At 63.6% G+C, this 110,029-nt stretch carries 118 protein-coding genes and 5 tRNA genes (1 of these 123 cut by a window edge); 33 read left to right on the forward strand and 90 right to left on the reverse strand.

Features of this window, described 5'->3' with window-relative positions; genetic code table 11:
* A partial coding sequence (locus tag AC1RRE_RS11715) for a hypothetical protein (RefSeq protein ID WP_492982962.1) occupies positions 1 to 239 on the forward strand: 239 nt, incomplete at its 5' end.
* Between the two features lie 2 nt (positions 240 to 241).
* On the opposite strand, the gene AC1RRE_RS11720 is transcribed toward AC1RRE_RS11715, so the two are convergent.
* Positions 242 to 315, reverse strand: a tRNA-Gly gene (locus AC1RRE_RS11720).
* 71 nt (positions 316 to 386) lie between these two features.
* A tRNA-Tyr gene (locus tag AC1RRE_RS11725) sits at positions 387 to 472 on the reverse strand.
* 147 nt (positions 473 to 619) lie between these two features.
* Here AC1RRE_RS11725 and rlmB point away from each other — a divergent pair.
* Both rlmB and AC1RRE_RS11735 read left to right on the forward strand, forming a co-directional pair.
* The gene (rlmB, locus tag AC1RRE_RS11730; protein ID WP_492981364.1) at positions 620 to 1,789 is read left to right on the forward strand and encodes a 23S rRNA (guanosine(2251)-2'-O)-methyltransferase RlmB; all 1,170 of its coding nucleotides are present in this window, start codon (positions 620 to 622) and stop codon (positions 1,787 to 1,789) included.
* A gap of 160 nt (positions 1,790 to 1,949) precedes the next feature.
* Positions 1,950 to 2,735: a 2OG-Fe(II) oxygenase gene (locus AC1RRE_RS11735; protein ID WP_492981365.1), complete on the forward strand. Its 786-nt coding sequence runs from the start codon at positions 1,950 to 1,952 to the stop codon at positions 2,733 to 2,735.
* Positions 2,736 to 2,740: 5 nt separating this feature from the next.
* On the opposite strand, the gene bfr is transcribed toward AC1RRE_RS11735, so the two are convergent.
* The 4 genes from bfr to AC1RRE_RS11755 all read right to left on the reverse strand — a co-directional run bounded on the left by bfr (position 2,741) and on the right by AC1RRE_RS11755 (position 4,267).
* On the reverse strand, positions 2,741 to 3,223 hold the full coding sequence (gene bfr, locus AC1RRE_RS11740; protein ID WP_492981366.1) for a bacterioferritin: 483 nt from the start codon (positions 3,221 to 3,223) through the stop codon (positions 2,741 to 2,743).
* 132 nt (positions 3,224 to 3,355) lie between these two features.
* Positions 3,356 to 3,487, reverse strand: coding sequence for a hypothetical protein (locus AC1RRE_RS11745; RefSeq protein ID WP_492981367.1), 132 nt, complete (start codon positions 3,485 to 3,487; stop codon positions 3,356 to 3,358).
* Positions 3,487 to 3,717 carry a (2Fe-2S)-binding protein gene (locus AC1RRE_RS11750; RefSeq protein ID WP_492981368.1) on the reverse strand — a complete coding sequence of 77 codons (231 nt, stop codon included), beginning with the start codon at positions 3,715 to 3,717 and terminating at the stop codon, positions 3,487 to 3,489. Before AC1RRE_RS11750 ends, AC1RRE_RS11745 begins: the two co-directional genes overlap by 1 nt.
* Before the next feature lie 10 nt (positions 3,718 to 3,727).
* Positions 3,728 to 4,267, reverse strand: a complete 540-nt coding sequence (locus AC1RRE_RS11755) for a hypothetical protein (protein WP_492981369.1) — start codon at positions 4,265 to 4,267, stop codon at positions 3,728 to 3,730.
* A 157-nt stretch (positions 4,268 to 4,424) separates the two neighbouring features.
* On the opposite strand from AC1RRE_RS11755, the gene AC1RRE_RS11760 reads away from it, so the two are divergent.
* A tRNA-Thr gene (locus tag AC1RRE_RS11760) sits at positions 4,425 to 4,499 on the forward strand.
* Here the strand turns inward: AC1RRE_RS11760 and AC1RRE_RS11765 are convergent.
* Positions 4,487 to 4,876 (reverse strand): nuclear transport factor 2 family protein, encoded by a 390-nt coding sequence (locus tag AC1RRE_RS11765; RefSeq protein WP_492981370.1) that lies wholly within the window; start codon positions 4,874 to 4,876, stop codon positions 4,487 to 4,489. The two genes, AC1RRE_RS11760 and AC1RRE_RS11765, sit on opposite strands and share 13 nt — an antisense overlap.
* Positions 4,877 to 5,011: 135 nt before the next feature.
* Here AC1RRE_RS11765 and AC1RRE_RS11770 point away from each other — a divergent pair, with 135 nt between their 5' ends.
* Entirely contained in the window at positions 5,012 to 5,338 is a 327-nt protein-coding gene (locus AC1RRE_RS11770; protein WP_492981371.1) for a hypothetical protein, read from the forward strand.
* Here AC1RRE_RS11770 and AC1RRE_RS11775 read toward each other — a convergent pair whose 3' ends face one another.
* The 11 genes from AC1RRE_RS11775 to AC1RRE_RS11825 all read right to left on the reverse strand — a co-directional run bounded on the left by AC1RRE_RS11775 (position 5,339) and on the right by AC1RRE_RS11825 (position 16,843).
* On the reverse strand, positions 5,339 to 6,136 hold the full coding sequence (locus AC1RRE_RS11775; RefSeq protein WP_492981372.1) for a DnaJ domain-containing protein: 798 nt from the start codon (positions 6,134 to 6,136) through the stop codon (positions 5,339 to 5,341).
* Positions 6,136 to 6,858: a vWA domain-containing protein gene (locus tag AC1RRE_RS11780; RefSeq protein ID WP_492981373.1), complete on the reverse strand. Its 723-nt coding sequence runs from the start codon at positions 6,856 to 6,858 to the stop codon at positions 6,136 to 6,138. Before AC1RRE_RS11780 ends, AC1RRE_RS11775 begins: the two co-directional genes overlap by 1 nt.
* A 105-nt stretch (positions 6,859 to 6,963) precedes the next feature.
* Positions 6,964 to 8,469 carry a tripartite tricarboxylate transporter permease gene (locus tag AC1RRE_RS11785; protein WP_492981374.1) on the reverse strand — a complete coding sequence of 502 codons (1,506 nt, stop codon included), beginning with the start codon at positions 8,467 to 8,469 and terminating at the stop codon, positions 6,964 to 6,966.
* A 12-nt stretch (positions 8,470 to 8,481) separates the two neighbouring features.
* Positions 8,482 to 8,940 carry a tripartite tricarboxylate transporter TctB family protein gene (locus AC1RRE_RS11790; protein WP_492981375.1) on the reverse strand — a complete coding sequence of 153 codons (459 nt, stop codon included), beginning with the start codon at positions 8,938 to 8,940 and terminating at the stop codon, positions 8,482 to 8,484.
* 123 nt (positions 8,941 to 9,063) lie between these two features.
* A complete protein-coding gene (locus AC1RRE_RS11795) occupies positions 9,064 to 10,035 on the reverse strand; it encodes a tripartite tricarboxylate transporter substrate binding protein BugD (protein WP_492981376.1) in 972 nt (323 codons plus the stop codon).
* Between the two features lie 148 nt (positions 10,036 to 10,183).
* The gene (locus AC1RRE_RS11800) at positions 10,184 to 11,011 is read right to left on the reverse strand and encodes a division plane positioning ATPase MipZ (protein WP_492981377.1); all 828 of its coding nucleotides are present in this window, start codon (positions 11,009 to 11,011) and stop codon (positions 10,184 to 10,186) included.
* Positions 11,012 to 11,044: 33 nt separating this feature from the next.
* Positions 11,045 to 11,464 carry a DUF1489 family protein gene (locus tag AC1RRE_RS11805; protein ID WP_492981378.1) on the reverse strand — a complete coding sequence of 140 codons (420 nt, stop codon included), beginning with the start codon at positions 11,462 to 11,464 and terminating at the stop codon, positions 11,045 to 11,047.
* 26 nt (positions 11,465 to 11,490) lie between these two features.
* Complete coding sequence (locus tag AC1RRE_RS11810) at positions 11,491 to 12,396, reverse strand: hydroxymethylglutaryl-CoA lyase (RefSeq protein ID WP_492981379.1); 906 nt, start codon at positions 12,394 to 12,396, stop codon at positions 11,491 to 11,493.
* Between the two features lie 2 nt (positions 12,397 to 12,398).
* Positions 12,399 to 14,417, reverse strand: coding sequence for an acetyl/propionyl/methylcrotonyl-CoA carboxylase subunit alpha (locus AC1RRE_RS11815; protein WP_492981380.1), 2,019 nt, complete (start codon positions 14,415 to 14,417; stop codon positions 12,399 to 12,401).
* A 14-nt stretch (positions 14,418 to 14,431) separates the two neighbouring features.
* On the reverse strand, positions 14,432 to 15,223 hold the full coding sequence (locus tag AC1RRE_RS11820) for an enoyl-CoA hydratase-related protein (protein ID WP_492981381.1): 792 nt from the start codon (positions 15,221 to 15,223) through the stop codon (positions 14,432 to 14,434).
* Positions 15,224 to 15,235: 12 nt separating this feature from the next.
* Positions 15,236 to 16,843: a carboxyl transferase domain-containing protein gene (locus AC1RRE_RS11825; protein ID WP_492981382.1), complete on the reverse strand. Its 1,608-nt coding sequence runs from the start codon at positions 16,841 to 16,843 to the stop codon at positions 15,236 to 15,238.
* Between the two features lie 165 nt (positions 16,844 to 17,008).
* Here AC1RRE_RS11825 and AC1RRE_RS11830 point away from each other — a divergent pair, with 165 nt between their 5' ends.
* On the forward strand, positions 17,009 to 17,794 hold the full coding sequence (locus AC1RRE_RS11830) for an SDR family NAD(P)-dependent oxidoreductase (RefSeq protein ID WP_492981383.1): 786 nt from the start codon (positions 17,009 to 17,011) through the stop codon (positions 17,792 to 17,794).
* Here AC1RRE_RS11830 and AC1RRE_RS11835 read toward each other — a convergent pair.
* The 10 genes from AC1RRE_RS11835 to AC1RRE_RS11880 all read right to left on the reverse strand — a co-directional run bounded on the left by AC1RRE_RS11835 (position 17,779) and on the right by AC1RRE_RS11880 (position 26,181).
* On the reverse strand, positions 17,779 to 18,744 hold the full coding sequence (locus AC1RRE_RS11835; RefSeq protein ID WP_492981384.1) for a DMT family transporter: 966 nt from the start codon (positions 18,742 to 18,744) through the stop codon (positions 17,779 to 17,781). The genes AC1RRE_RS11830 and AC1RRE_RS11835 overlap by 16 nt on opposite strands.
* The gene (locus AC1RRE_RS11840; protein ID WP_492981385.1) at positions 18,741 to 19,340 is read right to left on the reverse strand and encodes a 2-hydroxychromene-2-carboxylate isomerase; all 600 of its coding nucleotides are present in this window, start codon (positions 19,338 to 19,340) and stop codon (positions 18,741 to 18,743) included. Before AC1RRE_RS11840 ends, AC1RRE_RS11835 begins: the two co-directional genes overlap by 4 nt.
* Positions 19,341 to 19,368: 28 nt before the next feature.
* Complete coding sequence (locus AC1RRE_RS11845; RefSeq protein WP_492981386.1) at positions 19,369 to 19,974, reverse strand: 2-hydroxychromene-2-carboxylate isomerase; 606 nt, start codon at positions 19,972 to 19,974, stop codon at positions 19,369 to 19,371.
* Between the two features lie 28 nt (positions 19,975 to 20,002).
* Positions 20,003 to 21,784, reverse strand: a complete 1,782-nt coding sequence (locus AC1RRE_RS11850) for a potassium/proton antiporter (protein WP_492981387.1) — start codon at positions 21,782 to 21,784, stop codon at positions 20,003 to 20,005.
* Positions 21,785 to 21,823: 39 nt separating this feature from the next.
* Positions 21,824 to 22,957, reverse strand: coding sequence for an acyl-CoA dehydrogenase family protein (locus AC1RRE_RS11855; RefSeq protein ID WP_492981388.1), 1,134 nt, complete (start codon positions 22,955 to 22,957; stop codon positions 21,824 to 21,826).
* Positions 22,958 to 22,968: 11 nt separating this feature from the next.
* The gene (locus AC1RRE_RS11860; protein WP_492981389.1) at positions 22,969 to 23,355 is read right to left on the reverse strand and encodes a RidA family protein; all 387 of its coding nucleotides are present in this window, start codon (positions 23,353 to 23,355) and stop codon (positions 22,969 to 22,971) included.
* Positions 23,356 to 23,380: 25 nt separating this feature from the next.
* Positions 23,381 to 23,995 (reverse strand): hypothetical protein, encoded by a 615-nt coding sequence (locus AC1RRE_RS11865; RefSeq protein WP_492981390.1) that lies wholly within the window; start codon positions 23,993 to 23,995, stop codon positions 23,381 to 23,383.
* Between the two features lie 20 nt (positions 23,996 to 24,015).
* Complete coding sequence (locus AC1RRE_RS11870; RefSeq protein WP_492981391.1) at positions 24,016 to 25,188, reverse strand: isovaleryl-CoA dehydrogenase; 1,173 nt, start codon at positions 25,186 to 25,188, stop codon at positions 24,016 to 24,018.
* Positions 25,189 to 25,249: 61 nt separating this feature from the next.
* Positions 25,250 to 25,717, reverse strand: coding sequence for a PaaI family thioesterase (locus AC1RRE_RS11875; protein WP_492981392.1), 468 nt, complete (start codon positions 25,715 to 25,717; stop codon positions 25,250 to 25,252).
* A complete protein-coding gene (locus AC1RRE_RS11880; RefSeq protein ID WP_492981393.1) occupies positions 25,714 to 26,181 on the reverse strand; it encodes an acyl-CoA thioesterase in 468 nt (155 codons plus the stop codon). Before AC1RRE_RS11880 ends, AC1RRE_RS11875 begins: the two co-directional genes overlap by 4 nt.
* A gap of 104 nt (positions 26,182 to 26,285) precedes the next feature.
* Between AC1RRE_RS11880 and AC1RRE_RS11885 the strand changes: the two genes are divergently transcribed.
* Positions 26,286 to 27,173, forward strand: a complete 888-nt coding sequence (locus AC1RRE_RS11885) for a LysR family transcriptional regulator (protein ID WP_492981394.1) — start codon at positions 26,286 to 26,288, stop codon at positions 27,171 to 27,173.
* Here the strand turns inward: AC1RRE_RS11885 and AC1RRE_RS11890 are convergent.
* The 3 genes from AC1RRE_RS11890 to AC1RRE_RS11900 all read right to left on the reverse strand — a co-directional run bounded on the left by AC1RRE_RS11890 (position 27,170) and on the right by AC1RRE_RS11900 (position 30,061).
* Positions 27,170 to 29,461, reverse strand: coding sequence for an NADP-dependent malic enzyme (locus AC1RRE_RS11890; protein ID WP_492981395.1), 2,292 nt, complete (start codon positions 29,459 to 29,461; stop codon positions 27,170 to 27,172). The genes AC1RRE_RS11885 and AC1RRE_RS11890 overlap by 4 nt on opposite strands.
* A gap of 188 nt (positions 29,462 to 29,649) precedes the next feature.
* A tRNA-Leu gene (locus AC1RRE_RS11895) sits at positions 29,650 to 29,736 on the reverse strand.
* 85 nt (positions 29,737 to 29,821) lie between these two features.
* Entirely contained in the window at positions 29,822 to 30,061 is a 240-nt protein-coding gene (locus AC1RRE_RS11900; protein ID WP_492981396.1) for a FliM/FliN family flagellar motor switch protein, read from the reverse strand.
* Between the two features lie 131 nt (positions 30,062 to 30,192).
* Between AC1RRE_RS11900 and lipB the strand changes: the two genes are divergently transcribed.
* Entirely contained in the window at positions 30,193 to 30,861 is a 669-nt protein-coding gene (gene lipB, locus AC1RRE_RS11905; RefSeq protein WP_492982927.1) for a lipoyl(octanoyl) transferase LipB, read from the forward strand.
* 31 nt (positions 30,862 to 30,892) lie between these two features.
* On the opposite strand, the gene AC1RRE_RS11910 is transcribed toward lipB, so the two are convergent.
* Positions 30,893 to 31,120 (reverse strand): hypothetical protein, encoded by a 228-nt coding sequence (locus tag AC1RRE_RS11910; protein ID WP_492981397.1) that lies wholly within the window; start codon positions 31,118 to 31,120, stop codon positions 30,893 to 30,895.
* Between the two features lie 376 nt (positions 31,121 to 31,496).
* Between AC1RRE_RS11910 and AC1RRE_RS11915 the strand changes: the two genes are divergently transcribed.
* A complete protein-coding gene (locus AC1RRE_RS11915; RefSeq protein ID WP_492981398.1) occupies positions 31,497 to 32,171 on the forward strand; it encodes an NAD-dependent epimerase/dehydratase family protein in 675 nt (224 codons plus the stop codon).
* A gap of 15 nt (positions 32,172 to 32,186) precedes the next feature.
* On the opposite strand, the gene AC1RRE_RS11920 is transcribed toward AC1RRE_RS11915, so the two are convergent.
* Positions 32,187 to 32,486, reverse strand: coding sequence for an acylphosphatase (locus AC1RRE_RS11920; RefSeq protein WP_492981399.1), 300 nt, complete (start codon positions 32,484 to 32,486; stop codon positions 32,187 to 32,189).
* 227 nt (positions 32,487 to 32,713) lie between these two features.
* Between AC1RRE_RS11920 and AC1RRE_RS11925 the strand changes: the two genes are divergently transcribed.
* Positions 32,714 to 34,885, forward strand: a complete 2,172-nt coding sequence (locus AC1RRE_RS11925; RefSeq protein WP_492981400.1) for a methyl-accepting chemotaxis protein — start codon at positions 32,714 to 32,716, stop codon at positions 34,883 to 34,885.
* A gap of 56 nt (positions 34,886 to 34,941) precedes the next feature.
* Here the strand turns inward: AC1RRE_RS11925 and AC1RRE_RS11930 are convergent, their stop codons facing one another.
* Genes AC1RRE_RS11930 through AC1RRE_RS11940 form a run of 3 tightly spaced genes read right to left on the reverse strand, consistent with a single transcriptional unit; the run spans position 34,942 to position 37,845 of the window.
* A complete protein-coding gene (locus AC1RRE_RS11930) occupies positions 34,942 to 36,201 on the reverse strand; it encodes a cytochrome P450 (protein WP_492981401.1) in 1,260 nt (419 codons plus the stop codon).
* Positions 36,161 to 36,937, reverse strand: a complete 777-nt coding sequence (locus tag AC1RRE_RS11935) for a DUF502 domain-containing protein (protein WP_492981402.1) — start codon at positions 36,935 to 36,937, stop codon at positions 36,161 to 36,163. The genes AC1RRE_RS11930 and AC1RRE_RS11935 overlap by 41 nt, the downstream gene beginning before the upstream one ends.
* A gap of 23 nt (positions 36,938 to 36,960) precedes the next feature.
* Entirely contained in the window at positions 36,961 to 37,845 is an 885-nt protein-coding gene (locus AC1RRE_RS11940) for an alpha/beta fold hydrolase (protein ID WP_492981403.1), read from the reverse strand.
* A 119-nt stretch (positions 37,846 to 37,964) separates the two neighbouring features.
* Between AC1RRE_RS11940 and AC1RRE_RS11945 the strand changes: the two genes are divergently transcribed.
* Together AC1RRE_RS11945 and AC1RRE_RS11950 are read left to right on the forward strand one after the other, a co-directional pair.
* Positions 37,965 to 38,723 carry an SDR family oxidoreductase gene (locus tag AC1RRE_RS11945; protein WP_492981404.1) on the forward strand — a complete coding sequence of 253 codons (759 nt, stop codon included), beginning with the start codon at positions 37,965 to 37,967 and terminating at the stop codon, positions 38,721 to 38,723.
* Positions 38,720 to 39,229, forward strand: a complete 510-nt coding sequence (locus AC1RRE_RS11950; RefSeq protein ID WP_492981405.1) for a hypothetical protein — start codon at positions 38,720 to 38,722, stop codon at positions 39,227 to 39,229. The genes AC1RRE_RS11945 and AC1RRE_RS11950 overlap by 4 nt, the downstream gene beginning before the upstream one ends.
* 3 nt (positions 39,230 to 39,232) lie before the next feature.
* Here the strand turns inward: AC1RRE_RS11950 and AC1RRE_RS11955 are convergent, their stop codons facing one another.
* From AC1RRE_RS11955 to AC1RRE_RS11990, 8 genes are all read right to left on the reverse strand, one after another.
* Positions 39,233 to 39,634: a YciE/YciF ferroxidase family protein gene (locus AC1RRE_RS11955; RefSeq protein WP_492982929.1), complete on the reverse strand. Its 402-nt coding sequence runs from the start codon at positions 39,632 to 39,634 to the stop codon at positions 39,233 to 39,235.
* A complete protein-coding gene (locus AC1RRE_RS11960) occupies positions 39,585 to 39,719 on the reverse strand; it encodes a hypothetical protein (RefSeq protein WP_492982964.1) in 135 nt (44 codons plus the stop codon). Before AC1RRE_RS11960 ends, AC1RRE_RS11955 begins: the two co-directional genes overlap by 50 nt.
* 57 nt (positions 39,720 to 39,776) lie before the next feature.
* Positions 39,777 to 40,325 carry a hypothetical protein gene (locus AC1RRE_RS11965; protein WP_492981406.1) on the reverse strand — a complete coding sequence of 183 codons (549 nt, stop codon included), beginning with the start codon at positions 40,323 to 40,325 and terminating at the stop codon, positions 39,777 to 39,779.
* Complete coding sequence (locus tag AC1RRE_RS11970; RefSeq protein ID WP_492981407.1) at positions 40,306 to 40,509, reverse strand: magnesium and cobalt transport protein CorA; 204 nt, start codon at positions 40,507 to 40,509, stop codon at positions 40,306 to 40,308. Before AC1RRE_RS11970 ends, AC1RRE_RS11965 begins: the two co-directional genes overlap by 20 nt.
* Positions 40,510 to 40,605: 96 nt before the next feature.
* Positions 40,606 to 40,947 (reverse strand): hypothetical protein, encoded by a 342-nt coding sequence (locus AC1RRE_RS11975; RefSeq protein ID WP_492981408.1) that lies wholly within the window; start codon positions 40,945 to 40,947, stop codon positions 40,606 to 40,608.
* 10 nt (positions 40,948 to 40,957) lie between these two features.
* Positions 40,958 to 41,632 carry a hypothetical protein gene (locus tag AC1RRE_RS11980; protein ID WP_492981409.1) on the reverse strand — a complete coding sequence of 225 codons (675 nt, stop codon included), beginning with the start codon at positions 41,630 to 41,632 and terminating at the stop codon, positions 40,958 to 40,960.
* 143 nt (positions 41,633 to 41,775) lie between these two features.
* Positions 41,776 to 41,964, reverse strand: coding sequence for a DUF4170 domain-containing protein (locus AC1RRE_RS11985; protein ID WP_492981410.1), 189 nt, complete (start codon positions 41,962 to 41,964; stop codon positions 41,776 to 41,778).
* A gap of 99 nt (positions 41,965 to 42,063) precedes the next feature.
* Positions 42,064 to 42,630 carry a hypothetical protein gene (locus AC1RRE_RS11990; RefSeq protein ID WP_492981411.1) on the reverse strand — a complete coding sequence of 189 codons (567 nt, stop codon included), beginning with the start codon at positions 42,628 to 42,630 and terminating at the stop codon, positions 42,064 to 42,066.
* A 37-nt stretch (positions 42,631 to 42,667) separates the two neighbouring features.
* Here AC1RRE_RS11990 and AC1RRE_RS11995 point away from each other — a divergent pair, with 37 nt between their 5' ends.
* The 4 genes from AC1RRE_RS11995 (at position 42,668) to AC1RRE_RS12010 (ending at position 44,752) form a co-directional block, all read left to right on the forward strand.
* Positions 42,668 to 43,684 carry a tetratricopeptide repeat protein gene (locus AC1RRE_RS11995; RefSeq protein ID WP_492981412.1) on the forward strand — a complete coding sequence of 339 codons (1,017 nt, stop codon included), beginning with the start codon at positions 42,668 to 42,670 and terminating at the stop codon, positions 43,682 to 43,684.
* Between the two features lie 134 nt (positions 43,685 to 43,818).
* Positions 43,819 to 43,894 (forward strand) — tRNA-Lys (locus AC1RRE_RS12000).
* 73 nt (positions 43,895 to 43,967) lie between these two features.
* Positions 43,968 to 44,459 (forward strand): PAS domain-containing protein, encoded by a 492-nt coding sequence (locus tag AC1RRE_RS12005; RefSeq protein ID WP_492981413.1) that lies wholly within the window; start codon positions 43,968 to 43,970, stop codon positions 44,457 to 44,459.
* On the forward strand, positions 44,456 to 44,752 hold the full coding sequence (locus AC1RRE_RS12010) for a hypothetical protein (protein WP_492981414.1): 297 nt from the start codon (positions 44,456 to 44,458) through the stop codon (positions 44,750 to 44,752). The genes AC1RRE_RS12005 and AC1RRE_RS12010 overlap by 4 nt, the downstream gene beginning before the upstream one ends.
* Positions 44,753 to 44,812: 60 nt before the next feature.
* On the opposite strand, the gene AC1RRE_RS12015 is transcribed toward AC1RRE_RS12010, so the two are convergent.
* The 17 genes from AC1RRE_RS12015 to dusB all read right to left on the reverse strand — a co-directional run bounded on the left by AC1RRE_RS12015 (position 44,813) and on the right by dusB (position 63,928).
* Positions 44,813 to 45,316 carry a DUF4410 domain-containing protein gene (locus AC1RRE_RS12015; protein ID WP_492981415.1) on the reverse strand — a complete coding sequence of 168 codons (504 nt, stop codon included), beginning with the start codon at positions 45,314 to 45,316 and terminating at the stop codon, positions 44,813 to 44,815.
* Positions 45,317 to 45,410: 94 nt separating this feature from the next.
* Complete coding sequence (locus tag AC1RRE_RS12020; protein ID WP_492981416.1) at positions 45,411 to 45,836, reverse strand: cupin domain-containing protein; 426 nt, start codon at positions 45,834 to 45,836, stop codon at positions 45,411 to 45,413.
* 132 nt (positions 45,837 to 45,968) lie between these two features.
* Positions 45,969 to 47,108: a tRNA guanosine(34) transglycosylase Tgt gene (tgt, locus tag AC1RRE_RS12025; protein WP_492981417.1), complete on the reverse strand. Its 1,140-nt coding sequence runs from the start codon at positions 47,106 to 47,108 to the stop codon at positions 45,969 to 45,971.
* Positions 47,105 to 48,160: a tRNA preQ1(34) S-adenosylmethionine ribosyltransferase-isomerase QueA gene (gene queA, locus AC1RRE_RS12030; protein WP_492981418.1), complete on the reverse strand. Its 1,056-nt coding sequence runs from the start codon at positions 48,158 to 48,160 to the stop codon at positions 47,105 to 47,107. Before queA ends, tgt begins: the two co-directional genes overlap by 4 nt.
* 32 nt (positions 48,161 to 48,192) lie before the next feature.
* Positions 48,193 to 48,675 carry a peptidylprolyl isomerase gene (locus AC1RRE_RS12035; RefSeq protein ID WP_492981419.1) on the reverse strand — a complete coding sequence of 161 codons (483 nt, stop codon included), beginning with the start codon at positions 48,673 to 48,675 and terminating at the stop codon, positions 48,193 to 48,195.
* Between the two features lie 14 nt (positions 48,676 to 48,689).
* A complete protein-coding gene (locus AC1RRE_RS12040; RefSeq protein WP_492981420.1) occupies positions 48,690 to 49,244 on the reverse strand; it encodes a peptidylprolyl isomerase in 555 nt (184 codons plus the stop codon).
* A complete protein-coding gene (gene coaD, locus AC1RRE_RS12045) occupies positions 49,241 to 49,762 on the reverse strand; it encodes a pantetheine-phosphate adenylyltransferase (RefSeq protein WP_492981421.1) in 522 nt (173 codons plus the stop codon). The genes AC1RRE_RS12040 and coaD overlap by 4 nt, the downstream gene beginning before the upstream one ends.
* A gap of 16 nt (positions 49,763 to 49,778) precedes the next feature.
* On the reverse strand, positions 49,779 to 52,514 hold the full coding sequence (gyrA, locus tag AC1RRE_RS12050; protein WP_492981422.1) for a DNA gyrase subunit A: 2,736 nt from the start codon (positions 52,512 to 52,514) through the stop codon (positions 49,779 to 49,781).
* A gap of 373 nt (positions 52,515 to 52,887) precedes the next feature.
* The gene (locus tag AC1RRE_RS12055) at positions 52,888 to 53,724 is read right to left on the reverse strand and encodes an inositol monophosphatase family protein (RefSeq protein WP_492981423.1); all 837 of its coding nucleotides are present in this window, start codon (positions 53,722 to 53,724) and stop codon (positions 52,888 to 52,890) included.
* A complete protein-coding gene (hflX, locus tag AC1RRE_RS12060; RefSeq protein WP_492981424.1) occupies positions 53,724 to 55,052 on the reverse strand; it encodes a GTPase HflX in 1,329 nt (442 codons plus the stop codon). Before hflX ends, AC1RRE_RS12055 begins: the two co-directional genes overlap by 1 nt.
* Positions 55,053 to 55,115: 63 nt before the next feature.
* Positions 55,116 to 55,385, reverse strand: coding sequence for an RNA chaperone Hfq (hfq, locus tag AC1RRE_RS12065; RefSeq protein ID WP_492981425.1), 270 nt, complete (start codon positions 55,383 to 55,385; stop codon positions 55,116 to 55,118).
* Between the two features lie 232 nt (positions 55,386 to 55,617).
* Entirely contained in the window at positions 55,618 to 56,514 is an 897-nt protein-coding gene (locus AC1RRE_RS12070) for a D-amino-acid transaminase (RefSeq protein ID WP_492981426.1), read from the reverse strand.
* 21 nt (positions 56,515 to 56,535) lie between these two features.
* On the reverse strand, positions 56,536 to 57,930 hold the full coding sequence (gene ntrX / locus AC1RRE_RS12075) for a nitrogen assimilation response regulator NtrX (protein WP_492981427.1): 1,395 nt from the start codon (positions 57,928 to 57,930) through the stop codon (positions 56,536 to 56,538).
* Positions 57,920 to 60,271 carry a sensor histidine kinase NtrY-like gene (locus AC1RRE_RS12080; protein WP_492981428.1) on the reverse strand — a complete coding sequence of 784 codons (2,352 nt, stop codon included), beginning with the start codon at positions 60,269 to 60,271 and terminating at the stop codon, positions 57,920 to 57,922. The genes ntrX and AC1RRE_RS12080 overlap by 11 nt, the downstream gene beginning before the upstream one ends.
* Positions 60,272 to 60,387: 116 nt before the next feature.
* A complete protein-coding gene (ntrC, locus tag AC1RRE_RS12085) occupies positions 60,388 to 61,836 on the reverse strand; it encodes a nitrogen regulation protein NR(I) (RefSeq protein ID WP_492981429.1) in 1,449 nt (482 codons plus the stop codon).
* Positions 61,833 to 62,942, reverse strand: a complete 1,110-nt coding sequence (locus tag AC1RRE_RS12090; RefSeq protein WP_492981430.1) for a two-component system sensor histidine kinase NtrB — start codon at positions 62,940 to 62,942, stop codon at positions 61,833 to 61,835. Before AC1RRE_RS12090 ends, ntrC begins: the two co-directional genes overlap by 4 nt.
* A complete protein-coding gene (dusB, locus tag AC1RRE_RS12095; protein ID WP_492981431.1) occupies positions 62,942 to 63,928 on the reverse strand; it encodes a tRNA dihydrouridine synthase DusB in 987 nt (328 codons plus the stop codon). The genes AC1RRE_RS12090 and dusB overlap by 1 nt, the downstream gene beginning before the upstream one ends.
* Before the next feature lie 143 nt (positions 63,929 to 64,071).
* On the opposite strand from dusB, the gene AC1RRE_RS12100 reads away from it, so the two are divergent.
* The 3 genes from AC1RRE_RS12100 to AC1RRE_RS12110 are packed head-to-tail and all read left to right on the forward strand — an operon-like array spanning position 64,072 to position 66,225.
* Positions 64,072 to 65,241: a bifunctional 2-C-methyl-D-erythritol 4-phosphate cytidylyltransferase/2-C-methyl-D-erythritol 2,4-cyclodiphosphate synthase gene (locus AC1RRE_RS12100; protein ID WP_492981432.1), complete on the forward strand. Its 1,170-nt coding sequence runs from the start codon at positions 64,072 to 64,074 to the stop codon at positions 65,239 to 65,241.
* Between the two features lie 5 nt (positions 65,242 to 65,246).
* A complete protein-coding gene (locus AC1RRE_RS12105) occupies positions 65,247 to 65,702 on the forward strand; it encodes a phosphatidylglycerophosphatase A family protein (protein WP_492981433.1) in 456 nt (151 codons plus the stop codon).
* 4 nt (positions 65,703 to 65,706) lie between these two features.
* Positions 65,707 to 66,225 carry a CinA family protein gene (locus AC1RRE_RS12110; RefSeq protein ID WP_492981434.1) on the forward strand — a complete coding sequence of 173 codons (519 nt, stop codon included), beginning with the start codon at positions 65,707 to 65,709 and terminating at the stop codon, positions 66,223 to 66,225.
* A 6-nt stretch (positions 66,226 to 66,231) separates the two neighbouring features.
* On the opposite strand, the gene AC1RRE_RS12115 is transcribed toward AC1RRE_RS12110, so the two are convergent.
* The 9 genes from AC1RRE_RS12115 to AC1RRE_RS12155 all read right to left on the reverse strand — a co-directional run bounded on the left by AC1RRE_RS12115 (position 66,232) and on the right by AC1RRE_RS12155 (position 75,619).
* Positions 66,232 to 67,674: a malonyl-CoA decarboxylase gene (locus AC1RRE_RS12115; protein ID WP_492981435.1), complete on the reverse strand. Its 1,443-nt coding sequence runs from the start codon at positions 67,672 to 67,674 to the stop codon at positions 66,232 to 66,234.
* A 51-nt stretch (positions 67,675 to 67,725) separates the two neighbouring features.
* The gene (locus AC1RRE_RS12120) at positions 67,726 to 68,202 is read right to left on the reverse strand and encodes a type II toxin-antitoxin system RatA family toxin (RefSeq protein ID WP_492981436.1); all 477 of its coding nucleotides are present in this window, start codon (positions 68,200 to 68,202) and stop codon (positions 67,726 to 67,728) included.
* Between the two features lie 8 nt (positions 68,203 to 68,210).
* Positions 68,211 to 69,161, reverse strand: coding sequence for a lipoyl synthase (lipA, locus tag AC1RRE_RS12125; RefSeq protein WP_492982931.1), 951 nt, complete (start codon positions 69,159 to 69,161; stop codon positions 68,211 to 68,213).
* 99 nt (positions 69,162 to 69,260) lie between these two features.
* Positions 69,261 to 70,667 carry a dihydrolipoyl dehydrogenase gene (gene lpdA, locus AC1RRE_RS12130; RefSeq protein ID WP_492981437.1) on the reverse strand — a complete coding sequence of 469 codons (1,407 nt, stop codon included), beginning with the start codon at positions 70,665 to 70,667 and terminating at the stop codon, positions 69,261 to 69,263.
* A gap of 10 nt (positions 70,668 to 70,677) precedes the next feature.
* Positions 70,678 to 71,382, reverse strand: coding sequence for an SDR family oxidoreductase (locus tag AC1RRE_RS12135; protein WP_492981438.1), 705 nt, complete (start codon positions 71,380 to 71,382; stop codon positions 70,678 to 70,680).
* A 10-nt stretch (positions 71,383 to 71,392) separates the two neighbouring features.
* Positions 71,393 to 72,688, reverse strand: a complete 1,296-nt coding sequence (locus AC1RRE_RS12140; RefSeq protein ID WP_492981439.1) for a pyruvate dehydrogenase complex dihydrolipoamide acetyltransferase — start codon at positions 72,686 to 72,688, stop codon at positions 71,393 to 71,395.
* Between the two features lie 13 nt (positions 72,689 to 72,701).
* Positions 72,702 to 74,102 (reverse strand): pyruvate dehydrogenase complex E1 component subunit beta, encoded by a 1,401-nt coding sequence (locus AC1RRE_RS12145; protein ID WP_492981440.1) that lies wholly within the window; start codon positions 74,100 to 74,102, stop codon positions 72,702 to 72,704.
* 22 nt (positions 74,103 to 74,124) lie between these two features.
* Entirely contained in the window at positions 74,125 to 75,135 is a 1,011-nt protein-coding gene (gene pdhA / locus AC1RRE_RS12150) for a pyruvate dehydrogenase (acetyl-transferring) E1 component subunit alpha (protein ID WP_492981441.1), read from the reverse strand.
* 172 nt (positions 75,136 to 75,307) lie between these two features.
* Entirely contained in the window at positions 75,308 to 75,619 is a 312-nt protein-coding gene (locus AC1RRE_RS12155; protein ID WP_492981442.1) for an FtsB family cell division protein, read from the reverse strand.
* A gap of 171 nt (positions 75,620 to 75,790) precedes the next feature.
* On the opposite strand from AC1RRE_RS12155, the gene AC1RRE_RS12160 reads away from it, so the two are divergent.
* From AC1RRE_RS12160 to AC1RRE_RS12180, 5 genes are read left to right on the forward strand one after another with little or no spacing between them, the layout of a single operon-like run.
* The gene (locus tag AC1RRE_RS12160; RefSeq protein ID WP_492981443.1) at positions 75,791 to 76,372 is read left to right on the forward strand and encodes a DUF1190 domain-containing protein; all 582 of its coding nucleotides are present in this window, start codon (positions 75,791 to 75,793) and stop codon (positions 76,370 to 76,372) included.
* A 9-nt stretch (positions 76,373 to 76,381) separates the two neighbouring features.
* A complete protein-coding gene (locus tag AC1RRE_RS12165; protein ID WP_492981444.1) occupies positions 76,382 to 77,512 on the forward strand; it encodes a glutathionylspermidine synthase family protein in 1,131 nt (376 codons plus the stop codon).
* 8 nt (positions 77,513 to 77,520) lie between these two features.
* On the forward strand, positions 77,521 to 78,138 hold the full coding sequence (locus AC1RRE_RS12170) for a hypothetical protein (protein ID WP_492981445.1): 618 nt from the start codon (positions 77,521 to 77,523) through the stop codon (positions 78,136 to 78,138).
* A 25-nt stretch (positions 78,139 to 78,163) separates the two neighbouring features.
* Entirely contained in the window at positions 78,164 to 78,847 is a 684-nt protein-coding gene (locus AC1RRE_RS12175; protein ID WP_492981446.1) for a hypothetical protein, read from the forward strand.
* 5 nt (positions 78,848 to 78,852) lie between these two features.
* Entirely contained in the window at positions 78,853 to 79,260 is a 408-nt protein-coding gene (locus tag AC1RRE_RS12180) for a DUF350 domain-containing protein (RefSeq protein WP_492981447.1), read from the forward strand.
* Between the two features lie 9 nt (positions 79,261 to 79,269).
* Here the strand turns inward: AC1RRE_RS12180 and AC1RRE_RS12185 are convergent, their stop codons facing one another.
* The 11 genes from AC1RRE_RS12185 to secG form a co-directional block, all read right to left on the reverse strand.
* Positions 79,270 to 81,306 (reverse strand): methyl-accepting chemotaxis protein, encoded by a 2,037-nt coding sequence (locus AC1RRE_RS12185; protein WP_492981448.1) that lies wholly within the window; start codon positions 81,304 to 81,306, stop codon positions 79,270 to 79,272.
* A gap of 34 nt (positions 81,307 to 81,340) precedes the next feature.
* Positions 81,341 to 81,766 carry a rhodanese-like domain-containing protein gene (locus tag AC1RRE_RS12190; protein ID WP_492981449.1) on the reverse strand — a complete coding sequence of 142 codons (426 nt, stop codon included), beginning with the start codon at positions 81,764 to 81,766 and terminating at the stop codon, positions 81,341 to 81,343.
* A 197-nt stretch (positions 81,767 to 81,963) separates the two neighbouring features.
* On the reverse strand, positions 81,964 to 82,335 hold the full coding sequence (locus tag AC1RRE_RS12195) for a hypothetical protein (RefSeq protein ID WP_492981450.1): 372 nt from the start codon (positions 82,333 to 82,335) through the stop codon (positions 81,964 to 81,966).
* A gap of 14 nt (positions 82,336 to 82,349) precedes the next feature.
* The gene (eno, locus tag AC1RRE_RS12200; RefSeq protein ID WP_492981451.1) at positions 82,350 to 83,630 is read right to left on the reverse strand and encodes a phosphopyruvate hydratase; all 1,281 of its coding nucleotides are present in this window, start codon (positions 83,628 to 83,630) and stop codon (positions 82,350 to 82,352) included.
* A 111-nt stretch (positions 83,631 to 83,741) separates the two neighbouring features.
* Positions 83,742 to 84,632, reverse strand: a complete 891-nt coding sequence (locus tag AC1RRE_RS12205; protein ID WP_492981452.1) for an ATP-grasp domain-containing protein — start codon at positions 84,630 to 84,632, stop codon at positions 83,742 to 83,744.
* A gap of 30 nt (positions 84,633 to 84,662) precedes the next feature.
* Positions 84,663 to 84,959, reverse strand: a complete 297-nt coding sequence (locus AC1RRE_RS12210) for a hypothetical protein (RefSeq protein WP_492981453.1) — start codon at positions 84,957 to 84,959, stop codon at positions 84,663 to 84,665.
* A 220-nt stretch (positions 84,960 to 85,179) separates the two neighbouring features.
* Positions 85,180 to 85,944, reverse strand: a complete 765-nt coding sequence (locus AC1RRE_RS12215) for a substrate-binding periplasmic protein (RefSeq protein WP_492981454.1) — start codon at positions 85,942 to 85,944, stop codon at positions 85,180 to 85,182.
* A 138-nt stretch (positions 85,945 to 86,082) separates the two neighbouring features.
* The gene (locus AC1RRE_RS12220) at positions 86,083 to 86,835 is read right to left on the reverse strand and encodes a methyltransferase, TIGR04325 family (protein WP_492981455.1); all 753 of its coding nucleotides are present in this window, start codon (positions 86,833 to 86,835) and stop codon (positions 86,083 to 86,085) included.
* Positions 86,836 to 87,069: 234 nt separating this feature from the next.
* Entirely contained in the window at positions 87,070 to 87,915 is an 846-nt protein-coding gene (gene kdsA / locus AC1RRE_RS12225; RefSeq protein WP_492981456.1) for a 3-deoxy-8-phosphooctulonate synthase, read from the reverse strand.
* A gap of 61 nt (positions 87,916 to 87,976) precedes the next feature.
* Positions 87,977 to 89,608, reverse strand: coding sequence for a CTP synthase (gene pyrG, locus AC1RRE_RS12230; protein WP_492981457.1), 1,632 nt, complete (start codon positions 89,606 to 89,608; stop codon positions 87,977 to 87,979).
* A gap of 121 nt (positions 89,609 to 89,729) precedes the next feature.
* Positions 89,730 to 90,038 (reverse strand): preprotein translocase subunit SecG, encoded by a 309-nt coding sequence (gene secG, locus AC1RRE_RS12235; protein ID WP_492981458.1) that lies wholly within the window; start codon positions 90,036 to 90,038, stop codon positions 89,730 to 89,732.
* A 334-nt stretch (positions 90,039 to 90,372) separates the two neighbouring features.
* On the opposite strand from secG, the gene AC1RRE_RS12240 reads away from it, so the two are divergent.
* The 5 genes from AC1RRE_RS12240 (at position 90,373) to aat (ending at position 95,164) form a co-directional block, all read left to right on the forward strand.
* On the forward strand, positions 90,373 to 91,872 hold the full coding sequence (locus AC1RRE_RS12240) for a hypothetical protein (RefSeq protein ID WP_492981459.1): 1,500 nt from the start codon (positions 90,373 to 90,375) through the stop codon (positions 91,870 to 91,872).
* Positions 91,873 to 92,098: 226 nt separating this feature from the next.
* Entirely contained in the window at positions 92,099 to 92,575 is a 477-nt protein-coding gene (gene aroQ / locus AC1RRE_RS12245) for a type II 3-dehydroquinate dehydratase (RefSeq protein WP_492981460.1), read from the forward strand.
* A gap of 36 nt (positions 92,576 to 92,611) precedes the next feature.
* Positions 92,612 to 93,097 (forward strand): acetyl-CoA carboxylase biotin carboxyl carrier protein, encoded by a 486-nt coding sequence (accB, locus tag AC1RRE_RS12250; RefSeq protein ID WP_492981461.1) that lies wholly within the window; start codon positions 92,612 to 92,614, stop codon positions 93,095 to 93,097.
* A 21-nt stretch (positions 93,098 to 93,118) separates the two neighbouring features.
* Positions 93,119 to 94,462: an acetyl-CoA carboxylase biotin carboxylase subunit gene (gene accC / locus AC1RRE_RS12255; RefSeq protein WP_492981462.1), complete on the forward strand. Its 1,344-nt coding sequence runs from the start codon at positions 93,119 to 93,121 to the stop codon at positions 94,460 to 94,462.
* A 30-nt stretch (positions 94,463 to 94,492) separates the two neighbouring features.
* Entirely contained in the window at positions 94,493 to 95,164 is a 672-nt protein-coding gene (gene aat, locus AC1RRE_RS12260; protein WP_492981463.1) for a leucyl/phenylalanyl-tRNA--protein transferase, read from the forward strand.
* On the opposite strand, the gene AC1RRE_RS12265 is transcribed toward aat, so the two are convergent.
* The 4 genes from AC1RRE_RS12265 to AC1RRE_RS12280 all read right to left on the reverse strand — a co-directional run bounded on the left by AC1RRE_RS12265 (position 95,101) and on the right by AC1RRE_RS12280 (position 97,155).
* Positions 95,101 to 95,520: a DUF2155 domain-containing protein gene (locus AC1RRE_RS12265; protein WP_492981464.1), complete on the reverse strand. Its 420-nt coding sequence runs from the start codon at positions 95,518 to 95,520 to the stop codon at positions 95,101 to 95,103. The genes aat and AC1RRE_RS12265 overlap by 64 nt on opposite strands.
* Before the next feature lie 30 nt (positions 95,521 to 95,550).
* Positions 95,551 to 96,078 (reverse strand): outer membrane lipid asymmetry maintenance protein MlaD, encoded by a 528-nt coding sequence (gene mlaD, locus AC1RRE_RS12270; protein ID WP_492981465.1) that lies wholly within the window; start codon positions 96,076 to 96,078, stop codon positions 95,551 to 95,553.
* Between the two features lie 21 nt (positions 96,079 to 96,099).
* Positions 96,100 to 96,444, reverse strand: coding sequence for an NADH:ubiquinone oxidoreductase subunit NDUFA12 (locus AC1RRE_RS12275; RefSeq protein ID WP_492981466.1), 345 nt, complete (start codon positions 96,442 to 96,444; stop codon positions 96,100 to 96,102).
* Positions 96,445 to 96,618: 174 nt separating this feature from the next.
* The gene (locus AC1RRE_RS12280) at positions 96,619 to 97,155 is read right to left on the reverse strand and encodes a DUF2059 domain-containing protein (protein WP_492981467.1); all 537 of its coding nucleotides are present in this window, start codon (positions 97,153 to 97,155) and stop codon (positions 96,619 to 96,621) included.
* A gap of 241 nt (positions 97,156 to 97,396) precedes the next feature.
* Between AC1RRE_RS12280 and AC1RRE_RS12285 the strand changes: the two genes are divergently transcribed.
* The 3 genes from AC1RRE_RS12285 to AC1RRE_RS12295 all read left to right on the forward strand — a co-directional run bounded on the left by AC1RRE_RS12285 (position 97,397) and on the right by AC1RRE_RS12295 (position 103,012).
* On the forward strand, positions 97,397 to 101,059 hold the full coding sequence (locus AC1RRE_RS12285) for a vitamin B12-dependent ribonucleotide reductase (RefSeq protein WP_492981468.1): 3,663 nt from the start codon (positions 97,397 to 97,399) through the stop codon (positions 101,057 to 101,059).
* Positions 101,060 to 101,264: 205 nt separating this feature from the next.
* Positions 101,265 to 102,518, forward strand: coding sequence for a hypothetical protein (locus AC1RRE_RS12290; protein WP_492981469.1), 1,254 nt, complete (start codon positions 101,265 to 101,267; stop codon positions 102,516 to 102,518).
* A gap of 26 nt (positions 102,519 to 102,544) precedes the next feature.
* On the forward strand, positions 102,545 to 103,012 hold the full coding sequence (locus AC1RRE_RS12295; RefSeq protein ID WP_492981470.1) for a CAP domain-containing protein: 468 nt from the start codon (positions 102,545 to 102,547) through the stop codon (positions 103,010 to 103,012).
* A 4-nt stretch (positions 103,013 to 103,016) separates the two neighbouring features.
* Here AC1RRE_RS12295 and lipP1 read toward each other — a convergent pair whose 3' ends face one another.
* Genes lipP1 through aspS form a run of 3 tightly spaced genes read right to left on the reverse strand, consistent with a single transcriptional unit; the run spans position 103,017 to position 106,524 of the window.
* Positions 103,017 to 104,015, reverse strand: a complete 999-nt coding sequence (gene lipP1 / locus AC1RRE_RS12300) for a LipP1 family hormone-sensitive lipase (protein WP_492981471.1) — start codon at positions 104,013 to 104,015, stop codon at positions 103,017 to 103,019.
* Positions 104,016 to 104,067: 52 nt separating this feature from the next.
* Complete coding sequence (locus AC1RRE_RS12305) at positions 104,068 to 104,715, reverse strand: MarC family protein (RefSeq protein WP_492981472.1); 648 nt, start codon at positions 104,713 to 104,715, stop codon at positions 104,068 to 104,070.
* Positions 104,716 to 104,727: 12 nt separating this feature from the next.
* Positions 104,728 to 106,524: an aspartate--tRNA ligase gene (gene aspS, locus AC1RRE_RS12310; protein WP_492981473.1), complete on the reverse strand. Its 1,797-nt coding sequence runs from the start codon at positions 106,522 to 106,524 to the stop codon at positions 104,728 to 104,730.
* Between the two features lie 195 nt (positions 106,525 to 106,719).
* Between aspS and rnd the strand changes: the two genes are divergently transcribed.
* Positions 106,720 to 107,886, forward strand: a complete 1,167-nt coding sequence (rnd, locus tag AC1RRE_RS12315; protein ID WP_492981474.1) for a ribonuclease D — start codon at positions 106,720 to 106,722, stop codon at positions 107,884 to 107,886.
* Between the two features lie 19 nt (positions 107,887 to 107,905).
* Here the strand turns inward: rnd and AC1RRE_RS12320 are convergent, their stop codons facing one another.
* Complete coding sequence (locus AC1RRE_RS12320; RefSeq protein WP_492981475.1) at positions 107,906 to 109,414, reverse strand: Ppx/GppA phosphatase family protein; 1,509 nt, start codon at positions 109,412 to 109,414, stop codon at positions 107,906 to 107,908.
* Between the two features lie 8 nt (positions 109,415 to 109,422).
* Positions 109,423 to 110,029: the 3' portion of an RNA degradosome polyphosphate kinase gene (locus AC1RRE_RS12325; RefSeq protein WP_492981476.1), read on the reverse strand. It continues 1,601 nt past the right edge of the window; only the last 607 of its 2,208 coding nucleotides appear in the window; its start codon lies off the right edge, out of view; its stop codon occupies positions 109,423 to 109,425.

Raw genomic sequence — 110,029 nt, forward strand, 5'->3', positions numbered from 1 at the left:
GTCTTGCCATGGTCAACGTGACCAATCGTCCCAATGTTGCAGTGCGGCTTGTTACGCTCAAACTTTGCCTTGGCCATCGCTCTATTCCTGTTATCCGACCAGTGTTTTTCAGCGGCCCCTTGCGGACCCGCCGGTTGAGTTTGACGGTCCGGCACCCAAATCCGCGTCGCGCCATTCCGGCGCCGTTCGCGTCATCGCGTACCGTGGACGAGGGTGCCGAGGCACATCCGCCCTGTTAAGCTGGAGCGGGTGAAGGGAATCGAACCCTCGCAACCAGCTTGGAAGGCTGGGGCTCTACCACTGAGCTACACCCGCCGATTCGCGTTTTACTCCAATAACTTCCACCAACCTATTGATGCCAATGCATCTTTCGGATGGCGTGGAGATGGTGGAGGGGGCTGGATTCGAACCAGCGTAGGCGTACGCCAACGGATTTACAGTCCGTCCCCTTTAGCCACTCGGGCACCCCTCCAAACCGGGCCCTTCGCTTAACGAAGGGATATCTGCCCGTCAATGGAAAAACGCGACAAAAGCCCCGTCATCGCCCCCTTCCCTCGAACTGAAATGAGGTTCGGCGGCAATGTTGTTGCTTCTGACGGCGCGCACTATAAGGGGCGCCATGACCAGACGCAAGCCAGATGCCCGCAACCCGCAACGCCCCTCTTCCAAGGGCGGTTCGGGCCCCAAAAACCGGTCCTCGGAGAGTCGTGAGCGCCCCGAAAAGCGGGCCGACAAGCGTCCGGGCAAAGCCTCGACCAAGCCTGGCGCGAAGTCCCCCGTCAAGGGTGCCGGCGCGAATCGCGGCGGCGCCCCCCGTCCCTGGGAAATCAACAGTGGCCGGCGCGAAGATGCCCGTGGTGAGTCCCGGGGCGAATCCCGGGGCGACCGTCAGGGCCGTCCCGACCGCGACGCCCGTCCGGATCGCGGCCCCCGCCCAGGCCCGCGCAACGAGCGCCATGTCACCGATACCGGCGAGCGTCGCCCTGATCGCGGGGCAGACCGCCCTGCCGGTCCCCGCCCCGACCAGCGCAGCTTTGATCGCCGCAGCTCACATCATCGCGGCGACCTGCCGGTCTGGCTCTACGGCACCCATGCCGTTCTGGCCGCCCTGAACAATGATGATCGCTATGTGCGCCGCCTGGTGCTGACGCGCGAGACACGCGACTCACTGGGCAGCGACATGCCCATTCCTGCCGTGGCGCCCGAGATTCTCGACAAACTGAAGATCGACAGCCTGCTGCCGCCCGGCGCGGTGCACCAGGGCATCGCCGCCCTGGTCGATCCGCTGGATGACGGCGGCGTCGAAGGCCTGAAGGAACCGCTGGAACTGGAAAGCGGCCGCGAGGTGGTGCTGCTGCTCGACCATGTCACCGATCCGCGCAACGTCGGCGCCATCCTGCGCTCGGCCGCCGCCTTCGGCGCCCGCGCCGTGATCGTCACCGACCGTCATGCCCCCGAAGCCACGGGCGCTTTGGCCAAGGCAGCCTCGGGCGGCCTGGAAGTCGTGCCGCTGGTCCGCGTTACCAACATGTCGCGCGCACTCGATCTGCTGGCCGAATACGGCTTCTGGCGTGTCGGCCTGGAAATGGAAACCGACAAGACGCTGGCCGACGCGGTCAGCGACATCCGTCGCGTGGCGCTGGTGCTGGGATCGGAAGATGAAGGCCTGCGCCGGCTGACGCGCGAGAAGTGCGACTTCCTGGCCAAGCTGCCGATGACCGGCGCGGTGGAAAGCCTGAACGTGTCGGCTGCCGCCGCGATCGCCCTCTACGAATGCGCGCGCGGCTGATAGCCGTCTCGCCATAATGCGAGGCGCATAAGCTCATCCGGCGCATCCTTCGTTGTGGTCCTGAGATGGGCCATGTCAGGCACCGGACGACTAATCAAAAAATCCGGTGGAACAGCCTGCCGTCGAAGCTGGCTGCCAGCGCCCTCCTTCAAGCATAAAAATGCTTGAAGGAGAAACCTTGAATATGTTTTCCGCCGCTAAGCTGCATGTTCTGTACAAGGTGCTGAATGCACCTGTACGACATTTCCCTTTCCCTCATATCTATGTCGAGAACGTTTTCCCGGCCGACTTCTATGCCGAACTGCAGCGCCACAGAATTGAGGATGAGGCATATACGCGCCTAGTCGATTCAGGCCGGGTCACCAGGAATTACAATGACGCGCGCTACGGTCTGTTTTCCCAGAATCTCGCGGCCGCGCCCATGTCCGCCGAGAAGAAGCAGTTCTGGGAAAATCTCTTCCAGACCTTTGGTGATGGCGAGTTTGGCAATGCCTGGATATCGCTTTTCGGCAATACCATTCGCGACAAGCTCAGCGCCTTGCCGATCGAGGTAAGTGGCGGCCGCGATCTGAAGAATATTCCACTCGCCAACGAAATGTTTCTGCTGCGCGACCGCACGAATTTTTTCCTCGGCCCGCATACCGATTCCATACTCAAGGTCGTTTCGGTGCTGTTTTACCTGCCGCCGGATGAGCGCCAGATCGACCTCGGCACATCGGTCTATATCCCGAAAGACCGCACGTCCACGTGCAACGGCGGCCCCCATTATACTTTCGAGATGTTCGATCTCGCAGCAACGATGCCCTACAAGCCCAACAGCCTGGTGGCATTTCCGCAATCACCGCGCAGCTTCCACGGCGTGGAACCGGTAAAACGTGAAGATACCATGCGCGATCTCCTGCTCTTCGATGTGAGGATCAGGAGTTTCCCGCCAGCGGCGGCATAACCGGATTACGACGACGAGCCATCGCCCATCTGCGACTGCAGGTAATTCTGCACGCCGACTTTGTCGACCAGACCCAGCTGGGTCTCCAGATGATCGATATGCTCTTCGGTGTCGCGCAGGATGTCGCGCAGCATGTCACGGCTGACATAATCCTGCACGCTCTCGCAATGGGCGATGGCATTGATCAGGTCGCCGCGGCCCTTGCGCTCGAGGTCCAGGTTGGCGCTCAAGCCTTCAGGAACGGTCTCACCGATCTTCAGCTTGCCCAGATCCTGCAGGTTCGGAATGCCTTCCAGCAGCAGCACACGCTCGATGATCTTGTCGGCGTGCTTCATCTCCTCGATCGACTCTTTGTATTCATGATGACCGAGCCGCTCGAAGCCCCAGCTCTTCCACATGCGCGCATGCAGGAAATACTGGTTGATCGCGGTCAGCTCGTTCTTCAGGACGCTGTTGAGATGCTGGAGGACCTTCTTGTCGCCCTTCATGGGAGAACTCCTGTGCCGGGGGCGCGACTCACTACGCGTCGCTGGTTGGCACGAGGCTTACGCCCGCCCTATCGAAGGCTCAAGAAAAATGCGTGAAATTACGAGTTAGTCGCAAAGATTCCGCGACTTAACTCAGTTTCCCTGCGACTTGTTCGCGATAACCGCGCGACTGCGCATCATGCGCAACACTGTCAGGCTCGAGAGCACGACACCGAGGCTCGCCAGCGCGAACAGCACCAATTCCGTCTCGCTGGCCTGGCTCATCAATCAGCACCTTCCATGCTGGCGACGGCAACCTGCGGCATCATGCAGGCCGCGCCATGCTGATGGCCGCTCTTGTGCTCGTTGATCATGCCCCGCACCTCGGGCACGCATTTGCCGCATTGCGGACGGTCGGCCAGATGGCGATAGACCGCAGCCACCGACTTGCAGCCGCCGGCAATCGCGCCGCGCACATCCCCGTCCGTGAAACCATGGCAGAGGCAGATATACATCGCGCGCCCCTTAATGCAGCTGCCGGACCGGCTGCAGCGCGGACGTATTCCGGGCCGCGCGCTGGCGCGTGCGATAGGGCAGATCATGACCGCTGCCGGCAAGGCATTCGGCCAGGTCTTCCAGCGGCGCCAGGAAGGCGGCGACGCCATCATGACGGACCAGCCATGGCGCCATGGCGCGCGCGGCCACCGGCGCGCCATTCTGCAGCGCCGCCACGATGGAGATCACGCAGACCTCGTCGGCGGCCAGACAGGGGCAGCAGGCCTGATGATGCACGATGGTGCGGCGGGCATGGCGGCTGAGCGAGGTGAGCGCTGCATCCAGGGCGATCAGCGCCGGCCGGGATTCGGAGCGGCGGAACTGGCGGTTGAATTCGCGGGCCAGCATCGGCAGATGCTCTGGCCCGGAAACCCAGCGGCGAAAGGCCCAGACCACCAGGCGTTCGCCCTCGGTCAGTTCCTGCACACTGGTCGGCCAGGAGCCCTGCTCCGAATGGCCTTCACCTTGATCCGGACCGGCAACAACGCCGGCATACTCGCCCATCGCCACGCGCAAACCCGCTCTGCAAATCATTCTCAGATACGGTTCTAACGAACTTGCGAGTGATTATCAAGTGCCTTTTTGGTGATCTTGTCCCGGCACTTGGCTTGCCCGGCGGAAATGCCTCGCGTAAACAGGCGCCCGAGCGCCCATGTTTGCGATCCGGGCCGGATTAGCTCAGCGGTAGAGCAGCGGTTTTGTAAACCGAAGGTCGGGGGTTCAATCCCCTCATCCGGCACCACTCCCCTCATCCAAGATTGACTGATCCATCGCGAACCAGGCGCGGGAAATCTTCCCCCCGGCCAGCTCGTAGATCGCAATCACGTCCACCCTGCCAGGCCCTTCGGGAAATGTCCGGGTCACCACTTCGCGGTCGATCACCGTATTGCCGACGCTCATGCGCTGGATCAGACGACCGAACAGGTTTGGCTCCTGAAAACGCACGATATGGCGCGCGCGGATTTCAGTCGCCCCGCTGGCCAAAAGCGTGTCGGGATGAGCGAAGACCTGCGCGTCCTCGGCGCAGCAGGCCATGAACGCGTCGATGTCCTTCGCGTTATAGGCATCGAGCTGGCGCTGGATGACGGCTTCGTTGGCAGCGGTGTCGGCGGCAGTCATAGGGCGGACTCCTTCATCGGATCGAAGCCTAGCCGCCAGGATGGAAAATGGTATCGCGGAATTGTAGCGCTGCAATCCCAAAGGCTTCAGGAGTCGCGGCTTGAAAAAGCCACAAAGCGCGGCTCTAGTCCCGCCATGCTGCGCTGCCTGATTCTCCCTGCGTCATTTCTTCTGCTGCTGACATCGATCGCGCAGGCGTCAACGCCGGAATCCTGGCATGGCCTGCTGATCACGGCCGGCCAGCGCTGCACTGCCGCCAGCGGCCTGCTGGAAGCCAAGGCCAGCGCCCAGCCTGCCGATTTCAACGACGAAATCCTGATCCTGGTCACCGGCATGTGGCCGCAGCCGCATATGAAGCAGGCATCGGCGCAGATGCTGTGCCGCTACAACAAGGCGTCGGGCGCCGTGCAAATCATCGAGGTGCCATCCGACTGGCCCCGACAGCTGATACTGGCCGAGTAGTCATTCGCCCAGCAGCAGGTCTTTGGCGCGGTTGATCTGCGCCGCCAGATAGGTCGAACCACCCTGGTCGGGATGAAACTTCTTCATCAGACGACGATGCGCGGCGCGGATATCGGCATCGGATGCGCCCGGCTTCAGCCCCAGCACATCCCAGGCCTGCTCACGTGTCATCGCGCCACCGCTGGCCGCACCCGACATCGCATCGGCCGCCTCGCCCGCGTCGCCGCTCGCGGCGCGCTCGCGCCAGTCCTCGCCCACCGTGCGGTCGAGATAGGATTCCAGCAGGGCCGCGCCCTGGTTATCGGCGGCGCGGCAATCACGCAGCAGCAAAATCAGGTCCTCGAAGCCGAGCGCAGACAAGCGTCGCCCGGCATAACGCCCCTGCAGCACTTCGCCATCCATGCGGCCGGTGCCGTGATCCAGATGCATGCGCAACCAATGCGTCTCGACGCTGGACTGCTGGCCGCTGCCGCCATTCAGGTCCCCATCCGGTGGCGCTTCGTTGCCGGTGCGCGCGCGCTGCCAGCCCGAGCCGAGGCCCCGGCCATGAAACAGGCCGCTGAACGGGATCAGGCCGCGCGGCAGATAGCCCAATGAGGCCGCAGCGCCCGCTGCCATCAGCATGGCAGCGTCGATGCGGCCGCGCAGCAGGAAGAACAGCGCCAGGCCGCCGCAGACCACGGCACCGATGATCTTCAGGGCGCGCGCCAGAATTTTCGGGTCAGCATTGATGAAACCCCGCGCGCCCAGCATCAGCAGCACGACAATCACCACACCGATGGCGAACCAGGCGGCCATCAGCGCATCTGTCCGATCAGGGCGCGCACATCCTGTCCGGACGTGCGACCGTAATTCTCCAGCGCCCGGAAGCCGCCGGCGGCATAAGCCGCCACGGCGGAGAGCAGCGCACGCAGCGTCGCGGCGCTGGACGCATCGAAGGCGCAATAGGCACCGCGCGTCAGCCGCGCCATATCCTGGAAGCAGGCCTTGGCCAACGGCTCCTCGCCTTCCTGGAAGGCAAAGATCGGCACGCCCAGCAGGGCAAGCTCGCCGGCACGCTGGGCGATGTCGTCATGGGCTTCTTCCAGGCAATCGCCAACATAGACCAGCGCATTGACCTTGCGCTCGCGCGCCTCACCCATGGTGTGCTTCAGCACGCGTTCGATCTGGGTATGGCCGCCAACGCATTCGACCTGCCGCATCAGGCGCAGCATCGCATTGGCTTCCGCCACCCAGGGCGAGGCCTTGCACTCGCCATGGCCGCGAAAGAACACGAGCTGGATTTCGAGCCCGCCAAGGGCGGCGGCCGTGCGGAACATGTCGGCCTGGATGCTCTGTGCCTCTTCCCAGGTCGCGCGCCGGCTGGCGGTGGCATCCATGGCGAAGACCAGACGGCCGGGCTGGCCGCCCTGCGGGGCGGGTTTGGGGCTCAGGGCCACCTGCCGCAGGAAGGCATCCACCTCCTGGGTGGAGGCCAGAGAAGACTTATTCGGGACCGGGGTCCGGTTATCCGTGCTCATGCCCACAGGATATAGGGGCCGCAGCCACAAAGCAAAATGGCCTGAAAACGCAAAACGCCGCCGGGTTGAGCCGGCGGCGTCGCGGTAAACCGGCCGTGACCGGGTTTAGCTTTCTTCGGTGAACGCCTCGTCACGCTTCTTCCGGATCGTCGGCAGCAGCACGACGATCAGGCCGATCGCGGCCAAGGCCAGCATGGTGGCGCTGATCGGGCGTTCGATGAAGACCATCGCATCGCCGCGCGACAACACCATGGCGCGCCGCAAATACTCTTCCATCATCGGACCGAGGATGAAGCCCAGCAGCAGCGGCGCCGGTTCGCAGTCCAACTTGGACAGCACGTATCCCAGCACGCCGAACAGGGCCATCAGGTAGACGTCGAAATCGGAGTTGTTCAGCGAGAACACGCCGATGGCGCAGAAGACCAGGATGGCCGGATACAGCAGATGATAGGGCACGGTCAGCATGCGGACCCACAGACCGATCATCGGCAGGTTCAGCACCACCAGGAACAGGTTGCCCAACCACATCGAGACAATGATGCCCCAGAACAGCACCGGCTGTTCGGTCATCACCTGCGGACCGGGCTGGATGCCCTGGATGATCATCGCGCCGATCATCAGTGCCATGACAGGGTTGGACGGAATGCCCAGCGTCAGCATCGGAATGAACGAGGTCTGTGCGCCGGCGTTGTTGGCCGATTCAGGTGCAGCCACGCCTTCAATGGCGCCCTTGCCGAAGTTCTTCGAGTTCTTCGAGACCTTCTTCTCCAGCGAATAGGCCGCGAACGAGGCCAGCATGGCGCCGCCACCCGGCAGGATGCCGAGCGCCGAACCCAGCGCGGTGCCACGCAGCACCGGCGGAATGATCGTCTTGATATCCGCCCAGCTCGGCCACAGGCCAGTGATCTTGCGGCTGAAGACGTCGCGGGTCTCTTCGTTCTCCAGATTGCGGATGATCTCGCCCAGACCGAACATGCCCATGGCGACGATCACAAAGTTGACGCCGTCGGCCAGTTCCGGCACGTCGAAGGTGAAGCGCGGCGTGCCCGAGGTCACGTCGGTGCCGACCAGGCCGAGCAGCAGGCCCAGCAGGATCATGGCAACCGCCTTGAGCAGCGAGCCATGCGCCAGCACGACCGAGGCCACGAGGCCCATCACCATCAGCGAGAAGTATTCGGCGGGACCGAACTTGAGCGCGATTTCGGCCAGCGGCGGCGCGAACACCGCCAGCAGGAAGGTCGCCACCGTGCCGGCGAAGAAGGAGCCCAGCGCCGCAGTGGAGAGCGCGAGCCCCGCCTTGCCCTGGCGCGCCATCTGATAGCCATCGAGTGCCGTCACCACCGAGGATGACTCACCCGGCAGGTTGATCAGGATCGCGGTGGTCGAACCGCCGTACTGCGCGCCGTAATAGATGCCGGCGAGCATGATCAGCGCCGAGACTGGCGGCAGGCCGAAGGTGACCGGCAGCAGCATGGCGATGGTGGCCGTGGGCCCAAGGCCCGGCAGCACGCCGATCAGGGTGCCGACAAACACGCCACCGAGGCAGTACAGCAGGTTCAGTGGCGTCATCGCCACTTCGAGGCCGATATAAAGATTGGAGAGCAGTTCCATGGCTTGATCCCCTCAACCGCCAAGCCACGGCCCGCGAACCGGCATCGGCAGGCCCAGGGCATAGACAAAGACAACAACGCAGAAGATGGCGAGGCCGATGGCCAGCACCAGAGTGGGTTTCCAGTTGAACCGCTGGCTCGCGACGGCGCTGATGCAGACCAGCACGCCAGTGGCAAGCGGCACACCGGCATTGCGCACCAGCACGCCGAACAGCAGCGTGGAAATGGTGACCAGCATCAGGCCCTTGAAGGTGAAGCCCTTCGGCGGCTCTTCGCTGACGGCGATGCCGCGCACGCCGATGACCAGACCGATGGCGACCAGGATACCAGCCAGGACGATGGGGAAGAAAGACGGGCCCATGCGGCGGGCCGTACCGAAGCCGTAATCCTTGGCCAGCCAAATGAAGGCGATGCCGAACAGGATGAACAGCAATCCGGCGAAGAAATCTTTTGGACTGCGAATAAAGGACATGTCTCCCCCTACGCCGTGTCTTCGGCTACCCCGGCCAACTGACCGGGGCAGACTTTGTACAAGGGGCGCCCAGCCTGCAAAAGGCCGGACGCCCCATCTTTTACGTCAAAGATATGTAACGTTTCAGTCAGCGTATTCGCCGGCCGCCTTGATCACCGGCGCCCACTTCTCGATTTCCGCCTTCAGGAACGGACCCAGCGCCGCAGGGGTGGCGCGGTTCTGGGCGACCGGCTCGGTGCCGAGTTCCTGGAAGCGCTGAACCACGTTCGCATCCTTCAGCGCGGCCTGCAGGGCCGGCACCAGCTTGTCGATCGCAGCCTTCGGCGTGCCCTTCGGAGCATAGAGACCATGCCAGATCGCCACTTCAAAGCCCTTGATGCCGGCTTCGTCCATGGTCGGCAGGTCAGACAGCGACGGCACGCGGGTCTTGGTGGTGACCGCATATGCCTTGATCTTGCCGCCCTTGATCTGACCGGTGGTGTTGGTGGTCTGGTCGCACATCAGGTCGATCTGGCCGCCCAGCAGGTCGTTCATCGCCGGACCGGTGCCCTTGTAGGCAACGGTGGTCATCTGGGTCTTGATCGCGCTCATGAACATCAGGCCGCACAGATGTGAGGCTGCGCCAACACCTGCATTACCATAGGACACCTTGTCCTTGTTCTGCTGCACGTAGGCGACGAGTTCCTTGAAGTCCTTCGGCGGCAGGTCCTTCTTGGCCACCAGGGTCATCGGCACGTCGGTGATCAGGCCGATCGGCTCGAAGTCGTTGATGGTGTCATAGGGCAGCTTGCGATACAGCGTGGCGCTGGTGGCATGGCCGATATGATGCAGCAGCAGCGTGTAGCCATCGGGAGCGGCGCGCGCGACGCGACCGGCACCGAGCGTGCCGCCGGCGCCGCCGACGTTCTCGATGATGACCTGCTGCTTCAGCGTGGTACCCATCGACTGGGCGACCAGGCGGGCAACCGTATCAGTCGGGCCACCCGCAGCGAACGGCACCACGACGGTGATGGGCTTGTTCGGATAGTCCTGCGCCTGAGCAGCAGTGCCCAGAAGCAGCAGGCTGCCAGCGAGCAGCGAAAGTGTTTTTTTCATAGTATCTCCCTGTCGTTAAACCCCCGGAGCCCCTACGGCTCCGACCCGAATTTCCGTTGTATAAAGCACAGATTCCCGGCCGCCTCCAAGTAAAACCCAAGAAGGTTTTTTCCTTGTGCGGTGCAGCAATGACGCCGTTTAAGGCAGATCAGTCCTCAGTGATCAGATTGAGCCCGAGCAGCAGTGCCCTGACTTCCTGACGTGCCGCAGCCTGCGCCATGCTCAATCCGGCGGCACCGCCCGAAAGGGTGGTGCGATCCAGGTCCATCAACGTCAGGCCGGTGAGGAAAAGTTCGCGGAAAATCACCCGTTCGGAAAGACCGGGCAGGAACCGGAAGCCGATGCGTTTTTCCAGCGCCTGCAGCACGTGGCCGACATTGCGCTTGTTGCGGGCGTCCAGATGCGACAGCCGGTTGCGGATCACCACCCAGTCGACACTCTGGCGGTCGCGGGCCAACCTTTGCTTGCGCTGTTCCCACACCATCACCGCGTAGCGGCTGGGCTTTATCACCTTCAGCGTGTCGGGTTCGATGGTGGCCAGCAAATCAACGTCAATAAAGCTGTCGTTTACGGGCGTGATCAGCAGGTCCGCATGCGAATGCCCGATGCGGGCCAGATGGGTATCGCTGCCCGGGCAATCCACCAGGATGAAATCATGGCGCGGGGCCAGATCGGCGATGGCGGTGGCGAAGCGCGCGGCCTCCTCCGCTTCTGCTTCGGGCCGGTTGGGCAGATCGCTTTCCGTGATCACCAGATGCTCGGGCATCGCCAGCCGCAGGCTGTGCTTGGTGATGAAGGCCTGCCGGTTTTCCAGATAGCGCGTCAACGTGCGCTGCTTGCCATCCAGGTCGATGGCGGCGATGCGGCCGCCTTCGGTCAGCAGCGCGATCAGGATGTGCATCGAGGTAGTCGACTTGCCCGAGCCGCCCTTCTCGTTGCCGACGACAATGATGCGTGGCCGCTGTTGGGCGGTCATGGGTGAACTCCGGATACAGGTACTATTTCTGAATTATAGCAGGCCGAGCGCACGCAACTCGGCCAGCAGCTCCGGCGGCATCTCGGCCGCGCCCTTGCCGGCAGCCGAGACATCGGGAGGCGCATCCTCATCTTCCAGATAGCGCCAGCCCTGATGCGGACGCCGCGGCTGCGGCAGCACGGGGATCAGCTCGGTCTTCATCACGATGCCGCAATGCGGACCTTTGTTCTCCAGCACGGCTTCTTCCAGACGCACAATGGGGCAGCGCACGGCGATGTAGCCCTTGACGATCCAGTATAGCGAACCGCCAGCCAGCACCTCTTCGGCGCGCTTGGGCATGTGACGCGTGTAATGGGTGAAGGTCTTGCCGGCCTTTTTGCGCACCTTCATGCGCTCGCGGAAATGCTCCAGGCTGTCGATGCCAACGGCGATCTTCAGAAGATGGACAGGCACGATAGTGCTTTTTGCGGGGGCTTTTTTTACAGGCATTTCGATTTGAGGGCGCGTGCCACACTGGAGGCCGGCGGATGGCCAAGACGGTCGGAAATCCACCAGGCGGTCTGCACCAGCTTCTTCAGGTCGACGCCGGTTTCGATGCCCATGCCGTCCAGCATGTAGACCACGTCTTCGGTGGCGACATTGCCGGTGGCGCCCGGGGCATAGGGGCAGCCGCCAAGACCCGCGACCGAGGCATCATGCCGTGTGATGCCGCATTCCAGCGCCGCCAGCGTGTTGGCCAGCGCCTGACCGTAGGTATCGTGGAAATGCACACCGAGATTGGCCAGCGGCATGACGTTGGCGCAGGCCTCGATCATCGCCTTGACCTTGCCCGGCGTGCCGACACCGATGGTGTCGCCCAGCGCCACGTCGTCGCAGCCGATATCGTGCAGTTGCTTCGCCACCTTGGCGGTCTGCTCCGGTGCGATGGCGCCTTCGAAGGGACAGCCGACCACGACCGAGACGAAGCCGCGCACCTTCACGCCGTCGCGCCGGGCCGCCTCCACCACCGGACGAAAGCGCTCGATGCTCTCGTCGATGCTGCAGTTGATGTTCTTCTTCGAAAAGCTTTCGCTGGCGGCAGCGAAGACGCCGACCGCTTCGGCGCCGGCGGCGCGCGCGCCTTCGTAACCTTTCATATTGGGCGTCAGCACCTGATAGACCACGCCGGGCCGACGCTTCATCTGCGCCATCACCGCTTCATGGTCGCCCATCTGCGGCACCCATTTCGGCGAGACGAAACTGGTCGCCTCGACATGCTTCAGACCGCAGTCGGCCAGGCGATCGATCAGTTCGATCTTCACCTCGGTCGGCACCACGCCCGGCTCGTTCTGCAGGCCGTCGCGTGGTCCGGCTTCCCACAATGTAATCTTCGACGGCAGGCCCATAATCAGGCCTCCGTTTCCAGATTGAGCAGCACGGCACCTTCCGGCACCTGGTCGCCGGCGCGGAAGTTCACTTTGGCCACAACGCCCTTGGCCGGCGCGCTGATCGTGTGTTCCATCTTCATGGCTTCGAGGATCATCAGGGGCTGGCCCTTCTCGACCTTCGCCCCCTCTTCCACCAGCGCTTGCACGATCTTGCCCGGCATCGGCGCGGTCAGGTGGCCGCTGCCGCCTTCGTCCATATCGCCGGCAGCGCGCGGATCGATAACGGTCAGCCGGTGCGTCTCGCCCGGCAGCATCAGCACCAGGTCCTCGCCCGCATGCACCAGGCCAGCGTGCAGGCGGCGGCCGTCGATCACAGCGTTCAGGTTGCCATCACTGTCCAGACTGCCCTGCACGGTGACATCGCCGGCCGGAGCATGCACATGCAGCGCATCGCCATCGAGATATTCGATCCGGCAGGTGACATCAGTGTCGCGCTCGCGGATCACCAGCTCGTCCCAGCCATGGTCATTCACGCGCCAGCCGGTGACCTGCGCCCAGGGCGACCAGCGGTCGCCGCTCTGCGCCGACTGCCGCGCCATCGCCGCGCGACGCTCCAGCGTCACGGCGAGTGCCGCCACCGCCAGCACCGTGGTCGAGGCCGGCTGCGGCGCCGGCAACAGGTCGGCGCGGAAACGTTCAATGAAACCGGTATCCAGATCGCCGCCGATAAAGGCCTCATGGCCGGCCAGCGCGATCAGGAAGGCGGTGTTGGTCTGCACGCCTGCGATCTGGTACTCGGCCAGCGCCTGCTTCATGCGACGCAGCGCCGCCTTGCGGTCGGTATCCCAGACGATCAGCTTGGCGATCATCGGATCGTAATACGGCGTGACAGCATCGCCCTCGCGCACGCCGGTATCGACGCGGACATGACGGTCTTCCGCCGGGGCACGCAGGCGATGCAACGTGCCGACCGAAGGCAGGAAATTCTTCTGCGGGTCCTCGGCGTAGATGCGGGCTTCCACCGCATGGCCGTTGATCTGCAACTGGTCCTGCGACAGCGGGAGTGTGCCGCCGGCCGCCACATTCAGCTGCCAGGCCACAAGGTCCTGGCCGGTGATCATCTCGGTCACCGGATGCTCCACCTGAAGCCGCGTGTTCATTTCCATGAAGTAGAAGCGGTCGGCGCGAAGTCCATCCGAAACGTCGGCAATGAATTCCACGGTGCCGGCACCGACATAGCCGATCGCCTTGGCGGCGGCGACGGCCGCATCGCCCATGGCCTTGCGCATGGCTGGCGGCATGTCAGGCGCCGGCGCCTCTTCCAGCACCTTCTGGTGGCGGCGCTGCACCGAACAATCGCGCTCGAACAGATGCACGGCATTGCCATGGCTGTCGGCAAAGACCTGGATTTCGATATGGCGCGGCTTCACCAGATACTTTTCCAGCAGCACCTTGTCGTCGCCGAAGGCATTGGCGCCCTCGCGCTGCGCGCCGGCCAGAGCCGTGGCAAACTCCTTGGCGGAATCAACACGGCGCATGCCTTTGCCGCCGCCGCCCGCCACCGCCTTGATCAGCACGGGATAGCCGATGCGCTCGGCTTCTTTCGCCAGCAGCTCGGGCGACTGGTCGTCGCCGTGATAGCCCGGCACCACCGGCACCTTGGCCTTTTCCATCAGCGCCTTGGCCGCACCCTTCAGGCCCATCGCCTCGATGGCCGAGGCCGGCGGGCCGATGAAGACAATGCCGGCATCCTTGCAGGCCCGGGCGAAGCCGGCGTTTTCAGACAGGAAGCCGTAGCCCGGATGGATTGCCTGCGCACCGGTCAGTTTCGCGGCGGCAATGATGCGATCCGGCAGCAGGTAGCTCTCGCGCACCGCCGCGCCGCCAATATGGATGGCCTCGTCGGCCATGGCGACATGGCGCGCATTGGCATCGGCATCGGAATAGACGGCCACCGTCGCCACGCCCATGCTCCTGGCGGTGCGGATGACGCGGCAGGCAATCTCACCGCGGTTGGCGATCAGGATTTTGCGGAACACTGCTTACTCCACTCTCAGTTCGCCCAGTTCGGCTTGCGCTTGTCGAAGAAGGCCGCGAGGCCCTCCTGCCCTTCCGGGCTGGCGCGCCGATCGGCGATATTCTGGGCCGTGAACTGCATCAGCTCATCATCCACGCGGGCATGGGCCACGCGGGAGATCAGCAATTTCGAATCACGGATCGCGCCCGGCGCGCCCAGCAGCAGGGCCGCAACATATTCTTCGCCGCGCGCGGCCAACGCCGCCTCGTCGGCTACCACCTCGTGTACCAGACCGATGCGGCAGGCATCGTCAGCACTGAACCGTTCGGCAGTGAGGAAATACCGGCGCGCCTGACGCGGGCCGATCGCGGCCACCACATAAGGCGAAATGGTTGCCGGCGTGAGGCCGAGACGCACCTCGGTCAACGCGAATTTCGCCTCCGCCGTTGAGATCACCATATCGGCGCAGGATGCGAGACCGGTGCCGCCGGCCATGCAGTTGCCATGCACCAGCGCGATGGTTGCCTGCGGCAGGTCATTCAGCTTTTTCAGCATGCGCGCCATGTTCATAGTGCTGGCGCGATTCTGCTCCGGTGTGGCCTGACCGGACTTGCGCATCCAGTCAAGATCACCGCCGGCCGAGAAGCTCTTGCCATTGCCCTTCAGCACCACAACGCGCGCATCAGTATGGGCGGCAATCTGATCCCAGATCGCGCTCAGGCGCTGCACCACGTCGTCGTTGAAGGCGTTGTGGATCTGCGGCCGGTTCAGCGCCACCGTGGCGACGCCGCGCTGGTCGATATCAAGGAGGATGAGTTCGTCTGACATGGCGCGCGCCCCTCACATCCGGAAGACGCCGAACTTCGTCGGCTCGAAGGGTGCGTTATGGGCAGCGCTCAACCCCAGCGCCAGCACGGTGCGAGTATCCATCGGATCGATGATGCCGTCGTCCCACAGGCGGGCCGAGGCATAATACGGATGGCCCTGGCGGTCATACTGGGCGCGGATCGGGTCCTTGAAGGCTTCTTCCTCATCCTTCGACCAGGTGCCGCCACCGGCCTCGATGCCGTCGCGCTTCACGGTCGCCAGCACGCTAGCCGCCTGCTCGCCGCCCATCACCGAGATGCGCGCATTCGGCCACATGAACAGCAGGCGCGGCGAGTAAGCCCGGCCGCACATGCCGTAATTGCCGGCGCCATAAGAACCGCCGATGATCACGGTGAACTTCGGCACCTTCGCCGTGGAGACCGCCGTGACCAGCTTGGCGCCATCCTTGGCGATACCGCCGGCCTCGTATTTCTTGCCGACCATGAAACCGGTGATGTTCTGCAGGAACAGCAGCGGGATATTGCGCTGACAGCAGAGCTCGATGAAATGCGCGCCCTTCAGCGAGCTTTCCGAGAACAGGATGCCGTTATTGGCGATGATGCCGATGGGATAGCCGTGGATGCGGGCAAAACCGCAGACCAGCGTGGCGCCGTACAGCTTCTTGAACTCGTCGAATTCGGAATCGTCGACCAGACGCGCGATGATCTCGCGCACGTCGAAGGGAATGCGGCTGTCCTTGGGGATCACGCCATACAGTTCGGCCATGTCATAGCGCGGCGGACGCGGCTCACGCACATCGCCCGACACCTGCTTCATGGTATTGAGGTTGCCCACGATCTTGCGGGCCAGGCCCAGCGCATGGGCATCGTTCATGGCGTAATGGTCGCTGACACCCGAGGTGCGCGCATGCACATCGGCGCCACCCAGTTCCTCGGCCGAGACGACCTCGCCAATCGCCGCCTTCACCAGCGGCGGGCCCGCCAGGAAGATGGTGCCCTGGTTCTTCACGATGATCGACTCATCCGACATCGCCGGCACGTAAGCGCCGCCGGCCGTGCAGCTGCCCATGACCACCGCGATCTGCGGAATACCGGCGGCCGACATATTGGCCTGATTGTAGAAGATGCGGCCGAAATGTTCCTTATCAGGGAACACATCATCCCAGGTCGGCAGGTTGGCGCCGCCGGAATCGACCATGTAGATGCAGGGCATGCGGTTCTGCATGGCGATTTCCTGCGCCCGCAGATGCTTCTTCACCGTCATCGGGAAGTAGGTGCCGCCCTTCACCGTCGCGTCATTGCAGACGATGACGCATTCACGCCCGGCCACACGGCCGATGCCGGTAATCACACCGGCAGCCGGGATATCCCCGCCATACATGTCGTAAGCGGCGAACTGGCTGAGTTCGAGGAAAGGCGTGCCGGGATCGAGCAAGGTGCGGACACGGTCACGCGGCAGCAGCTTTCCACGCGACAGATGCTTTTCGCGGGCCTTGTCACCGCCGCCCTGCTTGATCAGGCGGACCTTGGCTTTCAGATCGTCGACCAGCGCCTGCATCTGCGCCGCGTTGTCGCGGAAGGCCGCCGAACGGGTATCGAGTTGGCTGGTAAGAGCGCTCATGGCAGAGGGGCTGCTTCTCGTTCTCGGGGCTGTTGTTTTATCGACCATGCCAGCGCCCCGGCAGGGCTGCAAGAGGCCCGGCCGGGATAATGGATGCGGGCTTTCCCGGCAGATGCTAATTTGACCTATCTATCGGCACCATCGACAAAAACTATGGGAGGAAACATGGCCGGCAAAGGCTTCGATCTCAGCGGCAAAGTGGCACTGGTTACGGGCGGCAATGGCGGCATCGGACTGGGCATGGCGGAGGGTCTGGCGCAGGCCGGCTGCGATCTCGTGATCTGGGGCGGCAACCCCACCAAGAATGCCGCCGCTGAAGCCGCATTGAAGGCCCATGGCGGCCGCGTGCTGGTCCAGAAAGTGGATGTCGCCGACGAAGCGCAGGTGGAAACCGCCTTTGCCGAAGCGCTGAAAACCATGGGCCGCATCGACGGCTGCTTCGCCAATGCCGGCGTCAGCCAGGCGCGGGCGAATTTCCATGAACTCACCACGGCGGAATGGCGCCGGGTGCTGTCGGTCAACCTAGATGGCGCCTTCTTCACCATGCGCGCCGCCGCCCGCCATATGGTCGAGCGCAGCAAAAAGGGCGACACCGCCGGCGGACGTCTTGTCGGCATGGCCAGCACGGCCGGCGTGCATGGCGCGGCGCGTGCGCAGTCCTACGCGGCCAGCAAGGGCGCGATGCTGTCGGTGATCCGCGCGCTCGCCACCGAGATGGCGCGCTATGGCGTGACCGCCAATTCGATCCTGCCCGGCTGGATCGAGACCGAGATGACGGCAGGCGGCATCGCCGATCCGAAATTCAGTGGCAACGTGCTGCCGCGCATTCCGGTGCGGCGCTGGGGCCAGGGCTCGGATTTCGGTGGCATCGCCACCTATCTGATGAGCGACGCCAGCAGCTATCACACCGGCGACAGCTTCGTGATCGACGGCGCCTACACCATCTTCTGACGGGCAGCCGCCTCTTTCGCGGCTTTCATGCCAAGCCACTGCATGCGGACCACGCCGGCGAGGATGAGAATCCCGCCGGCGATCTGCTGCAGGGTGAACCCGCTGCCGAAGAACAGCGCCGAAACCACCACGGCGAAGACCGGCGCGAGGCTGCTGTACAGCGTCGCCACCGGCACGCCGACATGGCTGACGCCGTAATTCCAGAACAGGATCGCCAGCCCTGCTCCCCCTAAGCCGAGCCAGAGCAGCATGCCGATGGCCGGCAATGGCGGGACTTCGGTGGGCACACGCCCGGGACTGACCACAGCCAGCACCACGAACAGGCTGCAAATGAGTGTGCCGCCGACCAGCGTGGTCAGGCAGGTGGCCCGCATGTTGCTGAAGCCGCGCGGCGCCAACCAGCTCTGCACGCGCAGCGAATACCAGCTCCACAGGATCATGGCGAAAACCAGCAGCACCTCACCCACGTATGGATAGTCGCTGCCCATGCTACCGGCTTTCGGTCGCGCAGCATCCAGCGCCACCAGCGCCGCGCCGATGATGGCTGCGATGGCGGCCGGCCAGAAGCCGCGCGCCAGCGGCACGCGCAGCATGGCGCGCGTCATCGCGGCGGCGACCAGCGGACTGCAGCTCATGGTGATGGCGGCCCGCACCGGTTCCGACATCATCACGCCGATGGTGTAGCAGATCGAGAACAGGCCCATGGCCGTACCAAGCCGGATCACCAGCGGCCAGGGCACCGGCGCACGGAAGGGCGAGGCGCGGTCGAAAATGAGCGCCATGACGATCAGCAGCGGCGCCGGGATGAGATAACGGATGGCCGAGATGAAAAACGGATCCAGATAGCGTGTCGCCAGCGCATGCGTCATCGGGATCATCGCGCCCCACAGCAGCGACGTGACGACCAGGCCGGTTCCCGCGAGCAGGCCGCTGGTGGTTTTCTCACTCATCGCTTCTTGCCGAGCCAGCGGTCGATATGATCGATGCGGTCGCTGCCCCAGAACATTTCATCGTCGACAATGAAGGTCGGCGTACCGAAGGCCTGCAGTTCGATTGCCTCGGCCGTTGCATCCAGCACATGCTGGCGCGCCACCTGGTCCTCGGCCGCCTTGGCGATCTCGGCTTCGGGCACGCCGGCCACATGCACCACGGTCTTGAGATGCTCGGGCCTGGCGATATCCTTGCCCTCGCCCCAGTAATGCTTGAAGGCCGCCTTGGCGAAGACCACCGCCTTGGCCGGATTGTTCTCCTTGAGCCGGTAGAACAGCAGGCGCGGCAGCTTCACATCGGTGGGAAACGGATCGGGCGTGGTGACGATCGGCAGGCCGTGGAGTTTCGCAGCCCGCGTCCAGTCGTGCATCATGTGGCCCATCTTCACCTTGGAATACTCCGTGCGATCCGGAATGGCCTTCCACAGATGGCCCAGAGAGATCGGTCGCCAATCGACGCTGCGGCCATGTTTCTGCGCCACCGCCTCGATCAGATGCGCGCCGATATAGGCGTAGGGCGAGGTGAAATCCCAGTAGAAGCGGATCGGATTGGCCATGGCGAAGCTTCCCTCTGTTTTTTATGGTTTACCAGCCGCCGCGCTGCAGCCAGCGATCGACCTGGTCAAGACGGTCGGCGCCCCAGAAGGGTTCGCCGTCGACAATGGTGAAGGGCGAGCCGAAAATACCACGGTGCTGGATCGCATCTTCGGTCACGGCGCGCAGCTTGTCCTTGATCGGCTGGCTCTCGATGCCGGCCATGAAAGCCTTGCGGTCGATGCCCAAGCCAGCCGCGATGTCGCCGATGGTATCGGGCGACGAGATGTCGATGCCATCGACAAAATAGGATTTGTAGACCGTCTTGATGAAGGCCACGACCTTGTCGGGCTGTTCCTGCTGCAGCCAGTAGACGCCGCGCCCGGCCGCCTGCGTCGGCACCGGGAATTTCGCCGGCATGTTGAACTGGATGCCATGCTCGCGCGCGCTGCGCTTGAAATCATGCGTCGAGTATTTGCCCTTCATCGGATACTGGGTCAGCGGTTGCGTGCCCTCGCTCTTGAACACCGCGCCCAGCAGCATGGGATGCCAGTTCACGCTGCGGCCATGCCTGGCGGCGATCTCCTCGATACGCTGGGCGCCGATATAGCCGTAGGGCGATCCGAAATCGAAATAGAAGTCCAGTGCGGCCGCCATGTCCGCTCCTCCACTTTTCTTGTTTAGCTCAGTCGAATCCGAAGGCGCGGCGGAAGCCGCGCAGGATCGGATGCTCCTCCGGTTCCAGCTCGATGCCGACCGAGGTGATGCGGTCATTGCGGATTTCGCGCACCACCAGCTCTACCGGGCCGAGCCGTACGCGGTCGCCGACAACGGCGCGATGGCGCAGCTTGCGACGCAGATGCGCGCCGACCGGCTCCTTGCTGTCCTTCTCTTCCACGGGAATGCCGTAGATCACCGACAGCTCGCCCATCAGCGTATCGCCGGTCAGCACGAATTCGCCGAACACTTCCTCGCCGCGCTCGCGCTTGCGCCGTGCCTTGTCGAGCTTGCGCGCAGTGAACAGACGGTCGAGCGCGAAAAACTGCTCGGGCGGCGCCAGCACCAGCAGGTAGTCGCCAGGCTCGACATTCTCCAGCTTGGTGCGGTCCATCACCGTGCCGCTGCGGATCACCGAGATGATGCGGCAGCGTCGCGGCAACGGCAGTTCGGCGAAGCGGTAACCCAATGCCGGCGCATCGGCCTCGATGCGATAGCTGGCGATATCGCGGTCCTGCATCGAACCCAGGTCGATATCGGCTGTGCGCGCCACCGCCTCAGGCTTTGGCGGCAGTTCGAGGCCGAAGAAGCGCGCCACCGGACCGATGGTCCAGCCCTGCAGGGTCAGCGAGGCGACGACGCAGACGAAGGCCGCCGTGACGTAGAGTTCGGAATTGGGCAGCTTGGCCAGCACTGGGATGGTGGCCAGGAAGATCGGCACGGCGCCGCGTAAACCCACCCAGGAGATGAAGCCGATCTCGCGCATGGTGTAGCGGAAGGGCAGCAGGCACATGATCACCGCAACGGGGCGCGCCACCAGCATCAATACGCCGGCCACGATGCCGCCGCCGATGGCATAGGGCGTCATCTCCTCGGGCGTCATCAGCAGGCCGAGCAGCAGGAACATGACGATCTGGCCGAGCCAGCTCAGTCCGTCGTAGAAGCGCAGGATCACCTGTGCGCCGCGATGCCGCCTGTTGCCCAGCACCAGGCCGGCGACATAGACCGCGACATAGCCCGAGGCATGAACGTAATGCGCGCCCGAGAAGATCAGCAGAGCGCCGGCCATGGCGACGATCGGATAGAGGCCGCCGGCCACGGCCACGCGGTTGAACAACCCGACTAGCATGAAGCCGCCCAGAATTCCGATGATCAGGCCACCGGCCATTTCCGCGACGAACAGGCCGAAAAGCTGCAGCGGTTCCGGCGACTGGCCGCGCCGCAGCAGTTCCACGGCGATCAACGTAAGGAAGATCGCCATCGGATCGTTGATGCCGGACTCGACTTCCAGCGTGCCGCTGACGCGCTTTTGCAGCGCCAGGCCCTTCATGTTCAGCAGGAAGAACACCGCCGCCGCATCGGTCGAGCCGACGATGGCGCCGACCAGGAAGGATTCCAGCGGATTGAGCCCGAAGGCGTAATGCGCCGCCAGCCCCACCGCTCCCGCCGTCACCACCACGCCGACGGTGGCCAGCACGAAGGCCGGCGCCACCACCAGGCGGACGGTGGACAGATGCGTACGCAACCCGCCATCGAAAAGGATGATGCCCAGCGCCGCTGAGCCGACGGCATAGGTGAGCTGGTAGTCGCGGAAGACGATGCCGCCCGGGCCGCTTTCGCCGGCGAAAAGCCCCAGCCCGAGGAAGACCAGCAGGAAGGGCACGCCGAACCGGCTGGAGGCCGAGCCGGCAAAGATGCTGACCAGGACCAACAGAGATGCGATGAAAAGGATCTCGTTGGCCTGGTTCAATACTGCTCCTTACAAGGCCTCTTTTTGAGGCGTTCTGGTCTAGCTTCCGGTGAGAGCGCGGCTGATCACCAGCCGCTGCACATCGCTGGTGCCTTCGTAGATCTGACAGACGCGCACGTCCCGGTAGATGCGCTCCACCGGGAAGTCGGCGAGATAGCCGTAGCCGCCGTGAATCTGGATGGCGTCCGAGCATACGCGTTCGGCCATTTCAGACGCAAACAATTTGGCCATGCTGGCCTCTTTCAGGCAGGGTGCCCCAGCGTCTTTCAGCCGTGCGGCATTCAGAATCAGCTGGCGCGCCGCCTCGATGCGGGTCGCCATGTCCGCCAGCCGGAAGGCCACCGCCTGGTGGTTGATGATCGCCGTGCCGAAAGCCTGGCGCTGGCCGGCATAGTCCCGGGCCGCCTCGAAGGCCGCCCGGGCCATGCCGGTGGCCTGCGCGGCGATGCCGATCCGCCCGGATTCCAGGTTGGCCAGCGCGATCCGGTAGCCCTCGCCCTCCGCGCCCAGCAGGGCATCAGCCCCGACTTTCAGGTCCTCGAAGACGATCTGGCAGGTATCGGAGGATTTCTGGCCCAGCTTCTGCTCGATACTGGCGACCTTGTAACCGGGTGTGTCGGTGGGAACCACGAAGCAGGAGATGCCGCGCTTGCCCTGGCCAGGATCGCTGACCGCGAAAACCAGCGCCACCTTGGCGATCGAGCCCGAGGTGATGAACTGCTTCACCCCGTTGATCACCCAACCGTTGCCGTCGCGCCGGGCCCGGGTCTGCAGATTCGAGGCATCCGAGCCGGCCTGCGGCTCGGTCAGGCAGAAGGCGCCGATCCACTCGCCGCGCGCCAGCGGCTTGAGGAAGCGCTCTTTCTGCTCTGCTGTACCGTAGCGCAGCAGGGCCGCGCATACAGGGGAGTTGTTGACAGACATAATCGTGCTGATCGCGCCATCAGCGGCGGCGATTTCTTCCAGCGCCAGCACATAGGACACGAAATCGGCCCCTGCCCCGTCCCACTGCTCGGGCACGCCCATGCCGAGCAGGCCGAGCCCGCCCATCTCGCGCAGCAGCTCCACCGGCGGTTCGCCGCTACGATCGCGCGCGGCAGCCCCGGGCAGCAGCCGCTCGCGGGCGAAATCCTGCGCCATGTTGCGGATCATCTGCTGGTCTTCGGTCAGCATGGCAGTGCTCCCTAACCACGCTTGCGGGCGGTGACTTCGATCTCGACCTTCATCCGCGGATCGACCAGCTGGATCACCAGCGCGGTCGCCGCCGGCCGCGCGGTGGCGAAATACTTGCCGCAGACCGGCGCGATCAGCGGGAAATAGCTGGCATCCGTGATGTAATAATGCACGCGCACCACGTCATCCAGGCTGCACTCTGTCTGTTTCAGAGCGGCGATGATGTTCTGGAAAATCTGCTCGGTCTGCACGACGACATCATCGCTGATGGTCATCGTGCTGTAATCGAAGCCGGTGGTGCCCGAGACATGCACCCATTCGCCATCCACCACCGCCCGCGAATATCCCATCGTCTTTTCGAAAGTCGATCCGGAGGAAATCAGGCGGCGCTGGCTCATGGGGCTCCCGGGGTCAGGTCTTGGCTCAGTTCTTGCGGTCCGTCAGCTTGATCCCGGCGGCATAGGCCAGAACCTGTTCGGGCGTCAGCGGCCGGCTGGCAGCGGCGCAGTACACGCCGTCGAGCCGCAGACTGCCTTCGGTCAAAGGCTCATCGCGCGTCGCGGCCGGCTTGCTGTCCTTGGTCGTCGGCTGCGCGGCCTGCGGCTGGGCATAGAAGCCAAGCGCCACGCATTGCCGCGTGCCCAGATCGAAGCGCCGGGTCAGCAGCGGGCCATTGGCAGTCGCTACCTTCACGTCCTTCGGCTCGCTGGCTTTGGGCGTCGGGGCTTCAAGGCCCTTCAGGACAGTCGTGGCGAATTTGATCAGGTCGACCGGACCGCTGAGGTAATGGTCTTCGTCGCTCAGGTCGCGCAGCACGGCAATGGCGAAACTGCCTGCCGGCTTCTGCGCCTTCCACAGATAGCGGTCGATGCGATAGCCCAGCGGCGAGGAAAAGGCTTCGGCCATCTGAGGCGATGGCGCGAGCCCTTCGGCTTCCCAGCGCACACGCTGGTCGGCGGTCTTCACATGCTCCCAGCGCGTGTCTTTGCTGTTCCCCGCCATCGCCGGAGCGGCGATGAACAGGGCAAGGGCGGACATGGCATGGCGGAAGCAAACCCTCACGCGGTCTCCTCGAAGATTTCGCGACCAATCAGCATGCGCCGGATTTCCGAGGTGCCGGCGCCGATTTCATACAGCTTGGCATCGCGCAGCAGGCGGCCGGTCGGATAGTCGTTGATATAGCCGTTGCCGCCGAGAATCTGGATCGCGTCGAGCGCCAGCTTGGTCGCCTTTTCGGCCGCGAACAGGATCGCGCCGGCGGCATCCTTGCGCGTGGTCTGACCGCGATCGCAGGCCTTGGCCACGGTATAGACGTAAGCGCGCGCCGCGTTCATCTCGGTATACATGTCGGCGACCTTGCCCTGGATAAGCTGGAAGCTGCCGATGGGCTGACCGAACTGCTTGCGCTCGTGGATATAGGGCACCACTACGTCCACTGCGGCCTGCATGATGCCCAGCGGGCCGGCAGCGAGAACCGCGCGCTCGTAATCCAGGCCGCTCATCAGGACGTTGACGCCCTTGCCCACCTGGTTGAGCACGTTCTCTTCCGGCACTTCGCAATCCTGGAACACCAGCTCGCCGGTATCCGAACCCCGCATGCCCAGCTTGTCGAGCTTCTGCGCCGTCGAGAATCCCTTGAAGCCCTTCTCGACCAGGAAGGCGGTGATGCCGCGCGCGCCGGCGGCGGGATCGGTCTTGGCATAGACCACCAGCACATCGGCGGTCGGGCCGTTGGTGATCCACATCTTGTTGCCGTTGAGGATGTAGCGGTCGCCCTTCTTCTCGGCGCGCAGCTTCATCGACACGACATCCGAGCCGGCATTGGGCTCGCTCATCGCCAGCGCACCCAGATGCTCGCCGGTGATCAGCTTGGGCAGATACTTCTTCTTCTGCTCGGCGTTACCGTTGCGGCGGATCTGGTTGATGCAGAGATTGGAATGCGCGCCATAGGACAGACCGACCGAGGCCGAGCCGCGACTGACTTCCTCGACGGCGATGCAATGCTCCAGATAGCCCAGCCCCGAACCGCCGTATTCTTCCTCGACGGTGATGCCGTGCAGGCCCAGATCACCCAGCTTGGTCCACAGGTCGCGCGGGAATTCGTTGGTCTTGTCGATGGCGTCGGCGCGCGGCGCCAGTTCGCTGTCGACAAAGCTGCGCACGGACTGGCGCAGCATGTCGGCGGTCTCGCCCAGGCCGAAATCGAGCGTGGGATAGCTGTTGGAGATCATGATTTTACCCTTCTCGGACGAGACTTTGAATCGGGGTGGCCGGAGTGTAGCGGATCGCCGCTCAGGATGCAGCCGGCGGGGGTGCGTCAGAACGCCCCGGAATGCACATCAACGTGGATAATCCCGTGGCGCAGTGCAGCATCGTCCCGGATTTCTCGGCGAAGACGTCGAAGCCGACAACCGTCAGCGTGCGGCCGGGCCGCGCGACCTGCCCACGGGCGATCAGGCGGTCGCCATCGGCCGGCGCCATCAGGTTCATCTTGTACTCCACCGTCAGCCCCGAGGCATTCGGCGGAAACAGGCTGAAGGCGGCATAGCCCGCCGCACTGTCGGCGATCATGCCGACGATGCCGCCATGCACGAAGCCATGCTGCTGGGTAAGATCGGGCCGGCGCAGCAGCGTCAGTTCGCAAAAGCCCGGCCGCAGTTCGGTCATGGTCGCACCGATCAGATGCATGGCTGGCTGGCGGTTGAAGCTGTCGCGCACGAAAGCCTCGAAGTCGGCATTCTGGGGCTTGAAATCGCTCATGCCGCAGCGCTCCTGGGCTGCGGCGGCTCGATCCCGAATTCACTGACAATACGCGCGAGGAAGGCCGGCGGGAACGCCCGCGACTTGCGTTGCACCGTGTCGATGCAGACGCCGATGACCCGGGCCGCCATGACCTGCTTTTCGTCTCCGATGCGGATCAGGCGGTGATGGAAGACGATCTTGCGCTCGCCGATGGTCTCCACCGTGGTTTCCAGCCGCACCATATCACCGCCATGCAGCTCTGATTGGTAATCCACCTCGGCACGCACCGCGGCCGCGCCCAGATTCTCGGCCGCCGCCTGCTCCCGGTTGAGACCGTACATCGACAACAGCGCGAAGGCGGCATCGCCGAGCCAACCCATATAGAAGCCGACATTCACATGCCCCATATGGTCGCACTGCCAAGCATGGGTGATCAGGCGCAGGGTCTCGACATAGCGCGGGTCCCCAGTGTGGTCGCTCATGAGCGGCCTCCCTTCCGGTTTTTCCTGCCTGTGGGGATAACCCGGATCATGGAATAGAGAAAATCGATTGTTTTTATGATCTGGATAGGCTTTCTCTATGCCGCATGAACCTGACCCTGATCCGCTACTTCATGGCCGTGGCCGAAACCGCCAGTTTCACCCGGGGTGCCGAGCGCGCCAACGTGACCCAACCGACGCTCTCGGCCGGGATCAAACGGCTGGAAGAATCCCTCGATGCCCTGCTGTTCGAACGCGGCCGTTCGGCCCAGCTCACCCCGGCCGGCGCGCGCTTCCTGCCCCGGGCCCGGCTGCTGCTGCAGGAATGGACCGCCGCGCGGCGTGAGCTGCGGCAGGACAGCCGGCCAACCCGGCTGCGCCTGCGGCTTGGCTACATTCCCGGCCTGCCGCCGCGCCGCCTCATCGCCCTGCTTGGCAGCTTCACGGCTGCGCATCCCGACATCGCGCTGGAAATCCTGGAAGCCCCGGCGTCAACGCTGACCAAGCGGCTGGACATGGGCCGCATCGATGCGGCGATCCTGCCGCTGGAAGATAACAGCGAGGAACGCGCGCTGCCGCTGTTCCGCCAGCGCTACCTGCTGGCCGCGCCGCTGCAGCACCCGTTCGCCCATCGCGCCAGCGCACGCATCGGCGACCTGCAGGACCAGGCCTTCGTGATCCGCCCGCAAGCCGAGATCATGCCGGCGGCCGAGAAGCTGTTCGATACATTGAATGTGCGGCCGCGCATCATCGGCCGCGCCGAAAGCGATGCAGGCCTGCTGGCGCTGGTGGAAGCCGGCATCGGCCTGGCGATCCTGCCGCACTGGCTTGATACCGATGGCGTGGCGACGCTGACGCTGCCGGAACTGCGCGACACCCATCGCATCGGCCTGGTCTGGCGCGATCAGGCCGATGCCGCCCTGCAGCAGTTACGCGACTTCGCCGCCGGTCATGACTGGGACACCGCCGCGCGGCGCACCGTCATCGGGCATTAGGCCTTCGATGCGGCGTCGGCGTGGTCCTGCGCGTCGACCACGGCAACGGCGCTCATGTTGACCAGGCCACGAACCGTGACATTGCGCGACACGATATGGGCTGACTTCGCCGCCCCCATCAGGATCGGGCCGACATAGAAGCCCTGCTCCATCTGGCGCACCAGATTGGCCGAGATATTGGCCGCATCCAGGTTCGGCATGACCAGCAGGTTGGCGCTGCCCTTGAGCGCATTGTCGGGCATCAGCTTCTCGCGGATGGCTTCCGAGACGGCGGCATCGGCCTTCATCTCGCCTTCCACTTCCACATCGGGCATCAGCTGATGCAGGCGACGGGTCGCCTCGCGCATCTTCGTCGCGGACGGCGACGACGACGTGCCGAAATTGGAATGCGACAGCAGCGCGATCTTCGGCACCACGCCAAAGCGGCGCACTTCATCAGCCGCCAGCTGCGTGATCGCCACGATCTCCTCGGCCGAAGGATCGAGATTCACGTTGCTGTCAGTGATGAACAGCATGCCATGCGGCAGCACCAGCAGTTGCATGGCGGCCGCCAGCGTCGCCCCGGCACGCAGGCCGATCACATCGACGATATGCGGCAGATGCTGGTCATACTGGCCCACTGCGCCACAGATCATCGCATCGGCCTCGCCGCGCTGCACGGCCATGGCCGCGATCACGGTGGTGTTGGTGCGGATGATCATGCGGGCATCGTCGGGCGCCACGCCCTTGCGCTTCATCAGCGCGAGGTAACCCATCCAGTATTCGGAATAACGGTCGTCCTTGTCAGGATCGATCAACTCGACATTCTCGCCGATCTTAAGACGCAGGCCGAGCTTCTCGATGCGGCGCTCGACCACGGCGCGGCGGCCGATCAAGGTCGGCACCGCCACCTTGTCATCCAGCACGATCTGGGCGGCGCGCAGCACGCGCTCGTCCTCACCCTCGGCATAGATGAGGCGCATCGGACGACGCTTGGCGCGTTCGAATGTCGGCCGCATGACAAAGCCGGTGCGATAGACGAATCGCTCCAGGCTTTCGCGATAGGCCTTCATGTTGGTGATCGGCCGTGTCGCCACGCCGCTGTCCATCGCCGCCTGCGCCACCGCCGGCGCGATCTGCAGGATCAGGCGCGGATCGAAGGGCTTGGGGATGAAGTAGTCCGGACCGAAGCTCAGGTCCTCGTCATTGCCATAGGCGCGCGCCACGACATCGGAAATCTCGGCCAGCGCCAGATCGGCGATGGCGCGCACGGCGGCCAGCTCCATCTCCGTGTTGATCGTGGTGGCGCCGACATCCAGCGCGCCGCGGAACAGGAACGGGAAGCACAGAACGTTGTTGACCTGGTTCGGATAGTCCGACCGGCCCGTGGCCAGGATGGCGTCGGGGCGAACCTTCTTCGCCTCTTCAGGCAGGATTTCCGGCGTCGGGTTGGCCAGCGCAAGAATGAGCGGCTTGGGGCCCATCTTCTCGACCATCTCGGGCTTCAGCACATTGGCAGCCGACAGACCAAGGAAGACATCGGCGCCGGCGATCGCGTCACCCAGGGTGCGATGGTTGGTCGGGCGGGCATAGCGCGCCTTGAATTCGTCCATCTGCTCGGTGCGGCCTTCATAGACCACGCCGGCGATGTCGCTGACGACGATGTTTTCCTTCTTCACGCCGAGCGCGACCAGCAGGTCGAGGCAGGCCAGGGCGGCTGCACCGGCACCGCTTGCCACCAGACGCACGTCCTCGATCTTCTTGCCCACCACGCGCAGACCGTTCAGCACGGCGGCAGCCACGGTGATGGCCGTGCCATGCTGGTCGTCGTGGAAGACCGGAATCTTCATCTTCTGGCGCAGCGCGCGCTCGACCACGAAGCATTCCGGCGACTTGATGTCTTCCAGATTGATGCCGCCGAAGGTAGGCTCCAGCGCCGCGATGATCTGGATCAGCTTGTCGGGATCGGTCTCGTTGATCTCGATGTCGAACACATCGATCCCGGCGAATTTCTTGAACAGCACCGCCTTGCCTTCCATCACCGGCTTGGACGCCAGCGGCCCGATATTGCCCAGGCCCAGCACGGCGGTACCGTTGGAGATGACGCCGATCAGGTTGCCGCGCGCGGTCAGCTCGGCCGCCTGGCCGGGATCTTCCACGATGGCGTTGCAGGCGGCGGCGACGCCGGGGCTGTAGGCGAGCGCCAGATCGCGCTGGGTGCCGAGCGGCTTGGTGGGGGTAATTTCCAGCTTACCGGGCTTGGGCAGCCGATGGTATTCCAGCGCCGCACGGTCAAGATCGGATTTCATCTAAAACTCTCGTCGGATCAACGATTAGGGCGGCCAGTCAGGCTGATTGCCGCCAAGGATCTTCTTGGGCAATCAGGCTTACAACAGCCGGGTATCCGAGGAAAGGGAGATGGGCATGACCAACCGGGGAAATGGCGCAGAACGGCCATGCCCGGGAAGCATAGGGAGATCACATCGTCTGGTTCGAATGGTGCGGTCGAAAAGACTCGAACTTTCACGGCCTTTCGGCCACAGCCACCTCAAGGCTGCGCGTCTACCAATTCCGCCACGACCGCATTTTCGGGCGACGCGGGGGAATAGCAAATCCTGAGGGGGTATTCAAGGCCGCGAGGCGGAGTATTCCCGGGAGAAATCCGGGCTTTAGTCGTCCGACATGGTGTCGGTGATGGAAACCGCCACCTTCTCGCCGGAAATCACGATCTCGCCGCGGGCGATCAGCTTGTTGTTGGCGAAGATCCAGGCATGGTCGTCGACGCTGGCATCCAGCTCGATCACGGCGCCACGGCCGACCTTCAGAACCTGGTGAATGGGCATGGTCGCCTTGCCGAGAACGACTGAGATTTCCACCGAGACGTCATTGACGGCTGTATTGGTCGCCACGGGGCACCTTCCTTCCGGCCACTGCAGCCGCTAAGTAACTCACCTCAGGTTAGCACAGAGTAAACGTCGGCCCCATCCCCATGTCCGTGATCCCCCCCGCCTCCAGCATCATCGACACCCCCGCCGGCCCGGTGGACTGGGCGATCAGCGATGCGCCGGTCGACTACCTGGCCGCCGTGGCCGCCATGGAAGCGCGCGTCGCCGCCATCCGGGCCGGCAGCGCACCGGAGCTGGTCTGGCTGGTGGAGCACCCGCCGCTCTATACCGCCGGGACCTCGGCCAAGCCGGGCGACCTGCTCGACCCGCGCTTCCCCGTCCATGCGACCGGGCGCGGCGGGCAGTACACCTATCACGGACCCGGCCAGCGGGTGGCCTACCTGATGCTGGACCTCAACCGGCGCGGCAAGGACGTGCGGGCCTTCGTCTGCCGGATGGAAGACTGGGTGATCGCGACGCTGGCCCGCTTCAATGTGACCGGCGCGATCCGGGACGGCCGGGTTGGCGTCTGGGTCGAGCGCCCGGACCAGGGCCCCGGCCGCGAGGACAAGATCGCCGCCATCGGGGTGCGGGTCCGGCACTGGGTCACCTTCCATGGTCTGAGCCTGAACGTGGAACCCGACCTCGGCCATTACGGCGGCATCGTCAGCTGCGGCATCACCAGGACCGAGACCGAGCCTTTCGGGGTGACGTCTCTGGTCGACCTGGGCCTGACCGCGGCGATGACCGATGTGGACATGGCGCTGCGCGACACCATCGAGCCGGCCCTGCTGGATCGCCTCGGCCAGACCTGCGAAGTCTGATTAAGAAATTATATCAAACTACTGAATATAGTCACTTATTCTTACGCTCATGAGCCCGGCGCTGCTGCCGGGTCATGCCCTCGGTCGAGACCACGGCCGGCTCGTCTGAAGCGGCCTTTGACTTCACGAACAGCACATAGACGGCGGTAAAGATAACGATTACCCCGAAGCCGACCCACTGGTTGCCGGTCGCCCACCAGGCCAGACCGCCGAAGCCGAGCGATCCGGCATAGCAGATCGCCCATTCCTTCAGAGACATAACGAGTTTTCGTTTTTTACCAGACACTTATAAATAACTCCTAATCCACTTTATTATTCCCGCAGAAGCAGGCATGACGAAACGAGAATAGATCATTCCCGCTGCTTCGTTCCGCTTCCTTTGGCTTCGTTGCCGTTCGTTTGGCTTCGTTTGGCTTCGTTTGGCTTCGTTTGGCTTCGTTTCGCTTCGTTTCGCTTCGTACGGCTTCGTTTGCGTTCGTTTCTGGTTAGACGGATATCAGGTTGGCCGCCTTGCAACCATGAGAACATATGGTGTCCAAGTCGGCCCGATCAAGATGTGACCGTCGCCCTGTCCCCGGTCTCGCCGGCCGGTATGATGACAGCTTCTCTCCCCCTCTCTGGAACAGGGTCCTCGCATGAATGTCCTGATCTTCGGCGCCACCGGCATGGTCGGTCAGGGTGTGCTGCGCGAATGCCTGGTCGATCCGGGCGTGACCCGGGTGGTGGCCATCGGCCGCAGTCCGGCACGCGACACGCCGATGGGCCGCAACCATGCCAAGCTGGAAGACCTGATCCATGCCGACCTGTTCGACTACGCGGCGATTGAGGACAAGCTGACCGGCTTCGACGCCTGCTTTTTCTGCCTCGGCGTTTCCTCGGCCGGCATGAGCGAGGCGGACTACACCCGGGTGACTCACGACCTGACGCTGGCCGCCGCCCAGCCGCTGGCCCGGCTCAACCCCGGCATGACCTTCACCTATATTACCGGCGCCGGCACCGACAGCAGCGAACGCGGCCCGGTGATGTGGGCCCGCGTGAAGGGCCGCACCGAGAATGCGTTGCTGCGCCTGCCCTTCAAGGCGGCCTATATGTTCCGGCCCGGCATGATCGAGCCGCTGCATGGCATCAAGCCCAAAAGCCGCGTCTATCGCTTCGCCTATATCCTGCTGGTGCCGTTCCTGCCGCTGGTGAAATGGCTGTGGCCGCGCTCACTCACCACCACCGAACAGGTGGGCAAGGCGATGATCGCCGTGGTGCGCCGGCAGCCGGAGAAACGCCTGCTGGAAATCCCGGACATCAACGCGCTGTAGTTACGGCGTCTTGCCCTAGAGCGTCTTGCCCTGGGAAAAGGCCGTCGCACCGGCGGCGAGCTCGGCCTCTTCGGGCGTCACCGGTGCGTCTTCCACCGTCTCGACCCGCGCGGCCTCCGGTCCGTGGTGCAGGTCCTGCGCCAGGCTGTCGAGCGCGCTCTTCTCGCCATAGGCCAGCACTTCCACCTTGCCGTCGCGCCGGTTGCGCACCCAGCCGACCAGGCCGTGCTGCCTGGCCCGGCCCGTGGCCCAGTAGCGGAAGCCCACGCCCTGGACCTGCCCGGTGATGAAATAGCGTCGCGCCATCTTGCTCATACGCCTATTTAGCCCTGCATGACGCCGACCGGCCACCCTGAAAGTAGATTCACTTACTCAACCTCCGATTGCCGCCCAAATGGGCCGCATTCGGTGGAAATCGCTCAATTTATGAGCGACTTACCAGGTAAATTTCTAGTAATCTAGACCACGAGGGTTATTTCATAAGACTGAAACACAATCACAATATGTGCGGGGGAATTCGAACAGAACAGTAGGGGGCAGACATGATTCGCTGGCGCGTGGGAGCGAAGATCATCAGCATCGGCGGCATCGTCATGGCCGCCTTCGCCGTGATTACAATCTTCATCGTGGCGATGAACATGCGGGTCGACCGCCTGATGACGGCCGACCAGGCCGCCACCACGATGGTCGAACTGTCGGCCAAGGCGCGCGACAACTTCCTGAAAGCCCGCATCACCGAACGCACCTTCAACGACCGGCCGAGCGCCAAGACCGCAGAGACGGCCAGGCAGTTCATCACCGATGCGCGCAAGTATCTTGAGACCATGACGCGGAATGCCGAGGGTCGTGACAAGCAGGAAGCCGAAGCCGCCCTCGCCGCCCTCGACGTCTACGGCCAGCGCTTCGAGAGCTTCCGCAGCCTGTGGGAGAAGCTGGGCTTCGACGAGAATAGCGGCCTGCAGGGCGCGTTGCGTAAGGCCGTGCGCGAGATCGAGACCAGCCTGACTGCCGGCACCGAAGACAAGCTGATCGCACAGATGCTGACGCTGCGCCGTCATGAGAAGGATTTCATCCTGCGCCGCGACCGCAGCTATATTGAACGCTTCAACAAGTCGGCTGATGACTTCCGCTCCACCCTTGAGCGCACCGGCCATACCGCGCAGCTGCCGCTGCTGGACACCTATCGGCGCGAGTTCGCCGCGTTTTCAGACAGCACCCTGCAGGTCAGCGCCGCCAACCAGGCGCTGGAAGCCGCCGGCGCCGCCGTGCTGGAGCAGATCGATGCTCTGTTCGTGCAGAACCTTCAGGAGATGAACGACATCCGCAGCGCCGTGGCGGATCTGCGGAACAGCTCGGGCACCGGCACCATCGGTGGCATGCTGGCTGTTGCGCTGATCAGCCTGGGCGTCGCCTTTGTGATCGGACGCGGCATCGGCGGGCCGCTGGCGCAGATGACCAACCTGATGTCGGCACTGGCCAACGGTGATTTGACCCATCAGGTGCCGGAGGTGAACCGTTCGGATGAAGTGGCCGACATGGCCAAGGCACTGACCGTCTTCAAACGCAATGCGGAAGAAAAACGGCACCTGGATGCCGCCGAACGCGAGCGCCTGGATCGCGAACAACGCGAGTTGGTCGAGGCGCGCGAGCGCGACGAGCGCGTCAGCCGCCAGATCGCCGAGTTCTGCAACGCCATCAGCGATGGCGCGCTCGACCGCCGCGTCGACACCGCCAGCCTGCAGGGCGTGTTCCGTGACATGGGACAGCAGATGAATGGTCTGGCCGTTACGCTGCAGGAAGTCATCGGTGAAGTGGCCGGCGTCATGGGCAGCATGGCGCAGGGCGACCTGACCGTTGCGATCAACGGCGACTATCATGGTGTGTTCGGCGACCTGAAGCAGAATTCCAACCAGGTGATCGCCACCCTGCGCGGCTTCGCGCAGCGGCTGGCGGAAAGCGCCGAGACGGTGAAGACGGCCTCGGCTGAGATTTCATCCGGCAGCCTCGACCTGGCCAGCCGCACGGAAAGCCAGGCGGCTTCGATCGAGGAAACCGCGGCCTCCATGCACGAGATCACCGAGACGGTGAAGCAGAATGCCGACAATGCGCAGGCCGCCAGCCAGCTTGCCACCGTGGCGCGCGAGACCGCAGCCAAGGGCGGCAGCGTCGTGGCCGAAGCCGTCATCGCCGTCACCCAGATCGAGGAAAGCGCCCGCAAGATCGGCGACATCGTGTCGCTGATCGACGAGATCGCCTTCCAGACCAACCTGCTGGCGCTCAATGCCAGCGTCGAAGCCGCGCGTGCGGGCGAAGCCGGCAAGGGCTTCTCCGTGGTGGCGCAGGAAGTCCGCGCGCTGGCCCAGCGCTCGGCCAATGCCTCGAAGGACATCAAGGCGCTGATCACGGAATCGAATGCGCAGGTGAAAGCCGGCGCCACGCTGGTGAACCAGACCGGCGCGTCGCTGACCGAGATCGTCAATGCCGTGAAGAAGGTGACCGATATCGTCTCCGAGATCGCGGCCGCCAGCAAAGAGCAGGCCACCGGCCTGGATCAGGTCAATACCGCCGTGGTCTCGATGGACGAGATGACCCAGCGCAACGGTGCGCTGGTGGAAGAGACCTCGGCGTCGGCGCAGCAACTGGCGCAGCAGGCCAACGACCTCTCGGCGCTGGTCGGCTTCTTCAGGACGGAAGCACCACGACAAGCCGCCTGACCATGCTTCGGTGATGCGCCCCTCACCCGGGCCGCATGACCTGCCTGTCCATCTGGTCAGAACGAGACCGGATAGTTCAGGAAGCCGCGGAAGCGTGCGCGACCGCCGCGCACGGCCTGCCCCGTCGCCCGGAAAGCCGGCACACGGGCCAGTAATCGCTGAATCGCGATCTGCCCTTCGATGCGCGCCAGCGACATGCCGGCGCAGGCATGAATGCCGGCGCCAAAGGCCAGATGCCGGTTGGGCGTGCGGCCGACATCGAGGCGGTCCGGGTCAGCGAACTGCGCCGGATCGCGGTTGGCCGCCCCGATGCAGAGCGTGACCAGAGCGCCGGGCTCAAACGTCACGCCGCCGATCTCGACGCGCTCCACCACACGGCGATTGCCCAGCTGGTTGGAAGATTCAAAACGCAGGAACTCTTCCACCGCCGTCCGCATCAGGCCGGGATCGGCGCGCAGGCGCGCCAGCTCATCAGGCCAGTCGAGCAGCGCGGCGATGCCGTTGCCGATCAGGTTGGTGGTTGTTTCATGGCCGGCATTGAGCAGGAAGATGCAGTTCTGCACCAGTTCGGCCGCCGTCAGGCGCTCGCCACCGCTCCCATCTTCTTTGGTCTCGCCTTTCAGCAAGCCGGCCAGCACGTCGCCATAGCCATCGGCCATGCTGGCATCGGGCTTCCAGCTCGCGATATGGCGGTCGAGGTAGTCCTCGAATTCGGCCACCGCCCGGTTGCCGGCTTCGGCGCGCTCCGGCGTCAACACGGGTTCGAGTGCACCGAGAATGGCGAGCGACCAGTCCCGCAGCAGATGGCGGTCCCCCGACGGCACAGCCAACATGTCGCCGATGATCTCTACTGGTAATGCGGCGGCAAACTCCGTCACCACATCCATGCCGCCGTTTCTGATGGCGCGATCTAGCAGGCGATCCACAAGCGCGACGAAGCGCGCCTCCAGCAGTTTCAGCGCACGTGGCGTGAACGCCGGCGCCAGCAGCCGCCGCACGCGGGTGTGCAGCGGCGGGTCGTTGAAGACAAGACTGGTGGTATGGTGCCGGTAAAGCGGCGTATCGCCGAATTTCGGCCCGAACTCGATCTTCTTGTCGGATGAGAATGATTTGCTGTCCCGATAGACCGCCTGCAGGTCGTCGTAGCGCGTCAGGAACCAGCTGCCGTCGGGCATGCGGCGCACCGGCTCATGCTCGCGCAGCAGGCGATAGAGCGGATAGGGATTATCGAGAAAATCCCTGTCCAGCGCGCGCAGGTCGAAACGGGTTACGGCATCAGGGCGTGAAGCCGCCATCTCCATTGTCGGGCTTGCCATGGTTTCCTCCGCCGGCCGTCTTCGCGGCCGTTAGGCCCTGCGGCACGATCACGCCACAGGAAATGATCAGCTTCATTGCCTCATCCACCGTCATCGACAGGACGTGGATATCGCGGCGACGGTAATAGGTCATGTAGCCGCCGGTCGGGTTCGGCGTGGTCGGCACATAGACGGTGACGAGATCGTCGCCCAGCTTGCCGCTGACTTCCGGTCCCTGCACGAAGTTGGTGACGAAGGCGATGGTCCACGAGCCGGTCGACGGCCAGGGCACCAGCGCCACCTGCCGGAAGGAATTGCCCGACTGGCTGAACATGGTTTCGAAAATCTGCTTCAGCGCCGAATAGACGCCGCGCACGATCGGCATGCGGCTGACCAGCCGCTCGCCCAGCCGCAACAGGGTGCGGCCCATCAGGTTGGTGGCGAGGAAGCCGATCAGCGTGAGCAGCACGACCGCCGCGATCAGGCCCAGCCCCGGAATGCCGAAGGGCAGATTGTAGGACGGAATGAAGCGTTCGGGCTCGAAACCCTGCGGCACCAGGCTGCGCACATTGCGGTCGATGGCATCGATGGTGATGAAGACCAGATAGATGGTCAGGCCGATCGGCGCGGTAACGATGATCCCGGCGAGAAAGTAATTACGCAGCCGGGTCAGCGGGCTGATCTTCGGCGGAGCAACCGGTGCCACAGCGGGAATGATCGGCGGCAGGTCATCAGGAGACGGTGGTGTATTGGTCATTCTGATCGATCACAGCTGATGAATTATTGGCGGAAAAACTTGATCAGCGCCTGATAGGTTTCCTCGGGCGCTTCTTCGGGCAGGAAATGCCCGCTGTTGACGGCATGGCCCGAGAGCGGCCCGCTGACCCGGTCGCGCCAGCTGCCCAGCACATCATAGGCCTTGTCCATCAGGCCCTTCGAGCCCCAGAGAATCAGCGTCGGACAGGTGACGCGCTTGTTGGCGTCGCGGTCGGCACGGTCATGCACCAGGTCGATGGTGGCGGCAGCGCGGTAATCCTCGCAGGAGGCGTGGATGGTGGCCGGGTCGCTGAAGCAGCGCAGATATTCCTGCATCGCGTCTTCGTTGAACTTGAAGCTCGCGCCAGACCAATGCCCGGTCTTCTTGCGCAAATAGAATTCCGGATCAGCGCCGATCATGCGCTCGGGGAACGGCGCGGGCTGGATCAGCCAGAACCAGTGGTAATAGCCGGTGGCGACCTGCTGGTTCACATTCTCGTACAGGTGCAGCGTCGGCACGATGTCCAGCGTGGCGACTTTCTTCACGCGTTCCTGATGGTCCAGCGTCAGGCGATGCGAGACACGGCCGCCACGGTCATGGCCGGCGAGATAGAACGTGTCATGCCCCAGGTTCTTCATCACGGCGGCCATGTCGGCGGCCATGGCACGGAAGGAATAACTGGAATGGTCGTCCACGGTGGCAGGCTTGTCGCTGTCGCCGTAGCCGCGCAGGTCGGGGCAGACCACGGTGAAGTCCTCAGCCAGCTTCGGCGCGATCTTGTGCCACATGGCATGGGTCTGGGGGTAACCGTGCAGCAGCAGCAGGGCCGGCCCCTTGCCGCCGGTCCGCAGGTTGATCTCGGCGCCGGCACCCGCCACGCGCTTTTGTTCAAATCCGGGGAACAACACGCTTCCATCCTCCGTCCAGACTGCTGACCGGGCGCAGTCTAGCAGGGAAATCAGGCGCTTGCATGCATCAGCCGGGCGGCTAGAGTGATGGCTTGAAGGTTTTTCGGGGAGGAGCGGGTATGCGTCTGTCTGGCAAGGTGGCGATTGTGACCGGCGGCGGTTCGGGCTTTGGCGAAGGCATCGCCAAGCGCTTTGCCGCCGAGGGCGCCTCTGTCGTGATCGGCGACCTCAACCTCGCCGGCGCCGAGCGGGTGGCGGCCGAGATCAACAAGGCGGGCCAGAAGGCGCTGCCGGTGGTCGCCGATGTCAGCCAGGGCGTGCAGATGAAGGACTTGGTGAAGGCCGCCGTCGATGCCTTCGGCGGACTGGACATCATGGTCAACAATGCCGGCATGCCGCAGCGCAACGCCTCGCTGCTGGCGACAGACGAAGCCACCTTCGACAAGATCTTCGCCGTCAACGTGAAGAGCGTCTATCTCTCGGCCCAGCATGCGATCCCCGAGATGCGCAAGCGTGGTGGCGGCGCCTTCATCAACATCGCCTCGACCGCCGGCGTGCGTCCCCGCCCCGGCCTGGTCTGGTATAACGGCTCCAAGGGCGCGGTGATCACGCTGACCCGTGCCATGGCGGTGGAACTGGCGCCGGAACAGATTCGCGTCAACGCGATCAACCCGGTGGCCGGCCTGACGCCGATGCTCAAAGAATTCATGGGCGGCGAAGAGACGCCCGAAATGAAGGCGAAGTTCGTCAGCACCATTCCGATCGGGCGTTTCTCGACGCCGCAGGATATCGCCAACGCCGCGCTCTATCTTGCCTCGGATGAAGCGAACTTCATCACCGGCGTCTGCATGGAGGTCGATGGCGGGCGATGCATATGATCAAAACACTGCTCATGACCACTGCCCTGCTACTGCCGCTGGCGGCGCAGGCGCAACAGACTCCGCCGGCCGGCGCGCAGACCACCCCGTCCACGCCGCAGATGACCGATCCGCGCGCCGCCGCCGAACCGGACAGCAAACCGATCAAGCCGCAAGGCACACCCGGGGGCGCGCCCAAGGCCTCGAAAAGCACCACCGCGCCGCCGCGCAACCAGACCATGGCCTTCACCCTGCCCGACCTGGTGCCGATTGCGGAAATCCCGCGCGGCAAGGCGGTGATGCTGCAGGGCATCCTGTATTCGCCGCAGGCCACGACCTTCGTGATCAATGACGGCAATTCCAGCCAGGTGGTGAATATCGGTCCGACCTGGCGCGACCTGACCAAGGCCAAGGCCGGCGACCGCATCCGCGTCATCGGCCAGATGGACCCTTACGGCACACCGGTCTTCCGCGCCGGCAGCCTGATGCTGGAAAACAACCGCATCGTGATCGTGCCAAGCAGCTAGGCGTCAGCGCAAACGGCGATACAACTCGTCCGTCGCCATGCCGCGCATTTCAGCAATGGCTGCGCGCTTGTCCTTCAGGCTGGGGCGCAGCAGTCTGACGATGGCCGGATAGCCGGCCACCTGCGCCAGCGCCACCAGCGAGATGTAGCTGGCCTGTCCGTGATGAGACAGCCCCTGGATGCGTGCAATCAGCGCAGCATCGCGCTCTGCCGGTTCCAGCCTCTGCCCCGCAACGCTGGAAGCCTCGCGGATCAGAGCCCACATTGAACGGGAACGCAGTGCCTTCGGTGATGCACCGAGTTCGGCGAAGGCATCCTCCAGACGCTTCAGCCTGCGCCGGGTATAGCTGACGCCTTCACGACAGAGCCGTTTCAGCGACCGTGCCTGCGCTGCTGCACCTAATATGGTGCCTGGCGCGCAGCACCTGCTGGTCGGCGCTGTAGGTGCGCCGCAGTTCATCGAGCAGACGTCTATCGAGTGAGTCAGGCATGGTCGCATCCGGTTGCAGGTCACATCTGAACCAGATGACAGCGGAACAGTTCCCGCGTCAGCGCCGCGCCTTGCCCGGGCAGCGCTTGTATTTGGTTTTCACCTGGCCCAGCTCGGTGCTGCGGACATGCCGCATGTAATCGGGCCAGGTCTTGAGGCCCTCCACCAGATTGCCCAGCGCCACGCATTCCTGCGGCGCGAAATCTGAAATCTGCCGCGAGGCCACCGTGGCGTTGTTGGCGCGCTGCTCGGCGTAAGGGTCATCGGGCCAGTTGCGTTTATAGGCTTCCGACCGCACCTGCACGGCATCACGGAACTGCTGCGCGTTGGCTTCATCAAAGGCGCCCCACAGCGGCAGGATGGTGCCGTCCAGCCCGCGCCGGGCGCAGGCGCGCGCCTGGTCACGGATCACCATGCCGCCGCGCACGATGGCCTCGGCCTCAAGTTCGGGATCGGTCATGCAGATGTTGGGGGTCTTGGGCCGACGGCCGGGGCCGAAGGTGGTGAAGCCCGAATCTTCCTGCGCCATGGCCGGCGCAAGGAAGGCGAACACCAGCAGCGCGGCGACAAGACCGCGGCGCAGCAGCTTAACGCTTGTGATGGCCAATGGCGGCGACGAAGGTGGCGGCGGCATCGGCGGCCATGTCGGCTTGCGAGGCGGCGACGGGCGGCGACTGGTCGAGCGCCTGGCGCACGGCCAGCGCTTCCTGCGGCGGCAGGCGCTTCAGAATCTCGGCGGTGCGCTCATCTCCCGCCACGCGCAGGAAAGCCACCAGCTTGTCCCGGCTCATCCACTCAACTCCCAAGGTCCGTCTGGGTATACTCTACCCCAGTTTGCCTCTGTACCATATGGCGGTTAAGGCCCGGTTACGGCCAGGCTTTCCGGCCTAGCCCTTGGGCTTTGGCGCGGCCTTCATCATCGCCAGATAGATCGGCATGACGATGTTGGTGAACTTGTTCTGGCCGTATTGCAGTTCGTCCATCGCCGCCTTCACCATCTGCACGGTGGGATAATAAGGCACGATGACATAGCCATGCTTGCGCAGCGCCAGAACCACGGCATTGGCCTGCTTGGTGTAATTCTCGAAGAAATAGCTCTTGTCGGCGTCCTTGATCGCTTCCGAGATCACTTCCACCGCAGCGATCGGCTTGATCGCCTGTGGTCGCCAGTTGTAGCCCTCCGGCGGACCGTTGGGCGGCGGCGGGGTCTTGTCATCGGAAGCTGCCATACGCGTGAACTCAGTTGGCCGGCAGGCGAACGCCGTTCGGCCACTGGCGGGCGGTTTTCTTCAGCTCGGGGTTCTTGACCGGTACCTTGAACTCGTCCGGGCTCTTGATGCCGTCGGGCCGCTTGACGTCGAGCTCGCGCACCGCATGCGCCACCTTGTATTCCATCGCCGCTTCGGACGGCTGGCGCAGGCGCATTTTCACATGGGCCTCGCGGAAGGCCTCGGCCACGCGGCGTTCCAGCACGCTGCCCGGCCCGCTGATGCGGCGGCGGATGATGATGCCCAGTGCGTCGATGTTGAGGCCGATGATCGCATGCAGACGCGTGGTCGGCTGCGACAGCCCGGCGCAGAGATTCTTCAAGCTGTCGGCATAGAGCGTGATCAGCGGATAGCCGAACAGGCTGCCCTGCCCCTTCAGCTCCAGCGCCAGATCATGAATCCATTCGTAATAGCGGGCGCGACTGATCGAGTTGAACTTCGCCGACCCCCAGGCTTCCTTGAGGGTCTGCAACGTCTCGATGGCAGCGGCTTCGAATTCGGCCTGGTTCTTCACGATGACCTTCTCGATCTGGCCGCGCAGTTCGGCACTCAAGCGCACATCATGGCCGCGCTTGTAGTTCACCGCCTTGCGTTTCAGGTCGCCCCGGTTGGCGATCAGCCGTCCGGCGGCGTACGGGTCGAACATCGCAGCCCTCGCTCGCAATCCGCCCGTTTCGCCTCAGCAGAAGCGAATCGGACAGCCTGCCACGAAATGATCGTGGCAGTGGAAGCAGTTAGCAACAGGGAAAGCGCAGCCTCGTCCGGCTGCGGGCGCGACGTCGCGACTGGTCAGGCGTCGCGCTTGATGACCCGCAGGCGGTGGTTGCAGATGTCGATCTTGTCCGCCATGCGGGCGCGCCAGATCTGGTCGGCTTCCCGCTCGGTCTGGAACGGACCGTAGCGTTCCTCGGTTCCGGAAATCGGAGCCGGGTCAGCCAAGTCCTTGAAAATGCCGCCTTCAACGTAAAACTGGGTCATGGTCCTCATCCTCCGGTCCGATCCGGATCAGGCTTGATACTATCCCGCACCTGCGAAGGAATGTGTAGCCCGTAAAAGGTTGTAAGTTGGTAACTGCCCTCACGGATTCAGAGGGTAACGGGCAGCCAGGGCCGATTCGACCGTCCCGACCACGCCGCCCCAGCCGGCTGCCCCGTCCCGGTCCTGCCGGAAGCAGCGCAGGCCCGGATAGATCGGACTATCGAGCCGCTCCAGCCCCCAGTACCACAGCAGGCCATGCCCCGGCGCCGGCAGCAGCAGCCAGGTCTCGCAGCCCAGCGATCCGGCCAGATGGGCGGCGGTGTTGCTGCTGGTGATCACCAGATCGAGGGCTGCGTATTGCGCGGCCGCCGCATCCAGGTCGCCCAGCGGATCGACCGCCGGGTCGCGCCAGAGCGACAGGCCCTGCGCATCCATCCCGGCGCGCTCGGCATCGGTATCGCCATATTGCAGATCGACCCAGCACAGGTCCTGCCGGCGCAGCAGCGGCGTCAGGACGGCCAGCGTCAGCGACTTGAGCGCGCCGTATTGCTGGTTGCCGCTGCGCCAGGACAGGCCGATGCAGGGACGGCCGGCGGCCTGCGCGGCCAGGCGGCTGCGATAGGCGGCGGTGGCGGCGGGATCGGCCTGCAGGAAACCGGTAAGCATTGCGACAGAGTACGGGCCGGCCGAAGATGATGCCAGCATGACGTCAAATGATCCGATTCAGTCTGATCCGATTCAGACCGGCCTTGCGGCGCTGCAGGCCGGCGACATGGAGGGCGCGCTGGTGGGCTTCAGCGCCGCGCGGCGCAACGATCCGGCCAATATCGGGTTGCTGCGCGCCGTCGTCACGCTGTACCAGCGCACCGGCCGCTGGCATGAGGCCTGGTCGACCGCCGAGACCGGCCTTGTGCTGCTGCCCGGTGATCCCGCCTTTGCCGATGCGCGACTGGCCGCGATGGCAGCCGGCGGATTCCATGCGGCCGCGCTGACGCTGGCGCAGCGTCAGGCCGCGCTGTTGCCACAGGATGCGCAGGCGCAGTTCCGTCTTGGCGACCTGCTGCTGAAATGCGGCAATGCGGATGCTGCGCTACAAGCCGGGCGCAGGGCGCTGACGCTCAGCACCGATCACGCGGAAGCCCTGCTCATGAGCGCCGAGGCCGCGTTCCGCGCCGGCGACATGACGGCGGCACGCGGCTGGCTCGATCACGCCGTCGCGCGTGAACCCGGAAACCGCAGCGTGCGCATGGCGCGCGCTACCATCCTGCTCAGCCTGGGGATATGGATGCCGGGGCTGGAGGATTACGAATATCGCCTGCAGCCGGGCGGCGCGGAGCGCGTGACACGCACCGGACTGTCACTACCGCGCTGGGACCGCCAGGACCTGCGCGCCGGCACGCTGCTGGTGATCGCCGAACAGGGCGTGGGCGACCAGATGCGGTTCCTGCGCGACATCCTGGCGCTGCAGCCCTTCTGCGGCCGCCTGATCGTGGAATGCGCCCGCCGCCTGACACCGCTGTTCCGTCGCAGCCTGCCGGCCGACACGGTGACCGTGGCGACGGCGCAGGAGCAGCGCCTGGCAGATGGCGGGCATCGGTTCGATTACAGCTGGCTTGCGGAATTGTCGCCTGGCCACCCGCCGGCCGATGCCTATATCGAGATGGGCAGTCTGGCGCTGCGGCTGCACGAGCGCGGCCTGCCGCCGGACCGGTCCTCCTGACCGGTGCGCCGGTCCGACTCCGGCACCGGCCAACCCCCTGTTTTTTCGCAATATCCGGTAGGTTGACGGGGGAGCCGCCGCGACCTATGGTCGCCGCGCTTTTCGGGCCTGCCGGGCCCGGAAATGACCTCTGTGAGCCCGTAGCTCAGCTGGTAGAGCAAGCGACTTTTAATCGAGAGGTCCCGGGTTCGAATCCCGGCGGGCTCACCACTTTCCAGCCGCCAATAGCATTCCTTCTCCGCCTGTCGGCATTATATGCTGGCTCAAAAGGTAAGGAGGCGCCGTGAATCGCCAGGCTGTCGACAGCAGGTTACGCATCGACCCTGATCTGCACTTTGTCCGGCCCGAGCTGACCGGCGTGCTGGCGCTGTGGGAGGAAAAACGCGACGGGCGCGCCGTACCCGACCGCAGCGATTTCTCGCCCTTCATGCTGAAGCCGTATCTGCCGCGCGTCATCATCTATGAAGCCGTCGAAGCCCGGCCGCGCCGCCGCTTCCGCTTTCGGCTCTACGGTACGATGATCACCCACTATACCGGCCGGGACGCCACCGGGCGCTTCCTCGACGATGTGATGCCGCCGGCGACCTATGCGGATTTCCGCGATACGCTCGAGCGCCTGCTCACCGAGCAGCGGCCCCTGCGGATCAACGGATCGCTGAACTATCTCGACCGCCAGTTCATCCAGTTTGAATCGATCTGCCTGCCGCTCACCGTGGCTAATCGCGTCGAGCAAGTCCTCAACATCACCTATTACGACGACGAGGCCGGATCATGACGGATGACAAAGCCCGCCAGACTGCCGATGCCCAGCTGACCCGCGCGCTGCGCCGCTGGGAAGGCGAAGGCGGCGCCGTCGAGGACCATCACCTTGCCGTCTCGGAAAGCAATGTCCTGAAATGCCTGGGCGCCGCGGTGGTGATGAGCTGGAATGACCTGCCGCAGACGATCCAGCGCGCGCTGTTCCTGCATGCACTTGAGGTCAACGATTCTTACGATCCGGAAATGCTGAAGGCGCAGATCGGTCGTTTCCTGCATCTCCACAAGGATGACGAGGCCTACAAGGTCTAGGCCCGCATAAAAAAGGAGGAGCAGCCTGCGCCGCTCCTCCCCTGTTCGTTATCAGACAGATCAGAGCTTGCGGTTGCGCAGCAGATAGTCGGCGACCTGTACTGCCATCTGATCCAGCGCTTCCGAGGTCGTGCCGGCGAAGATGTGGCCGCCCGAGGACTTGCCTTCGGCGCGCATCTGACCAAGCGAAGTGTTGGTCTTGCGGTCGATCACGTCGACATCGGCGACGATCTTGGCCTGGCCCGCCAGTGCGGCGAACAGAATGCGCGAGGCCTGGCTGACTTCCGACACCTCGATGATCGTCACGTCGAGCATGATGTCGGCGCTGTTGGGATCGCCCGGCAGGGAGGCAAACACGCGCTTGTTCAGCAACTGCATGTTGATGGTCTGACGCAGGCTCTCGGCCACGCTGTCGCGATTGGCAACCGCACTTTTCACCACAACGGTACCGGTCTTGGTGCTGTCAACATTGACGCTGGTCTTGGATGTCTGCTGAATGCCGCCGCCAGCCGCACAGCCGACTAGCAGGAGCAGCGCGAAAACGCTGCCTACGATACGCTTCATATTGGTCTTCCCCTTTGGTGGACTTGCGCTGCCTGCGCAGCGGGGACGTTAGGCAATCATGGGGTTTTTTGCAACTTCCCGGGGAAATCCTGCGCTATTTTCGTCGGGCTGTCGGCGACTTATCTGCCGGTTTGGTTTCGAAATCGGCTGGGCTGGTGATCTCCAGCAGTTCCATGTCTTTTGAATAGGCCGTCAGCTCGTGGCGGATTTCCGGCGGCTGCAGCACGCAGTCGCCAGCCTTCAGCGTGAACACACCCTCGCCTTCGTAATCAAAGGTGACCCAGCCCTTCAGCACATAGACGAGCTGGAAATCCAGCTTGTGATAATGCCGGCCAGCGCTGGTTTTCGATACCGTGGCAGCGCGGATCACCTCGGCGTTGAAGCAGCCGTGGGTCGCGTCCTTGATGCCGAGATCGCGATAGGCGAAGAAGGCGCGCAGGCCATCACGCTTGAACTTGGCGCCTTTGGCGCGGCTGAGCTGGAATGTCTGCGGCTTCGGTTTCTTCTTGGCGACAGCCATGCGTTTCTCCCTCGATGGGAAAACGCTATCACCAATGATGGACGATGCGGAAGAGCAGATGCGCCAGGCCATAGGCCACGGCAGCGAAACAGGCGGCGATCCCGAAGACCTTCAGATGCCGCAGCAGCATGGCTATGACACTGCGCCGGTCAACGGCTCCACGTCACCGAGCGCCTGCCCGGCATGGAAGTCGGCTGCGAAAGCCTCGAGCTTGCCTTCGCCAATGGCGGCGCGCATGCCGATCATCAGGTCCTGATAGTAAGTCAGGTTATGCGCCGTCATCAGCATCGAACCGAGGATCTCGTCCGCACGCACCAGATGATGCAGATAGGCGCGGCTGTAGCTGCGGCAGGCTGGGCAGCGGCAATGTTCATCCAGCGGCCGCGGGTCTTCGGCGTGGCGGGCATTACGGATGTTCAGCGTGCCGCGCCGGGTGAAGGCCTGTCCGTTGCGGCCAGAGCGCGTCGGCATCACGCAGTCGAACATGTCGATGCCGCGCTGCACCGCGCCTACGAGGTCGGATGGCTTGCCCACGCCCATCAGGTAGCGCGGACGATCCTGCGGCAAATGCGGCACGGTGACATCCAGCGTGCCGAACATTTCGGCTTGCGTCTCACCCACCGCCAGACCGCCGACGGCATAACCGTCGAAGCCGGTCTTGATCAGTCCCTTGGCCGACTGCTCGCGGAGCGATGCATTGGTGCCACCTTGAACAATGCCGAACAGGCCGTAGCCGTCGCGCAGCTTGAAGGCGGTCTTGCAGCGCTCGGCCCAACGCAGGCTGAGCTGCATCGCTTCAGAGACACGCTTGTCATCGGCCGGCAGCTTGATGCATTCATCAAGCTGCATGGTGATGGTGGCATCGAGCAGATTCTGGATCTCGATAGAGCGTTCCGGCGTCAGCTCGTAGCGCGCGCCGTCGATATGCGACTGGAAGGCCACGCCCGCTTCAGTGACCTTGTTGAGCTGCGACAGCGACATCACCTGGAAGCCGCCGGAATCGGTGAGGATCGGGCCCGCCCAGTTCATGAACTTGTGCAGGCCGCCCATCTTGGCAACACGCTCGGCCGTCGGCCGCAGCATCAGGTGATAGGTATTCCCCAGGATGATCTGCGCTCCGGTCTCGGCTACGGCTTCCGGCGTCATCGCCTTCACCGTCGCCGCCGTGCCCACCGGCATGAAGGTCGGCGTGTCGATCGCGCCATGGGCGGTTTCGAGCCTGCCCTTGCGGGCGGCGCCATCGGTGGCGGAAACGGAGAAGCGGAGGGTCATGTGCGGGCTGCGGCCTGTCTGAACAGCAGGCTTGTATCGCCGTAGGAGTAGAAACGGAAGCCCTTCTCGACCGCATGGGCATAGATCGCCCGCTGCAGCCCCTGCCCCACGAAGGCCGCCACCAGCATCAGCAGGGTGGATTTGGGCAGGTGGAAGTTGGTCATCAGGCCGTCGGCGACCTGGAAGCGGAAGCCGGGGGTGATGAAGATATCGGTCTCGCCGGTGAAAGGCTTCAGGCCGCCGTCCCGGGCTGCAGATTCCAGCAGCCGCAGCGAGGTCGTGCCGATGGCGATGACCCGGCCGCCGGCAGCCCTGGTCTGCTCGATGGCGGCAACCGTCTCGGCCGTCACCTCGCCCCATTCGGCATGCATTTTGTGGTCTTCGACGCGGTCGACCTTGACCGGCAGGAAAGTACCCGCGCCCACATGCAGCGTGACGCGCGCAAAGTCGAGCCCGGCAGCCTTGAGGCTGTCGATCAATGCCGGGGTAAAGTGAAGCCCGGCCGTCGGTGCGGCAATCGCGCCAGTCTTCTCGGCGAAGATGGTCTGGTAGTCAGTCTTGTCCTGCGCATCGGCCTTGCGCTGCGCCACGATATACGGCGGCAGCGGCATGGCGCCGGACTCGTTCAGCGCCAGCAGCAGCGCCGTGTCGTCGCGATCAAAGCGCAGGATCAGCTGGTCGTCGCGGCGTTCGACCATCTCGGCGGTGATGCCGCCATCGAACAGCGCGCGGTCACCCTCCTTCAGGCGCTTGGCCGGACGCGCCATCACGCTCCAGCAGCGGTCGCCGAGCGATTTCAGCAGCAGCGCTTCCAGCTTCACCTCGGGATCGCGCTCGCGCCGGCCATAAAGCCGCGCCGGGATCACCTTGGTGTCGTTGAAGACCAGCAGGTCGCCGGCACGCAGCAGGTTCGGAAGATCGGCCACCGTGTAGGCTGCCGGATCGATCTCGCCACCCGTGACATGCAGCAAACGCGCCGCTTCACGCGGCACAACCGGCCGCTCGGCGATCAGGGTCGCCGGCAAGTCGAAATCGAAATCGGAGACCAGCATACGTCAGCGCCCCCCGCTCTGGAGGGCCGCGATCAGTCTTCGTCGCCGGCGAGGCGCAGCGAGATGATCTTGTCGGGATCAGTCACGCTGCCGTTCTTGGCCTGGCTGCCGCGCTTGATAGCGTCGACATGCTCCATGCCCTCGGTCACCTCGCCCCAGACGGTGTACTGGCCGTCGAGGAAGCGGGCATCGGCGAAGCAGATGAAGAACTGGCTATCGGCGCTGTTGGGGTTCTGGGCGCGCGCCATCGAGCAGGTGCCGCGCACATGCGGCTCCTTGGAGAATTCCGCCTTCAGGTTCTGGCCCGAACCGCCGGTGCCGTCGCCGCGCGGATCGCCGGTCTGGGCCATGAAGCCCTCGATCACGCGATGGAATTTCAGGCCGTCATAGAAATGCTGGCCAGCCAGTTCCTTGATGCGCGCGACATGGTTCGGCGCAAGGTCGGGGCGCAGCTTGATCGTGACACGACCGTCTTTCAGTTCGAGATAGAGGGTATTGTCCAGGTCGTCGCTCATGGAGGAAATCCTTCTTACTTGACGTCGGCGGCAACGCGCAGCCGGATGATCTTGTCGGGGCCATCGACGGCGCCCGAACCGGGCGCGCCCTTCTTGATGCGGTCAACCAGCTCCATGCCGCTCACGACGCGGCCCCAGACGGTATACTGGTTGTTCAGATGCGGCGCGTCGTCGAGGCAGATGAAGAACTGGCTGTCGGCGCTGTTCGGATTGTTGGTGCGGGCCATCGAGACCGTGCCGCGGCGATGCTGCTCGGCGCTGAACTCGGCGTTCAGCTTCTGGCCCGAACCGCCTGCGCCGGTGCCGGTCGGATCGCCGGTCTGCGCCATGAAGCCGCGAATGACGCGATGGAAGACCACGCCATCATAGAAATTCTTGCGCACCAGTTCCTTGATGCGCTTCACATGGGTGGGCGCCAGGTCGGGGCGCATCACGATCACCACGCGGCCGAATTCCAGCTCCATGAACAGCGTGTTCTCGGGGTCGCTGGACTGCGCCTGCGCAGAAAACGGCAGCGCGAATAACGCGGCTGCGGCGATGCCCAGTTTAACAAACTGACGACGGATCATTCTTCACCCTTTTCCTTGCGGGCGGCGATGCTGGTGCGCATGCGCTCGGCCACGCGCGGCGAGACGAACGGATTGATGTCGCCGCCCAGCATGGCGATTTCCTTGACCAGACGGGAAGCAATGAACTGGTGGTTGTCGGATGCCATCAGGAAGACGGTCTCGATTTCGGAATTCAGGCGGGCATTCATGCCCACCATCTGGAATTCATATTCGAAGTCCGACACCGCGCGCAGGCCGCGGATAATCATGACCGCGCCCAGGTCCATGGCGAAATGCATCAGCAGGTTGGAGAACGGCTTGACCTCGAACTCGGTCGCGCCGGGCATCAGCGGGCCGATCTCCTCGCGCACCATCTCGACGCGCTCTTCCAGCGAGAACAGCGGACCCTTGCCGACATTGACGGCGACGCCGACCACCAACTTGTCGACCAGTTTGGCCGCGCGCTTGATGATGTCGTAATGACCCTTGGTAACCGGATCGAAAGTGCCCGGGTACAATCCGATCCGCTGCCTGGTCATTGCGCCTCCCCCAGATTTACGCCGGCGTGTCGCTCTCTGCGTCTCCGGCATCGTCGGCGGAGCCTTCATCCGGCCCCGCTTCATTGGGGCCACTTTCCGGCAAATGCGCGACCGACGCAACCTTCTCGCCGTCGCCCAGCTTGAAGATGATGACGCCCTGGGTGCTGCGGCCGGCGATGCGGATATCGTCAACCGGGCAGCGGATGACCTGACCGCCATCGGTGACCAGCATGATCTGGTCGTCATGCTCCACCGGGAAGGCGGCGGCAACATTGCCGTTCTTCGGCGTGGTCTCGATATTGATGATGCCCGAGCCGCCGCGACTGGTGATGCGGTATTCGTAAGCCGAGCTGCGCTTGCCGTAACCCTTTTCCGTAGCGGTAAGGATGAACTGCTCAGCTGCCTGCAGCTCGGTGATGCGGGTCATCGGCAGGTCGGATGACAGCTCGACGCCGGTCTCGCCTTCACGGATGCGGCGCTGGGCCGTGGCATACTTGAGATAAGCCTCGCGTTCTTCCGGCGCGGTCTCGATATGACGCAGCACCGACATCGAGATCACATGATCCTCGTCGGCCAGCTTCATGCCGCGCACGCCGGTGGAGGCGCGGCTCTGGAAGGTGCGGACATCGGCGACCGGGAAGCGCACACACTTGCCGGCATAAGACGCCAGCAGGATATCGTCCTGCTCGGTGCAGGGCAGCACGCCGACCAGACGGTCGTCGGCATCCTCACCCTCGAACTTCATGGCGATCTTGCCGTTGGCGTTGATCGAGACGAAGTCGCTGAGATCGTTGCGGCGGACATAGCCCTTGGCGGTGGCGAACATGACATGCAGTTCGCCCCACTTGGCCTCGTCCTCGGGCAGCGGCAGCACCTGGGTAATCTTCTCGCCTTCCGCCAGCGGCAGAAGATTGACGAAAGCCTTGCCGCGCGACTGCGGCGTGCCTTCGGGCAGGCGATAGACCTTCAGCTTGTAGACGCGGCCGATATTGGAGAAGAACAGCACCGGCGTATGGGTGCTGGCGACCAGCACGCGGGTGACGAAATCCTCGTCCTTGGTGCTCATGCCGGTGCGGCCCTTGCCGCCGCGCTTCTGCAGGCGATAGGTCGACAGCGGCGTGCGCTTGACGTAACCGCCGAAGCTGACCGTCAGCACCATGTCCTCGCGCTGGATCAGGTCTTCGTCGTCCTGCTCGAACTCCATCTCGGCGATCTGGGTCCGGCGCGGCACGGCAAAGCGCTCGCGCATCGAGACCAGTTCGGCGCGCAGGATGCCCATCAGCTTGTCGCGGCTACCCAGAATCGACAGGTATTCGTTGATCTCGTCGGCCAGCTTCTTCATCTCGTCGCCGATCTCGTCGCGACCCAGCGCGGTCAGGCGCTGCAGGCGCAGGTCGAGGATGGCGCGGGCCTGGGTTTCCGACAGCTTGTACTTGCCGTCGATCACCTTGTGGCTCAGGTCGTCGATCAGTCCGATCATGTCAGCCACGTCATGGGCCGGCCATTCGCGGGTCATCAGCTGGTCACGCGCGGTCTGCGGGTCGGGCGCGGCGCGGATGGTCTTGATCACCTCGTCGATATTGGCCACCGCGATGGCCAGGCCGACCAAGACATGGGCGCGGTCGCGCGCCTTGTTCAGCAGGAAACGGGTGCGGCGCAGGATCACTTCCTCGCGGAAGTTCACAAACGCGGCGATCAGCTGCTTGATGTTCAGCAGTTCGGGCTTGCCGGCATTGAGCGCCAGCATGTTGACGCCGAAGCTGCTCTGCAGCGGCGTGAAGCGGTAAAGCTGGTTCAGCACGACCTCGGCCATGGCGTCGCGCTTGATTTCGACCACCACGCGCACGCCGTCACGGTCGGACTCGTCGCGCAGATCGGAAATGCCCTCGATCTTCTTGGCGCGCACCAGTTCGGCCATCTTCTCGATCATCGAGGCCTTGTTCACCTGATACGGAATCTCGGTGATGATGATGGCTTCGCGGTCCTTGCGGACCTCTTCGAAATGCACCTTGCCGCGCACGATCACCGAGCCGCGGCCGGTCCACATGGCCGACTTGGCGCCAGCGCGGCCCAGGATGATGCCGCCAGTGGGGAAATCGGGGGCCGGCAGGATTTCGAGCAGCTGCTCCAGCGTCACGTCGGTGTTGTCGACATAGGCGCAGCAGGCGTCGATCACCTCGCCCATGTTATGGGGCGGGATGTTGGTGGCCATGCCGACGGCGATGCCGTTGGCGCCATTCACCAGAAGATTGGGATACTGGGCCGGCAGGACGGTCGGTTCCTGCGTGCTGTCATCGTAGTTCGACTGGAAGTCGATGGTGTCCTTGTCGATATCCGTCAGCAGCGCTTCCGCCGCCTTTTCCAGGCGGATTTCGGTGTAACGCATGGCCGCGGCCTTATCGCCGTCCATCGAACCGAAGTTGCCCTGGCCGTCGAGCAGCAACTGGCTCATCGAGAAGGGCTGCGCCATGCGCACCATGGCGTCATAGATCGACTGGTCGCCATGCGGGTGATACTTACCCATCACGTCACCGACGACGCGGGCCGACTTGCGGTAGGGCTTGTCCGACAGATAGCCGTTCTCGTGCATCGAATAGAGGATGCGGCGATGCACGGGTTTCAGACCGTCGCGCGCATCGGGCAGCGCACGCGACACGATCACGCTCATGGCGTAACCGAGGTACGAGCGCTGCATCTCCTCTTCGATGGAGATCGGCTGAATATCCTGCGGAGACTTGGTCTGATCGGTCACGTAACGGGCATCCGGAACTAGGGTTTTAAAGGGCGTTTTTTGAGCGGAATCGCATGCCCGAAACGGACCGGAATCGGCCCTGGAATCAGGTCGAGAAAACTACCATGTCGGGGGTCGCCGCAGCAACGTTCCGGGGGGTGTTTTACCCCCTGAAATCAGGGGTCAAAAAGGCCGGTTTTCAGCCAGTTCCACTGGTCCTCGCCGCAGGCCGCCAGCATGGGGCTTCCACCCGGCGGATCAGAGGCCCGATAGAGCGCCATCGAGTCGCCGGACCACGCCGCCGGCCTCGCAAATTAGCAGCGCGCCCGGGGCGTGATCCCAGGGGATTCCGCGGCCGGGGGCCTACATGTCGATGGCAGTCATACCGGCAACCTTATGCGTCGAAGATGCCGGCCTTCAGCCAGTTCCACTGGTCTTCACCGCAGGCGGCAACCAGCGGGCTGCCCCAGGGCTTGTCGGCGGCACGATAGAGGCTGCCGTCAAGCCGTTTTGCGATGCCTCCGGCCTCGGTGATTAGTAGGCAGCCGGCGGTGTGATCCCAGGGCATGGCGCGGTTGTAGACGGCGTAATGGAAATGGCCATCCAGCATGGCGAGGTATTCCTGCCCGGCGCAGCGCAGGATCATCACGCCGGCGGTCTTGTCCATGCGATGCGCAATTCGCGCGGCGAAATCGCGGTCGCCATAGCGCAGGTTGGGTGCACCCGAGATATGCGCCAGCGAGGGTGGCTTGGGCATGCTGATCTTGCGCGTGGTGCCATCAGCCTCGCGGATCACCGTGCCCCGGCCCTTCTGCGCCATGGCGCAGATGTTGCGGATCGGGTCATAGATCCAGGCGGCGACCGCGTCGCCGTCCTTCACCAGCGCCACCATGACGGCGAAAACCGCGCTGCCCACGGCAAAATTGGCGGTGCCGTCGATGGGATCGATCAGCCATGCATAGCCGGGGCGCCGCAAGGTATCCATGATGCCTTCATCGGCGCTGCTGGCCTCCTCGCCCACCACGGTGGAACCGGGAATGAGCGCCTGCAGGCGCGGCGTGAGAAACTCTTCCGAGGCCTTGTCGGCCACCGTGACCACGTCATGCGGCCCGGCCTTCTGGTCGATCTGCTTGGCTTCCAGCTTGCGGAAATGCGGCAGGATGGTTGTGCGTGCCGCCTCTTCCATCAGCAGCCGTACGGCATCCATGTCGATCTGAACCGAACCGGTCATTACACAGCCTTCCCTTCCTGACGCTTGAGCCATTTGCCCGCTTCAGCCTGACTGAAGGCGACCGACAGCTTCAGGTGGCCATCAGTCTCGCGCATATCCAGAACCTCACCGTGGCGATGCAGCCAGGCAATGGCCGCGCCGTCGCCGGCATCCAGCGTGACATCCATTTCCACGCGGTCGTGATCGAGTTTCGCATCGATGCGTTGCAGCAGCATGTCGATGCCATAGCCGTCCAGCGCCGAGATCAGCACCACCTCGTCCTGGCGGTCCGCCTGGTTCTGCAGCACCTCACGCTCGGGTGCCGGCAGCAGGTCGGCCTTGTTCCAGGCATCGAGTCGGGCCTGGCTGCTGCTGTCGCCGATGCCCAGCGAGGCCAGCACATCCTGCACATCGGCGGCCTGCGCCTCGGTGTCGGGATGCGACAGGTCGCGCACATGCAGGATCAGGTTGGCCGAGATCACCTCTTCCAGCGTGGCGCGGAAGGCGGCGACCAGGTGCGTCGGCAGCTCGGAAATGAAACCCACCGTGTCGCTCAGGATGATGTTGCGGCCAGACGGCAGGCGCACGGTGCGCATGGTGGGATCCAGCGTCGCGAACAGCAGGTCTTTCGCGAAGACATCGGCATTGGTCAGCCGGTTGAACAGCGTCGACTTGCCGGCATTGGTGTAGCCGACCAGTGCGACAACCGGATACGGCACCTTCTGGCGTGCGCGGCGGTGCAGCGAACGGGTGTTCACCACCTGCGCGAGTTCGTCCTTGATGCGGATGATGCGGTCGCCGATCAGGCGGCGGTCGATTTCCAGCTGGCTTTCACCGGGGCCACCGAGGAAGCCGAAGCCGCCACGCTGGCGTTCAAGGTGGGTCCAGGACCGCACCAGGCGCGAGCGCTGGTAATTCAGATGCGCCAGTTCGACCTGCAGGCGGCCTTCCTTGGTACGGGCACGGGCACCAAAGATTTCCAGGATCAGACCGGTGCGGTCGATCACCTTGGCCTTCAGCGCTTTTTCCAGATTGCGCTGTTGTACCGGGGTGACGGCGGCGTCGACGATCACCACATCGACCGGATTCTCGGTGATCCAGGCGGCCAGCTCATCGGCCTTGCCGGGACCGATCAGGGTGCCGGGACGCCAGTTCGACAGCGGGATGGCATCGCCGCGCACCACATCGAGGTTGATCGCGGCGGCAAGGCCCACGGCCTCTTCCAGCCGCGCCTCGGGGCGGCGGCGCTGTGCGGTCGCCACCGCCTTGGCATTGGCGGCCTTCAGAAACGGATGAAGGACGAGCGCACGCCGGGCGCGCTCGTCCTCGGAATAATCGTATTCAGACATCAGCCAAACTTACACGATGCTCCGTGAATGGGCATCGCTCCGGAGGGAATAAACCCTCTCTGCTCAGCCCTGTTCCCCGGCAGCGGCGGCACCGCCCTGGGCGGCCGGGTCGAAGAGCTGGATCGGGCCGGACGGCATCACGGTCGAGATCGCGTGCTTGTAGACCAACTGCATGTGGCCATCGCGGCGCAGCAGCACCGAGAAGTTGTCGAACCAGCTGATGATGCCCTGCAGCTTCACGCCGTTGACCAGGAAGACGGTCACCGGGGTCTTGGTCTTGCGAATGTGGTTGAGGAAAACGTCCTGGACGTTCTGAGGCTTGTCGGCGGCCATTGTTATGGACCTTTCTTTTCTTATGTTGTTGTATTTATTTTATTTTTTCCCAGGCCCGGCCTGTACGCACCGGATGGGTCCTGCGGAGGCGGCGGCCGCTGCCCCACGCCCAGCGATTAAACCATTAATTTCTGAAAGTGGCAAAACAATGGCGTGCACTGCGGCATCGCGTCACGCTGCATGTCACGGGCGCGTGTACGGACCAATACGGATCAATGACTCCGCAATGAAATCAGGGTGCGATAAAAGGCGCGTTCCAGTCGGCCTTGCCGCTTCCGTGTGCATCCGCATGCACTTCATAGAGGCTGCGCAGCTTCGCGCCAACCACACCCGGGCCGCCATTGCCAACGGGCTTGCCGTCGATAGTGACGATCGGCATCACGTAAGAGGTCGTGGATGAGACGAAGGCTTCCTTGGCGCCCTGTGCTTCGGCAACCGTAAAGGCGCGTTCCTCGAATTTCAGGCCCTCGCGCTTCGCCAGCTCGATCACCGCGTTGCGCGTGATGCCGCCGAGGATGTTGGTCCCCAGTTTGCGCGTCACCAGCACGTTGTCTTTGGTGACGATCCAGGCGTTGGATGAACTGCCTTCGGTGATGAAACCATCGCGATCAACCAGCAGCGCCTCATAGGCGCCGGCCTCTTTCGCAGCCTGCTTGGCCAGCGCCGCCGGCAGCAAACCAACGGTCTTGATGTCGCAGCGGCCCCAGCGGATGTCGGGCCGCGTGATGGCGGCAACGCCCTTAGCCGCCTTGTCATTGGCGGCGGCCATGTTGGCATGGCGGCCGATGACGATCAGGCTGGGCGGCGTATCGACCGGGAAAGCGAAGTCGCGGCGCGCCGTGCCGCGGGTGACCTGCAGGTAAACGCTGCCATCGATCACGCGGTTACGCCGCACGGTCTCGTTCAGCACCACCATCAGCGAGCCGCGCGCCATCGGATGGTCGATCTGCAATTCATCCAGGCTGCGATCCAGCCGGTCGAGATGGCCGACGATATCGACCAGCCGGCCGTTGATCACCGCGATCACCTCATAAACGCCATCGGCGAACTGGAAGCCGCGATCCTCGACATGCACCGCAGCCTGACCATAGGGGACATACTGGCCGTTGACATATACGACACGCGACATGGGTCTTCGCCTTTCAGGGTATCAGTTTCCGGGACGGTCCAGGTTGACCACGCCGAGCGCCTTGAGCTTGCGATGCAGCGCCGAGCGCTCCATGCCGATGAAGCTGGCGGTGCGCGAGACATTGCCGCCAAAGCGGGTGATCTGCGCCAGCAGGTATTCACGCTCGAACATCTCGCGCGCCTCACGCAGCGGCAACGCCATCACTTCCGTGGTGGTCTCGGGCCGCAACGCCACCGGCGGTGTCGCACCCAGATCGGCCGGCAGCATGTCGGCATGGATCATACCCTTCTGCTCGGCCGGCTGCATGATCAGCAGCCGTGCGATGGCATTGCGCAGCTCGCGCACGTTGCCGGGCCATTCGGCGGATTGCAGGGCGAGCAGTGCATCCTCGGCCAGGTCGCGCGGCGGCACGCCCTGGCGCTGCGCCTCGGCAGTGGCGAAATGCTTCACCAGCAGCGGAATGTCCTCGCGGCGATCGCGCAGGGCCGGAACCTTCAAGGGCACGACATTCAGGCGATGGAACAGGTCCTGGCGGAACTGTCCCTGCCCCACCCGCACGGTCAGGTCATGCGCAGTACCGGAAATGATGCGCACATCGACCTGCACGCGGGTGCGCCCGCCGACGCGCTCGAAACTCTGCTCGGTCAGCACGCGCAGCAGCTTGGCCTGCGATTCCGCCGACATCTCGGCCACTTCATCGAGGAACAGCGTGCCGCCATGGGCGCTTTCCAGCACGCCTATCTTGTGCTGGCGCTGGCCGTTGACGGACTCCTCGATGCCGAAGAGATCCTGTTCCAGCCGGTCCGGCGTCACGGTGGCGATGTTGAACACCACGAAGGCACCGCCGGCGCGCCGCGAGCGCTGGTGAATCTGGCGCGCGATCATTTCCTTGCCGGCACCCGGTGGGCCCGAGATCAGCACGCGGCTGTTGGTCGGCGCGACGCGCTCCATGGCCTGACGCAAGGCCGTGATGGCCGCAGAGGTGCCGACCAGATCGACAGCAGTGCCCGAGCGCTGGCGCAGGTCTTCGTTCTCGCGCTTCAGACGCGCCTGTTCCAACGCGCGCTCGACCAGCAGCAGCAGGCGGTCGCTCTTGAAGGGCTTCTCGATGTAGTCGTAGGCGCCGCGCTTGATCGCCGAAACCGCGGTCTCGATATTGCCGTGGCCGGAAATCATCACCACCGGCACGCTGCTATGGTCGCGGATGATGCGGTCGAGGATTTCCAGGCCATCGAGCTTGCTGCCCTGCAGCCAGATATCCAGGATCACCGCATTGGGCCGGCGCGCCTCGATCTCGCGCAGCGCGCCATCGGAATCGCCGGCCATACGGACTTCATAGCCTTCGTCCTGCAGGATGCCGCCGACCAGATTGCGGATATCCGCTTCGTCATCAACAATGAGAATGTCACGCGCCATGGCGATCCGAACCTAACAACCTGCGCACTGTCTCGTGGGTTTCCTGGCTTTGCGGCGGCGCGTCGCCAGCAGCACGCTCCGTTCCGACCTGGTCGCCCGGAATGATTCCCGGCAGCCGAATGCGCGCCAAGCTACCATTTTTCGCGGCGGGATCAAACAGGTGGGCATCGCTGAGCGAAATGGTGCCGCCATGCTCCTCGATGATCTTCTTGACGATGGCGAGTCCCAGTCCGGTACCCTTGGTGCGCGTCGTCACATAGGGCTCGAACAGGCGGTCGCGATTCTCCAGCGGCAGGCCACGGCCATTGTCCAGCACTGTAATGTCGGCCGCGCCATCGTTGACGCGCAGGCCGATCGAGACATGGCCCGGCGGCAGGGTCGCACCTGCCGGACGGTCGCGACCGTCGATGGCATCCATGGCATTCTGCAAGATGTTGGTGAAGACCTGCGCCAGCTGCCGCGCATCGCAGTTGAGCCGCACCGGCACGGACGGCAGGTCGGTCTCGAACCGGATTTCGGGCCGCGCCACCTGCTGCAGGAACACGCCCTGCCGCACCAGCTGGCCCAGATCCTCTTCGCGATAGACCGGACGCGGCATGCGGGCAAAGGTGGAGAATTCATCCACCATGCGACCGATATCGCCAACCTGACGGATGATGGTATCGGTGCATTGCGCGAAGATTTCCGGATCGGTCTGGACTTCCTTCATGTACTTGCGCTTCAGACGCTCGGCCGAGAGCTGGATCGGCGTCAGCGGATTCTTGATCTCATGGGCGATGCGACGGGCGATATCGGCCCAGGCGGCATTGCGCTGCGCCGCCACCAGTTCGCTGACGTCGTCGAAAGTGACGACATAGCCCAGCAGTTCGTTGCCGGTGACCTCGCGGGCGATACGCACCAGCAGTGTGCGCGTGGCATCGGGCCGCTGCAGCACCACCTGGCCGCGCTGCACGGCTTCGGCCGGACGGTCGTTGAGTTCACCAAACAGCTCGGCCATTTCCGGCACGGTCTCGGTGAACGGCCGACCGACAATATCGTCGAAGGTGATCTGCAGCATGGCCAGCGCCGACGGATTGGGCAGCGTCACCTGCCCTTGCGGATCGACGCCGATCACGCCGGCCGACACGCCCGACAACACGGTCTCGGTGAAACGCCGGCGCTCGTCGAGCTGGCGGTTGGCGGCAATCAGTTCGGCCTGCTGCGCGGCGAGCTGTCCGGTCATGCGGTTGAAGGTGCGGCCCAGCGTGGCGATCTCGTCATCATCGGCACGTTCGGTGACGCGCGCGGTCAGATCACCGGCGCGGATTCTCTCGGCCGCCGACACCACTTCGCCAATCGGCATGACCAGCCGGTTGGCGACCAGCAGGCCGAACCAGATCGCGGCCAGCAGCAGCAGCAGCGATACCAGGATGAACAGGATGGCGAAATTGATCTCCAGCGCCGAGCGCGCCTGTTCAAGCCTTGTATACTGCGTCGCCGCGTTGCGGGTGCGCTCCAGTTCAGCCAGCACCCTGGCATCGAGATAGCGGCCCACGAAGAGGTAAGCGTCGAGATAGCCGTCCAGCCGCACCAGCGCACGCACGCGGTCGTCGGTCTCGGCCGTGATGATCACCACCTGGCCGGCATTGGCGTCCTCGATGGCGCGCGGCGGCACGCGGTCGAATTCCATCAGCAGGCTGAGTTCGTTACGGGCGAGGATTTCGCCTGTCGACGTGAAGACGATGGCCTCGCCCAGGCCACGCAGGCGCGACAGCTGTCGCACCGCCTGCTGGAAGGCGTAAGGGTTGCGGGTCAGGGTCGGCGCCGAACGGTTGAGATCGACGGCCATGGCCAGCACATCGGCGCGAATGGTCTTGCGATGCTCCTGGATATAGGCCTCGGCCACGGCGACCGAAGCCTTCACGGCGGTATTCACGCGGTCGCTAAACCAGGTCTGCAGGCCGAGGTTGAAGAACAGCACGGCGAACACGGTCATCATCACGGTGGGCAGTGCCGTGACGGCGGCAAACATCATCACCATGCGGGCATGCAGCCGCGAACCGGCGGCGCCACGGCGGCGCTGCATCCACAGCACGACCAGGCGCCGGGCGACCAGGCTGGTCAGGCTGAGCAGCACGACCAGATCCATCAACAGCAGGAACTGCACCTCGCGCGAGGTCAGCTCGCGGTTGGCGCCAGGCGTCATGGCCAGATAGGTGAGCGTGCCGGCGACCAGGGCGGTGATCGCCAGGGCGATTTCCAGATGGCGGATCAGGTTATGGCGGCGGAACCAGTCCTGCGCGCGCCGCCACAGCCGGACGCCGGGAGCGACGGGCTCTACGGGTATGCTGTCGTCGGTCATGAGACGTGAATCGGGGCTGTGCCGGCCATCGCCGGATCATACCCCAGCCCGGGCCGTCCAGCACCCCCCGGCCGGCCCCTGGTGACCCAGGATTCGGGGCTTATTCGGGCCGCGCCCTACTTCAGGCCGCGGATGACCTGGATGTTATGGTCGCGGATCTTCTTGCGCAGCGTATTGCGGTTCAGACCCAGCATATGGGCAGCCTTGATCTGGTTGCCCCGGGTCGCCGCCAGACTGAGCGAGATCAGCGGGATTTCCAGCTCGCGCAGCATGCGGTCATAGACACCCGGCGGCGGCAGGTCGTCGCCCTGGGCGGAGAAGAACTTGGTCAGATGCCGCTCGATGGCCCCGGTCAGGGTTTCCTCGTCGCTCGGCTCGGCGCTGCGCGCCGCCTGCGGCGGCTCGGCCAGCTCGTTGTCGATCACCTCGACGCCGATCACGTCCTCGGCGTAGAGCGCGGCCAGACGGCGGACCAGGTTCTCCAGTTCGCGCACATTGCCCGGCCAGCGATAGCGGCGCAGCCGGTCCATCGCCTCGCTGGACACCGTCTTCAGCGGCAGGCCCTGACTGGCCGACTGGTTGAGGAAGTGACGCACCAGGTCGGAGATATCGTCGCTGCGTTCGCGCAGCGGCGGCAGGCGCAGCGGCACGACGTTGAGGCGGTAATAAAGGTCTTCGCGGAACAGGCCCTGGTTCACGGCCTGGCGCAGGTCGCGGTTGGTGGCGGCGACGATGCGCACATCCGTGCGGATCGGCGTACGGCCGCCGACCGTGGTATATTCGCCCTGCTGCAGCACGCGCAGCAGGCGGGTCTGCGCCTCGATCGGCATGTCGCCGATCTCATCGAGGAACAGCGTGCCACCTTCGGCCTGTTCGAAGCGGCCGGCGTAACGATTGGCGGCGCCGGTGAAGGCACCCTTTTCATGGCCGAAGAGTTCGCTTTCAATCAGTTCGCGCGGAATAGCGGCCATGTTCAGCGCCACGAACGGCCCATTGCGGCGCTTGCCGTAATCGTGCAGCGCGCGCGCCACCAGCTCCTTGCCGGTGCCACTCTCGCCAAAAACCAGCACGGTAAGATCGGTGCCCATCAGGCGCGCCATCACGCGATAGATTTCCTGCATGGCCGGCGAGCGGCCGATCAGCGGCAGCTTCTCTTCGTCGGCGGCCTGCTCCTCGGCTTCCGAGGGCATCGCCTTGGGCTGGCTGAGCGCGCGTTCCACCACGCGCAGCAGCTCCTTCAGGTCGAAGGGCTTGGGCAGATAGTCATAGGCACCGCGTTCGGCGGCCTTCACGGCGGTGAGCAGCGTCTTCTGCGCGCTCATCACGATGATCGGGATTTCAGGGCGGATGCGCTTAATGCGGGGCAGCAGGTCGAGGCCGTTTTCGTCGGGCATCACCACGTCCGTGATGATCAGCTCCCCCTCGCCTTCGGATGCCCAGCGCCACAAGGTGGCGGCATTGCCGGTGGAGCGCACCTGATACCCGACCCGGCCAAGCGCCTGATCCAGCACCGTGCGGATCGAGCGGTCGTCGTCGGCGACGAGAATGGTGCCCTTGTTACTCATTCAAAACTCTCCGATTCTTCCGCCGCCGTGTTGTGGACGGGCAGACGCGCACTGAAAACTGTACGGCGGGGGCGGCTGTCGCACTCGATGACGCCGCCATGGTCGCCAATGATCTTGGCAACCAATGCAAGACCGAGGCCAGAACCGCTGACCTTGGTTGTCACAAAGGGATCGAACAGATGGGGGCGGATATCCTCGGGCACACCGGGGCCATTATCCTGAATCGTCACTTCCAGCGGCAGGTGCAACCGTTCACGTGATCCGCGCACCGCGAGTCGCACGCCATGGCGGTAAGCCGTGGTCAGAATGATTTCGCCGCCGGGATCGTCGCCAACGGCTTCTGCCGCATTCTTCACCAGATTCAGGAAGACCTGAACCAATTGGTCCCGGCTGCCATTCACCGGTGGCAGCGAAGGATCGTACCGTTCGATGAAACGCAGATGCTTGCCGAAGCCGGCCTGCGCCACCTTGCGCACATGTTCCAGCACCTGGTGAATATTCACCGGACCGCGTTCGATGCGCTTGTCGGAAAACACTTCCATGCTGTCGACCAGCGCGCAGATACGATCGGTCTCGTCGCAGATCAGACGCGTCAGTTCGCGATCGGCCGGACTGCAGTTGGCTTCCAGCAGCTGCGCCGCGCCGCGAATGCCGCTGAGCGGATTCTTCACTTCATGCGCCAGCACGGCGGCCATGCCGGTGACGGAGCGCGCCGCACCCCGATGCGTCAACGCGCGGTCGATCTTGGCTGCCATGGTTCGTTCGTCGAAGCGCACGATGACATGGTCCTCGGCTTCGGGAACCGGTGAAATCTGCACGTCGACCAACCGTTCGCCCAGACGCGGCGTACCCAGATCGACGTCGTATTCCGACACGCTGTAGCGCTCGCGGAAGACCTGCGCGAACAGCTGCAGCACCGGGCTGCCGAAGGGTACGAGGTCACGCAGGTTCTGCCGGCACAGCACGGCGGCGCCGCTGTCGAAGAACTGTTCGGCGGCCGGGTTTACATAGGCGATATCGCCCTGGCGGCCGACAACAAGAATGGGATTGGGAATGGCGCCCAGGACCTGGGCCGGATCGATGTCGCTGACGTCCACCGATTGCATCAGGCAGCCATCCGGTCCAGTTGCGGCGCATAGAAATCGCGGATCGCCTGACGCACCTGTTCGGGTTCGTCGATCTGCATGATGCGGGTGCGGAACTCGGCCGAACCCGGCAGACCCTTGGAATACCAGGCCACATGCTTGCGGCCGATCTTCAGGCCGGTCTGCACGCCGTAATGCTCCAGCATTGCATCGTAATGTTCCAGCACAGTGGCTTCCTGCTCGTTCAGTGCCGGATCAGGCAGACGCGTGCCGGTCTTGAGGAACTCGATCACCTGGCGCAGGAACCACGGACGGCCATAGGCCCCGCGACCGATCATCACGCCATCGGCACCCGACTGCTCAAGCGCGTCCTTGGCTTCATCCAGCGTGGTGATGTCGCCGTTGACGATCACCGGCAGCTTCACGGCATCCTTGACCTTGCGCACAAAGCTCCAGTCGGCGCGGCCGTTGTAAAGCTGGCAGCGCGTGCGGCCATGCACGGTGAGCATCTGTATGCCCTCGCCTTCGGCGATGCGCGCCAGCTCCGGCGCATTGCGGCTGGCATCGTCCCAGCCAGTGCGCATCTTCAGCGTGACGGGCAGCTTCACCGCCTTCACGGTGGCGGTCAGCAGCGTCCTGGCATGATCCAGGTCGCGCATCAGCGCAGAGCCGGCATGGCCGTTGACCACCTTCTTCACCGGGCAGCCCATGTTGATGTCGATCAGGGCAGCGCCGCCGTCTTCATTGAGCTTGGCGGCCTCGGCCATCACATGGCCTTCGCAGCCGGCCAGCTGCACCGACATCGGAAATTCTTCGGGGACGTTCTGCGCCATCTTCAGCGACTGGCGCGAGGCACGTACCATCGCTTCGGAGGCGATCATCTCCGACACAACAAGACCCGCGCCGCTTCGCTTCACGAGACGACGGAACGGCAGGTCCGTGACACCCGACATGGGGGCCAGGATGACCGGATCTGCGATGGAGACGGGACCGACGTTTATGCTCATTTTTTACACAATTCCCTGGAGTGCCCAGTTGTTGATCACGATAATGGCTTTTTTACTGCGCTGCAACATCCTTCCGCCGTCGGATCATGCCGTCTTGCGAGGGGCCTTTGCCTGATCCGATCCGGTCAGGTAGGTTGGCCGCCATGGAAAACGCCGCGCTGATCGTCGCGGCCGGTCGCGGCAGCCGCGCCGGCGGAGAAAAACCAAAACAATACCAGATGCTTGGCGGAAAATCCCTGCTCCGCCACAGCATCGAGATTTTCCTGAGCCACGCGGCAATAGCACGGGTGGCAGTCGTGATCCACCCCGATGATTCCGAGGCTTATGACGAGGCCATCCGGGGTCTGGAAAACGAGCCACGCCTGGCCCCACCCTGCCTCGGCGGTGCCGCCAGACAGGACAGCGTGCGCCTCGGACTGGAAGCCCTGGCTGCAGGCAAGCCGGCTGCCGTGCTGATCCATGATGCTGCTCGCCCATTTATTAGGCAAGAAAGCATCTCTGCCTTGCTGGAAATGCTTAAACAAGCGCCAGGCGCCATTCTCGCCATCCCGGTCGTCGACACCCTGAAGCGTGGCGACCAGGGCCAAGCCCGCAGCGGCGTCGATCGCCAGGGCCTGTGGCGGGCCCAGACCCCGCAGGCGTTTCGCTTTACAGATATCCTGACTGCCCACCAGCAGGCCGCTGGCCTGGCGCTGACCGACGATGCCGTCGTGGCCGAGCAGGCCGGCCTCGCCGTGCAGCTCGTAACCGGCTCCGAGGAGAATTTCAAAGTGACCGAGCCCGAGGATTTCGCCCGCGCCGAACGGCAACTGATGATGCAGCGCGCCGACATCCGCACCGGCCAGGGCTTCGACGTGCATGCCTTCAGCGACGAGCCGGGCCGCAAGCTGACCATCGGCGGTATTGTCGTGCCGCATGAGCGCGGCCTCGCCGGCCATTCCGATGCCGATGTGGCGCTGCATGCGTTGACCGATGCGATCCTCGGCGCGCTGGGCGACGGCGATATCGGCCAGCATTTCCCGCCGAGTGATGCACGCTGGAAAAATGCCGATAGTGCCACCTTCCTCAAGCATGCCATCGATCTGGTGACCAAGCGCGACGGCATGATCGGCCATTGCGACATCACCATCATCTGTGAAGCGCCCAAGATCGGGCCGCATCGCGAGGCGATGCGTGCCCGCATTGCCGCCATCACCGGCATCGCGCTGGACCGCATCAGCGTGAAGGCAACGACAACCGAGAAACTCGGCTTCACCGGCCGGCGCGAAGGCATCGCGGCGCAGGCGGTGGCCACCATCCGTCTGCCGGCCTAGAGCTTATGCTGTATTTCCTCCCCTTCATGATCTCGACCTTCTTCGGCGTCGGCAAATTGCGTCCTGCGGCCGGCACCTGGGGTTCGGCTGCCGCCCTGCCCTTTGCCTGGGGCCTGCAGATGCTGGGCGGCCCATGGCTGGTGATCGCGGCCGCGGTTGCCGTGGCCGTCGTTGCGCTCTGGGCGATCAGGCTGTTTCTGGTGCGCTGGCCCGGCGACGATCCGGGCGAGATCGTGATCGACGAAGTGGCCGGACAATGGCTGACGCTGGCTTTCGTGCCGACCGAGCTGTGGCAGTATGTCGTCGGCTTCCTGGTCTTCCGTTTTTTCGACGTGACCAAGATCTGGCCGGCCTCCTGGGCCGACCGCACGCTGGACGGCGCGCCGGGCGTGCTGGTCGACGATCTCTTCGCCGGCATCTACGGCATGGTGGTCATGCTCGTGATCTGCCACTTCTGGTGATCTCATGGACGATACGCTGCTGCGCCTTGCCGAAGACCTGCTCGCCCGCTGCCGGGCGCAGAATGCCATGCTGGCAACGGCTGAATCCTGCACGGGCGGATTGATCGCGGCGACGTTGACCGAGATCGCCGGTTCGTCGGACGTATTCGAGCGCGGCTTCGTCACGTATTCGAACGAAGCGAAGATTTATTCCATCGGCGTGCCGGCCGAGATCATCGCCGGCCATGGCGCCGTCTCCGAACCGGTGGCGCGCGCCATGGCGGAAGGCTGCCTGCGCAAGAGCAACGCGCATATTGCGATTGCCTGCACCGGCGTCGCCGGCCCCGGCGGCGGCTCGCCCGAGAAACCGGTCGGTCTGGTGCATATCGCGGTGGCCGGCGAAGGCCAGCCCACCATGCACCAGCGCATGACCTACGGGAATATCGGCCGCTCGGCCGTGCGCATGGCGACTGTGGAAGATGCGCTGGCCTTAGCTGGCGAGATGCTGGAACAGATGATCGCGGCGCATAAAAGCGCCCAGTAATCTGTCCTAGAGGCCAGCCAGCCGTTTGACCTCGCCCGAGGCGGCAATCGTACCATCACGCACGAAGCGCTCGTGGTTCTGATCGATATCATCCAGACGATAGAGATAGTTCACCATCAGGCCGGCCGACTGCTTCATGCCGTTGCGCGAGCGGTCGCCCATCCAGTTCAGGCGATAGACCTGCGCGCCGTTGCTGAGGTGGAAGCGCGCCACCGGATCGCGCGGCTTGTTCTTCTTGTCGGTGCTGAGCAGGTAGCGCGCACTCAAGCGCGTCAGCACTGGCTTCAGCGCTTCAGTCAGCGCGGTATTGTCGGCCCAGGCATGGTCCTTCAGCATGCCGGGCAGCATACCCTTGGAGAAACGCTGGCCCAGTGCCGCTGATAGCTCCTCGCGCGCCTTGTTCTCGACCAGATCGGGCGTGCCCTCGGCCACCGTCTCTTCCAGCCAGGCGCGGAAACCCGGGATCGGCGACAGCGTCGAGAACTGCTTCAGGTTCGGCAGGTCGCGCGTCAGGTCGTCGACCACGCGCTTGATCAGGAAGTTGCCGAACGAAATGCCGCGCAGGCCGACCTGTGTGTTGGAGATCGAATAGAAGATCGCGGTATCGGCCTCGCGCGGATCGAGCACCGGCTGCGACTGATCCAGCAGCGCCTGCACATTACCGGCAATGCCCTTGACCAGCGCGACCTCGACGAAGATCAACGGCTCCAGCGGCATGCGCGGATGGAAGAAGGCATAACAGCGCCGGTCGGCATCCAGCCGGTTGCGCAGGTCGTCCCAGCTTTCGATGGCATGGACGGCCTCGTAGGCAATCAGCTTTTCCAGCAGCGCCGCGGGGCTGTTCCACGAAATGCGCTGCAGTTCGAGGAAACCGACATCGAACCAGGCCACGAACAGGTCTTCCAGATCGGCATCCAGAATGGATAGCTCGGGCGCGTCTTTCCGGAACCGCAGTGCATCGGCGCGCATGTCGACCAGGAATTTCACGCCCTGCGGCAGTGCTGTGAACTGCGTCAGCAATCGCTGGCGCGGCGGCGTCAGCGCAAACCGCAGCTTGCGCTCGGCCTTGTGGCGCGTCACCGGAGTATCGGCCGTCTGCAATTCGCGGATCGCGGTTTCCAGGGCTGCATCGTCGGCAGCGAAGTCATTGGCCAGTGCCTGCAGGAAGGTGCGCTTGCCCTCGTCATTCAGCGCCAGATACAGCCGGCCCAGCGCCGCCGCGCGGGCGCGCGCCGCCACCTCGCCGCCCTTGGCGTCCAGGCATTCGGTGAACAGCGCCCGCAGGCGCTCGGTATCTTTTGCTTCGAGCTTGCCCTCGCGAGCGAGCTGGGCGACCTCGTCGCCGCCGGCAATGCCGCGCCAGGCGCCGACCAGGCTGCGCAGGCCGCGCTCCAGCAGCGTGCCGGAAATCGACAGGTTCAGATTGGGCAGGTTCGGCAGGGCAACCATAGGCGCAGCACTCTCATCGGCGGCAGACCCGACCCTAACGGCCGAGCCGGTTCAGAGTGCCGTGATGGTAGCACCAGGCGGCAGGGATAATCCATTCTCGCCGTAGAGCTGGCGGGCCCGACTTTCGAAGGCCCCCACCATCCGTTTGACAGCTTCGTTAAACAGCAGCTCGATGGTCTTTTGCAAAAGTTTTGAGCGGAACTCGAAATCGACATAGAAATCGATCTCGCAGCCGGTCGGGTGCGGCAGGAATATCCAGTGGTTCTTCAAATATTTGAACGGGCCGTCGGTATATTCCACGTCGATCCGCTTGGCCTCAGGGCTGAGTGTCACCCGGCTGGTGAAGCGCTCGCGGAACACCTTGAAGCCGATGATCAGGTCGGCGACCACGACATGCTCGCTGCGCTCGCGGATGCGGGCGCCGATACACCAGGGCAGGAATTTCGGATAATGCTCGATCCCGGCAACCAGGGCATACAGCTGATCGGGCCGGTAGGGCAGGATGCGTTTTTCGGCGTGGGTCGGCACGTTGGTGCTTACTGGGCCCGTGCCGCGAACTTGGCCTCGCGCGCGGCGCGCAGACGGGCAAAGTCGTCGCCGGCATGATGCGAAGAGCGTGTCAGCGGCGAGGCCGACACAGTCAGGAAGCCTTTGGAATTGGCGATCGTGGCATAGGCAGCGAATTCGTCGGGCGTGACGAAGCTCTTCACCTCGGCATGCTTGCGGGTCGGCTGCAGATACTGACCGACAGTAATGAAGTCGACATCGGCGGCCCGCATGTCGTCCATCACTTGCATGATCTCGATCTTCTCTTCACCCAGACCGACCATCAGGCCGGACTTGGTGAACATCATCGGATCGAGTTCCTTCACCCGGGCCAGCAGTTGCAGCGAGGCGAAATAGCGCGCACCGGGGCGGATGGCGGGATAGAGCCGCGGCACGGTTTCCAGATTGTGGTTGTAGACGTCCGGCCGGGCGGCCACGACCGCCTCGATAGCGCCGGGCTTGCGGATGAAATCGGGCGTCAGGATTTCGATGGTCGTCGTCGGCGAGGATTTACGGATTTCCTCGATGGTGCGGACGAACTGCGAGGCGCCGCCATCGGGCAGATCGTCGCGATCCACAGACGTGATCACCACATGATGCAGGCCCAGCTTGCCCACCGCTTCGGCCACATGGGCCGGCTCATGATGGTCGACGCCGTCCGGCTTGCCGGTGGCGACGTTGCAGAAAGCGCAGGCCCGGGTGCAGACCGCGCCCAGGATCATCACAGTGGCGTGCTTCTGCTTCCAGCATTCGCCCAGGTTCGGGCAAGCCGCTTCCTCGCAGACGGTGTTCAGGTTCAGCTCGCGCATCAGTTTGCGCGTCTCGGCCACTTCCGGTGAGGTGGGCGCCTTCACGCGAATCCAGTCCGGCTTGCGCAGCAGCGGCGTGTCGGGCTTGTGCGCCTTTTCCGGATGACGGACCGGGAGGGGATGAACGTTGATGGTCACGACAGCCTAAAATCCTTTTGGCAACCTCTGGGGCTGAGGTAGCGCAGGGGCAGTATACAGAAAAGCCCCTACCCTGACATCAGCCAGCAAAGCCTAGAAATTCAGCGCCTTGCCGTAAGCGTCCAGCACCGACTCATGCATCATTTCCGACAGCGTCGGATGCGGGAAGATGGCATGCATCAGCTCGACCTCGGTGGTCTCCAGCGTCTTGGCGATGCCAAAGCCCTGGATCAGCTCGGTCACTTCCGCACCGATCATATGGGCGCCCAGCAGCTCGCCGGTCTTGGCGTCGAACACTGTCTTGACCAGGCCTTCCGGCTCGCCCAGCGCGATCGCCTTACCATTGGCCATGAAGGGATAGCGGCCGACCTTCACCGTATGGCCCTTGGCCTTGGCCGCGGCCTCGGTCAGGCCGACGCTGGCCACCTGCGGCGTGCAGTAGGTGCAGCCCGGGATGTTGCTGACGTTGAGCGGATGCACGTCCTTCTCGCCGGCGATCTTCTCGACGCAGATCACGCCTTCATGGCCGGCCTTGTGCGCCAGCCAGGGCGGACCGGTCAGGTCGCCAATGGCATAGATGCCGGGCTCCGCCGTGCGGCTGTATTCGTCGGTGACCACATGGGTCTTCTCGACCTTCACCTTGGTGGTCTCGAGCCCGATATTCTCGACATTGCCGACGATGCCGACCGCGAGGATGACGCGCTCGACGGTGATCTCGGATTCCTTGCCGGCCTTGTCTTTCAGAACGGCGGTAACCGTATCGCTACCCTTCTTGAGTGCGGTCACGGTGGTGCCGAGATGAATCTTCATGCCCTGCTTCTCGAAGGCCTTCTTGGCCAGGCCGGAGATTTCCTCATCCTCGACCGGCAACACACGATCCATCACCTCGACCACAGTCACTTCCGAGCCGAGCTGGCGATAGAAGCTGGCGAATTCGATGCCGATGGCGCCCGAGCCGATCACCAGCAGCGACTTTGGCTGCGTCGGCGGCACCATGGCTTCCTTGTAGGTCCAGACCAGCTTGCCGTCCGGCTCCAGGCCGGGCAGCGAGCGTGCGCGCGCACCCGTGGCGAGGATGATGTGTTTGGCGGTGAGATCGGCGACGGCCTTGCCGTCCTTGGTCACTTTGATCTTGCCGGCGCCGTTCAAGGTGCCATGCCCGTCGATGACGGTGATCTTGTGCTTCTTCATCAGGAACTTCACGCCGTTCGACAGCTGGGCTGCCACTTTACGCGAGCGCTCCACCACCTTGGCGGTGTCGATAGTGACCTTGCCCTCGACCTTGAAACCATAGGCTTCGGCATGCTTGATGTTGGTGTAGATTTCAGCCGAACGCAGCAGCGCCTTGGTGGGGATGCAGCCCCAATTCAGACAGATGCCGCCCAGATGCTCGCGTTCGATGATCGCAGTCTTCATCCCTAACTGGGCGCCGCGGATAGCGGTGGTGTAGCCACCCGGGCCGCTGCCGACCACGATCAGATCGAAACTGGTATCAGCCATGATGGCCTCCTTAAACGGATCGCGTAATGCCGCCGTCGACGCGGATATTCTGGCCGGTGATGTAGCTTGCCTGCTCCGACAGCAGGAAAGCGACCGTGTCGCTGATCTCGCGCACGGTGCCGTAGCGCTGCATCGGGATGCGCGCCACGCGCTCCTCCTTCGACGGCAGGCTGTCGATGAAGCCGGGCAGCACGTTGTTCATGCGAATGCCCTGCGCCGCATACTGGTCGGCATAGACCTTGGAGAAAGCGGCTACGGCGGCGCGCACCGGACCCGAGATCGGAAAATCGGCCTCCGGCTCGAAGGTGGCGTAGGTCAGCAGATTAACGAACGCGCCGCCGCCCTGCTTGAGCATTACCGGCGTCACCAGCCGCACCATGCGGATGACGGCCAGGTGCACCAGCTCGAAGCCGGTGGTCCAGGCGGCGTCATCCAGTTCGAGCAGTTTGCCCTTGGGCGGATGGCCGGTGTTGTTCACCACTGCATCGATACGGCCGTACTTGCTGAGCGTCAGATCGACCAGCGCCTTGACGTCATCCGCCTTAGCATTGGAGCCGGCCGTGCCGACGCCGCCCAGACTTTCGGCGAGCGTCTTCGCCGCGCCCGACGGCGACATGGCGGCGACCTTGTAGCCATCGGCCGCCAGCTTTTTCAGAATCCCCGCGCCCATGCCCTTGCCGGCACCGGTCACGATGGCAACTTTCACTTCAGCCATCGTCAGGCCCTCACAGCAGCATGGTCAGCGGATCGTCGATGAAGCCCTTGAAGGCCTGCAGGAACTGCGCGCCGACAGCGCCGTCCACCGCGCGATGATCGACCGACAGCGTGCAGGTCATGATGGTGGCCGGCACGATCTGGCCATTCTTCACGATGGGACGCTGTTCGCCGGCACCGACAGCGAGAATGCAGCCCTGCGGCGGATTGATCACCGCCTCGAACTGCTTCACGCCGAACATGCCCAGGTTCGAGATCGAGAAGGTGCCGCCCTGGAACTCCTCGGGCTTCAGCTTGCCATCGCGCGCACGCGCGGCAAGGTCCTTCATCTCCGTGGCGATCTGCGTCAGCCCCTTGCCTTCCGCCTGCTTGATGATCGGCGTGATCAGGCCGTTCGGGGTCGCCACAGCGACCGAGATATCGGCATGGTCGTAATACATCATGCCGCTGTCATCAAAGCTGGCGTTCGCGGTCGGGACTTTCTTCAAGGCCAGCGCCACGGCGCGGATGACAAAGTCATTCACGCTGATCTTGGCGTCGGTCTTGTCGTTGAGCCGCTTGCGCAAGGACAACAGCTCGTCGATCTCGGTATCGATGGTGAGATAGAAATGGGGCACCGTCTGCTTGGACTCGGTCAGGCGGCGCGCGATGGTCTTGCGCATCCCTGAGAGCGGTTCCAGCTTGTAAGGCATCTTGAGCAGGTCGGCGAGCTGACGCGCGCCCGGACCCGAAGCAACAGGCGCGGCAGCCTTGCCGGCAGCAGCCGGAGCCGTCGCACCCTTCGGTGCCTTCTCGACGTCTGCCTTGACGATGCGGCCATGCGGACCGCTGCCCGTCACGGCCTTGAGGTCGATACCGCCCTGTTCAGCCATGCGGCGGGCCAGCGGCGAAGCGAAGACGCGATCACCGCTCTTCACCGGAGCCGCAGCAGCGGCCGGCGCAGGAGCAGCCTTCGGTGCTTCGGCCCTCTTCTCTTCAGCCTTGGGGGCCGGAGCAACCTCAGGCTTCTTCTCTTCCGGCTTCTTGGCAGGCACAGTAGCGGCCTTGATGTCGCCGGCAGCCTCACCCTCTTCCAGCAGCACGGCGATCGGCGTGTTTACAGCAACGCCCTCGGTGCCTTCGGCGACCAGGATCTTACCGATCTTGCCTTCATCGACGGCTTCGAATTCCATCGTCGCCTTGTCGGTCTCGATCTCGGCGATGATGTCGCCGGCCTTGACCGCGTCGCCTTCCTTCTTGTGCCACTTCGCCAGCTTGCCCTCGGTCATCGTGGGCGAGAGGGCCGGCATCAGGATATCGATCGGCATCCTTTGGCCCTCCTTACTTGCGGTAGCAGACGGCTTTCGCCGCCGCGACGATTTCAGGGACGGTGACCAGCGCCAGCTTTTCCAGGTTGGCGGCATAGGGCATCGGCACATCCTTGCCGCTGACCCGCACCACCGGCGCATCCAGATAATCGAAGGCCTTTTCCATCACGACGGCCGAGATTTCCGCGCCGATACCCGATTGCGGGAAACCCTCTTCAATCGTGACGATGCGGTTGGTCTTCTGCACCGACTTGATGATGGTGTCGTGATCCATCGGACGGATGGTGCGCAGATCGATGACTTCCGCCTCGATGCCCTCTTCCGCCAGCTTCTCGGCCGCCGCCAGCGCATGGCCGACGCAGATCGAATAGCCCACCAGCGTCACATCCTTGCCTTCGCGGGCGATACGCGCCTTGCCGATCGGCACGACATAATCGTCCAGCTTGGGCACATCGAAACTGCGGCCGTAGAGGATTTCGTTTTCGAGGAAGATCACCGGATTGGGATCACGGATCGCCGCCTTGATCAGCCCCTTGTAGTCGGCCGCTGAATACGGCGCGATCACCTTGAGGCCCGGGATATGCGAGTACCAGGCAGCATAGTCCTGGCTGTGCTGCGCGCCGACGCGAGCTGCGGCGCCGTTCGGGCCGCGGAACACGATGGAGCTGCCCATCTGCCCGCCCGACATATAGAGCGTCTTGGCCGCCGAATTGACGATCTGGTCGATGGCCTGCATCGAGAAGTTAAACGTCATGAATTCGACGATCGGCTTCAGGCCGTAGAAGGACGCACCGACCGCAAGGCCGGCAAAGCCCTGCTCGGTGATCGGCGTATCGATCACGCGCTCGGGGCCAAACTCGTCCAGCATGCCCTGGCTGATCTTGTAGGCACCCTGATACTGCGCAACTTCCTCGCCCATCAAAAATACTTTGGCGTCGCGGCGCATTTCTTCCGACATGCCTTCACGGATCGCCTCACGCACCGTCATGCTGACGAACTGCGTGCCCTCGGGGATGCTCGGGTCTTTCAGTTCCGGCGCCGGCGTTTTGGCCTGCGTCACGGCGGACTCGACGCCCTTGGCCTCTTCGGCCGGCTTCTTGGCTTCCGCCTTCGGCGCTTGGGCTTTCGGTGCCTCAGCCTTCTTGGCCGGAGCTGCCGCACCCGGCTTCTCATCCTCGCCACGCAAGGAGGCGATCGGCGTGTTCACGGCGACACCCTCGGTGCCTTCGGCGACCAGGATCTTGTCCAGCACGCCTTCATCGACGGCTTCGAATTCCATTGTCGCCTTGTCGGTCTCGATCTCGGCGATGATATCGCCGGCCTTGACCGCGTCGCCTTCCTGCTTGTGCCATTTCGCCAGCTTGCCCTCGGTCATCGTGGGCGACAGCGCGGGCATCAGAATCTCGATAGCCATGTTTTAAATCCTCTCGCCCGCTTTACGCTTCGACATAAACGTCGGTCCAGAGCTCGGACGCATCCGGCTCGGGGCTTTCCTGCGAGAAATCGGCAGCCTGCTGCACGATATCCTTGACCTCCTTGTCGATGGCCTTCAGCGCATCCTCGTCGGTCATCTTGTTGCCGAGCAGCAGCGTGCGCACCTGGTCGATCGGATCGTGCTCCGAGCGCATCTTGCTGACCTCGTCCTTCGAGCGGTACTTCGCCGGATCGGACATCGAATGGCCGCGATAGCGATAGGTCATCATCTCGAGGATGACCGGGCCCTTCCCGGCGCGGCAATGGGCGACGGCTTCCTCGCCTGCTTCCTTCACTGCGGTCACGCTCATGCCATCGACCTGCTTGCCGGCGATGCCGAAGCTTTCGCCACGCTTGTACAGCGCCGGCTGGGCCGAAGCGCGGGCCACCGAGGTGCCCATCGCATACTGGTTGTTCTCGATGACGTAGATGACCGGCAGCTTCCACAGCTCGGCCATATTGAAGCTCTCGTAGACCTGGCCCTGGTTGGCCGAGCCGTCGCCGAAATAGCAGAAGGTCACATTGTCGGTCTTGTTGTACTTCTGCGCGAAGGCGAGGCCGGTGCCCAGCGGCACCTGGGCGCCGACGATGCCGTGGCCGCCATAGAAATGCTTCTCGCGGCTGAACATATGCATCGAGCCGCCCTTGCCCTTGGAATAGCCGCCGGCGCGCCCGGTAAGTTCGGCCATGACGCCCTTGGCGTCCATGCCGGTGGCCAGCATATGGCCGTGGTCGCGGTAGGAGGTGATGACGGCATCGCCTAGCTTGGCGCAAGCCTGCAGGCCGACGACCACCGCTTCCTGCCCGATATAGAGGTGGCAGAAGCCGCCGATCAGGCCCATGCCGTAGAGTTGGCCAGCTTTTTCCTCAAAGCGGCGGATCAGCAGCATGTCGCGGTAATAGCTGAGCAGGTCCTTGACGGGCGGCAGCTTGCCACCCTTGGCCGCATCAGCGGCCTTGCCCGGTTTGGCCATCGTTTCTCTCCCGACTAGAACCCTAGAAGGCCCCTTTACGCAGGGGCATTGGCCGGTATTAAACACCGGTCGGAGGTGAAGATGGCGGCTAACTTTAGTTAAAACAACGGGTTTTTGGCAATTAACTTGATTTCAGTTAATTGACGCAATTCCGTTACCGGAAAGGCCGGCTTCAGCGTCCGAGAATTACCAGCTCACCGGGCCGGATCAGGCCCAGCACCCGCTTGCCCTGCTCGTCCAGCATGTCGGCATCCAGCTTGTCGGCGCGCAGCAGGTTGACCCGGCGCTCGATGGTCTTGCGCTCAGTGGTGACCTCATGCAGGGCCACCTTGGTATCTTGAATCTGCAGGGTCAGCCGCGTGTAGGCGTTGATGCCATGCTCGCCTTCCATCGCGTGGTAGGCGAAGTAGCCGATGGCGGCAAAACAGATAACAGGGACAATGGCCGCCAGCGAATGGCGGCGAATCTCATGGACAGCGCTCATGATTCGAATCGAATCATATCCGAGTCGCCGGGTCAAACCCTTTCCGAGTCGTTTTTATGATTCTGTTATGAGAGTCAGGCTTTTACACGGAATTCCGGATTCGGAGTCGCATCCCGCCCCCTTCCGCGTCGCGCCGTGCCGGGTTATGCTCCGGTTATGCGCAAATCCCGGATGATCCGCCTAGCACTCCTCGGCAGCGTCGGCCTGGTCGGCCTCGCCGCCTGCGACAACAATGATCCGCTCGCCGGTCACGACGTGCTGCGCGACCAGAAGGAATGCTCGGCCAAGCCCGATCCCGACGCCTGCCGCACGGCGCTGGCAGATGCCCGCGCCCAGCATGTGCAGACCGCACCGCGCTTCACCAACCGGGAAGAATGCGAAGCCCAGTTCGGCGTCAACAACTGCGGCACGCCGACCCAGATTCTGTCGGGCAACGACGCCTTCGCCAAAGCCCAGCCGGCCGGCGACCCGTCCCAGCCCGTCCCCGGCCCGCAGCAGCAACAGGCCAGCTCGGGCGGCGGCATCTTCATGCCCATGCTGATGGGCTACATGATCGGCCGCAGCCTTGGTGGCGGCTTTGGCGCCCAGCCGCTGTATCGCGACCCGTCGAACACCGCCTATACCGGAAACCGGCCGCTGGGCCAGCTCAGCGCCAACCGCTTCCCCGATGCCCCGGCCGCCTCGCCCAACGCTGTATCGCGCGGCGGCTTCGGCCGTACCGGCAGCGCCGTTTCCTCCTCCGCCGGCTCGTAAGCACCAGCTATGGAGCGTCTCGCGGTCGAACCGCGTCCCGACTGGCGCGAGCGGGCCGAGAAGATCGGCTTTGAATTCCATACCATCAACGGCGAACCCTACTGGTGCGAGGACGCCGCCTATCGCTTCACCGCCGCCGAGGTGGACGAGATCGACGATGCGGCCCAGCGCCTGGAGGATATGTCGCTCGAACTGCTCGACGGCATCATTTCCAAAGGCGACTACAGCGCGTTTGGGATTTCCGATCGCGCCTGCAGCCTGGTCGAGGAAAGCTGGCGCCGGCAGGACAAGAACCTCTACGGCCGCTTCGATTTCGCTTGGTGCGGCACCAAGCCACCGAAACTGCTGGAATATAATGCCGACACGCCGACGGCCCTGTTCGAAGCCAGCGTGGTGCAGTGGGAATGGCTCGACAGCTATTGCAATCACTGCGACCAGTTCAACGGCATCCACGAGACGCTGATCGAGGCCTGGAAGCATTTCGGCCTCTGGGGCCATCGCCTGCATTTCACCTGTGTGCGCGACCATGCCGAAGACCTCGGCACCACCGAATACCTGCGCGACACGGCGACCCAGGCCGGACTTGATACCGACCGCCTGTTCATCGACGAGATCGGCTGGACCGGCAAACGCTTCGTCGATCTGGCCGCCAAGCCGATCACCACGCTGTTCAAGCTCTATCCGTGGGAATGGCTGCTGCAGGAAGACTTCGCGGCCAATATCCAGCCTAGCGGCGTTAAGATGATCGAGCCTGCCTGGAAGATGCTGCTCTCGACCAAGGCGATCCTGCCGCTGCTATGGCAGAAATATCCCGATCACGAGAACCTGCTGCCGGCCAGCTTCGATGCGTCTTCCATCAAGGGCGCGAAGATCGCCAAGCCGTTCTGGGGCCGTGAAGGCGGTGGCATCACGCAGTATGACGCCAGCGGCCAGATCGTGACGCAGACACCGCCCAGCGGCGATCCGGAGCCCGAGAAACTAGTCTACCAGCAGGCCATCGAGATGCCAGCCTTTGACGGCTTCTATCCCGTGCTGGGCGTCTGGGTGATCGCATCACGCGCCTGCGGGCTGGGCATCCGTGAGGACCGCAGCCCGATCACCCGCAACACCAGCCGCTTCGTGCCGCATCTGTTTGAGTGAGCGACAGAATGAACACGCTTGCAAAACTCGCCTCTGCACTTGCCCTTCTGCTGGCCACAGCCTGCACAACACCCGACTACGTTGTCCCCAACAATGCGCGGTTCGACCGGACATCGCTGGATGCCATCGTCGTCGTCGGCATCCAATCCATGGAGCCCGACAACCCGCAACCGGTTAGCCTGCCCTTCCGTATCACCTGGGTGAAAACCACACCTGGAAAGCCCGGCGAGCAAGCCGGATACTTCGACCTGCACACCCGTGAACCGTCAGCACATCTGGCCGAGACGCCCGGCGTCACCTGGTATGTGGTGCGCATTCCGGCTGGCACCTACATCATCTCACGCCTTCTCGCCGATGGCGGCAACAGTCAGTATCTCACCACGGCGCAGACGGCTGAGTACACGCCCTTCTTTACTGTCCGGCCCGGCGACGTGCGCTATCTGGGCGACATGCATTGGGACGCGGTCAGCGAACCGGCCAGACTCATCGGTCTAACCCGCAATGACGCCCGGGTACGCCAGGTGATGGCACAATATCCCGGCATCACTACACCGTTCACCTTCCGCCCGCCGGCCTATATCCCGACGGGCAGCAAGGAATCCGTTTTCATGACCGTCACGCAGTGAAGGCCATCGGCTAGGACTTTCAACCATGGGGGACGTCTTAAAAAACATCGCCGCCAGACTGGCCATCGCGCTGATTGCAGTCGTAATCAGTGGATGTGCCAGCTTCACCCAGCCGGTCGATGAATCGACCCAGTTCGCCAAAGGCGCTCCCGATGCCATCGTGATCATCGGCCTGCAGTCGGCGAAACCCCAAACGCTGTTTGGCTTTGAAGGCGCCCATCCGCCCATCACACTGCAATGGGGCCGGCTGGAGAAAGGATTCAGCACGCCGACGCGAGACGAGACATTCACTGTCGACACGATTGAGACACTTCTCGGCATGCATATGAGCACGGCCAGCGACATGACCATTCACGTCATCCGCATTCCTGCCGGGACATATATGCTGCGCTACATCAGCACATACACTGGCGGCGGCACGGTCATCAACAACCACCACACATTGCTGAGCCTGCAGAATGGCGCCCCCTTCTTCACCATCCGGTCAGGCGAGGTGCGCTATATCGGGGATTTCCATGTAGATTCCATCAGCAGGCCGTCAAAAATCGTGCGGCTGACACGCACCGACCTGCTCGCAAAGGCCGAACTCTACAAATATCCGGGCATCAAGGTGCCCCCGTTCTTTCAGGAACCGGCCTACTACTCTAAGGGCGACACGACGCGTGCCGTCGCGTATCCTGTGGTTTCACTGACGTCAACCAAACCTTGAGCATCATGAACCTCGGCCGCTATCTGATCACTCTGCCCGACTTCGCGATCTATTTCGTCAGCGCGGTGATCCTGCTGGCACTGTTCCTGGCGATCTACACGCGCCTGACGCCGCAGCATGAATGGACGCTAATCCGCAACGGCAATACCGCCGCAGCCCTGTCACTGGGTGGCGCGCTGCTGGGTTTCGTCCTGCCGCTGGGTAGCGTGATCGTCGGCTCGCTCAGCCTGGTCGACATGCTGGTCTGGGGTGTAGTGGCGCTGATTGTTCAACTGCTAGTCTTTTCGGCCCTACGACTGCTACTGCCGCAACTGCCGGCACGCATCACCAACAACGAAACGGCGGCCGGCACCATTTCGGCCGCCTTCTCGGTCGGCATCGGCATACTTAATGCCGCCTGCATGACCTGGTAAGGGTCTAGTTCAGCCCTTGAAGAAGCGCAGCAGCTCTTTCAGCTGCACTGCCTGATCCGACAGCGAGCGCGCCGAAGCCGAAGTCTCTTCCACCAGGGCTGCATTGCGCTGGGTCATCTCGTCCATCGCCGTGACCGCCGTATTGACCTGGTCGAGGCCGCTGGCCTGTTCGCGGCTGGCCGCCGCGATCTCGGCCACGATATCCGACACCTTCTTGATTGACGTGACGATCTCGGTCAGTGAGTGACCAGCCTGGTTGACCAGCGCGGCGCCGGTCTTCACCTGGGCATTCGATGTCGCGATCAGACCCTTGATGTCTTTCGACGCGTTGGCCGAACGTTGCGCCAAGGCACGCACTTCCTGCGCCACCACGGCAAAACCCTTGCCGGCTTCGCCCGCACGCGCGGCTTCCACTGAGGCATTGAGGGCCAGCAGGTTGGTCTGGAAGGCGATTTCGTCGATCAGGCCGACGATCTCGCTGATCTTGCGCGCGCTCTCCTCGATCTGCGTGACCGCCGTGACGGCCTCGGCCACCACATTGCCGCCCTTCTCCGCCGTATCCCGCGCCATGGTGGCCAACTGGTTGGCCGCCTGGGCGTTGTCGGCATTCTGCTTCACGGTCTCGGTGATCTCGTGCATCGAGGCGGCGGTCTCTTCGATGCTGGCGGCCTGGCTTTCGGTCCGGCTCGACAGATCCTGGCTGCCATCGGAAATCTCGGCGGCCGCGACATGCACCCGCTCGGCCGACTTGGTCAGCTGCCCGGCCATATGGCCGAGCTGGTCGGCCAGCCGGTTGGTGTCGTCGCGGAGCGTGCCGAACAAGCCTTCATGCTGCGCCGTGACGCGCTGGCTGACATCGCCATCGGCCAGCGGCGCCAGCACGGCGCCGACATCCTTGATGGCGGATTCCGTCGTCACCAGCAGGCGATTGATGCTGCTGGCCAGCCGCAGGCTGGCGCCTTCCAGGTCTTCGGTGCCGATGCGGCGGCTGAGATCACCGACACTGGCGGCGTCCACAATCGCGCCGACCGACTCTTCCAGCCGGCGTTCCTGGATCTTGCGTTCCGCTTCGAAGGCGGTGCGCTGGGTCGCCTCGCGCTCGGCGGCATGGCGGTCGGCTTCCTCGCGCTCGCTGCGCAGGCGAACCTCGGCGGCGTCCTGTGCGGCCTCGCGCTTGCGCACGGCGGCGAGATAGCGCGCCACCATCACCAACGCGATGGCGGCGATGCCGCCGGCAATGACAATGAAGATCATGAAGGATCTGAGCCGCGTGCTCAGCAGGCTGGCATGCAAGCCGGCCAGATCGCGCCCCACCACCAGGTCAGCGATGCGCGCGCCATCGGGCCCGGGCAGGTCGATGCGGGTTTCAACGATATCGGTATTCGCACTGACGGCGACGCCCGTCAGCCGGACCAGCGCCTGCGCACCATCGGCCGGATGCACCGCGATATTGATGCCGAGCTGCTGTTCCATGCCGTTCAGTTCGGGCAACGGATCGATATGCAGGGCGATATAGCCGCTTAAGCGCAGGCCGCCGACGGGTGCCACGACCGTCTGCACCGGACCCACGGGCGATGCCCAGCCGATCTGCGCCAGCTGCATGCGGGCTGCGCCCTCGCGCTTGGTCAGCGGAGCCAGCAAGCTGTCGGGGACGGCAATCACCGCACCGCGCCATTCACCGCCGATCGGCTTCATGTCGGCATCGTGGATGGTGGCGCCGCGCAGGGTCACGGTGCCACTTGAAATCGCGCCACGTCCAAATTCCTCGCGCAGGGCAGCCGCAGCGGCCGCAGCATCCTTGGCGGCGACGGCAGTGCGTAGCGGCGCGCTCTGTGCAATCGCCTGGGCCACCGGCGCGACCGTCTTGTAATGCTCGCTCCAGATTCGGCTGGCCGCCAGCGCACGCGCCATCCGGGCATCGCCCTGCAGCGTGCCTTCATCAACCAGTTCTTCGTAGCGGAGCGACATGTAGTAACCGACACCACCGCTGGCGGCGAGAACTGCCGCCAGGGTGAGGCCGACCACCAGGGTCAGCGACATTTTCATCGATGGAACCGTGAAGTGTGAGGGAGCCGGCCGTTTACTTGACCAGCGGCAGACCCTTCTTGTTCCATTCGTCCAGTCCGAGCGCGTAGTAATAGACTTCCTTGTAGCCGTCCTGCACCGCGAAAGCGGCAGCCTTGGCGGCGCGACCACACTTCAGGCCGTTGCAGTAGAACAGCACCGGCGTATCCTTGGTCTTGACCGCCTTGGCTAGGCTGTCGGCCGTAACATCGGTATCGATCAGACGCACGGCGCCTTCAATGCGGCCGGCGGCGAAGTCTTCCGGCTTGCGATTGTCGAGGATGACGAGGTTACTTTTCTTGGTGACCAGGTCGACCACCTGCTCGGCATTAACGGTGGTGGCGCCCGTGATGCTCATCGGCGCGTCCTGGGCCGACGCCGGCATTGCGCCGGCAATGGCCATGAGACCGCAGAACGCGGCCACGATATTGAGAAGCTTCATGATTATTGTCCCCCTGCAATGTACCAATGGAACCATTTATTGCAGGGGACGTAGGGGCAAGTGAAATATTTTTTTGGATACCTGGAATAAAGCCGCATGCGGCTCATGGCACAGCAGATGGGGCTGAAAGCATTGAAAAACAGCGGAGCCGAGCGTGACCGCTAATCCTGGTGGATTAGCTTCCGGTCAGACACGCGTCAGCGGCACTTGAGCAGACGGCGGTCGCCCTCGATGGTCTCGTCGAAGGCGACGAGACGGCTGGGCGAGAAGTCGAGGATCATTAGGGTGCGTTCCTCGTCCGGCGCATCGTCGTCGATCAGGATAATGCGGTCGCGGCGCACCTTGTAGTCACCGCTGCGCGGCTCATCCTCATCCAGTGTCGATTTGAAATGGCCGTCGGCGGCGAATTCCAGCGCCTCGTCCTCGCAGCGGCTCTGGCTCACTGCCCATTTGCCGACGAGCGCAGCCACCGTGACGTTCGGAGCCTGCTGTGCAGAAGCAAACTCGGCCGCCGCGCTGACCAGGGTCAGCGCGGCGGCGAGCGCGATGATGATTGCCCCCCGGCTCATCATCGTCTGTTGCTTCAGCGTCCCTTGAGGGCCGAGAGGCCCGGATACTTCGCGGCGACATCCAGCTGCTGCTCGATGCGGATCAGCTGATTGTACTTGGCCATGCGGTCCGAGCGGGCCAGCGAGCCGGTCTTGATCTGGCCGCAGTTGGTGGCAACCGCCAGGTCGGCGATGGTGCTGTCCTCGGTCTCGCCCGAGCGATGCGACATCACGGCGCGGTAGCCGTTCTTGTGCGCCAGTTCAACGGCTTCCAGGGTTTCCGACAGCGTGCCGATCTGGTTGACCTTCACCAGGATGGCGTTGCCCACGCCCTGCTTGATGCCATCGGCCAGACGCTTGGGGTTGGTGACGAACAGATCGTCGCCGACCAGCTGGCACTTGGCGCCGATCACGTCGGTCAGTTCCTTCCAGCCCTTCCAGTCATCCTCGGCCATGCCGTCTTCGATCGAAACGATCGGATAGTCGCCGACCAGCTTGGCCCAGTACTTGACCATGTCGCTGGGCGACAGCTTCAGGTTCTCGCCATCCAGATGATACTGGCCGTCCTTGAAGAATTCGGTGCTGGCGGCATCCAGCGCGATCATCACGTCCTTGCCGGCCTTGTAACCGGCAGCCTCGATGGCCTGCATGATGAAGTCAAGCGCGCCGCGGGTGCTTGGCAGGTTCGGCGCGAAGCCGCCCTCGTCGCCCACATTGGTATTGTGGCCGGCATCCTTCAGCTTCTTCTTCAGCGTATGGAACACCTCGGCGCCCATGCGCACGGCCTCGGCGACGCTTTCGGCGGCCACCGGCATGATCATGAATTCCTGCACGTCGATCGGATTGTCGGCATGTGCGCCGCCATTGATGATGTTCATCATCGGCACCGGCAGAACATGCGCGGCCGCGCCGCCCACGTAACGATACAGCGGCAGATCGGCTTCCTGGGCGGCGGCCTTTGCCACTGCCATACTCACACCAAGGATAGCGTTTGCGCCCAGACGCGCCTTGTTCGGCGTGCCGTCGAGATCGATCATGGTGCGGTCGATCTTGAGCTGCTCGCTGGCCTCAAAGCCGGCCAGCGCGTCGAAGATCTCGGTATTGACGGCATTGCATGCCTTCAGTACGCCCTTGCCCAGATAGCGCTTCTTGTCACCATCGCGCAGCTCGACCGCCTCATGGGCACCGGTCGAAGCGCCCGACGGCACGGCGGCGCGACCAAAGGCGCCGGACTCCAGCACGACATCCACTTCCACAGTCGGGTTGCCACGGCTGTCGAGAATTTCACGCGCCAGGATGTCGGAAATGCCGCTCATGTACAGGGGGTCCTTCTTGAAGCGAAAGGCAGGAAAAAGGTGGGCAAAGGCATAGCCCGGCAGGCCGGTCCGGGCAAGGCCCCGGCCGTGGCAAAGGCGAGACCGGCAGCCTTAATTTTTGCCCGATTTCCTGCACAGAAGGCCATCCAGAATGGCATCGCACAACCGTCCCTCGGATACATCGTCAAAGGCGGCGAACATCGGTTGCGAATTGACCTCAAGGAACACCAGCCGGCCCGTCCCCGGCTCTCGCATGAAATCGGCGGCGGCGAAATCAAGCCCGAGCCGATTGCAGAGCCGGATCAGGCGTGCCGCGATCTGCGGCGGCACCCGCGCCGGCGCAAGGACCGTATTGTGCCGTCGGCGATAGTCGATATCGGGACTGGCCAGCGTATAGCCAAGGATGCGGTCGGCGATCCGGTATACCCGCAGCTCCGGCCGCTCCATGCGTGACTGAATGAAAACCGGATAATCACCGGGGCTGCCGGCAGCGATCCGCCGCAGTGCGCTGCGGCTGGCCAGCGTCGTCAGCTCGCCGCCAGCCACCGGCTTGCGGATCATCGCTTTCCACGGCTGCGCCGCTGCATCGGCGAAGTCGTTGCCGATCCAGGTCGGCGGCACGGCCAGGCCGACGGCACGGGCCTGGACCAGATTGTATATCTTGCTGACCTCGCCGCCGGACCGGCGGTTATACATGCGCAGGCGCGGCGCGCTGAGCCCCCAGCCCAGGATGGCATGAAACCAGTTCAGCGCCGCCCGCGCTCCGGCAGCCGACATTCCTTCGCCGTCGCCGAAGACGTCATGGCGGAGAAAGCAGGCCGTCGGCGCGAATGCGATGCCGTTGATCTGCAGTTGCTGCTGGCCGGGCTCGACGACGATCCGGGGATGCAGTCTGGGTCCGACCAGCAGGTCGCAGACCCGCAGGCGACGCTGCAGGGCGCGGCGCAGCAGGCGGCCAATATTGGGATCGAATTGTCCGCCTGCCACGAGCAACACTGTCACGCACTCCGGTACGGAATGGGCTTCAGGCTTTTACTTGGTCTTGCGTTTCGACTTCAGACCTGCCGGTGTGAAGGCCGGCCCCTCGCCCCGGATCACGGTTTCCATGACAGCCTGGATCGGGCCTTCCTCGCCCAGGGCCATCGTGGTGATCGGGGGGCTTTCTTCACCCATCGCCAGCGTGGTGACGGGTGGATTTTCCTCGCCCACCGCCAGCGTTGTCACCTTGCCCTTGGCTGCCTTTTTCTTGACGGCTTTTTTCTTGACGGCTTTCTTCGCAACCTTCTTTGCACTTTTACGGACGCTCTTTTTCGCTGCCTTCTTGGCCATGAAACGATCCCCCTGTGTGCATTGACGTTCGAATGCGAGCCGATAGTTGCATGAGCGCCAACAGCGGAGCAATGAAATTGAAGCTTGTGGAAAAGTGGGCGCGCGTTGCTGTCCGTGACAACGCACGATGCCTCCAACAGCTACGCGGCATGCGGAGCGTTATCGCCAAGCCTGCGGGAGTATGCAAAGTCAGGCTGCTGTTCCAGCAGCGGCCGGCGCATTACCGCGCGAGGTCCATGGACTGGGCCACATGCCGTTCCAGCATGGCGGCGGCCTCCCCGCTGTCCTTCATCCGTTTGAATTCTTCCGCCAGGGCGGGAAACAGGCCGGCATGGGGCGACGCCGAGCGGACCTGCGGCATGACCCTGATTTCCCCCAGCACCAGCATCTCGCAGAGACTTTTGGTGAAGCCCATCTCCGCCCAGATGCGCTGCAGCTCCACACGGGTGCCGCCGATGGCCTGCACGCGGCCAACATCCAGCATGCGCACCGCATTGGCGTGATCGCTCACCGGAACCAGGGTGATATCGGGGTACTTCTGCAGCTTGCGCAGCACCGTCGCACCATCGCGCGCCGCCACCTGCTTGCCGCGCAGATCGTCCAGGCTGCGCAACTGCAAGCCCTGCAGGCCGACGACGCCGAATTCAACGACGAACAGCGCCTGGCCCACCTGCGCCACGCCCTCCAGTGCCGGCTGCGGGCTCATCATGGTGAAGTCCGCCCGCCCCTGCAGCACTTCCATGGCGACACGCTGATACGAGGTCGGGATGAATTCGAACTCGACGCCAAGTTTTTTGCCGGCGCGCTGGAAAGGTTCGATGACTGCGCCGGTCAGCCGGCCAGAGGCATCGCGGTAGACCCAGGGTGCGGCATCGAAAACCGCGACTTTCGGGGCAGAAGAAGACTGCGCATGCAGGCTCGTCGCCGGCAGAACTGCGGCGAACAGCAACGCTAGAAGCGGAATGATGGACCGACCGATACGCATGCGATTGCCTGACTGGACAGGACGGCATTAGCGGGCGATCAGGTAAGTCAGACAATGACCTTACGGGATTAACACCGTATGACGGTCAGTAAACGCGCAGAATGCAATCTGACGTAGCGATATGTTTCAAACAGATATCTATCGCCGGCGCAGGGCGAAGCCGTGGTAAGCACCCCCGGCGCGGAAATCCAGGAAAGCGCCGCTGCGTTGCTCGCCATGCTCCCAAGCGCCAAGGACATTGTAACCCAGCCTGTCAAAGCGCTGGCAGAGTTCGGCATAATTGTAAGTCACATAGACGCACTTGCGACCGTACTGCCTGTATACCTGCTGGGAATAGAATGTCGGCCCGTCCGTGCATTCAATGCCACTCAGGATAACGACAGGCGGACGCTGCCGTTCCAGCGCGGCAAAGAACTGCCGGTCGGCATTCATCATGGTGCCATTGCTGAAAAGCACATCGCAGGCATCGGCCTCTGCCAGTTCGGTGATAAAGGCGATCTCCTTGATCGCCGCGATCTCACGTGCACGCTCCACGATGGGTTCGATTTCACATACTGTGTACCGGAGCGATGCAGACAGCAGACGCCTGAAAACGAAATAGTCAGTTCCGTAAGCACCGCCCCAGTCGCACAGATGAATGGTATCTTTCCGGACCAGCTTCTGCAGCCAGTAAGCGCAGGCATAATAGGATGGCGACTGCTTCATATGTGAAGCCATCTCGATGCGCTTCGCCAAATGCTCGCTGTAATCGAGATAATGGATGTTTTCGTTTTCGTTCAGCCCTTCCGGGCGACTGAGCCAATAGCCGCGACGATAGAGCCCCGTTTTCAGGCTACCGATTGAATCAAGCAGGCGATGCGCCGTCCCGATCATCGATTCACCCGCCTCCATGCACGCAACATCCAGAGTCCCGCCGATGCAGCGCCCAGAATCAGAAGGGCCAGCGCATCGCACCGGCCCAGATGTAAAGCATGATCGTGATGACGAATAAACGGCGCATAAAATCACGCCTGCGTCAGTTTGAGGGAAGCTTGAGCCTTACGTCATCGTGGCACTTCACTGCGAGAGCCGAGGTAAAGAAAATACGAACCTCAGTGACAGCGCGGTTGAGTGTGACGGCGGCGATTAATGCCCGGCCTTCGCCAGATGGTCGAATTCCAGCAGCTGTTCCAGCACCGCTTCCATCTTGTCGAAGGGCACCATGTTGGGGCCATCCGACGGCGCCGCGTCCGGGTCCTTGTGGGTTTCCATGAACACGGCGGCCACGCCGATCGCCACGGCGGCACGCGCCAGGATCGGCACGAAGCGGCGGTCGCCGCCAGAACTCGTGCCCTTGCCGCCCGGCTGCTGCACCGAATGCGTTGCGTCGAACACCACGGGGCAGCCGGTCTCGGCCATGATCGGCAGCGCACGCATGTCGTTGACCAGCGTGTTATAGCCGAAGCTCGCGCCGCGCTCGCAGAGCAGGATGTTCGGATTGCCGACATGATCGAACTTCTCGACGATGTTCTTCATGTCCCAGGGCGCGAGAAACTGCCCCTTCTTCACATTCACCGGCTTGCCGGTCTGCGCCGCCGCCACCAGCAGGTCGGTCTGACGGCAAAGGAAGGCCGGAATCTGCAGCATGTCGACGCTGTCGGCCACCGCGCGGCACTGTTCTTCCGTGTGCACATCGGTGACGACTGGCAGACCCAGCGTAGAGCGGATTTCCTGGAACACCGGCAGGGCGTTTTCCAGGCCGAAACCGCGATTGCTGCGAATGGAGGTGCGGTTCGCCTTGTCGAAGGACGACTTGTAGATGAAGTTGATGCCGAGCTTCTCGGTCAGTTCCTTCAAGCTGCCAGCCATGTCCAGCGCATGCTCGCGGCTTTCCATGGCGCAAGGGCCGGCCAGCAGCGTGAAAGGCATGTCATTGCCGATCTCGAAATCGCCGACCTTGATATGGCGGATGGGATTGGGGGCTTCGCTCATGGCCGGGGCTCCGATGCTTCAACCCGATTGTATTTAAACCGTCATCATGACGGTTTGAGGATCACACCAGTCGCGACTGCTTCAGCGCAGCTTCAATGAAGCTGGCGAACAGCGGGTGCGGTTCGAAGGGCTTGGACTTCAGCTCGGGGTGATACTGCACGCCGATGAACCAGGGATGGTTCGGGAATTCCACGATCTCGGGCAGCAGGCCGTCGGGCGACATGCCGGAGAAGACCAGGCCGCAGCTTTCCAGCTTGTCGCGATACTTGGTGTTGACCTCGTAGCGATGGCGGTGGCGTTCGGAAATCGTGGTGTTGCCATAGACCTCGGCGACGCGGCTGCCGGGCTTCAGCGCGGCGTCATAAGCGCCCAGACGCATGGTGCCGCCCAGATCGCCGGCCTGACTGCGCTGCTCCAGTTCGTTGCCGCGCATCCACTCGGTCATCATGCCCACGAGAGGCTCCTTGCAGGGACCGAACTCGGTGCTGCTGGCCTCCTTGAAACCGGCGAGATTGCGCGCCGCTTCAATGACCGCCATCTGCATGCCGAAGCAGATGCCGAAATAGGGAATGTTGCGTTCGCGCGCGAATGTCACGGCGCGAATCTTGCCTTCCGAACCACGCTCGCCGAAACCGCCGGGCACCAGGATGGCATGCACGCCGTCCAGCGCCTGCACGGCGGTCTCGTCCTTCTCGAAGATTTCGGACTCGATCCACTCGATATCGACGCGTGCGTTGTTGGCAATGCCGCCATGGGCCAGCGCTTCGGCCAGCGACTTATAGGCATCCTTCAGGCCCGTATACTTGCCGACGATGGCAACCTTGACCTTGTTCTCGGGCGCGATCACGCGCTGGACCACATTCTCCCAGCCCGTGAGGTCCGGCGCCTTGCCGGCGTCGATGCCGAAAGCCTTCAGCACCTGCACGTCCAGGCCGGCGTCGTGATAGGCCAGCGGAGCTGCATAGATTGTGCTGACATCGAGCGCCGGAATGACGGCCTCTTCGCGCACGTTGCAGAACAGCGCCATCTTGCGGCGGTCGCCCTGCGGGATTTCGCGATCCGAGCGACAAAGCAGGATGTCGGGCTGAATGCCGATGGAGCGCAGCTCCTTGACCGAATGCTGCGTCGGCTTGGTCTTCAACTCGCCAGACGCGGCGATGAAGGGCACCAGCGTGCAATGGATATAAACGGCTTGGCCACGGCCGGCCTCGAGGCCGAACTGGCGGATGGCTTCGAGGAACGGCAGGCTTTCGATGTCACCCACCGTGCCGCCGACTTCGACCAGCATGAAATCGGTGCCTTCACGGTCGTCGGCGATGAAGTCCTTGATGGCGTCGGTGATATGCGGAATCACCTGCACGGTGCCGCCCAGATAATCGCCGCGGCGCTCCTTGGCGATCACGGTCTGGTAGATGCGACCCGTCGTGATGTTGTCGGTCTTGCGGCCCGGCACGCCAGTGAAGCGCTCGTAATGGCCCAGATCGAGATCGGTCTCGGCGCCGTCGTCGGTGACGAAGACCTCGCCGTGCTGATACGGGCTCATGGTGCCCGGATCGACGTTGATATAGGGATCGAGCTTGCGAAGGCGGACAGTGTAGCCGCGAGCCTGCAACAGGGCGCCAAGCGCCGCCGAAGCCAGACCTTTTCCGAGGGAGGAAACCACGCCGCCGGTGATGAAGATGTACCGCGTCATGGGAGACCTGTCTAACCTATCCATCCGACACAAAAAAGGGTTCGCTCGCGCCGACTCGCGCGATTTAACAAAACCTGAAAACGTCTTTTAATTCAGGCAGCTATAACGACAGCTGCTCTCGTTACTGCGACAGCGGCACCGCCGGCTTGGGGGCTTCGGCCGGAGCCGACGTGCTGGGCGCGTCGAGAATCGAGCGCGGTCGGGAATGACCGCCGGCGAGAATCGCCAGCGCGATGCTGGTGGCGAAGAACAGAACCGCCAGGATCGCCGTGGTGCGGGTCAGCAGGTTGGCCGAGCCGCGCGCGGTCATGAAACCACCGCCACCGCCGCCCCCCATGCCCAGCGCGCCGCCTTCCGACCGCTGCACCAGAATGACGCCGATCAGCGCCAGGGCCAGCAGGATATGCACCACCAGAAGGAAGGTCATCATGGGTCGAATCTCTCCAAAGTCCGGGGGCTTTTACACCTGATACGCCAAGAGGGGAAGACTTCTGGCGGCCTTCCCCTCCCCGGTCAGAGAGATTTGCCCCGGAACAAGGCAAGTCGTTGGATTGCCTTGCATCCAGAGCGACAGACAGGAGGCTGGCGGCCGATAAAGGCCGGACCCCAAATGCCTTTCTCGGACACGGCCCGACCTCCAGATTGGGGATTGACTTGAATACATATGTTCCTATAATATTCCAGTATAAGGTATAATTTCACAGAAAGGAGGTTTTTCAGATTATAAAGAACATATAGTGATCATATTCATAAGGACATAGCCAATGACAACCGCCACTCCCTCCTCCACCACCCTTGCCGTCCAAGGCGCTAAGGTCGACGCCAACTTTATCGCCGCCAGCCGCATCGCCTGGGCCTTTGCGCCCCATGAACAGGCTGTGCCGGACATGACTGTCAGGCTGGACAGCGGCGCCATCTTCAACGGCACGGCGCTGACCGAGATTGCCGCCCAGACTACGGCGACCATCTCGGCGCCCAGCACCCAGCCGCGCATCGACCGCATCGTGGTCGGCCGCGCAACCGGCGTCGTCAGTGTTGTCGCCGGTACCGAAGCCGCCTCCCCTGTCGCACCGGCCATTCCCGCCGGCACGGCACCGGTCGCACAGGTGCTGCTGCAGACCAGCTCGATCGCCATCACCAACAGCATGATCACCGACGAACGAGTGCTGAATACCCTCGGCCTTGGCGAATTGGCCACGCTCGGCATCGGACTGGGCCTGGAAAATGACGGTGCCGGCAATCTTGCGGTGAAGCTGGACGGCGCGACGTTGTCCGTCAGTGCCAATGGCCTCAAGGTCGCCGACAAAGGCATCGGCCTGACGCAACTCGCCGATCAGACGGCTGGAGGCATCCTGTATTTCGATGCCTCCGGCGAGGCTGCCGTTCTGTCGCCCGGCACCAACGGTCAGATTCTGCAGACGCAGGGTGCTGGTGCCGATCCGGTATGGACGAACGCATCCTCCGTCGTCTCATCGATCACGATCCGCCAGACCGTTGTAAATGGCAGCGTAGACGCGAATGGCCGAGGCAACTGCCTGTCCGCCGGCAGCGGCCTGTCTGTCAATATCGCGGCCACTGCCACGCCTGTGGTGATCGCCTTCGCTGCTGGTTTCGGGGCCAACGGCGCCAGTGATCACGTGGCGCAGATCGCGGCCGATGTATCTGGTGCGTGGTCGGGTCTTACCGCCAATGCAACCAGCTACCTGTATGTGGATCGCAATGCCGGCACCGGCGCGCTCACCTACGGCACCACCACGCTGGCACCAGTCTATCAGTCTGGCGGCAGCTACAGCTCCACCAGCGGCCAGCACACCTTCGATTACGCGAACATGACCATGCATGTCGGCAATGGCTCCGGCACTTCGGTCGTACAGCGCGTCTTCATCGGTGAGGCAACGACTGGCGCATCGAGCGTCTCGTCTGTGGTCACCTATGCGTATCGCGGCCAGTACAGCGCGGACCAGACCATTGCCCTGTCGACGTCCTATACCCTCAGCCACAATATCGGTCTGCCGCTGTCGCAGATCGAGGTTGACCTGATGATGTATGACACGATCAACGGCAACTACTCGAAGATCGCACAGAGCGGCGACTCTCTGGCCACGGTGAACTGGAACTTCGGCAACGTCGCGCTCAATGAGCGCAACCTGGTGAGAATCCGGTCGGCCAACTCGTGGATGGCGAACTACAAGGACAACAGCGGCAATAACCTGACTGCCGGAACCGGCACCCTGTATGTCCGCATGAAGCGTTTCTGGGAGTAATCACGGTTGGACAGCGCTTGCCCCGTCATAGTGGTAAGCGCTGTCCTTTCCCGCCCCCTGTTTCACGTGAAACATACCGGGAACATGATTTCGCGGTTTTCCGGAGCATTTTCAACCCCTTCCCTGCCACCCCCCCTCCACCTCCCCCCAGCGCGATCAACGGGTTGCCGCTGACTGCCCGATGGTGTACGGCAGGCGGTCTGGTCATCGCAGCAGCGGGAATCGCATGGCAACGGCACGGAAATCGGCAGGAAACGGCAAGGCCAAGAAGGCCCCCGTTATCTATGTGCTGAACGGCCCGAACCTGAACATGCTCGGCCTGCGCCAGCCCGAGATTTATGGCCGCGCCACGCTGGCCGATGTCGAGAAGCTCTGCCGCACCACCGGCAAGGCTCTGGGTTTCACCATCGAGTTCCGCCAGACCAATCATGAAGGCGAGCTGGTGACCTGGATTCAGGAGGCCCGCACCAAGGCCGCCGGGATCGTGCTGAACGCCGGCGCCTACACGCATACCTCGGTCGCCGTCCTCGACGCGCTGAATGCCGCCGAACGGCCCTGCGTGGAGGTGCATCTGTCCAATATCCACCGGCGCGAAAGCTTCCGCCATCATTCCTATGTGTCGCAGGCTGCGACAGGCATGATCTGCGGCTTCGGGCCGAAGGGTTACGTGCTGGCGCTGGAAGCGCTGGCCGATATCGTCTGAACCACTTTTCTCTAGTCAGGAATACAGGAGTAGCGCATGGCCTCCGCGCCCAAGGATAAAGCCGCCAAGGCGGACAGCCGCATCGACCAGCAGATGATCCGCGATCTCGCCGATCTGCTGAACGAGACCGGCCTTACCGAAATCGAGTGGAGCGAAGGCGCGCTGAAGGTACGCGTCACCAAGGGCGGCGCAGCGCCGGTCTATGCCGCAGCCCCGATTGCCGCTGCTGCCGCGGCCGCTGCTGTTGTTGCCACCGGCGGTGCGCCGGCGAGCGACGATGCCAGCAACCCGGGTGCCGTGAAGTCGCCGATGGTCGGCACCGTCTACACCTCGCCCGAGCCGGGCGCCGCGCCCTTCGTGAAGGTGGGCGACAGCGTGACGGCCGGCCAGACCGTGCTGATCGTCGAAGCCATGAAGACCATGAACCCGATCACCGCGCCGAAGGGCGGCCGGGTCGCCCGTATCCTGATCGAGAATCAGCAGCCGGTCGAATTTGGCCAGCCTCTGCTGATTGTCGAATAAGACAGCGCAGGGCCGCGTCGCATGTTTGACAAGGTGCTGATCGCCAATCGCGGCGAGATCGCGCTCCGCATCCATCGCGCCTGTCGCGAGATGGGCATCCGCACCGTCGCTGTGCATTCCACGGCGGACGCCGACGCGATGCATGTGCGCATCGCCGACGAGTCCGTCTGCATCGGTCCGCCGCCATCGAGCCAGAGCTACCTGAACATCCCCGCCATCATCTCGGCCGCCGAGATCACAGGCGCCGATGCGATCCATCCCGGCTACGGTTTCCTGTCGGAGAACGCCAAGTTCGCCGAGATCGTCGAAGCCCATGGCATCACCTTCATCGGCCCGACGTCGGAACACATCAAGCTGATGGGCGACAAGATCACGGCGAAGGAAGCCGCGATCGAACTCGGCATTCCTGTCGTGCCCGGCTCCAAGGGCGCGGTGGAAACCGAGGAACAGGGGCTCAAGCTTGCCGGTGACATGGGTTACCCCGTGCTGATCAAGGCCACCGCCGGCGGCGGCGGCCGCGGCATGAAGGTAGTGCGTTCGCCGGCCGAATTCGGTCCGGCGCTGCAGCAGGCACGCACCGAAGCGCGCAACGCGTTTGGCAACGACCAGGTCTATGTCGAGAAGTACCTCACTCGCCCCCGCCATATCGAGATCCAGATTTTCGGCGACGGCCAGGGCAACGCCGTGCATCTGGGCGAGCGCGACTGCTCGCTGCAGCGTCGTCACCAGAAGGTGCTGGAAGAAGCCCGTTCACCGGCACTGAATGACGAACAGCGCGTGCAGATCGGCGACATCGCCGCCAAGGCGATCTCCAAGCTGAACTATCGCGGCGCCGGCACCATCGAGTTCCTGTTCGAGAATGGCGAATTCTATTTCATCGAGATGAACACCCGCCTGCAGGTGGAGCATCCGGTGACCGAAGCCATCACCGGCCTCGATCTGGTGCGCGAACAGCTCCGCATCGCCGATGGTGCGCCGCTGGGTTACACCCAGAAGGACATCAAGTTCGCCGGCCATGCCATCGAGTGCCGCATCAACGCCGAGAACCCGCGCACTTTCGCGCCGTCTCCCGGCCGCGTTACCGACTATCATGCGCCTGGCGGCCTTGGTGTGCGCGTCGACTCAGCGCTCTACACCGGCTACCAGATTCCGCCGCATTATGACTCGCTGATCGGCAAGCTGATCGTGCACGGCACCAGCCGCAATGAATGCCTGATGCGCCTGCGCCGCTCGCTGGAGGAATATGTGATCGGCGGTCTGGAGACCACGATCCCGCTACATCTGGCGCTGATCAACGAGCCCGATTTCGTCAACGGCGCCTACGACATCCACTGGCTGGAAGAATTCATCGCCAGGCAGGGCTGACAGGTCGGGCGCGTGCGCTAGGTTGAAGCCATGAGCACGCGCCCCGAACCGCTCACCCCCGAACTTCTGCTGCAGGCCTATGCCCGCGGCTATTTTCCGATGGCCGACAGCGCCGACGACCCGGGCTATTTCTGGGTCTTCCCGCAAAAGCGCGGCATCATCCCCCTCGATGGTTTCCATGTGCCGCGCAAGCTGGCGCGCACGGTGCGCAGCGGCGCCTTTGAAGTCCGCATCGATACGGATTTCGCCGGCGTGATGGCCGCCTGCGCCGAACCGACGCAGCATGAGCAGCGCAAGAACACCTGGATCAATGCGCCGATCCGCGCCGCCTATACCGAACTGCACCGGCTGGGTTTTGCCCATAGCGTTGAATGCTACGACGAGGCCGGCACCATGGTCGGCGGGCTGTATGGCGTGCATCTGGGCGCGGCGTTCTTCGGCGAAAGCATGTTCAGCCGCACCACCGATGCCTCGAAGGTCGCACTGGTGCATCTGGTCGGCCGGCTGATCGCCGGCGGCTTCACCCTGCTCGACACGCAGTTCATCACGTCGCATCTGCGGCAGTTCGGCGCGACCGAGATTCCGCGCGGTGATTATCTTGATCTGTTATTCGACGCGCTGCCGCGCAGCGCGGATTTCTACGGCCTGCGCGGAGATGCGCCGCCGGAGTTGGTCCTGCAGTCGATCACCCAGACGTCGTAGACCGGATGTTCCAGCGGGTTGAGGCCGGGGCTAGAGGCGAACATCCAGCCCTTGAACAGCGCATAAGACTCCTGCTCGGGCCGCTGCTCGACCACCTCGAGGAAAGCCATGCTTTCGGGCGGATATTCCGGCGGGCGCTTACGGCAGGTCTTCGCCGTCACCTTCAGCGTGCCGAAGCCGATGGTCTGGTCGACCGGCGCCTCGAAGGTGTAGATGCGGGCGGTGATCTTGTCCAAGCCCTGCAGCACGGCGACCGGCATCGGCGACGAGGGATACTGCGGCACCGGATCGGGCATCTGCGCGACCGCGGTCTGTGCCAGCAGAAGCGGCAGCAGGAACAGACAGCGACGCAACATACGCATCATGGGAATCAGTTGACCCACTGATCAGTTGGCTTTGGGCTGAAGACCCTGCAGCGGATTGAGTTCGGCGTCGCCGCCGTTCTTTTCCTTGCCGGTATTGCCGGCACCGGTGGCGCTGAAGATCGCCTGGCCGATCAGGTCCATCAGGTTGACGGAGCCCTGGGTGTACTTGATCTCGGCGCCCGGCTTCAGCGTGGTGTTGCTGCCGCCCGGCTCGACCGAGAGGAAGTTGCCGCCCAGCAGGCCTTCGGAGGCGATCTTCACCGCGCTGTCCTCGGGCAGCTGATAGCGGCTGTCGACCGAGAAGCTGACGATGGCATCAAAAGTCTTGGGATCCAGCGCCTGCTTGGTGACAGTGCCGATCTTGATGCCGCTCATGCGCACGTCGCCGCCGACCACCAGGCCATCGGCGCGATTGAAGCGCGCCTGCAATTCATAGCCGGACATGCGGCTGCTGCCGACGCCGCCGGTGGTGTAGGCAAAGGCCAGGAAAAACCCCGCGACCAGCAGCACAACGGCGCCGATCAGCGTTTCAACAAGATTGCCCTGCATATCAGTTCCTCACCTGGCCTGTTATTCCGGCTGCCAGGCCTGGTAATCGCCGGTGGCGGCGGGGCGCTGACCACCCTTGGCCACACTGCCCTGCGGGCGATAGGCGTACGGCGTGCCGCTGAGATTGGGCAGATGCTCCTTCTCCCAGGGCTTGCGCTCCACGCCGTGGATCGGCGCGTCATCAATGGTGTAATGCAGCCAGGCGTGCCATTCCGGCGGCACCTTCGAGGCTTCCGGACGGCCCTGATAGATCACCCAGCGCTTGCGCGCGCCGTCCTTGGCGCGGAAGTAGCGATTGCCGAACGCGTCGGTGCCGACGAGCTCACCCTTCCACCAGGTGAAAAGCTTGGTGCCGATCAGACTCATGAAAATGCCCACCTCAGGCCAGACCGCCGGATTGGGGAATCCGGCTGGAAATTCAGGCGGAATATGGCATTACGCCGGTGTCCGGGCAAGTCTTGGTATGCGCGGAGGCCGGGTGGAGGCATCCTGATTTACCCGGAAATCAGAGACTTGGCCCAAGGCCGGGCAAGCGCCCGCTTAGCGGGTCATCAGCGCGATTTCCTGCGCGAATTCCTTCTGCAGCTCGCTTCTGGCGACCGTTTCGAAGGCCGGATATTTCTTCGCCGCCGCCTGCAGCGCCGGGTTGTCGAGCGGCAGTTCCTCGGGCCGCAGGATGTCGCTGCCCTTCACGCCGCCCTTCTGGCTGGCGCCCAGCACGGCCCGGGTCACCACGGTGGTCAGCAGGCGCTGGCCTTCCCCGCTGGCGAAATAGGTATCCAGTGCCTCGATCTCGCCGCGCGTATAGCTCTGGCTGGCGGCGTTCACCACGGCGCCGCGGAAACGCGGACCCGCGGTCGGCGCGCGCTGGCGCAGCTCGGCAGCGCGCTGCTGTTCGGCCGGCGTACCGGCCGGCAGGAAGTTCAGATAGAGCTGCGTGATGGTCTCCACGCGCTTCTCCAGCCCGATGGTGGCCATCAGCTTTTCAGCCGCGGCCCGGGTCGCCTTGTCTTGCGCGGCAGCAGGCTGGGCCACGAGGGCAAAAAACATCAGAGCGAGAACAAAAAGCGGGCGCATGGGCGAATCCTCAAATACTCAGCGAGTCATACTGATACCGGGAATATGTCAAAACCCTGTCAATCGAACATCACCTCTCGGCAGAAGATTTATCCTCGATTCGCCTCAAGATTGGGTGTTGCCCCGACTCAGCGCACATCCCTAGATTTAGCCCCTGTTGCGGGGGTCTGGTAACCAGATATTGGGTTTTCCAACCGAAACAACGTTTTGATTTCATTGAGTTCGGCGGGAGAATCACGCGATGCGTATTCAGCGGCATTTCACGACAGCGGGCCAGGATGCTTATGCCGGGCTTGAGTGGAAAACCACCACCAGTGAAATCCGCAATCCCGATGGCAGCACCGTCTTCAAGCTGGATCGTCTGGAAGTGCCGGCCGGCTGGTCGCAGGTCGCAGCCGACGTGCTGGCGCAGAAGTATTTCCGCCGCGCCGGCGTGCCGGTTGCGCTGAAAGCTGTCGAAGAGAGCGATGTCCCCGACTTCCTGTGGCGCCGCGAGCCCGACATGGATGCGCTCAGCAGCCTGCCGGAGAAGGATCGCTTCACACAGGAGACCAGCGGCCGCGAAGTCTTCGATCGTCTTGCCGGCACCTGGACCTACTGGGGCTGGAAGGGCGGCTATTTCGACAGTGAAGACGATGCCAGCGCCTTCTTCGACGAGATGCGCTTCATGCTGGCTGCGCAGATTTCTGCGCCGAATTCGCCGCAATGGTTCAACACCGGGCTGCATTGGGCCTATGGCATCGACGGTCCGGCGCAGGGCCATCACTACGTCGACTTCAAGACCGGCGAACTGACCCGCTCGACCTCGTCCTATGAGCATCCGCAGCCACATGCCTGCTTCATCCAGTCGGTGCAGGACGACCTCGTCAACGAGGGCGGCATCATGGACCTGTGGGTGCGCGAGGCGCGCCTGTTCAAATACGGCTCGGGCACCGGCAGCAACTTCAGCAAGCTGCGCGGCGAGAACGAGAAGCTGTCGGGCGGCGGCAAGTCGTCGGGCCTGATGAGCTTCCTCAAGATCGGCGACCGCGCCGCCGGCGCGATCAAGTCGGGCGGCACCACGCGGCGCGCCGCCAAGATGGTGATCTGCGACATCGATCATCCCGATATCGAGCAGTTCATCGACTGGAAGGTAAAGGAAGAGCAGAAGGTCGCGGCGCTGGTCGCCGGCTCCAAGCTCTCGCAGAAGCATCTGGGCGCCATCATGGCCGCCTGCCAGTTGGGCAGCGGTGAAAGCCGCTTCGACGCCAAGAAGAACGCGCAGCTGCGCAAAGAAATCCTCGCCGCCCGCAAGGCGATGATCCCGGAGAACTACATCCAGCGCGTGGTGCAGTTCGCCAAGCAGGGCTACACCGAGATCGAATTCCCCGCTTACGACACCGACTGGGATTCCGAAGCCTATCTCACCGTGGCCGGCCAGAATTCCAACAACTCGGTGCGCGTGACGGATGACTTCCTGCAGGCTGTTGAACAGGATGGCGACTGGAACCTGATCCGCCGCAACGATGGCAAGCCGGCGAAAACGCTGAAGGCGCGCCAGCTTTGGGAACAGGTCGGCTATGCCGCCTGGGCCTCGGCCGATCCGGGCATCCAGTTCGACACCAGCATCAACGACTGGCACACCTGCCCGGCCGATGGCCGCATCAATGCGTCGAACCCGTGCTCGGAATACATGTTCCTGGACGACACGGCCTGCAACCTCGCCTCGATGAACCTGATGTGCTTCCGCCAGGCGGACGGCAAGTTCGACGTCGCCGGCTTCGAACATGCGACGCGGCTGTGGACCGTGGTGCTGGAAATCAGCGTGCTGATGGCGCAGTTCCCCAGCAAAGAGATTGCCGAGCGCAGCTACAAGTTCCGCACCCTGGGTCTGGGCTACGCCAATCTCGGTGCGCTGCTGATGTCCGCCGGCCTGTCCTATGACAGCGACGCGGGCCGCGCACTCTGCGGCGCCATCACCTCGCTGATGACCGGCGTGTCCTACGCCACCTCGGCCGAGATGGCCGGCGAGCTGGGCGCCTTCCCTGGCTACGCGCCGAATGCCGAGAACATGCTGCGCGTGATCCGCAATCATCGCCGCGCCGCGCAAGGCGATCATTTCGGCTATGAGGGCGTCGCCATTCCGCCGGTGCCGCTGGATCATGCCAGCTGCCCCGATGCCGCGCTGCTGCATGCCGCCGAACTCGTTTGGGAACGCGCGCTCGAGCTCGGAAACGCGCATGGCTTCCGCAATGCGCAGGTCAGCGTCATCGCCCCCACCGGCACCATCGGCCTGGTGATGGACTGCGACACCACCGGCATCGAACCCGACTTCGCGCTGGTGAAGTTCAAGAAGCTGGCCGGCGGCGGCTATTTCAAGATCATCAATCGCACGGTGCCGCTGGCGCTGAAGACGCTGGGTTACAACGACGGCCAGATCAAGGGCATCATCGATTATGCCGTGGGTCATGGCACGCTGCAGGATGCGCCGGGCGTCAACCACGAGACGCTGAAGGCGCGCGGCCTGAGCGATGACATGCTGGCGAAGATGGAGTCCGGCCTGCCCGGCGCCTTCGACATCAAGTTCGTGCTGAACCGCTGGACGCTTGGCGGCGACGCCTGCAAGGCGCTGGGCTTCACCGATGCGCAGCTCGATGACCCGGCCTTCGACCTGCTGACCGCGCTGGGTTTCCCGGCCGCCGAAATCGCCACCGCCAATCTCTACTGCTGCGGCGCCATGACGGTGGAAGGCGCGCCCTACCTACAGGACAAGCATCTGTCGGTCTTCGATTGCGCCAATCCCTGCGGCAAGGACGGCGTGCGCTTCCTGTCGGCTGAAAGCCATATCCGCATGATGGCCTCGGCGCAGCCCTTCATCACCGGCGCGATCTCCAAGACCATCAACATGCCCAACCTCGCCACCGTCGAGGATTGCAAGCTGGCCTACATGCTGTCGTGGAAGCTGGGCTGCAAGGCCATGGCGCTGTATCGCGACGGCTCCAAGCTGAGCCAGCCGTTGCAGGCGCAGATGCTGGATGAAGACGTGGACGACATGGGTGAAACCATCGCGGAAATGGTTGCTGAAGCCCCGATGGCCGCACGCGCCCAGATCATCGCCGAACGCATCGTCGAGAAGCATATCGCAGGCCGCCAGAAGCTGCCGCTGCGCCGCAAGGGCTACACCCAGAAGGCCATTGTCGGCGGGCATAAGGTCTATTTGCGCACCGGCGAGTATGATGAAGGCAAGCTGGGCGAAATCTTCATCGACATGCACAAGGAAGGCGCCGCCTTCCGCAGCCTGATGAACAACTTCGCCATCGCGATCTCGATCGGCCTGCAGTATGGCGTGCCGCTGGAGGAATTCGTCGACGCCTATACCTTCACCCGCTTCGAACCCTCGGGGATGGTGGAAGGCAACGACGTCATCAAGATGTCGACCTCGATCCTCGACTATGTGTTCCGCGAGCTGGCAATCAGCTATCTGGGCCGTACCGACCTCGCGCATGTGCAGCCCGAAGACCTGCGCCATGACGCGCTGGGCGCCAAGGAACTGCCGGCGGCCGAAAAGGTGAAGATCGAGCAGGAAGTCATCAAGGTCACCTCCACCGGCTACGTCCGCTCCAACCTCTATGTGCTCAAGGGCGGTCAGAACCGCGCGCCGGCGATGGAGATGCAGGCCACCGGCACGGATGGCCCCATGATGCACATCACCGCCGACACGCATGTCGAGATGGATGTGCCGGTTGCTGCGATGGGCGCAGGCGGTGGCTCGGGCGGCACGCCCAGCGTCGCCCAGCAGCGCTCGCTGGCCCGTATGAAGGGCTATGAGGGCGACAGCTGTCCCGAATGCGGCAACTTTACGCTGGTGCGCAACGGCACCTGCCTGAAATGCGACAGCTGCGGCGGCACGACGGGGTGCTCGTAAGGCTTATCCCGGCCTCTCCTCCGGGTTCCCAACCCCGGCATCCCCAGGATGCCGGGGTTTTTCATGGTCCCGGCAGCTTTTGCCGGCCCGGCAAAGCCTGCCGGCAAAAGCCCGCAAAACCTTATAATATTTCAATGACTTAGAATTCATTCCGCATGGCCCGCCGCTTGCAAAGTCCGTCCCCGGACAAGCAAGGACCTGCGCCATGACCACGATCAACAACAGCTACGGCTACATCTCGACCATCCTGGCCGGGCTGACCAAACCCGCGACGCCGCCGGCAAACGGCAGCGGCGGATCGACGCCGCAGACGCCCGTGCAGGTCACCACCGATCTGCGCCAGGACCTGGGTGTGGAGGTGACGCTGTCGCCTGCCGCGCTGAAGGCGCTGGCCGATCAGGCCGCCGCGGCCTCGACCCCGGACAACGAGGAACAGATCACCGCGAAGATGAAGGAGATCCTCTCCGCCATCTTCCTCGAAAGCGCCAAGCAGGCCGAGGCCGCCGATGCTGCCCAGCCGCCGCTGACCGGCGCTGCCACCACCGATGAGGCGCGCAAGGCTGCCGCCAAGCAGGCAAACGATTTCCTCGACGGCAAGGCCGCCAATCCCTTCAAGGGCAAGTCCCCCGCCGAACTGGCCGCCATCATCGTCGACAAGGACAGCAAGTTCACCATCAACGAACGCCGCGCCGCCTACAGCGAATTCGCCCGTCAGGACAATGCCGTCATGAAGGACACGCTGACCCCGGGCACCGAGTTCGACAAGAAGGTGAACGACGCCGAAGTACCGAAATCCGGCACCACCGAGCGTCTGGCCAATGCCAAGAAGGCCACCGAATTCGTCAACGGCAAGGGCGAGAATCCCTTCGCCAAGCTGACCCGCGACGAGCTTACCGCCGTGATCGCCAACGATACCGGCGACTACACCGTGAACGAGCGTCGTGCGGCGCTGGCGCAGCGCGACATCCTGGAAAAGGCGATCCTGACCAAGGCAGCCAAGTCGCCGACCATTTCCGAGCAGATGGTGAACAACAACGAGACCGTGAGCGGCACGCCGGAACGCGTCGAGCGCGCCCGTCTCGCCACCCGTTTCGTCAATGGCTGGGACAAGGAGAACCCCTTCAAGGGCCTGACCCGCGAGGAACTGAATGCCATCGTCTATGATGAGACCAAGACCTATACGATGAACGAGCAGCGCGCGGCCTTTGCCGAGCTGAAGCAGTATCTGCCGGCCGACAGCATCCCGGCCGATACGGCCAAGACCGACACCAGCAAGACCAACACGTCGGCCGACAAGGGCAAGACCACCAACGACCAGGACGATCCCTATAACAGCCAGGGCGCCTATAACAATTTCCTGATGCAGCAGGTCATGCGCGCCAATAATACCTCCTACCTGCTCAGCCTGTTCAGCGGCGGCGGTGGTGGCGGTGGTTACGGCCTGTCCGCGTATCTCTGACCGCCATCTGTGCTAGCCTGCGCGGCATGATCCGTCTGTCTCTGGCGGTTGCCGCCCTGCTGCTATTTGCCCTCCCCGTTCCGCCATCGGCGCGGGCGATGGAAGCGATGTGGCAGGCCGATATCCTGTTCCATGTGAATGCAGTGCGCAGTGCGCATGGTCTGGCACCGCTGCAGTGGAACCAGCGATTGGCCGACGCCGCGACCGCGCATGCCGCAGACCTGCAGCGCTGCAATACACTCTCTCATGACGGCTGCGACGGCAGCGATCTGGTGCTACGCCTACAACGCGTGGCTTACCGTTATCGCGCCGGCGCGGAAAATATCGCGCTCTGCGCCTGCGATGCGGCCGAGACGGTGCGGCTATGGATGACGAGCGAGGGCCATCGCCGCAACCTGCTGCATCCCGGTGTTATAGAGATAGGTGCCGAGACGCGCGTCGATCCGGTGGATATCCGCCGCGCGCTCTGGGTGCTGGTGCTGGGGCGGGAGTAGCGCCTTACCCCTGCCCGAAAGCCAGCTTGAGCGCCGTGCCCATTTCGGCAATCGCCTGGCTGGACTGCGGCAGCACACGACCGAACAGCATAAAGCCGTGGATCTGTCCGGGAAATTCGCGAAAGACCACCGGCACGCCGGCAGCCTTCAGTGCCACGGCATAGGCCTCGCCTTCATCGCGCAGCGGATCATGGCCGGCGACCACGATATAGGCCGGCGGCAGGCCGGCGAGCGTCTTGGCCCGCAGCGGCGAGGCACGCCAGTCGTCGCGATCCGTCTCGCTATTCAGATACTGCGCCTGAAACCAGTCCATGCTGTCGCGCGTCAGCAGGTGATCCTTGCCGTAGCGCAGGTGCGAATCCGTCTTCATATGCATGTCGGTGGCCGGATAGACCAGCACCTGATAGCTGATCTTCGGCACGCCCTCTTCGCCGGCCTTAGCCTTGTCGCGCGCCAGCAGGCTGACCACAGCGGCGAGATTGCCACCGGCTGAATCGCCACCGACCGCCAGTTTGCGCGCGTCGATGCGCAGATGCTTCTCTTCCGTGGCCACCCAGGCCGCCACCGCATAGGCATCTTCCACCGCGGCGGGGAACTTGTGTTCGGGACCCATGCGGTAATCCACCGAGACCACGGCGCAGCGCGCCTCGTTGGCCAGCGTGCGGCAGGCGACATCATGAGTATCGAGATCACCGATCACCCAGCCGCCGCCGTGATAGAAGACCAGCACCGGGATGGCCGCCTTCTTGTCGGCGCCGGCCGGACGATAGTAGCGCAGCGGGATCGGACCATGCGGACCCGGTGCTGCAATGTTGTCGACCTCGGAGACTTCCGGAGGATCGGGCGTGACGGCGGCGCGCGTCTCCTTGTAGAGCTGGCGCGCTGCGGGCGGCGTCAGCGTGGAAACGTCAGGCCGGCCGGCCGCTTTCACGGCATCCAGCAAGGCTTTGGCTTCGGTGTCGAGCATGGCGAGGCTGTTCTCGTTGTTGTTCGTTATGACCAACGCTGAATACGGCGAAAAAATCCCCAGAAAGAATATCTGACGGGGGATTGGGTCAACCCAGCGCGGGGAACAGTCCACGCAGGCCGGTGGCAAAGATTTGAACCGCTACAGCGGCCAGCAGCAAGCCGAAAATGCGATTCAGGATGTTGATCCCCGTCTGTCCCAGCCGGTCGCCGATGGGGCGCGCCAGTTGCAGTACCACCCAGATGCTGACGCAGATCAGCGCCAGCACCGCTACGCTTAACCCCTTATGCTGCCAGCCGGCGCCGCGCTCCATGTAGATGATGGTCGCCGACATCGAACCGGGACCAACCAGCAATGGCATGGCCAGCGGCACCACACCCACGGCCGAGCGTTCGTCGCCTGACTTGTTGGCGGCCTCGGTATGCTCTTCGGGCGTCTGCTGCTGCGGGCTCATCTGCGCGTTGATCATGCTGAGCGACATCAGGAACAGCACGATGCCGCCGCCGACCTGGAAGGCCGGCAGGCTGGCGCCCAGCAGACGCAGGATCAGGTCGCCGGAGAATCCCGCCACCACGAGGATGCAAAACACCGCCAGCGCCGCCGTGCGCGCGGTCGCCCGCCGCTCGGTGCGCGAGCGGTCGCCGGTCAACATCAGGAACAGCGGGATGGCGGCGAAAGGATCGAGAATCGAAAACAGCGTGACGGCAAAGCGGACATAGTCGAGAGGATCGAGCATGGCCGCCTGCCGTTATGCGGGTTGCGAAGGCTTCTTGTCTTCGGGCGCCACGACGCGGATATGCAGCTCGCGCAGCTGCTTCATCGTCGCCTCGCTCGGGGCCTGCATCATCAAATCCTGGGCCTGCTGGTTCATCGGGAACAGCACGATCTCGCGGATATTCGGCTCATCGGCCAGCAGCATGACGATGCGGTCGATGCCCGGCGCGATGCCGCCATGCGGCGGCGCGCCGAACTTGAAGGCATTCAGCATGCCGCCGAACTTGTCCTCGACCACTTCGGGGCCGTAACCGGCGATCTCGAAGGCCTTGTACATGATTTCGGGCTTGTGGTTACGGATCGCGCCCGACGACAGCTCCACGCCGTTGCAGACGATGTCGTACTGGTAGGCATTGATGGTCAGCGGGTCCTGCGTGTTCAGCGCGTCCAGACCGCCCTGCGGCATCGAGAACGGGTTGTGACTGAAATCGACCTTCTTATCGTCTTCGTTGTACTCGAACATCGGGAAGTCGACGATCCAGCAGAACTTGAAGACGTTCTTCTCGCAGATATCCAGCTCATCGCCGATGCGGATGCGGGCCTGGCCGGCCAGCTTGGCCGCCGGCAGCTCCTTGTCGCAGGCGAAGAAGATGGCGTCGCCGTCCTTCACGTTCCCGAGCTTCTTCAGCAGGGCGATACGGTCGGCATCGAGGAACTTCGCGATGGGGCCCTTGGCCTCGCCATTGTCGAGAATGATGTAGCCCAGGCCAGCGGCGCCTTCCTGGCGCGCCCAGTCATTCATCTTATCAAAGAAGCTGCGCGGACGGCCGGCAGCACCCGGTGCCGGAATGCCGCGCACGACCGCGCCATTCTCGATGTTGCGGGCGAACACGCCGAAGCCCGAACCGCGGAACACGTCGGTCACGTCGGCCAGATGGATCGGGTTGCGCAGGTCCGGTTTGTCGGAGCCATACTTCAGCATCGACTCACGATACGGGATGCGCGGGAATTCGGCCGGACCGCAGTCGCGGCCATTGGCGAATTCCTGGAACACCCCATGGATCACCGGGCCGACGGCGTTGAACACGTCGTCCTGCTCGACAAAGCTCATCTCAACGTCGAGCTGGTAAAACTCGCCGGGCGACCGGTCCTTGCGGGCATCTTCGTCGCGGAAGCAGGGCGCGATCTGGAAATAGCGATCGAAGCCCGAGACCATGATCAGCTGCTTGAATTGCTGCGGCGCCTGCGGCAGGGCGTAGAATTTGCCCGGATGCATGCGGCTGGGCACCAGGAAGTCGCGTGCGCCTTCGGGCGAGCTGGCGGTCAGGATCGGGGTCTGGAATTCCATGAAGCCCTGATCGGTCATGCGGCGGCGGATCGAGGAGATCACCTTCGAGCGCAGGATGATGTTGTTGTGCAGACGCTCGCGACGCAGGTCGAGGAAGCGGTACTTCAGGCGGATGTCTTCAGGATATTCCTGCTCGCCGAACACCGGCATCGGCAGGTCCTGCGCCTCACCCAGCACCTCGATGCTGGAGACCACCATTTCCACGCTGCCGGTCGGCAGGTTGGGATTCACGGTGTCGCTGGTGCGGGCCACTACCTTGCCGGTGAGGCTGACCACGTATTCCGAGCGCAGTGCTTCCATCTGCTTGAAGGCGTCTGAGCCGCTCTGGGCGACGCACTGGGTGATGCCGTAATGGTCGCGCAGGTCGATGAACAGCAGGTTGCCATGGTCGCGCTTGCGATGGACCCAGCCGGCGAGTTTGACCTCGGTGCCGACATGCTCGGGACGAAGCTGGCCACAGGTATGGGTACGATAGCGCGACATCAGGCAATCCGTTGAAAAAGACGAGAAAATCCCCTCGAAACCTTCTGGGGAAATCCCTAGGGAAATCAAAGGGGAACAGGCCCCGTCGGGGCCCGAAAGTCAAGGCCGATCCTAGCGTATTTTCCGCCTCCGGCCAGCCGTCCGGCGGGGGGCCAAGACTTGGGCCGGGGCCCCAGCCGTGCTATCTGACCGGGCATGCGTGCTGATCCCGCCCCGATTACCTCCACCGAAGAACTCGCCCGTTTCTGCGCCTCCCTGGCCACGACGCCGTACGTGACCGTGGATACCGAGTTCATGCGCGAAACCACCTATTGGCCGAAGGTCTGCCTGATCCAGCTGGCCGGGCCGGACGAGGCCCGGGTGATCGACCCGCTGGCCGAGGGCCTGTCGATGGAGCCGCTGTTTGAGCTCCTGCGGAACAAGGCGGTGCTGAAGGTGTTCCATGCCGCCCGGCAGGATCTGGAAATCTTCACCAAGCTGATGGGCGAAGTGCCCAGCCCGCTCTTCGACAGCCAGGTAGCGGCCATGGTCTGCGGTTTCGGCGACCAGGTGAGTTACGAACAGCTGGTGGCGAAGCTGGCCGGCGCCCAGGTCGACAAATCCTCGCGCTTCACCGACTGGGCGCGCCGGCCGCTGACCGAAAAGCAGGTCGTCTATGCGCTGGGCGACGTGACGCACCTGCGCAAGATCTACGAAAAGCTGAACGCCAAGCTGCAGAAGACCGGCCGTGTCGAATGGCTCGCCGACGAGATGGCGCTGCTGGCCGATCCGGCCACCTACGAGGTCGCGCCCGAGAATGCCTGGAAGCGGCTGAAGCCGCGCACCACCAAGGGCGAGTATCTCGCTGTGCTGCAGGCTGCGGCGGCCTGGCGTGAAGTCGAAGCGCGCAACCGCGACATCCCGCGCCAGCGCATCATCCGCGACGAGACCATGATGGAAATCGCCGCGCATCCGCCGAAGAGCGCCGACGACCTGGAACGCATGCGTGGCCTGTCGAAGGGCTTTGCCGAGGGCAAGATGGGCCAGGGCCTGCTGGCCGCCATCACCACCAAGCTGGCCAGCCCGAAAGACACGTGGCCGGTGCTGGAGCGCGAACCGGAACTGCCGCGTGGCATTGGGCCGCTGGTCGAGCTGCTGAAAGTGCTGCTGAAGATGAAATGCGACGACCATGATGTCGCGCAGAAGCTGCTGGCCAATTCATCCGACCTCGACAAGATCGCCGCCGATGACAATGCCGATGTGCCGGCGATGCATGGCTGGCGGCGCGAGCTGTTCGGCAACGATGCGCTGCGCCTGAAGCGCGGCGAGCTGGCGCTGGCGGCCCAGGGCACCCGCATCAAGCTGGTCGAACTGAAGACCTAAGCGCGCCTTAGCGAAACGCCTAACGCTTCGCGATCCGCACTTCGCCGCTGCGGCCCAGCGCCTTGCCCAGCGCTTCCACGCGGCGCTGCACGGCCTCGCCATCCAGCACCGCATGCTGCGCCGGAATTTCCAGTACGATGCCGTTGCCATTCGGACGCAGCTTGCAATCGTTCAGGATGCCCGGCACGCCGGCCGACAGCGTCTGGCCCAAACGGAGCGCTAGGCCGATGCGCAGGGCGTAATCGATCTCTTCGGCATTCAGCAGCTGCCAGGCCGGCGCCGCCACCGGATCACTGGCCGTGCCGGCATAGCGCGTGAACACGGTCAACGCCAGCAGCGCACGTTCGCTCTGGGTGATCGCACCGAAAGGCGCATGGAGGATGACGCCCAGCGACTGTTCGCCGCGATAGTCGGGATGCACGCGCCAGGCGGCATCCGACAGGATGGCGGCTGCCATGCGGATGCGCTGGCGCGGTGCCGGATCGCGCTCGAACAGCGGCGCGATGAAACGATCAAGCTCGGCGCCATGTTCGCCAAAGCGCCCTTCTCTCTCGGCCATATGGGCGCAGAAGGCCAGCAGCGGGTCTTCCATGCGCTGCTTCTCGCTCAGCAGCGCATAGGCCAGGCCCTCGCGCAGGCCGTTGGCCGAGAAGACCACATCCTTCGGCTCCAGCACCTTGAGCAACCGGCGCATCACCAGCGCTGCCAGCGGCAGCACATCCTGGCGGCGACGTGGCACGCCCTCGACGCGGGCCAGTGATTCCTTGCTCTGCTTGGCGATCAGGCGGGTGAAGTCATTCGCCTCGGCGCGACCCAGCGTGTACTGGTGGATGATGTGCAGCGGGCTGTGCTTCTGCGCCATATGCACGCGCGCGATGGCGCGCCATGAGCCGCCAACGGCGTAGAGCGACTTGCCCTTCCACTTCTTCAGCCAGGAAACGCCGCCGATCTTCTCGTCGATATAGGCTTTCACCACCGGATAGGATTGCAGGTTGGCGATGCGCAACGGCCCCAGCGGCAGGGTCACGCTGTCGCCCAGCTTGGTGCCATCCAGCGCCACCAACTCCAGGCTGCCGCCGCCCAGATCGCCCATCACGCCGCAGGCATCGGGAATGCCCGACAGCACGCCATAGGCCGAATAGGTCGCCTCTTCCTGGCCGGTCAACACGCTCACCGTCTCACCGGTATCGCGCTCGATCTGCTCCACAAAAGCCGCGCCGTTGCTGGCATCGCGCACGGCTGCCGTGGCCACGATGCGCAAACTGCGAACATTCATGCGCCGCGCCAGCACGGCAAAGCGCCGGATCGCCTGCAGCGCCTGCTTGGCGCCATCCTTATCCAGTGCGCCACTCTCGCTGAGACCACGGCCAAGGCCGCACAGGACCTTCTCATTGAACATGGCGAGCGGCGAGCGCAACGGCTCGCCGAACACCACCAGACGGACGGAATTGGAACCTACATCGATGACGCCGAAGGGCAGAACGGCCTGGGCGGAAACGGATTTGGTCAGGGTCTGCGCAACGGCCACGCGGTGTCCTATACAGTTTTCCACTGCAGCCGCGGCAGGGCCCCGGCCTTCTTGAGCGCCTTGCCACGACCGGACAGGCTGGGATTGGTCATGAAGTAAGTATGGGCGCTGAAGGCATCCGGATCGGATGAGGCGCGCGTATAGGTATCGTCGGCGCCCAGATACCAGCTCTGCGCCTGATCCTTCAGCGTCGCGACCATGATCTGGTCCATGATCTGCTCATGCACGGTCGGGTTCTCGATCGGGATCAGCACTTCGACGCGACGGTCGAAATTGCGCGGCATCCAGTCAGCCGAGGAGATGAACAGCTTGGCTTCCGGCGACGGCAAGCCATGGCCAGAACCGAAGCAGATGACGCGTGAATGCTCGAGGAAGCGGCCGATCAGGCTTTTAACGCGGATGTTTTCCGACAAGCCCTTCACGCCCGGTCGCAGGCAGCAGATGCCACGCACGACCAGATCGATCTGCACGCCGGCCTGGCTCGCCTGATACAGCGCATCGATCACCACCGGATCGACCACGCTGTTCATCTTGGCCCAGATCGCCGCCGGACGGCCGGCTTCGGCATGGCGGATTTCCTCGTTGATCAATTCCAGCAGGCGCGGCCGCAGCGTA

The sequence above is a fragment of the Ferrovibrio sp. GW821-FHT12D07 genome, assembly GCF_058807275.1.

Coding starts and splice junctions, on each gene's coding strand:
- AC1RRE_RS11810 (WP_492981379.1), bottom strand. CDS start 12,396: ATGGGCCTGCCGTCGAAGATTACATTGTGGGAAGCCGGACCACGCGAC.
- AC1RRE_RS11985 (WP_492981410.1), bottom strand. CDS start 41,964: ATGACCCAGTTTTACGTTGAAGGCGGCATTTTCAAGGACTTGGCTGAC.
- bfr (WP_492981366.1), bottom strand. CDS start 3,223: ATGAAGGGCGACAAGAAGGTCCTCCAGCATCTCAACAGCGTCCTGAAG.
- AC1RRE_RS11910 (WP_492981397.1), bottom strand. CDS start 31,120: ATGTCTCTGAAGGAATGGGCGATCTGCTATGCCGGATCGCTCGGCTTC.
- AC1RRE_RS12070 (WP_492981426.1), bottom strand. CDS start 56,514: ATGTCGCGTGTCGTATATGTCAACGGCCAGTATGTCCCCTATGGTCAG.
- AC1RRE_RS11795 (WP_492981376.1), bottom strand. CDS start 10,035: ATGAAAAAAACACTTTCGCTGCTCGCTGGCAGCCTGCTGCTTCTGGGC.
- AC1RRE_RS11800 (WP_492981377.1), bottom strand. CDS start 11,011: ATGACCGCCCAACAGCGGCCACGCATCATTGTCGTCGGCAACGAGAAG.
- AC1RRE_RS12010 (WP_492981414.1), top strand. CDS start 44,456: ATGACGGATGACAAAGCCCGCCAGACTGCCGATGCCCAGCTGACCCGC.
- aat (WP_492981463.1), top strand. CDS start 94,493: ATGAGCACGCGCCCCGAACCGCTCACCCCCGAACTTCTGCTGCAGGCC.
- AC1RRE_RS11735 (WP_492981365.1), top strand. CDS start 1,950: ATGCTTGAAGGAGAAACCTTGAATATGTTTTCCGCCGCTAAGCTGCAT.
- coaD (WP_492981421.1), bottom strand. CDS start 49,762: ATGACCAGGCAGCGGATCGGATTGTACCCGGGCACTTTCGATCCGGTT.
- AC1RRE_RS12170 (WP_492981445.1), top strand. CDS start 77,521: ATGAACACGCTTGCAAAACTCGCCTCTGCACTTGCCCTTCTGCTGGCC.
- AC1RRE_RS12190 (WP_492981449.1), bottom strand. CDS start 81,766: ATGAAGCTTCTCAATATCGTGGCCGCGTTCTGCGGTCTCATGGCCATT.
- AC1RRE_RS11990 (WP_492981411.1), bottom strand. CDS start 42,630: ATGCTTACCGGTTTCCTGCAGGCCGATCCCGCCGCCACCGCCGCCTAT.
- AC1RRE_RS11875 (WP_492981392.1), bottom strand. CDS start 25,717: ATGAGCGATTTCAAGCCCCAGAATGCCGACTTCGAGGCTTTCGTGCGC.
- AC1RRE_RS12295 (WP_492981470.1), top strand. CDS start 102,545: ATGATCCGTCTGTCTCTGGCGGTTGCCGCCCTGCTGCTATTTGCCCTC.
- AC1RRE_RS11980 (WP_492981409.1), bottom strand. CDS start 41,632: ATGTTCGACCCGTACGCCGCCGGACGGCTGATCGCCAACCGGGGCGAC.
- tgt (WP_492981417.1), bottom strand. CDS start 47,108: ATGACCCTCCGCTTCTCCGTTTCCGCCACCGATGGCGCCGCCCGCAAG.
- ntrC (WP_492981429.1), bottom strand. CDS start 61,836: ATGAGTAACAAGGGCACCATTCTCGTCGCCGACGACGACCGCTCGATC.
- AC1RRE_RS12175 (WP_492981446.1), top strand. CDS start 78,164: ATGGGGGACGTCTTAAAAAACATCGCCGCCAGACTGGCCATCGCGCTG.
- AC1RRE_RS12240 (WP_492981459.1), top strand. CDS start 90,373: ATGACAACCGCCACTCCCTCCTCCACCACCCTTGCCGTCCAAGGCGCT.
- AC1RRE_RS12280 (WP_492981467.1), bottom strand. CDS start 97,155: ATGCGCCCGCTTTTTGTTCTCGCTCTGATGTTTTTTGCCCTCGTGGCC.
- AC1RRE_RS12115 (WP_492981435.1), bottom strand. CDS start 67,674: ATGGTTGCCCTGCCGAACCTGCCCAATCTGAACCTGTCGATTTCCGGC.
- AC1RRE_RS11825 (WP_492981382.1), bottom strand. CDS start 16,843: ATGAGCGCTCTTACCAGCCAACTCGATACCCGTTCGGCGGCCTTCCGC.
- AC1RRE_RS11975 (WP_492981408.1), bottom strand. CDS start 40,947: ATGGCAGCTTCCGATGACAAGACCCCGCCGCCGCCCAACGGTCCGCCG.
- rnd (WP_492981474.1), top strand. CDS start 106,720: ATGCGTGCTGATCCCGCCCCGATTACCTCCACCGAAGAACTCGCCCGT.
- AC1RRE_RS11865 (WP_492981390.1), bottom strand. CDS start 23,995: ATGTCCGCCCTTGCCCTGTTCATCGCCGCTCCGGCGATGGCGGGGAAC.
- AC1RRE_RS12035 (WP_492981419.1), bottom strand. CDS start 48,675: ATGAGCGACGACCTGGACAATACCCTCTATCTCGAACTGAAAGACGGT.
- AC1RRE_RS11970 (WP_492981407.1), bottom strand. CDS start 40,509: ATGAGCCGGGACAAGCTGGTGGCTTTCCTGCGCGTGGCGGGAGATGAG.
- dusB (WP_492981431.1), bottom strand. CDS start 63,928: ATGAGCATAAACGTCGGTCCCGTCTCCATCGCAGATCCGGTCATCCTG.
- AC1RRE_RS12040 (WP_492981420.1), bottom strand. CDS start 49,244: ATGATCCGTCGTCAGTTTGTTAAACTGGGCATCGCCGCAGCCGCGTTA.
- AC1RRE_RS11915 (WP_492981398.1), top strand. CDS start 31,497: ATGAATGTCCTGATCTTCGGCGCCACCGGCATGGTCGGTCAGGGTGTG.
- AC1RRE_RS11785 (WP_492981374.1), bottom strand. CDS start 8,469: ATGGAACTGCTCTCCAATCTTTATATCGGCCTCGAAGTGGCGATGACG.
- pdhA (WP_492981441.1), bottom strand. CDS start 75,135: ATGGCCAAACCGGGCAAGGCCGCTGATGCGGCCAAGGGTGGCAAGCTG.
- AC1RRE_RS12265 (WP_492981464.1), bottom strand. CDS start 95,520: ATGTTGCGTCGCTGTCTGTTCCTGCTGCCGCTTCTGCTGGCACAGACC.
- AC1RRE_RS11945 (WP_492981404.1), top strand. CDS start 37,965: ATGCGTCTGTCTGGCAAGGTGGCGATTGTGACCGGCGGCGGTTCGGGC.
- kdsA (WP_492981456.1), bottom strand. CDS start 87,915: ATGAGCGAAGCCCCCAATCCCATCCGCCATATCAAGGTCGGCGATTTC.
- AC1RRE_RS12140 (WP_492981439.1), bottom strand. CDS start 72,688: ATGCCGATCGATATCCTGATGCCGGCCCTCTCGCCCACGATGACCGAG.
- mlaD (WP_492981465.1), bottom strand. CDS start 96,078: ATGCAGGGCAATCTTGTTGAAACGCTGATCGGCGCCGTTGTGCTGCTG.
- AC1RRE_RS11750 (WP_492981368.1), bottom strand. CDS start 3,717: ATGTATATCTGCCTCTGCCATGGTTTCACGGACGGGGATGTGCGCGGC.
- AC1RRE_RS12285 (WP_492981468.1), top strand. CDS start 97,397: ATGCGTATTCAGCGGCATTTCACGACAGCGGGCCAGGATGCTTATGCC.
- AC1RRE_RS11885 (WP_492981394.1), top strand. CDS start 26,286: ATGAACCTGACCCTGATCCGCTACTTCATGGCCGTGGCCGAAACCGCC.
- AC1RRE_RS12090 (WP_492981430.1), bottom strand. CDS start 62,942: ATGCAATCGGTGGACGTCAGCGACATCGATCCGGCCCAGGTCCTGGGC.
- AC1RRE_RS11780 (WP_492981373.1), bottom strand. CDS start 6,858: ATGAGCACGGATAACCGGACCCCGGTCCCGAATAAGTCTTCTCTGGCC.
- AC1RRE_RS11845 (WP_492981386.1), bottom strand. CDS start 19,974: ATGGCGGCCGCACTGGACTTCTATTTCGATTTCGGATCGCCCTACGGC.
- eno (WP_492981451.1), bottom strand. CDS start 83,630: ATGAGCGGCATTTCCGACATCCTGGCGCGTGAAATTCTCGACAGCCGT.
- hfq (WP_492981425.1), bottom strand. CDS start 55,385: ATGGCCGCCGACAAGCCTCAGAACGTCCAGGACGTTTTCCTCAACCAC.
- AC1RRE_RS11745 (WP_492981367.1), bottom strand. CDS start 3,487: ATGAGCCAGGCCAGCGAGACGGAATTGGTGCTGTTCGCGCTGGCGAGC.
- AC1RRE_RS11930 (WP_492981401.1), bottom strand. CDS start 36,201: ATGGCAAGCCCGACAATGGAGATGGCGGCTTCACGCCCTGATGCCGTA.
- AC1RRE_RS12110 (WP_492981434.1), top strand. CDS start 65,707: ATGGACGATACGCTGCTGCGCCTTGCCGAAGACCTGCTCGCCCGCTGC.
- AC1RRE_RS12135 (WP_492981438.1), bottom strand. CDS start 71,382: ATGGCTGAAGTGAAAGTTGCCATCGTGACCGGTGCCGGCAAGGGCATG.
- AC1RRE_RS11860 (WP_492981389.1), bottom strand. CDS start 23,355: ATGAGCCAGCGCCGCCTGATTTCCTCCGGATCGACTTTCGAAAAGACG.
- accC (WP_492981462.1), top strand. CDS start 93,119: ATGTTTGACAAGGTGCTGATCGCCAATCGCGGCGAGATCGCGCTCCGC.
- secG (WP_492981458.1), bottom strand. CDS start 90,038: ATGATGACCTTCCTTCTGGTGGTGCATATCCTGCTGGCCCTGGCGCTG.
- AC1RRE_RS11995 (WP_492981412.1), top strand. CDS start 42,668: ATGACGTCAAATGATCCGATTCAGTCTGATCCGATTCAGACCGGCCTT.
- AC1RRE_RS12055 (WP_492981423.1), bottom strand. CDS start 53,724: ATGACCGGTTCGGTTCAGATCGACATGGATGCCGTACGGCTGCTGATG.
- AC1RRE_RS12290 (WP_492981469.1), top strand. CDS start 101,265: ATGACCACGATCAACAACAGCTACGGCTACATCTCGACCATCCTGGCC.
- AC1RRE_RS12185 (WP_492981448.1), bottom strand. CDS start 81,306: ATGAAAATGTCGCTGACCCTGGTGGTCGGCCTCACCCTGGCGGCAGTT.
- AC1RRE_RS11765 (WP_492981370.1), bottom strand. CDS start 4,876: ATGACTGCCGCCGACACCGCTGCCAACGAAGCCGTCATCCAGCGCCAG.
- aspS (WP_492981473.1), bottom strand. CDS start 106,524: ATGTCGCGCTATCGTACCCATACCTGTGGCCAGCTTCGTCCCGAGCAT.
- AC1RRE_RS12145 (WP_492981440.1), bottom strand. CDS start 74,102: ATGGCTATCGAGATTCTGATGCCCGCGCTGTCGCCCACGATGACCGAG.
- AC1RRE_RS11820 (WP_492981381.1), bottom strand. CDS start 15,223: ATGTCAGACGAACTCATCCTCCTTGATATCGACCAGCGCGGCGTCGCC.
- AC1RRE_RS12275 (WP_492981466.1), bottom strand. CDS start 96,444: ATGAGTCTGATCGGCACCAAGCTTTTCACCTGGTGGAAGGGTGAGCTC.
- queA (WP_492981418.1), bottom strand. CDS start 48,160: ATGCTGGTCTCCGATTTCGATTTCGACTTGCCGGCGACCCTGATCGCC.
- AC1RRE_RS12155 (WP_492981442.1), bottom strand. CDS start 75,619: ATGAGCGCTGTCCATGAGATTCGCCGCCATTCGCTGGCGGCCATTGTC.
- hflX (WP_492981424.1), bottom strand. CDS start 55,052: ATGTCTGAATACGATTATTCCGAGGACGAGCGCGCCCGGCGTGCGCTC.
- AC1RRE_RS12100 (WP_492981432.1), top strand. CDS start 64,072: ATGGAAAACGCCGCGCTGATCGTCGCGGCCGGTCGCGGCAGCCGCGCC.
- AC1RRE_RS12015 (WP_492981415.1), bottom strand. CDS start 45,316: ATGAAGCGTATCGTAGGCAGCGTTTTCGCGCTGCTCCTGCTAGTCGGC.
- AC1RRE_RS11775 (WP_492981372.1), bottom strand. CDS start 6,136: ATGGCCGCCTGGTTCGCCATCGGTGTGGTGATTGTCGTGCTGCTGATG.
- AC1RRE_RS11925 (WP_492981400.1), top strand. CDS start 32,714: ATGATTCGCTGGCGCGTGGGAGCGAAGATCATCAGCATCGGCGGCATC.
- ntrX (WP_492981427.1), bottom strand. CDS start 57,930: ATGGCGCGTGACATTCTCATTGTTGATGACGAAGCGGATATCCGCAAT.
- AC1RRE_RS12210 (WP_492981453.1), bottom strand. CDS start 84,959: ATGGCCAAGAAGGCAGCGAAAAAGAGCGTCCGTAAAAGTGCAAAGAAG.
- AC1RRE_RS12020 (WP_492981416.1), bottom strand. CDS start 45,836: ATGGCTGTCGCCAAGAAGAAACCGAAGCCGCAGACATTCCAGCTCAGC.
- AC1RRE_RS12165 (WP_492981444.1), top strand. CDS start 76,382: ATGGAGCGTCTCGCGGTCGAACCGCGTCCCGACTGGCGCGAGCGGGCC.
- aroQ (WP_492981460.1), top strand. CDS start 92,099: ATGGCAACGGCACGGAAATCGGCAGGAAACGGCAAGGCCAAGAAGGCC.
- AC1RRE_RS11935 (WP_492981402.1), bottom strand. CDS start 36,937: ATGACCAATACACCACCGTCTCCTGATGACCTGCCGCCGATCATTCCC.
- AC1RRE_RS11870 (WP_492981391.1), bottom strand. CDS start 25,188: ATGATCTCCAACAGCTATCCCACGCTCGATTTCGGCCTGGGCGAGACC.
- AC1RRE_RS11950 (WP_492981405.1), top strand. CDS start 38,720: ATGATCAAAACACTGCTCATGACCACTGCCCTGCTACTGCCGCTGGCG.
- accB (WP_492981461.1), top strand. CDS start 92,612: ATGGCCTCCGCGCCCAAGGATAAAGCCGCCAAGGCGGACAGCCGCATC.
- AC1RRE_RS11855 (WP_492981388.1), bottom strand. CDS start 22,957: ATGCTGACCGAAGACCAGCAGATGATCCGCAACATGGCGCAGGATTTC.
- AC1RRE_RS12080 (WP_492981428.1), bottom strand. CDS start 60,271: ATGACCGACGACAGCATACCCGTAGAGCCCGTCGCTCCCGGCGTCCGG.
- AC1RRE_RS11880 (WP_492981393.1), bottom strand. CDS start 26,181: ATGAGCGACCACACTGGGGACCCGCGCTATGTCGAGACCCTGCGCCTG.
- AC1RRE_RS11835 (WP_492981384.1), bottom strand. CDS start 18,744: ATGAGTGAGAAAACCACCAGCGGCCTGCTCGCGGGAACCGGCCTGGTC.
- AC1RRE_RS12160 (WP_492981443.1), top strand. CDS start 75,791: ATGATCCGCCTAGCACTCCTCGGCAGCGTCGGCCTGGTCGGCCTCGCC.
- AC1RRE_RS11840 (WP_492981385.1), bottom strand. CDS start 19,340: ATGGCCAATCCGATCCGCTTCTACTGGGATTTCACCTCGCCCTACGCC.
- AC1RRE_RS12220 (WP_492981455.1), bottom strand. CDS start 86,835: ATGGAGGCGGGTGAATCGATGATCGGGACGGCGCATCGCCTGCTTGAT.
- AC1RRE_RS11890 (WP_492981395.1), bottom strand. CDS start 29,461: ATGAAATCCGATCTTGACCGTGCGGCGCTGGAATACCATCGGCTGCCC.
- pyrG (WP_492981457.1), bottom strand. CDS start 89,608: ATGACGCGGTACATCTTCATCACCGGCGGCGTGGTTTCCTCCCTCGGA.
- AC1RRE_RS11830 (WP_492981383.1), top strand. CDS start 17,009: ATGGCCGGCAAAGGCTTCGATCTCAGCGGCAAAGTGGCACTGGTTACG.
- AC1RRE_RS11770 (WP_492981371.1), top strand. CDS start 5,012: ATGCTGCGCTGCCTGATTCTCCCTGCGTCATTTCTTCTGCTGCTGACA.
- AC1RRE_RS11790 (WP_492981375.1), bottom strand. CDS start 8,940: ATGTCCTTTATTCGCAGTCCAAAAGATTTCTTCGCCGGATTGCTGTTC.
- rlmB (WP_492981364.1), top strand. CDS start 620: ATGACCAGACGCAAGCCAGATGCCCGCAACCCGCAACGCCCCTCTTCC.
- AC1RRE_RS12195 (WP_492981450.1), bottom strand. CDS start 82,335: ATGAGCCGGGGGGCAATCATCATCGCGCTCGCCGCCGCGCTGACCCTG.
- lpdA (WP_492981437.1), bottom strand. CDS start 70,667: ATGGCTGATACCAGTTTCGATCTGATCGTGGTCGGCAGCGGCCCGGGT.
- AC1RRE_RS12105 (WP_492981433.1), top strand. CDS start 65,247: ATGCTGTATTTCCTCCCCTTCATGATCTCGACCTTCTTCGGCGTCGGC.
- AC1RRE_RS11960 (WP_492982964.1), bottom strand. CDS start 39,719: ATGCCTGACTCACTCGATAGACGTCTGCTCGATGAACTGCGGCGCACC.
- AC1RRE_RS12305 (WP_492981472.1), bottom strand. CDS start 104,715: ATGCTCGATCCTCTCGACTATGTCCGCTTTGCCGTCACGCTGTTTTCG.
- AC1RRE_RS12215 (WP_492981454.1), bottom strand. CDS start 85,944: ATGCGTATCGGTCGGTCCATCATTCCGCTTCTAGCGTTGCTGTTCGCC.
- AC1RRE_RS11920 (WP_492981399.1), bottom strand. CDS start 32,486: ATGAGCAAGATGGCGCGACGCTATTTCATCACCGGGCAGGTCCAGGGC.
- AC1RRE_RS12180 (WP_492981447.1), top strand. CDS start 78,853: ATGAACCTCGGCCGCTATCTGATCACTCTGCCCGACTTCGCGATCTAT.